Genomic DNA, 115343 nt, shown 5'->3' on the forward strand with positions numbered 1-115343 from the left:
CGCCTCACTACAAAGGCAAGCGAAGGGTCATCAGGGCGGAATAACAAAACTCGCCGACAAGCACGACTTCGTTGGTATGTTTAATGGTATGCCGAAACAAAAAAGCGCCCGGAAGGCGCGTATTTGCTGATTGTCTGGCGGGCCAGAAGATACTAGATCGCAAACCGCCTAAATTTCCCAAGAGCAAGCCGATCAAGCACTTGGGCCCCAGTTCATTATTCTAAATGTTGAGACATCTTCTTGTACCGAGAGTTTTCAGATCCTCTATGCTAAAGGCTCCGGAATTAGAACCTGCCAGGTTGTCCCACTGTGCCCCTTCGACCCAAAGCGGTCTTCACGGTGAACCGGCCCCTGACTCAGTTGCAGCGAAAGCAGTCATTCAAGTCGCAAAGTTCGACTAGAATTTTCCTGCACCTTCGGCCTAGAACTTGCGAATTAAACAGATGTTTCACCGTTTTGTATTTGCAAATTTTTTTTCATCACTCATCTGGTGCGCTACGCCTGTTTTCGGACATGAATTGGCACCAATTGTGATCACTGGACATTACGACAATTCAATCGGTACCAGCGAAGCGGCCAGTCAGGGCGTGGTCGGTCCCGAGCTACTTCGCAACCGAGCCATTCAGCGACCTGCCGATGTTCTTGAATACATCCCTGGTATGGTGGTCACCCAGCATTCGGGGGACGGCAAGGCCAATCAATATTTCTTAAGAGGCATGAACCTTGACCACGGAACTGATTTCGCGACCACGGTCAACGGAGTGCCTGTCAATATGCCTAACCACGCTCACGGGCATGGTTACAGCGATCTCAATTTCTTGATCCCTGAACTTGTGCAACGAATGGAGTACCGCAAGGGGCCTTACTTTGCATCTGAAGGTGATTTTTCTTCTGCTGGCTCAGCCAACTTTATGTACCGTACCAGGTTAGACAAACCTTTTGCGGATGTCACCATTGGGCCGCGCGGATATCTCAGAGGTGTAGCAGCGGCCTCCAGAGAGGTCAGCGAGGGTGTGACGTTGTTAACAGCCATTGAGCGATTGAACAACAACGGCCCATGGACCGTCCCAGAGGGCATGCGCAAATCCAATGCTCAATTGATTTTGAGTGGTGGCAGCCCACGTGAAGGTTGGTCTACCAGCCTTTCCGCGTATTCAGCACACTGGAACTCGACGGATCAGATCCCTCAACGCCTCATTGATGTTGGTACATATCAAGGTCAACCGTTCAGTCGGTTTGATTCACTAGACCCAAGCGCTGGCGCCAATACCCATCGAACCAGCTTGTCTGGGAATTGGCATCAGGCTTCAAACCATGGAATGACCAAGGTCGATTGGTATGCGATCAAGTACAACTTGAATTTATTCTCCAATTTCACCTATAGCCTGGACAGACCCAATGACCAGTTTTCGCAGACCGATGACAGATTGGTATGGGGCGGGAAAGCTTACAGATCTTGGTTGACGGACTTGGGAGATGGTCGCAGCATGCAGAACACCTTGGGTGTTCAGTCACGGCAAGATCGAATTCGCGTGGGCTTATATGAAACCGAGGCCAGGCAAATTCAGTCCACTGTTCGTGATGATGATGTTCATCAAACACTGGTTGGGATTTATGGTGAGAACGAGGTGGGTTGGAATTCATGGCTAAGAACAGTCGCCGGATTGCGATTCGATCAGTTCAATGCCAAGGTAACAAGCCATGTACAAGCAGTGAACTCCGGAAAAGCAAATGCCTCCAAGATTTCACCCAAAATTTCCGTGATTTTTGGTCCATGGCATAAGACCGAATTTTTCATCAACGCGGGCAAGGGTTTTCACAGCAACGATGCTCGCGGCACAACAGTCAAAGTGGATCCAAAAACAGGATTGCCGATTGATGCGGTACCAGGCCTGGTCAGTTCGCGTGGACACGAGCTGGGAGTCAAATCAAGAATCCTCCATGACCTGCAAACAACTTTTGCAATTTGGAAGCTCGACCTTGATTCAGAATTGGTTTACGTCGGAGACGCTGGCAACACAGAGGCGGGCCGTCCAAGTCGCCGCACTGGGGTGGAATGGAGCAATCATTGGACACCCGGTGAGCATTTTTTAATGGATGCAAGTTTTGCGTGGACTCGGCCACAATATTCTGACAATGACCCTGCTGGAAATGGCATTACCAACGCTGTGCAGAAGGTGGCGAATTTGACATTCGCTTTGCGTAATTTGGGGCCTTGGTCAGGTTCCTTGGGCGTTCGTTACATAGGAGCCGCCCCGCTCATAGAAGATAACTCTTTTCGTTCCACCTCAAGCCTCACAACCAACCTTCGCATCAACCGAAGGATGTCCAATGCATTTGATATTGCGGTTGACGTGCTGAATTTGACCGATCGCAAGAATAACGATATCGGTTACTACTACAGATCACGTGTATCCGGAGAGCCTTTGGCGGGAGTAGACGGTTTGCATGTTCACCCTGCTCAGCCAAGTACGGTCAGAGTCACCGCGAGATTAAGATTCTGATCTTTTCTGGTATGCACGTTTTGTTGCATTTAAAGACCTCCTCACTCAATATCTTGTGACGGTAAAGGGACGGAAGCACCCGTTCTAGGTGTAGCGATTCAAGTCCGCTTTCAGCCTAAAGCCGCCCCTTAGACTTCTCCACAAACACTTCTTCCATGACCAAGGGGGTTCCCCGGCACATGAACTATGGATTGGAAATCCGAAACATCGCCACAAGTAAATGCTTGCTCGTGCATGCACTAACCCACCCCGCTGAGAAAAAAACCTAGCCAACCGGTATGAACCTATATGAAACCACTGCATACAGGCATCAAGGAGCAAGTCCATGGCTACTAACAAAAACTCATCCTCGAACCCACGGGCTGAAAAAATGGGTGACGTGCTGGACGCCCTGTCCAGTGGCATCGCCAAAACCGCAGCCAACGAACCCAAGTTCGAGCCCCAACACCTGGTTTCAGAGGTCCCGCCCGAACCTGCCCGCCAGCTACTGACCGAAATCATGCTCGCCGATCGCTGGGTGTGTTCAGTCGCACGCCTTCAGCGCTGGCGCACCGTCGGCGAGGGCCCGCAGTACTTGAAGATCGTGGGGAAAGTGCTGTACCGGCTCAAAGACATTGAGGCCTATGAAGAAGCCTGTCTGATCCGGAAGGTGTTCTAGCGGCGCACCCAAGGAGGCCTCGAACGGGTTGTAAATTGTTCGAACGACTTGGAATCAGTTCGAAATAGTCTTGGCGGGGCAGAACATACCTCATCATAAACCGCCTAAGTTTTCCAAGGGCCAATAGATCAAGCTCTTGGGATCCGGTTCATCAGTCTAAATGTTGAGACAGCTGTTTGGCACGGTCATGTAACTGGAAATTCGGATCGACTTGATAGCTCTTCGAGATCGAAGCAACCATACGGCTCCACGAACCCAACGGAGCACGCAGCATGCAATCTCACCCACAAGAACGAATCGACTCAAAGTCCGAGCCAAGTCCCATGGCCATCGTGGGTGCAGTCCTCGCCCAAGGCGCGATCCGCTTTCTCGATCAACAAAAAAGAGAGCAAAGGGCCGCTGAGAAAAGTATCAGCCCCGCTGAGCAGCTACAAAACTGAGTGACTTTACGTGGGGTTCAAGACCTCAGGAATATCGCGTGCGCCGTGCAATATGCGAACGATGGTGACCTGCTCTGTCGTGGACTCAAAAAAGATCACGTAGTTGCCATGCGCGCATGAGCGCAAGTCATCAGACAGCTCGGGCCGCCGCCGATAGCCCGCAGGGTTGAGACAAATCTTTTCGCAATGCGCACGCAACTCAGCCACGAAAGTTCCGGCGCGAACCGGATTGTCTTGTGCAATGTAGTCGCCGATCTCCTCAAGATCGAACGCTGCCAAGGGCGTTATCAGTAACTGCATTAGCGAGCTTGGCGTGTCGCCTGCTGTGCGTATTTGGCTTGTAATCGATCAAACACGGGGTCCGCCGCAAGTGCTGCGCCGCTGGCCTTGCCTGCGGCGATATCATTTCTCAGCGCTTGGAGTTGGATAGCCTGCTGGCGCTCGGTGTCCTCGAGCAAGCGCAGTCCCGCACGGACGACTTCACTCACGTTGTTGTAGCGGCCGCTTTCAACTTGATCGCGGATGAAGGTCTCGAAATGGGGGCTCAGGGCAACGCTGGTGGGCATGACTCTCTCCTAACAGTTAATAACTATTATTATTCACCTGTCGGCACGCCTTGTCAAGATTGACCGGATAGCAACAGCAGCCGCATCTTACAAAGATGTGACCCTTTTTAGTTTCAGACAGCGCTCTAAAGAATTCAGGTAACCGGTTGCATGGCCTTGGACGATGAGCCGGCCACCAAACAGCAAGTTGTTTGCACCCGTACTTTGGCCAGTCGGTTCAACCTCTCAATGAGTTGCAAGAAGCGGTCATGGAGTTCGCCTGCCGGACTGCTGAAAAGTTGCGCCGGTAAGGCAAACACGCGGGGCAAGTGCAAATAGCAAGGCAGTATGAGCAACCTTGGCCGGGTCCGGCATAACCTTCGAACGTTATCAACATTTCTCAAAATTCATATACCCCCCGCGTGGCAGCGTTCTAAAAAGTAGGGGGTGTTTGGATTTGGCCCGAAGGGTAATCGGACGAGCGAATTACAGCGAATAGGCAGTCAGGAGTCCCTGCTCAGGATTTGGGGGGTGGGGGTACGGTGGGTATCAAGGATTCCCGAACAAGGCTCTTCTGGGGAGCCCGTACCGGGTAGTTTCTCTACTTGGTGCGCCTGAACACAAAGTCCCCTACAAGGCTTGAGTTTTCCCACGGCACTTGTGCGCTCTTGGTTTCCTCGACCACCAAGCGTCGTACCTCCTTGAACATCAATTCGATAGGAACATCGGGTTTCTGAATTGCCCTGAGCAGGTTCTTTGTGAATGGGCTGTTCCTCTGACCTTTCGCCCCATCGAGTGCCACCCTGCCCGGTGCCGTTGAGAAAGCAACAAAGGTTCCAGTTGGAGCGTCCATCCTTGCGAGGCCCTGACTGGATGAGCGCCAGCTTCGAGCGAACTCGTTGTTCCTGCAAGCGTCGAGAATCACAATATTTACCCGCTGACGGCTTCGAGTCTGTAGCCCCTCTAACATTTCGAGCCAGCGACTGGCGTCATACGCTTGTTCTTCAAGCTCATATTCGTGCTTTATGTCTGCGTTCACAGGAATGACGTAGTTGCGTCCCTTTGCCTCGATGCCATGTCCTGCATAAAAGATCAGTGCGACCTCGCTCGAAGAAGCAGCGTCGGCAAACTCTCGCGTGGCACCACGCATCTGTGCCAGAGTGGCATCCCGAACCAATATCGTCTCAAATCCCATGCTCCGAAGAGTAGCCGCAACATCAGATGCGTCATTTCCGGGATTCGTCAGAGGCGCACTCTTGTAAGCCGCGTTGCCAATCACTAGTGCAACCCGGCGTTCGTTTTTTGATATCGTCGGACGTGAGGCAGTTTGAGAGGCTGATTGGGCTGCAGCAAGCTGGGCCTCAAGCTCCTGCTGCCTGCGCTTTGCGACTTCAGCCTCAGCGGCTGTTGCTACCAACCGCTGTTCAAGCTCTTGTTGCCGTTGTCGTGAAGCTTGAGCGTCAGCAGTCAGTCGATCTGTTTCAGCGCTGCTGGGCCGCACCGTTTGTACGGGAGGGTTGAAAGGAAAACGGCTTGTGTCAAGGGCAAAAGAATTTACAAGATTGCCATCTGACCAGTTGCCAGATGACACAACCGTTCCATCGAATCTGTATTCAATACCATCACCATCGCGTCTTGCTTCCTTCCAATTTCCAACATATCTATTGCCATTTGAGAAGGTGAAATTCCCAATGCCGTTCATGCGGTAGTTCTTGTACTCGCCAACGTACTTATCGCCATTAGCGTACGAGTAAGTCCCCCAACCATCTACGTTATTTTCTTTCCATTCGCCAACGAACTTATCCCCGTTTTTGTAAGTGAAAGCGCCCTGCCCACTGAAATTTCCGTCTTTGAATTCACCAACATACTGGCCGCCAGCGAAGTTTCTGGTTCCAAAACAGTTTGTCCACCTCGACACATCCCCTTGACAAGGAGGCAATGAAGATTGAGCAAGGGCACTTCCTGCCATCAGGCAGAGGAGAACAAAGCGTATGAGGGAAGTCATGGTGAACATCGTAACGAATTTTGTAATGGCTGAAAATTTCAAGGGAAGTCACGCCTGGAACTTCAGAGGTAGCCGCCCTCAGTAGCCGAGGCGCTCAGGCGACGATGACGCAAAGCCTGCAAGTTGTGACGCACGGACTTCAGCCGCTCGAGGTCCATCTCGCCCATCACCACGCCCTCGCCTTCAGGCAATACCGACACCACCTCACCCCAAGGGTCAATCAACATGCTGTGACCGTAGGTTTGGCGGCCGCTTGCGTGGGTGCCACCTTGCGCTGCCGCCAATACGTAACACTGGTTCTCGATGGCACGAGCACGCAACAAAACATTCCAATGGGCCGAGCCCGTCGGCACGGTAAAGGCAGAGGGCACCAAGATCAGGTCCACCTCACCCATGGCACGGTACAGCTCAGGAAACCGCAGGTCGTAGCAAATAGACATCCCAATACGCCCAAAAGGCGTGTCGGCAGTCACTATCTCTGTTCCCGCCACCATCGTGCGGCCTTCGTCCAAATTACGAGTTCCGTCTTGGTAGCTGAAGAGATGCATCTTGTCGTACCGGGCCACCACTTCGCCCTGAGGGTTGAAGAGCAAGGCAGTATTGGTAACCTTGGCCGAGTCTTGGGTCTTGATGGGGATGGAGCCACCGGCAACCCATATGTCGTGTTGCCGAGCTTTGGAAGCCAACATCTCTTGCATGGGCCCTTGTCCAAAATCTTCAGCAATCTGAAATTTATCGGTTTCATGTAGCCCCATCTGCACAAAGTATTCGGGCAGGGAAACCAGTTGGGCACCGTCGGCAACTGCTTGGTCGATCAGCCTTTCGGCTGTCGCCAAGTTCGTTTCCAAATCAGGTGCGGACACCATTTGAAGTGCAGCAATCTTCATAGATTTAGCGGTTACGTGAAAATTTGAAGCGGTCAACGGGTGATCATCACGATCTGCTCTGCCGCAATGGTCAGCTCGAATTCAACCAGCTCTCCATTTTGAAGCTTCGGGAAGTTCAGGCCTGCCACGTTAAATCGCCCCGGCTTTGCGGCTGGCACAGGCCCTTTGGACTGAGCGCCTTCACCCTGAGCTACTGCTTTATTTCCATCGCAGACAGACAAGAGGGTTGCCTCAGTCAGCTCAACCGCGCGGACCTGCGTCAATTCAGATTTGTTCTTCACTTTCAAGGTGCGCCCGGCATCATCCAATAGACGCACCGATTGAAACTGCGGTGCCCAGACTGAGTTGTCCATCCGCCCGGCGGTGATGCAAGTCGAAGCCTGAACGCCAATCGGCAAAAGACAGGTGGCCAACAAAAGAGATGGTTTTAAGATTGAGAAAGCGTTCATCAGAAGCTCCGATTAAGAGTCATCATAAGTCGCAGATCACGCAGGCACAACCTGCGAACGTTCGCAACATTTCCCAAAATTTATATACCCCCCGGGGGGCAGCGTTTTAAAAGGCAAGGGGGTGCTTTGGCACGAAGGGCAAAGGATGAGCGAATTACAGCGCAAGGGCAGACAGGAGTCCCTGCTCAGGATTTGGGGGGTGGGGGTACGGTGGGGTCTGGCTGTGCTGGGAATTTGGAAGCCCCTGAGTCCTAAGAAGTTTGGTGAGCTTGTTACAGCTTGCTGTCTATCCAACCAACTGGTGACACCAAAACCTTGATCGCTGGTGATCTTTTGATGGTGGGTAAATTGGGGGGTAGAAATAAAAAATGCGCCGGAAGGCGCGTATTTACTAGGTCACTGGCGGAGGAGGAGGGATTCGAACCCTCGGTAGTGTTGCCACTACGCCTGATTTCGAGTCAGGTACATTCGACCACTCTGCCACCCCTCCGGATTCGGTTTCGTTTGTCGAAGAGGTATTCTATCAGGCCAAAAACGTCTCCACGCCGCTCTCTAGCAGCTCCCGCTCTCTACTGAGACAGATGGCGTGGGATAAAACTGCCATCTTGCGCTTTCAACACCCGCCGTTGCAGAAGCGACTAACGCACTCTGCGCTTGCATTTGGGGGTGCGACACCAGCGTTTCGGCAATGAGCCGATCCAAACTTTGGGCCTGCAAAAAAACGGGGTAGGCCCTAGCCAAAAGAAACGAAACACGGCAAAGCGCCTGTATGCGGAACCATGCTCTCCCAGGCTTGGCCGACTTTAGGAAGCCAAAACCCATGCCCAACGCAAAAATACCTTACTGATTCGCAAACGAGGGGCTCCGAGTCTGCAGGCCTGCGTTGGCCTGAGAACAGAAATAACCTCGTTGATGGTTCATGGAAATGCGCTCAAATTAATTCACCAAAATTGATATCAATTCCACCTTTTTGCGAATTCTTGAAAAAGCTTGAAAAGCACTGAGGCTATGATCTTTCGCATGTTGAAAGTGATAAAACTTTATTTGCTGGTCTTCGCCATTTGGCTCACTTCTGGGGCCGCAATGGCCAAAGACCTGGTGGTAGATCGCGCCATTTTTGAAGACGTGACTGCCGCGATGAGTCTTGACCAAGTCAAGGCCGCAACATTTGACCCGGCGCCTGGGGTCATTTTTGAGCGATTCAGCCGCTCAACTTTCTGGGTCAGGCTGTTGGTGGATGCACCGGCTGATGCTGGCCCTTTGGCCGTGCGCATCCGACCCACCCTGCTCGACAGCGCGATGCTTTATTACCCTGCCGCTGAAGCGGGCGGCTCCGAGAGAGTACTGGACCTGAGTGCGCGCTCAGCGCAAAAAGACGCCCGAATTGAACTTCAACCGGGCCTGAGCACCCTCTATTTACGCGCAGAGTCCATCGGTGCAATTCTTATCCATGCGCAAGTGATGACGCAGGCGTCTGGCATGGCACAAGACCTTGATGATTACCTGGAGCTGGGTGCCGTTTTGGCGATTTACGCCTTGCTGACCGTGATCATGGTGGGGTTGGTGGTGATGCGCAGGGACAGTCTGGGTGTTTTTTTCTTTGTTCACCTGCTGGTCTGCCTGGTGCTCTACATCTTGGTGTTTGGGTTTTTCGAAACCTTCCTGGCCGAGGATTGGCTACACGGCAAAACGGCAACCCGCCTGACGGTCATCGCTAATTTTCTGAGTTTTTGCCTGTTGATGCAGTCCGTGATGGGGTACGTGGGCATGCGGCGGCTGCAGAGATGGACACTCTTCGCATCGGCCATCTATGTGGTGCTGATGGTCCTGTTTTTTGTGGCCGATCGTCACCAGGTCTTGCGATTTACCTCGGTGTTCGGGGCTTTGACAACTTTTGCTCTTTTGGGTGTGATGCTGGGCATGTTTGTTGGTTTTTCAAAAAATAAAAGCATTTCCCTGGTCGCCCGACTTATTGCAGGCTTTTTGGTCGCTTTGTTCATTGCGATTGTTTGTCGCTCCATGCTCCAGGTACTGGGCGTTTTAGAAGGCGGCGCTTTCTTGCTGCAGAGCCCAGCCTGGCGTGGTGTTTTTATCCCTTTGGGGTTGGTTGGTTTTCTGTGGCAACGCGACCGCGTACAAAATCATGCGCTGGTCGAGAGCCAAATTGAAAAAGCCATCGCAGAGGTTCAGATGAAAGACAAAACCCAGCGTCTGGCGACGCAGTCTCAGTTCATGGCCATGCTGATGCATGAGCTCAAGACGCCGCTGTACATCATTCAAGTGGCCACCTCATCGTTGAGCCGTCACATCGCTGCCAGCAATCCGGACATCAAGCGGCTGGACAACATCGCACGTGCAGCGGACGACATCAATTTCATCATTGACAGGTGCGTTCAGGCAGACAGACTTGACCAAAGCGATCTGCCTGTCCACAAGACACCTGTAGCACTGAAGACCTTGCTGTCAGAGGTTAAGAACATCAAGGGATACGAGCGCATCACCTGCTCTGGCATTGAACAAGCGAAGGTTGTGACAGACTTTCAGTACGCCCGCATCATCCTGATCAACCTGGTCACCAATGCGCTGAAATACTCCCCCCCAGAGAGCCTGATTCAGCTGAGTGTTCAAGAAGCTCCATTGATGGCTGGGCAGGGTTTGACCATCAGAATCACCAACGCCGTAGCCGGTGCAGGCCGGCCTGACCCCCTGAAAGTTTTTACCCGCTACTACAGGGCCGAGGGTGCCAAAAAAGAAGTCGGTGCAGGCTTGGGCCTGTGGCTGGCCAATTCATTGGCCGTCAAGCTGGGCTCCGAATTGCGCTGCAGCAGTGACGCTGAATATGTTCATTTTGATTTTCAACTGGAGCTGAGTTAATGTCCAAAACCAAATCAACGGCGTCTTTGATACTGGTTGAAGACAATGAGACATTGAGCCAGGAGCTCGAGCACTACCTGACCGAAGAAGGTTTTGATGTGCGATGCGCAGACGGCGGACAGGCCCTAAATGAGGCCTTGCTCGAGCGTCCCGCAGACATCTTAATTTTGGACCTGAACATGGCTGGAGAAGATGGCCTCAGCATCGCTCAAAGAATCCGCAAAAGCATGCCGGCGGTGGGCATATTGATGCTGACGGCCCGCGTGATGAGCTCTGACAAATTGGCCGGCTATGAAAGCGGGGCAGATGTGTACATGACCAAGCCCGCCAGACCCGCTGAACTCTGCGCCGCCATCCGGAATTTGTTGAAGCGATTGGCTCCGCAGTTGATGCGGACCAAATGGGTTTTAGACACCAAGCAATTGAACATTCGTTTTCAACAAACGACGACCATCGCATTGACGAGTGTTGAAGCCGATCTGCTGAGGGCACTGGCACTGGGCAGCGGCTCTGTTGAAGTCGAAGCGATCCAAACCGTGTTGCAAGACCAGAATACGGACAGTGCGAAGTTCAAGCTGCGTCTGGAAGTGCTGATCAGCCGCCTGCGCGTCAAACTCAGTCCGTACACGGACGAAGTCAATCCCATCAAATCAGTCCGTGGTCGAGGTTATCAGCTGTGCTTGGACTTGGAGATTCAATAAAGTAGGATGGATGCTCGCGTGGTGCGGGGCTTGAAGCGACCGCAAGGTCTGCTGCGAATCGCCCCAGCCCGTAGCGATTCATTTCTTTTTATCCGCCTCAGCCAAAGGCCAACGACACGAACGCCAGCCGCGGCATCGTGGCCAGTATGCTCGCCACACTGGACGCCGTCGTCGGCGCCGGTCGCACGCCCCAGCCCCACTGGCCCATAAAGCTGCTGGGATTCAAGACCTTACACGCGGTATTTCACGACTGGTTAAACCGTGTTGCAGTTCGTACTTGAATCCGCCCATGAATTTAACCGGACACTAATGACATTAGGAGTAAGATTAAAATTCGTTGTAGCGCAGACCAACCGCAAGAAAAAAGAGTGGAACTCAAAAAGCATCAATTTGTCTTGCTATTGGAATTCACACCAGAACGCGTGAAAACAGATTAAGGCCAATTTCCACAACACATTCTTGGCCAGCATTTGATCTTTAGATGCTTGAGTTTCCCCAGTGCAATCTTGCACGTGCGCCCTCAGTAATACAAAAGGACCTGATGATGTACAAGCTGCTCCTCTCTCTCCTAGCCGCATCCACCTTAGCCGTCTCCCCCTTGGCCGCCCTCGCCCAGTCCTACCCCTCTAAACTGATCAAGATAGTCGTCCCCTTTCCTGCCGGTGGTGACCTGGAGCCTGTCGCACGCGCACTCGGCGACCATTTCCAGGAAGTTTGGAAGCAGCCTTACATCGTGGACTTCAAGGCTGGCGCACAGGCCATGATCGGAACGGATTACGTGGCACGGTCGCAGCCGGACGGCCACACTCTGCTGATCTGCTCCGTCGGAGCTATGACGATCAACCCAAACCTTTACGACAAAGTGCCGTATACGGTGGGCAAGGATATTGTGCCGGTCTCGCTTGTCGCGACCACACCGATGGTGCTGGTGGTGGGGACTAAGTTACCGGTCAAGAGCTACCAGGAGTTGGTGGCCCACGTGAAGGCCAATCCGGGCAAGGTGTCATTCGCCTCTGCGGGCATCGGTAACGTAACACACCTCGCCGCGGAGTTGTTCGCCCGCCAGGCCGGCCTGTCAATGGTGCACGTCCCTTACAAGGGCGCGCAGGCGGTCATAACCGACCTCATGGGTGGCCACGTCGAGATGTACTTCAATCCGCTGCCGTCGGCGCGCGGCTACCTGAGCCAGAACTCGGACAAAATCCGCGCGCTCGCAGTCACGTCAGCCAAACGCTCACCGCTGCTGCCCGACGTACCGACACTCGACGAGCTGGGACTAAAGGGATTTGACGTCAACTCCTGGTATGGTCTTTGCGCACCAGGTGGGATGCCCAGGGATGTACTCGACAAGCTTAACGCTGAGGTGACCCGAGCCGTGGCAGACCCTAGGACCGCTACGCGGCTCACAAACCTAGGCATGTCGCCGCGCGCGAACACACCGGAGCAGTTCGCCGAAGAAATCCGCAAAGAGAGCGCACAGTGGGGAAAGATTATCAAGGACAACAACATTAAGCCGCAGTGATTGCCCAACGGTCGACTGTATGACTCCCTCAGATCAACTTTTTTAAGACGTACACACCTACCAATTAGCCACCTAGCCAATATCGCTGACCTAAGCCAATGCAATCTGATGCCCAGATTCCTAGTCGCGGTGCGGCGTGCCCCGCTCCTCCAGCCACTTCATCCAGTTGGGAAGCGTCGGGTTTCGAGGCAGCGTCTGGTAGTACTCAGAGACGGGCTGGTAGTGCTGCAAGAGATCTTTCAGTGAATCAACCGCATCGGGCGCACCCTCGCGTTTGGGGGCAAAGTCGATACGCAGGTCCGTGCGCGGGTGAGGACCCAGGTCGTGCACTAGCATGCAAGAGGATCGGTGGCCTCCAATGTCACCGCCAGCGTCCCGACCGGCAACCAGCGCCGCCATCATTCGGTTTTCGAGCGGTTCCCCTTCGCTGTTACGCCATGCCAAGTCCATTGATGGCACCACCTCTGCAGATGCGAGGTAGTTGCCCATCACCAAGTAGCCCTCGCCCGTGATCGCGTCGGCGTGCCCCTTGCACTGTATGCCGGTATGAACGGCAGAGCGCCCTTCCCGATCGACGATTCCGATCTGACGCCATGCGTATTGGTCGTCGGCGCCGGCTAGCTCCTGCAGAACCTTTTGCGGAGTGAAGCCCATCCCGAGCAACTCCAGGGCCAAAGGCCCTAGGGCGGGATTTGTGGCGGCTTGTGTGCTCACCGCGGCCATATTTGAGCGGATGTTAGGGCAACGGCCGCCCACTGCCATTGGGCTAGTAGTCAAGGCGATGCCAAGCTGGCCAGTCTTTGGGTCACGGGCAACAATGGTGAATGTCATGAAAGCGTCCTAGTCAATTGAGGGTTATGCCTTGCGACCTGATCAAATCGCTAAACCGTCTCTCGTCAGCGGTCAGCAGCGCGTCAACTTCGGCGGATGTTCCCCCGCCTACTTCCGTGCCCGACTCTTCGATCTTTGTGCGAATCGAAGGGTCAACAAGTATGGTGTTAACGGCCTTGTTCAACTTGTCCATCACGTCCTTGGGTACACCAGCGGGAGAGATTATCGCGCCCCATGAAGACGCATTGAAGGCGGGGAATCCCGATTCCGCCACGGAGAGGACGTCGGGCTGGTCCAGCAGTCGGCCAGCACCCGTGGCAATCAGCCGCAACCGGCCGCTGGCAATGTGCGGCCGCACGGCGCCATGCGTGTCAAACATCAACTGCGTTCGGCCCGCCATCAACTCGATGTGTGCCGGCCCGGAACCTCGGCTCGGCACATGCACCATGTCTAGCCCCGCGAGGTCATTGAACCAAGCGCCGAAGACGTGTATGTTGCTACCCACCCCGGCCGACCCATAAGAAACTCGACCCTTGTTGGCACGCGCGTAGGTAACGAACTCGCCCACCGTCCTTACGTTTAGGGCGGCAGGCACAACCATAACGATTGGCGACCTAGTGACCACTGCCACCCCGGAGAAGCTCTTCACTGGGTCGAAAGTCAGCCCTGGCATCAGGGCGCCGTTCAGCACGTGCGACGCGGCGACCAGGCCGAGCGTATAGCCATCGGCGGGCGCTTTCGCAAGGAAGGCCGCGCCGATGGCGCCGTTGGCACCGCCACGGTTGTCGATGATGATCGGCTGACCAAGCAGAGCTGAGAGCTTGAAGCTGATAAGCCGTGCAGTGATGTCCGACTGGCCGCCAGGTGGGTAAGGCACCACCATGCGGATCGGCTTGCTGGGGAAGCCCGCTTGCGCGAACACGAGCCTGGGGGTTACAGCCACGAGCAATGCCAGGTAAAGGGCGTTCCTGCGGGATAGCATCATGGTGCGGGCCTCATACGGAGTAAGGGTTCAACGGATAGCCCCACTTTTCGAGAACTGCTTTCTTTGGCTCCACCGATGTCGGATCAAGGGTGCGCCTTACGTAATACGGAATGAGTGGCTTAAACCAATCGAGGATCTTGCGCATCTCCGCGATGGGCTCCAGTGCTACATCGACGCGTAGGTTGACGATGGGGAAGGTATGCTGCTCGTAAACCAGCAATGCGCATGATGTTTGGCCCTCCTCCTGGCCGCCGGCGTCCCGGCCCGCCTCCACCGCGCGCAGCAAACGCTCTTCGAGCTCCTGGTCTTCGCTCGACTCGAAGGCTTTTGTCATAGCTAGAACGACGCCTTTGTTGACCAGGACATTGCCGGTGGAAATGTGGTTATTTCCAACTATCTCGCCGGCCCAGGGACGAGCCCTATCGCCTGTGTTCACTGCCACGTTGCCATTGATGTCGAGGATTGCTATCTGGCGATTTTGGAAGTAGGGGTCGCTTTTACGCAGCGCTTCCAACGCCTGCACCGGCGAATGACCCGCTTCCAGTAGCTGCCTAGCTTCGTCTTTCTGACGACTGTCGCCGGTAGCCTGCACAGAGAACACTGCTCTCCCCGGCACGACGTCAGCACAGCGCCCGCCCACAGCGACGGAACTAGTAGCCTGACAAAAGCCCAGTTTTCCGGTCCTTCGGCAATGTCCGATGATAGTGAAGGTCATGCCGTGCCCGATCTTGATTAGTGGTGGAATCCATAAGAAAGTGTGCAATGTGGAGAGACGACCGCAGAAAATAAATTCACATACGATATCGAGTATGGCACTTCTTTGGTGTCACGTATACACGAAGCGGACTCCGAATTTGGGACAGGTGTTTAAGTGGGACACTGTCTAAAGAAACGGGTTACGAATGACTGAGTCAAAAAAGCGAAGAGTTCATTCGCCGGAGTTCAAGGCCAAGGTGGGGCTGGAGGCGCTTGGTGGGATGAAGACCATCAACCAAATCGCCCAAGAGCACGGCGTCCATCCAATTCAGGTCGGCCAATGGAAGCGAGAGATCCAAGCCCAGGCCAAAAGTCTTTTTGAGGGCAAGCGTGGACCTCAGCCAGTTTCAGCAGAGAGTGCGCCAGAGCGGCTCTACGGTGAGATCGGGCGCTTGAAGATGGAGCTTGACTGGCTCAAAAAAAAGTCCGGGATCAGCCTGCCATGATCCGTCATGCTTGGATAAGCGCCCATGCCAATGTCACACAAGGCAGCCGAGCTGCTCAAGCGCCTAAACGATTAGGAATACATGCGAACCCCTTCTAGGGCAGCCGCAAGAACGAGCGTGGCGCACCCACAGCACAAGGTCTACCCCTACTTGCTGCGTGGCGTGCCCGTGGTGCGGGCCAACCAGGTCTGGAGCACGGACATCACGTATGTGCGGTTGGTACGCGGCTTTGCCTACTTGGTGGCTGTGATCGACTGGTACTCCCGTCGGGTTCTGAGTTGGCGAATCAGCAACAGCATGGAAGCTGCGTTTTGCGTGGACTGCCTGGAGGACGCCTTGCGCGAGCATGGCAAGCCCGAGGTGTTCAACAGCGACCAGGGCAGCCAATTCACCAGCGAGGCCTTCACGGACGTTGTGAAACGCGAGGCCATTGCCATCAGCATGGACGGCCGGGGCCGGGCGTATGACAACATCTTTGTGGAGCGGCTTTGGAGGAGCGTCAAACACGAAGACGTGTACCTCAACGGCTACGCCACCATGGGCGAGTTGTTGGTCGGTCTGACGAAATACTTTGTCTTATACAACACTGAGCGCCCGCACCAGTCACTGGACAACCAGACGCCGCAAGAGGTTCATAAAACGTCAAGCGGTGGTGGTGCGATGATCGTTGAAAAATACCGGAGCCAAGAAAGACTCCCAGTTGCGCTGCGCTCCAGCGGGACTGAGGCCGAGGAAGTCAGGATTGAGATTGAGCCTGCAATACAAAAGGCAAAAACCGGGGCAACGCCGTCCAGCTGCGAGAAGTTGAGTGCAACTTAAACTGACCTCAAGTCTGTCCTGACTTTGGGGTCCACTTCAGCCATCCCTCAGGATTCGGTTTCATTTGTCGGAGCAAAGATCCTATCAGGCCGACAGCGTCTCCAAGCCGCCCAAGTAAGGACGCAGTACCTCAGGCACCGTCACCGAACCATCCGCGTTTTGGTAGTTCTCCAGCACCGCCACCAACGCACGGCCCACGGCCAAGCCCGAACCGTTCAAGGTGTGGACCAGCTCGTTTTTGCCTTGCGCGTTCTTGAAGCGTGCCTGCAAGCGTCGGGCCTGAAAGGCCTCGCAGTTGGACACCGAGCTGATCTCACGGTACACGCCTTGCGCTGGCACCCAGACTTCAAGGTCATAGGTTTTGCTCGCACCAAAACCCATGTCACCGGTGCACAGGCTCATCACGCGGTAGGGCAAGCCCAGCTTTTGCAAAATGGCTTCGGCGTGGCCGGTCATGGCTTCGAGCGCTTCGTAGCTGTGCTCGGGGTGCACGATCTGCACCATCTCGACTTTGTCGAACTGGTGCTGACGAATCAGGCCGCGCACATCGCGCCCGCCACTGCCCGCCTCGGACCGAAAGCACGGGGTGTGTGCCGTGAGTTTGATGGGCAAATCAGCCTCGGCCAAGACTTCGTCGCGCACGACGTTGGTGAGCGTCACTTCGGAGGTGGGGATCAGGTACAGGGCCTGGCTTTCCTCACCTTCTTGGCCACCCTTGTTGGCAGCAAACAAATCGGCTTCGAACTTGGGCAGCTGACCTGTGCCGCGCAGGGTTTCGGCATTCACGATGTAAGGCGTGTAGCACTCGGTGTAACCATGCTCACTGGTCTGTACATCCAGCATGAACTGGGCCAGCGCCCGGTGCAAACGTGCCACCGGGCCACGCATGAAGGTGAAACGCGAGCCGGTCAACTTGGTGCCGGTGGCAAAGTCCAGGCCCAGCTTTTCGCCGATGTCCACATGGTCTTTGACCTCAAAGTCGAAACTGCGCACAGTGCCCCAACGACGCACCTCGATGTTGCCTTCTTCGCCCTCGCCCAGCGGCACGCTCTCGTGCGGCAAGTTGGGCACCGCCAGCAGGAGGTCTTGCAGTTCGGCCTGAAGCACCTCCAGGCGCTGCGCCGAAGCGTCCAGCTCGTCCTTGATCGCGCCCACTTGGGCCATGACCGCATCGGCCTCGGCGTGCTGACCTTTGCCCTTGAGCATGCCTATTTGCTTGGACAGGCTGTTGCGCTGGCTTTGCAGCTCTTCGGTGCGGGTTTGCAGCGTTTTGCGCTCGCCTTCCAGAACGCGAAACGCATCCACGTCCAAGAAGAGCTGAGGATTTTTACGGGTCTGTAAACGCGCGATCACGGCGTCCAGATCTTTGCGGAGTAGAACAATATCAAGCATGGGGCGATTGTAGTGAGCCCGATTCAGGGTTTTCTGCAGAATCCACCTTCAAGCCCTTGGGCAGCGGGAACTTGATGGTTTCCTGAATGCCGTCCAAGGTGCGCACCGACACTGCGCCCATGGCACGCAGGCGCTGAATGACGTCTTGCACCAGCACATCCGGGGCCGAGGCACCGGCGGTCAAGCCCACTTTCAGCGTGCCCTCAAACCAAGCGGGGTCCAGGTCGGCCGCGCTGTCCACCATGTAAGCAGGCGTTCCCAGGCGGTCGGCCAATTCGCGCAGGCGGTTGCTGTTGGAACTGGTGGGGCTGCCCACCACGATCACCACGTCCACCATCGGGCTCATGAGCTTGACGGCGTCTTGCCGGTTTTGGGTAGCGTAGCAAATGTCCTGCTGCTTGGGCTCGCGCACCTGCGGAAAGCGGGCCCTGACAGCGGCTACGATCTCTGCCGCATCGTCCACGCTCAGGGTGGTTTGCGTCACCACCGCCAGCAAGTCGGTCTGGGAGGGTTCCACCATGGCAACGTCTTCCACGTCTTCTACCAAATGAATACCGCTGTCGAGCTGGCCCATGGTGCCCTCCACCTCAGGGTGGCCCTTGTGGCCGATCATGATGAACTCATAGCCCTCTTTGTGCAGCTTGGCCAGCTCCACATGCACCTTGCTCACCAAGGGGCAGGTGGCGTCAAAAATCCTGAATCCGCGCTCTACCGCTTCGTCCTGGATCGCCCTGCTCACCCCGTGGGCGCTGAATATCAGCGTGGATCCGGGCGGCACATCGGACAACTCTTCGATGAAGATCGCGCCCTTTTTTTTCAGGTCGTCCACCACGTAGGTGTTGTGCACAATCTCGTGCCGCACATAAATTGGCCGGCCAAATTTGGTGAGCGCATGCTCCACGATGTCAATCGCACGGTCCACCCCGGCGCAAAAGCCACGCGGCTCGGCCAACAGCACTTCAGATGTCATCACAGCACTCCAATCAGTTCAACTTCAAAGGTCACAGGCTGACCGGCCAAGGGGTGGTTGAAGTCAAACTTCACCGCTCCCTCCGCGTTCACTTCCAGCACCGTGCCCGCATACGAGCCCAAGCCGTCCGGTGTGGGGAATTGCACCACATCGCCTGCCACATATTTTTCGGTCGGATCACCCAATTCGCTCAGCAGCTTGCGGGCCACCCATTGCTGCATGTCGGCAATGTGTTCGCCAAAGGCCTCGCCGGCCGGGATCTCCATCACCACTCGGGTGCCTTCGCCCAAGCCCAACAAGCGCTGCTCGAGGGCGGGCGACAAGGTGCCCGAACCCAGCGACAGGGTGGCGGGCTTTTCATGGAAAGTGTTGATGATGTCGCCCTGCGGCCCGGCCAGGCGGTAGTGAAGCGTCAAAAAAGAGGCGGGTTCGACAATGGACATAAGGGTTTTCTGGAATGCCGCAAACGCGGCCAAACGGGCATAAAGGAGCCATTATTGTAAAAAGCCCGGCCAACCCGCCCCACAAAAGGGGCAAGAAGGACCGAAGGCCGCTCCGGGGAGGGGCAAGACATGAGCATGAAGGACTTGCCGGCCGATGCGCGCCCGCGCGAAAAATTGCTCGCCCGAGGGCCACAGGCCCTGAGCGATGTGGAGTTGCTGGCCATTTTGCTGCGCACCGGCATGGTGGGCAAAAACGTCTTCCAGCTGTCAGAAGAATTACTCGGACCCGACGGCATCGCGGGCTTGCTGCAGGCCACGGCGCAGTCACTTAAATTGGTTAAGGGTCTGGGCCCGGCCAAACAGGCCGAGCTGCTGGCCGTGTTCGAGCTGGCACGACGGGCCTTAGGCCAGCGCCTGAAAGAGCGCGAGGCATTCCAAACGCCGGGCGCCGTCAAACAGTATTTGCAGTTGCAGCTGGCGTACAAAAATCACGAAGTCTTTGCGGTGCTGTTTCTGGACAGCCAAAACCGCATGCTGGCCATGGAAGAACTTTTTCGGGGCACCCTCAGCCAGACCTCGGTCTACCCCCGCGAAGTGGTCATGCGCGCCCTGCACCACCAGGCCGCCGCTGTGGTGCTGTCGCACAACCACCCCAGCGGCTCGGTGCAGCCCAGCCGCGCCGACGAGCACCTGACCCAGACTCTCAAGGCCTCCTTGGCGCTGGTCGATGTGCGTGTGCTCGACCACATCATCGTGGGGCAAGGGCAGGCACTGTCGATGGCCGAAGCAGGATTGATGTGAGGGTCGGTAAACTCACGGATTTACACCAACACCCTGCCGCCCATGTCTCACTACCACCTCTACGCCATCGGCAATGCCCTGGTCGACACCGAATACGAAGTCTCTGACGCCTTGCTGCACACCATGGGCGTGAGCAAGCGCCACATGACGCTGATCGACACCCCCCAACGCGCCGAACTGCTCACCCACGTGCAAGGCCTGCACGCCCGGCGCACCGGTGGTGGCTCGGCCGGCAATACCGTGGTGGCGCTGGCCCAATTGGGCGGCAAAGCCTTTTACTCATGCCGGGTGGCCGACGACGAGTTGGGTGCCTTCTACAGCCAAGACCTGCAAGCCAACGGCGTGGCCACCAACCTGACCCACACCAAAGCGCAAGCAGGCCAGACCGGCAGCTGCATGGTGCTGGTCACGCCCGATGCCGAGCGCAGCATGTGCACCTTTTTAGGTGCCACCTCGCAGCTAGACGCCTCGGCCCTGCATCCGCAAGACATCGCCAAGTCCAAAATTTATTACATGGAAGGCTACCTGGCCGCTTCGCCCAGTGGCCTCGAAGCCGCAGTCCAAGGCCGCCAAATCGCCATTGAGCACCAAGTGGCCACGGCTCTGACGCTCAGCGATGTGAGCATGATCAACTTCTGCCGTGCAGGCCTGCAAGCCATGATCGGCAACGGCCTGGGCTATTTGTTTGCCAACGAAGAAGAAGCGCAAACCTGGTGCGGCACCACCGAGCTCGACGCCATCATTGGCCAGCTGTCGGCTTTGGCGAAAACCGTATGCCTGACGCGTGGCCCCAAGGGCTGCATCGTCGTGCAAGGCCAGCAGCGCATCGCAGTGCCCGCCTTGCCCACCCAAGCGGTGGACACCAATGGTGCCGGCGACATGTTTGCAGGTGCCTTTTTGTTCGGCATCACCCACGGTCAAAGCCCGGCGCAAGCGGCCGCACTGGCCAACCGCGCTGCCGCTGCGGTGGTCAGCCAGCACGGCAACCGCTTGACAGCCGCGCAACTGCAGCAGATTCACGCCGACTTCCAGAAGGCCTGAGCATGAAAAAAATTCTCCTCCTCGGCTCCGGTGAACTCGGCAAAGAATTCGTCATCAGCGCCAAACGCTTGGGCTGCCATGTGATGGCCTGCGACAGCTATGCGGGTGCCCCCGCCATGCAAGTGGCCGACGAGTTTTGTGTCTTCAGCATGCTCGACGAAGCGCCACTGCGCGCGGCCATCGCCAAGTACCAGCCCGATTTGATCGTGCCCGAGATCGAGGCCATCCGCACCGAGGTGCTGCTGGAGGTTGAAAAGGAAGGCTTTGAGGTCATCCCCAGCGCCCGCGCCGCCAACCTGACCATGAACCGCGACCGCATCCGCGATGTGGCCGTGGGCTTGGGCGTGCGCACAGCGAAGTTCAGCTACGCCGACTCGGCCGTCGAACTGCTGGCCAAAGCCACCGAGATCGGTTTTCCGGTCGTCATCAAACCGGTGATGAGTTCATCGGGCAAAGGCCAGAGCGTGGCCAAGACGGCTGCCGACGTGCAGATAAGCTGGGACTTCGCCTGCGCCGGTATGCGCGGCGATCGCCAGAAAGTCATCGTCGAAGAATTCATCCACTTCGAGTTTGAAATCACCTTGCTCACCATCCGACAGCGCAACGGCCAAACCCTGTTTTGCCCGCCCATTGGCCATGTGCAAGAGCGCGGCGACTACCAGTACAGTTGGCAGCCCCAAGGCATGAAGCCCGAGCAACTTTTGGCAGCACAGCAAATGGCCGAAAAAGTCACCACCGACCTGGGCGGCGCGGGCCTGTTCGGCGTGGAGTTTTTCGTGACGAAAGACGAGGTGATCTTCAGCGAACTGAGCCCTCGCCCGCACGACACCGGCATGGTCACCCTCATCAGCCAAAACCTGAGCGAATTTGACCTGCACGCCCGCGCCATTTTGGGCTTACCGATCCCCAGCATCGAGTGCGTAGAAGGTGCCAGCGCTGTGGTGCTGGCCGACAAGGATGGCGAAAACCCCCGCTTCAGGGGTGTGGCAGAAGCCCTTAGCGAACCCGGCGTGGACGTGCGCATCTTTGGCAAACCCACCACCCGGCCCTATCGCCGCATGGCGGTGGCGCTGGCCCAAGGCGACAACGCGCTGCAACGGGCGCGTGAGGCTGCAGCCAAAATTTCGGTGGTGGTCTAAACCCATGAGCACCATCCTTGTCACGGGCGGCGCAGGCTACATCGGCTCGCACACGGCGGTAGAACTCTTGAACGCGGGACACCAGGTGGTCATCGTCGACAACTTGTGTAACAGCAGCGCCAAGGTGCTCGACCGGATCGAGGCCCTCGCGGGCAAGAACTTCAACTTCGTCCAGGCCGATGTGCGCGACAGCGCAGCAATCGACCGGATCTTTGCCGAACACCGCATCGACGGCGTCATCCACTTTGCGGGCCTCAAAGCCGTGGGTGAGTCGGTGGCCCAACCACTGCGCTACTTTGACAACAACGTGGGCAGCACCTTGGCCTTGCTGCACGCCATGGACCGTGCCAACGTGCGCCGCATTGTGTTCAGCTCATCGGCCACGGTGTATGGCGACCCCGAGCAGGTGCCCATCACCGAAGACAGCCGCCTGCAGGTTACCAACCCTTATGGACGCACCAAGCTGATCTGCGAAGACATCCTGCGTGACCTGCAACAGGCCGACCCGCGCTGGCATGTGGCCATCCTGCGCTACTTCAACCCGGTCGGCGCACACATCAGCGGCACCATCGGCGAAAACCCGAGTGGCACCCCCAACAACTTGATGCCCTTCATCACCCAAGTGGCAGTGGGGCAACGCGAGTTTTTGAGCATTTTTGGCAAGGATTACCCCACACCCGATGGCACGGGGGTGCGCGACTACATCCATGTGGTCGACTTGGCGCAGGGGCATCTGGCCGCGCTCAAGTACCTGAACGACCGCCAAGCCAGCATCACCGTCAACTTGGGCACCGGGCGCGGCGTGAGCGTGCAGGAACTGGCTGACACTTTTGCCCGCGTGACGGGTGTACCCGTGCCCTACCGCTTTGTGGAGCGCCGCCCCGGTGATGTGGCGGCCTGCTACGCCGACACGCGCCTGGCCCAAGAAGCGCTGGGCTGGCAGGCGCAATTGGGGGTCGAGCGCATGTGCCAGGACGCCTGGCGCTGGCAATCGAACAATCCAAAGGGGTATTGACACGGGCAGGTTCCCTGAAAGGCAAGCCCGTGATGGCCTGCTTGCGGGATCACTCAGCGCAACGGTGGACGGATCTGGCCACCGAAGTATCGGCTCAGGAAAACTTGTCGGCCTCAGCCCATGACGCCGCAGCAGCGTCCTTGGCCGCCAACAGGGGCTGGCCTGTCATCGGCCAGACAATGCCCACCGTAGGGTCATCCCAGCTCAGGCTGCGCTCGTGGACGGGGTACCAGTAATCGGTGGTTTTGTACAAAAACTCGGCCGATTCACTGAGCACCACAAAACCGTGTGCAAAACCCGGCGGCACCCACAGCTGCTGGTGCTTTTGCGCATCCAAGTACACCCCCACCCATTGGCCAAAAGTGGCCGAGCTTTGGCGCAAATCCACCACCGCATCAAACACCTGGCCTTGCACCACGCGTACCAGCTTGCCCTGGGGGTTCTGGATTTGGTAGTGCAAGCCGCGCAAAACGCCTTGCGCGGATTTGCTGTGGTTGTCTTGCACGAAGGGCAAATCAACACCTGTTTTTTCAGCAAAGTCGCGCTGGTTGAAGGACTCAAAGAAGAAGCCCCGCGCGTCCCCAAAGACCTTGGGCTCAAGGATCAGGACTTCGGGCAAGGCGGTGGGTGTCACGGTGTAGGGCATTATTTCAGCAAGTTCAAAAGGTATTGGCCGTAGCCATTTTTGGCCAAGGGCGCGGCCAGCTTCTGCACAGCCGCCGCATCGATCCACTTTTGCGAGAAAGCAATTTCCTCTGGGCAAGCCACCATCAGGCCTTGGCGCTTTTGCAATGTGGCAATGAAGCCTGCGGCTTCGAGCAAACTGTCGTGTGTGCCTGTGTCCAACCAGGCATAACCTCGACCCATGATTTCCACGTTGAGCTGGTTCAGCTCGAGATAGCGCTTGTTCACATCGGTGATTTCCAGCTCGCCACGCGGTGAAGGCTGGATCTCGGCGGCGATGTCGCACACCTGCTGGTCGTAAAAGTACAAGCCTGTGACGGCATAGTTGCTTTTGGGTGTTTTGGGCTTTTCTTCGATGCTCAGCGCACGTTGATGCCCGTCAAAATCCACCACCCCATAACGCTCCGGGTCGTGCACATGGTAAGCAAACACACTGGCGCCGTGGGTGCGTTCGTTGGCATTGGCCAAGAGCTTCACCAAATCGTGGCCGTAGTAGATGTTGTCGCCCAGTACCAGGGCGCTCGGGTCGTTGCCCACAAAGTCCTTGCCAATGATGAAAGCCTGCGCCAGACCATCTGGACTGGGCTGCACCGCGTACTGGATGTTCATGCCCCACTGGCTGCCGTCGCCCAGCAGTTCGGTAAAACGTGGCGTGTCTTGCGGCGTGCTGATCAGCAACACATCGCGAATGCCCGCCAACATGAGCGTGGTCAGCGGGTAATACACCATAGGCTTGTCGTACACCGGCATGAGCTGCTTGCTCACCGCTTGGGTCACGGGGTACAGGCGGGTGCCGGAGCCGCCTGCGAGGATGATGCCTTTTCGATTTGTCATGCGATGCATTTTAGAACACCCCACTTTTCATGGGCGGTCAATGCAGGCGCAGCGGCACCTTGAATCACCACACTGTTCGAGCAACACGCTCAAGGCATGTTGGCTCGACTCGCTTAAATAACAGATGGATGCATCGCTGGTGACTCGAGCTTATCAAGTCAGGGGCGTCTCGAACGGCGTTCAATTTGGCTGTATCTGCACGCGGATGGGGGCTGGCACATTGGTCTGCGGCACAACTGGCGCAATCTGCCTGATTTCAACCGAATTCGTGACAGGCGTTGGGGCTTGAATAACCTGGGATGCGCCCGTGGCTCCGGGCTCTGGGACGCGAATTTGTACGTTCACCGTTTCTGCGCCGGTCAATTCAACATTTTGGACAGTGCGGATTTGAACGGGCTCCTCCACGGACTGACGCAACTGCACGGTGGGTTCGCTGTCGCTTGCGACTTTGGGCTGATCCGTCCTCTCGGCTTGCCGTGTCTCTTGGCCTGTTCCTTTGTCTTTGTCTTTGTCTTTGTCTGCACTGTCTTTGGCATCGGAAGTACTCGAAGAAGCCGTCGCCTCACCCGATGGCTCTGCAGCACCAGAAGAGCTGGCCGAGCCACTCGAACTTGATGATCCTTCTGCGCTTGTACTGCTTGTACTGCTTGTACTGCTTGTACTGCTTGTACTGCTTGTACTGCTTGTACTGCTTGAACTGTCTGTACTGCCAGTACTTGTACTTCCTGTACTTTCTGTACCTCCTGTACTTCCTGTACTTCCAGTAGCAACACCCCCAGAAGGTGCAGCTACAGGCGAAGCAGTGGGCAAGGCCGCTGGAGTGACGCCCAAAGCACCACTCGGCGCGGGGATTGACAAAACAGGTGCTGACACTTGAGGCGCTGGCACCTGTATCGGGGGAACAACAGGCGGTGCGACAGGTGCGGCAGGCGTAGTTGGCACGACTGGCGCGACTGGCACAACTGGTGCGACTGGCACAACTGGTGCGACTGGCGCGACTGGCGCGACTGGCGCGACTGGCGCGACTGGCGCGACTGGCGCGACTGGCGCGACTGGCGCGACTGGCGCGACTGGCGCGACTGGCACGACTGGCGCGACTGGCGCGACTGGCGCGACGGGCACGACTGGCACGACTGGCACGACGGGCACCTTAGGCACCGTAGGAACGATTGGCACTTCAGGCTCTTCGGGTATGGGGATGATATTTGCTGCCACGTCGACTATCACAGGCGGTGTAAAGACATAGTCGCTGCGTTCGCTTCGCGATGTCGAACTCAACAATCTAAAGTCAGCCAATCCCTCGGACTTGATTTTTGTTGAACCGACTTGGCTGGACACATAGGCCAGTGAAACAGGCGAGAAATCCAATACCAACTGATCCCCCGCTACTGCACCGGTGATCTGTCCAACCAAACTGACTTTAGTCAAGTCCACATCGACTTTGTTGTCAAAAGTTTTGTCAAACTCCCCTGCGATGGTCGCTTGGCCATTGACAGGTCGGGCAAGCACCACCACAGGTGCATTGGCGATGCTCAAAGTCGGCAGCCGATAATTGGACTGAAGACCCGAGGCACCATCTCCGAGGGTAATGGCCGTGATGAATTTATTTGCAGTGTTGACGTGTGCATCCGAAGACACCGCGCCGGTGTAGCTCAAGACCTCGCCGTTGACACCGGTCTGCAAGTTCACCGCATTGCTCAGATCCGTTGTGCCGTCGTAGGTTTTAGATGCCGAGAGACTGAGCGTTTTAGGTTGGATAAGGCCGTCAAGGATGGTGATGGGTGCCAATGCGTAATTGCGTGCATCTGTACCACTCAGGGCGCCACCCAAAACAGTGACTTTGTTTGCGTCTCTAACATCTTTGCTGTTGTATGAGGCTGAGCCGAAAGAAGCACTCACCACATCGCCGGCAAAAACGGAGCCCAAATTAGGGGTGACCACCACATTTGCCGCAGTTGAACCATCATAAGTTTTCCCGATGACCTCGAACACATTGTTCAGCAGGAATGGGGTGATGGTGCCTTGACCTACAAAGGTCAGACCTTGCGTGGGCAAATAACCATAGACCCTCGCGCCAACGGCATCGGTGGTCTCAAAGATGGCATTGGTCAGTGTGACTGTGTGTACACCGACATCGACGCCGCCAAAAGTCGCCCCATAACCAGCCGTGTTGGTCATCGGTTTGAGATCGGTTAACTTGTCGCCGTCCAAAAGCGTTCCGCTGGAAGTGAAACGCATATCAGCAGGATTTGCCGCATTGGTTTTGTTGTACGCGCGACTCACGCCTTGCAAAGATACTGTCACCTCAGGCGAGACTTGGTACAAAAACCCATTCCCTGAATTTTGAAGTGGCTCGGCCTGAGGCCCTGCCCTGTATTGTTTGAACTGATAAGCCAAACCGCCCTTCAAGTCCAAAGCTGGTGACTGGGTATGAACCAACCACCGGGCCTGAGGCGAAGTCAGCGCGAAGACGGATGCACCTGCATTGTTGGTGAAGCTTGCAGCCTCCACGTGGATAGCACCCACGTTGTTGGAAGGCGAGTTGCCAGCAACTTGGACAAGGGCGTTCGGCATCAGCGTCACATCACCTGCAGTCGCTTTGAGGCTCACAGTCGAATCGTTGCCAGACAAATTAATTCTGGAATTGATCACGACATCACCCAAGCCGCTTTCCACGGAAAGCCGACCCAATCCGGTGATGGTCGAGTTCGCTAGGTTCACATCATTGCTTTTGTGAACCAACACATTGGCACCCTGACCTATTGACAAAGAACCTGTAGCCAGGCTGCCAGTTGAGCCGCCATCGCCCAGTTTCAAAGTCCCAACTGCAATGGTGGTATCGCCCGTGTAAGTGTTATCACCCGTCAACGTCAATGTGCTGTTGGATGAGTCTTTGACCAAGCCACCGGCTCCACTGATCACGCCGCTCAGCGTTTGCGCTTGGTTGCCTTTCAGCACCAACGAAGCACCCCCTGCCAACTGAATGGCGCCGGCATATTGCCCACCACCCAATTGAACTGCACCATCCAGCACAAGCTGTCCGCCATTCACTTGCGTGACACCCTCGTAGGTGTTTTGACCGGTCAGCGTCAAGCTGCCTGCGCCAAGCTTGTTCAAGCTGCTAGTGTTGCCGACCAAGGCCGTGGCAAACGTCACAGCTTGACCAGCCGTATCCACCCGGTATGCGTTGTCCGTCAAACTCAGACGTGAGGAGTAATCTTGTTGGTTGGTGGTGCTGTAGCGCAGCGTGCCGCCGCTGAACGCCAAATCACCCGTATTGGACAAGGCCCCAGCACTTGCTGCCTCCAGCACACCCCCAGCGAACACAGTGCCACCACTGTAGGTGTTCGTCCCACTTAGGCTCAATACCCCAGAGCCCAATTGCTTGACTTGCCCTGCACCACTGACAGTGCCTGCGAGGATTTGAGCCGCACTCGAGTCGAATTCAAATCGCGTACCCTGCGACAGTTGAATGGCACCGGTGTAGTTGCCTTGACCCAAAGTTGCGGCACCGGTCAGCACAAGGGCTCCTGCCTCGATGCGAGTATCTCCGGTATAGGCATTGGTGCCTGCCAACTCCAATACGCCATCGCCTGTTTTAGTCAAACCCATTACCAAACCACTCAGAGCACCGTTCAAGATGCTTGGCGTGTTCGCATCGCTAACCGCAATTCGCAATTGGTCTCTAACGGCCAAGCTTTGGGTATTGACCGACGAGGCATCGATCACCAGCGATGCCAAGGACTTGGCAGCCCCAACATTCCCGTCGAATGTGACAGTGCCAGTGGCATTCACAGTCAGGGATGCACCTGCAACCGTCGATGCATCCACTGCGCCCATGAAACGGACATTGGTGAGGTCGGTCAAAGTGCTGTCACTGGCCAGCGTCACTGCGCCGCCATAGGTTTGCCCGGCAAGGGTGGACACATCGGCGGCCAGGCGTGTGGCGCCTGTGACGTTCAAACTGCTCAAGGCGGTCAGTTGTCCAGCCAGATTGGCATCACCGGTCACGCCCAAGCTGAAGTTGCCACCTTGCACCACCGTTCCGGTGGTGGTCGCTACTGATTGGCCAATCAAGGTCGTATCTTTGACCAAGTTGACCGTGCCGCCGTAGCTTTGCACGCCCGTGGTTTGAACAGAACCCGCATTCAATTGAATATCCGGTGAAGAGAGACTCAAACTGCTCAAGGGAGCGCTGGTTCCTACAGCCGAATTCAAAATGGCTTGGCTGCCCACACCACTCAAAAGAATGCCCAGTGCACGGGCTGTGGGGCCAGCAGCGCTGTCAACCATACCGTCAATACGGATGATGGCAGCAGCTCCCGTGGCCACCAATTGGGCATCACCGGCGAGCAACAAAGACCCGCCAAAGATTTGCGAACCGCTGGAAGAAACACCGCCGCCCAAAGTGGCGTTGTGATCCACCTGCAAGGAGTTCAAACCAGAGAGGTCACCTGCCGTTACAAGCCCGCCTGCACCGTTAACGATTAATCCTTTGCCAGCTCCTTGGAGTGTGGCGCCAATGACCACCTTGTTGGCGCTCAGTGTCGTGTCCGTGGTAAGGGTGACAGCGCCGGTGTAGGTTTGATCGCCGGTGGTGCTCACATTCGCACCCAATTGCGCAGAGCCATTCACCGTGACCGTGCTTAAACCCGACACCAAAGCATCAAATTGGGCATTGCCATTGACTTGCAGTGCGCTGCCATTGCCAGTGACCGTGCCCTTTGTGAGCACCGACGAACCGCTGAGATTTGCACTGCTGGTCAGGGCCACAGCGCCGTCATACACCTGGGCACCACTGGTCGTGATCTGGCCATTGGGCAAATTGATCTGACCGGCTTTCACGTTCAAATCTTTCAGCGCACGCGAGCTACCCACATCAAAGGACAAAGTCAGCGCACCAGCACCGGTGTCCAAGCTCAAGCCTTGAGCACCTGCCGCATTCGCGTCGATGGTGCCACCGATACTGATGCTACTGGCGCTCAAGCGCGTATCGGCAAATAGGGAAAGATTTCCCCCATATTGCTGCAGGGCCGTTGTCGAAATTCGCGCGCCCAACTCGGCATTGCCAGAAACACTGAGGTTGGCGACGCCACTGATTTGCCCACCCATGCTGGCGTTGCCAACAATGGACAAGTTTTGTCCTGCCCCCGTGATGTCACTGCCACTGCCAATTCTCACAGTAGAAGCGGTCAAAGATGTATCACTGCGCAATGTGATAGCACCTGTGTAATTTTGTTCGCCGCTGGTCTGGATGGCCGCTGAGTTCAAAGTGATATCGGCTGCGCTGACCGACAAAGAACTCAAACCGGGTGCATTGCCAATACTGCCGGTGATGATGGCTTTGCCAGAACCCCCTGTGGCATTCACAGTCAGCGCCTTGGCTGTGGTGACACTGTTGAGATCTCCGGTGAGCGTGATCACGCTTGCACTGCCCGTGGTGGTCAAGCTGGCGTCGCTGAGCAAACTCAAAGTACCCGTATAGATTTGATCTCCGGTCGTGCCAATGTTGCCACCCAAACGGGTGTTGCCCGCGATTGACAATTGCTTCACGTCAGTCACGTTGGCATCGAATTGGGCATCTGAGCCCACGTTCAAATCGTATCCACCTCCCGTGATCGCCCCACCCGCAAGGAAACTGCTCCCTGTCAGCGTGACGTCCGCACCCAGAGTGACCGCGCCCGTGTAGGTCTGCGCACCTGTGCTGGTGATGGCGTTGGTGTTGATCGCTGTGGTGCCGCTGACCGACAAAGTCGTCAAACCGGTCACCGTGTCTGCTACGTCATCACCCAACACAGCGTTGCCCGTGATCGTCAGTGCGTTGCCAGGGCCCGCCACTGTGCTCAGGCTGGTGATGGTGCTGCCGGCCAAGGTGGTTGCAGCGCCCAGGGTCAGCGCATCGCCATAGTTTTGCGTGCCGCTGCTGCGCACGCTGCCACCGTTGATTGCGGTTGTACCGGCGGCGTCGGTGGTCAGGCTGGCCAGTCGGTCGCCTTCAGTGCCGGCTGCGCCGGTGCCACCGATCGCACCGGACAAAGTGGTGGCTCCGCTGTCGTTGATCGTCAAACTGCGGTTGATTCCGTTGGATTTGATCGCGTCCGCCAGAGTGATGCCTGCACCAGACAGCGTGGTATCAGCGCCCAGGGTCACCGGACCGGCATAGGACTGGCTCAAGGTGGTGGTGACGGTGCTGCCGTTCAAGTCAATGTCACTGGCAGTCACCGCCAAGCTGCTCAAGGAGGCCACGCTCCCGACTGCGCCGCCCAGAATCACATTGGCAGCAGCACCGCCGGCCGTGACGCTCAAGGCGCGCGGGGTCAAAACGGCGTCGCTATTGACGCTGGATGCCAGGGTAATGACTGCGGCTGCGTTGCTGGCTGCCAGCGTGGTGTCAGTCCCTAAAGTCACCGCACCGGTGTAAGTCTGTGAACCGGTGCTGCTCACATCGCTGGCATTGATAACGGTGCTGCCGCTGACTTGCAAGCTGCTCAAGCCCGTCAACGTGTCCACTGACGCATCGCCAAATACCGCATTGCCTGCGATGCTCAATGTCTTGGCATTGCCGGCGACAGTGCCCAAAGTCGTCACGGTTGTGCCCGTCAGCGTGGTGTCGGCTCCCAAGGTCACCGGCCCGGTATAAGTCTGACCCGCAGTGCTGGTCACCGCGCCGCCGTTCAGGTCAATAGCACTGGCCGTCACCGCCAGGCTGCTCAAGGCAGCAGTAGCGCCCAGCGGGCCACCCAGCACCACATTGCCGCCCGAACCGCTGGCCGTGAGGGTGAGCGCACGCGGCGTGCTTGCCGAATCGCTGTTGATCGTCGATGCCGTGGTGATCACCGCACCGGTGTCGGTCGCCGTCAAGGTGGTGTTGGCGCCTAGCGTCAACGCGTCGTTGAAAGTTTGGGAACCGACGGTAGAGATGATCCCGCCGTTGATCGCAGTCGTGCCGGCCGCATCGGTGGTGATGCTGCTGAGCTTTTCTGTATCGGTGCTGCCACCGATCGCATCGCCCAAGATGGTTGCGCCGCTGTCGTTGACGACTAAGCTGCGGTTGCCACCGCTCGATTTGACGGTGCTCCCTAGGGTGATGCCCACACCAGTGAGCGTGGTGTCATTGCCCAAGGTCACCGCATCGTTGAAGGCCTGCGTACCCGTGGTGGTGATGCTGCCGCCATTGATGGCGGTCGTGCCCGCCGCGTCGGTGGTGATGCTGCTGAGTTTGTCACCTGCCGTCGCGCTGCCGACTGCGCCACCCAAGGTGGTGGTGCCGCTGTCGTTGATGATCAAGCTGCGGTTGGCTCCGCTGGACTTGACGGTGCTGGCCAAGGTGACGCCCACGCCGATGAGCGTGGTGTCTGCGCCCAGGGTCACCGCATCATTGAAGCTCTGCGCGCCCGTGGTGGTAATGCTGCCGCCGTTGATCGCGGTTGAGCCCGCTGCATCGGTGGTGATGCTGCTGAGCTTTTCTGTATCGGTGCTACCGCCGATCGCACCGGCCAGCGTGGTGGTGCCGCTGTCGTTGATCGTCAGGCTGCGGTTCGTGCCGACTGATTTGACAGTGTCACCCAGAGTGATCGCCACGCCGCTGAGCGTGGTGTCTGAGCCCAGGGTCACCGCGCCGGTGTAGGTCTGCGCACCCGTGCTGGTGATGGTGTTGGTGTTGATCGCTGTGGTGCCGCTGACCGACAGAGTCGTCAAACCGGTGACCGTGTCTGTTACGCCGTCGCCCAGCACCGCGTTGCCCGTGATCGTCAGCGTTTTGGCATTGCCCACCAGCACCTCTTGTGTGGTCACCGTGCTGGCCGTCAAAGCCGTGTTCACTCCCAAGGTCACCGCATCACCGAAGGTCTGCGCACCCGTGGTGCGCACGCTGCCGGCGTTCAGCAGCGTGTTGCCACCTGCGTCAGTCGTCAAACTGCTGAGCTTTTCTGTCTCGGTGCTGCCACCGATCGCTCCGGTCAGCGTGGTGGTGCCGCTGTCGTTGACGACTAAGCTGCGGTTGGTGTCGTCGGACTGGACGGTACTGCCCAGGGTGATTGCGACACCGCTCAAGGTGGTGTTGGCACCCAAGGTCACCGCATCACCAAAGGTCTGCGCGCCAGAGGTGCGCACGGCTCCTGCGTTCAGCAGCGTGTTGCCACCTGCGTCAGTTGTCAAACTGCTGAGCTTTTCTGTATCGGTGCTGCCGCCGATCGCACCGGCCAGCGAGGTGGTGCCGCTGTCGTTGATCGTCAGGCTGCGGTTCGTGCCGTCGGACTTGACGGTGTCACCCAATGTGATCGCGACACCGCTGAGCGTGGTGTTTTCGCCCAAGGTCACCGCACCCGTGTAGGTCTGCGCACCCGTGCTGGTGATGGTGTTGGTGTTGATCGCGGTGGTGCCGCTGACCGACAGGGTCGTCAAACCGGTCACCGTGTCTGCTACGCCGTCGCCCAACACCGCGTTGCCCATGATCGTCAGTGCGTTGCCAGTACCCGCCACTGTGCTCAGGCTGGTGATGGTGCTGCCGGCCAAGGTGGTTGCAGCACCCAGGGTCAGCGCATCGCCATAGGTTTGCGTGCCGCTGCTGCGCACGCTGCCGCCGTTGATTGCGGTTGTACCGGCGGCGTCGGTGGTCAGGCTGGCCAGTCGGTCGCCTTCGGTGCCGGCTACGCCGGTGCCACCGATCGCACCACCCAAAGTGGTGGCTCCGCTGTCGTTGAGGGTCAGGCTGCGGTTCGTGCCGACTGATTTGACAGTGTCACCCAGAGTGATCGCCACACCGCTGAGCGTGGTGTCTGAGCCCAAGGTCACCGCGCCGGTGTAGGTCTGCGCTCCCGTGCTGGTGATGGTGTTGGTGTTAATCGTGGTGGTGCCGCTGACCGACAGGGTCGTCAAACCGGTCACCGTGTCTGTTGCACCGTCGCCCAACACCGCGTTGCCGGTGATCGTCAAGGCCTTGGCATTGCCCACCAGCACCTCTTGTGTGGTCACCGTGCTGGCCGTCAAAGCCGTGTTCACACCCAAGGTCACCGCATCACCGAAGGTCTGCGCACCCGTGGTGCGCACGCTGCCGGCGTTAAGCAACGTGTTGCCGCCTGCATTGGTCGTCAGGCTGCTGAGTTCTTCGCCAACGGCGCTGCCGCCGATCGCACCAGCCAAAGTGGTGGTACCGCTGTCGTTGATCGCCAGGCTGCGGTTGGTGCCATCGGACTTGACGGTGCTGCCCAAGGTGATCGCCACACCGCTCAAGGTGGTGTTGGCACCCAAGGTCACTGCATCGCCGAAGGTCTGCGCGCCGGTCGTGCTCACACTGCCTGCGTTCAGCAGCGTGTTGCCAACTGCGTCAGTCGTCAAACTGCTGAGCTTTTCTGTATCGGTGCTGCCGCCGATCGCTCCGGCCAGCGTGGTGGTGCCGCTGTCGTTGATCGTCAAGCTGCGGTTCGTGCTGTCTGATTTGACGGTGTCACCCAGAGTGATCGCCACGCCGCTGAGCGTGGTGTCTGAGCCCAGGGTCACCGCGCCGGTGTAGGTCTGCGCTCCCGTGCTGGTGATGGTGTTGGTGTTAATCGTGGTGGTGCCGCTGACCGACAGGGTCGTCAAACCGGTCACCGTGTCTGCTGCGCCGTCGCCCAACACGGCGTTGCCCGTGATGGTCAGCGTTTTGGCATTGCCCACCAGCACCTCTTGTGTGGTCACCGTGCTGGCCGTCAAAGCCGTGTTCACTCCCAAGGTCACCGCATCACCCAAGGTCTGCGCACCCGTGGTGCGCACGCTGCCGGCGTTAAGCAACGTGTTGCCGCCTGCATTGGTCGTCAGGCTGCTGAGTTCTTCGCCAACGGCGCTGCCGCCGATCGCACCAGCCAAAGTGGTGGTGCCGCTGTCGTTGATCGCCAGGCTGCGGTTGGTGCCGTCGGACTTGACGGTGCTGCTCAGGGTGATCGCCACACCGCTCAAGGTGGTGTTGGCACCCAAGGTCACCGCATCACCAAAGGTCTGCGCGCCAGAGGTGCGCACGGCTCCTGCGTTCAGCAGCGTGTTGCCACCTGCGTCAGTTGTCAAACTGCTGAGCTTTTCTGTATCGGTGCTACCGCCGATCGCACCGGCCAGCGTGGTGGTGCCGCTGTCGTTGATCGTCAGGCTGCGGTTCGTGCCGACTGATTTGACAGTGTCACCCAGAGTGATCGCCACGCCGCTGAGCGTGGTGTCTGAGCCCAGGGTCACCGCGCCGGTGTAGGTCTGCGCACCCGTGCTGGTGATGGTGTTGGTGTTGATCGCTGTGGTGCCGCTGACCGACAGAGTCGTCAAACCGGTGACCGTGTCTGTTACGCCGTCGCCCAGCACCGCGTTGCCCGTGATCGTCAGCGTTTTGGCATTGCCCACCAGCACCTCTTGCGTGGTCACCGTGCTGGCCGTCAAAGCCGTGTTCACTCCCAAGGTCACCGCATCACCGAAGGTCTGCGCGCCGGTGGTGCGCACGCTGCCGGCATTCAGCAACGTGTTGCCGCCTGCATTGGTCGTCAGGCTGCTGAGCTTTTCGCCATCGGTGCTGCCGCCGATCGCACCGGCGAGCCTAGTGGTGCCGCTGTCGTTGATCGCCAGGCTACGGTTGGTGCCGTCGGACTTGACGGTGCTGCCCAAGGTGATCGCCACACCGCTGAGCGTGGTGTTGGCGCCCAAGGTCACGGGGCCGGTAAAAGTTTGAGCCGCGTTGGTGGTGACTGTTCCGCCGTTGACATCGATGTCACTGGCCGTGATCGCCAAGCTCGTCAGTGGCGCGCTTGCACCCACCGAGCCGCCCAGCACCACATTGCTCGTTGCGCCACTCGCATTGATCACCAGCGCGCGCGGCGTCAAAGTGGCGTCGCTGTCGACCGTGCCTGCCACGCTGACCACCGCATTGGCGCCCGTGGCCGTCATGCTGGCGTTGGTTTTGAGTACCACCGTGCCGCCATAAGTCTGGTTGCCGCTGGAGGCCACATCACCGGCCAGCACCGTATTGCGCGCCACCGCCAGGCTGGACAAGCCTGTGCTGTTGCCGCCGGTCGTCAAGTTCCCGCTGCCGTCGGTGGCGTTGGCCGCCACCGTCAGGCTGTAACCTCCGCCGGCCAAGGTGGACGAGGTGGTCACCGTGGTGGCAGTCAATGTGGCGTCGGCCGCCAGGGTCAAGGCCGCGTTGTAGTTTTGGGTTTTGCTACTGGTGACGTTGCCGTTTGACAAAGTGACCTGGGTGCTGTTCACGGTGATCAAACCCGCATTGTCCAGGCCATTGTCGGAGTAGGACAGGGAAGTATCGACATTGAAAGTACCTGCCCGCGCGGTCAATTCAAGAGACGACATGGTCGGCAAGGTGCTGGAGAAAGTCGCACGCTTGGCTGCGCCGATGGTGTTGTCCATGTCGGTGTTGAGCGCTGACACACTGGCCGCGCCTGTATTCAACCGGGTGATGCCTTGGGTCACCGAGCCAACTAAGTTGATGTTGGCGTCCGGCGTCAGCAAGTCGGTGTAAACCATGCCGCCCACCTGGCTGGCACCTTGTATTGTCAAGGTGGTTGCGAGTTTGGTGCTGACAAACATGGGCGCTGCCAAGGTCACATTGAATGTAGCTGCCGTGATGTGTGGCTGGTAGCCTCCGTCGTTCAGAGTGACGGTTGGCGCCCAGGTGTAACCGGCGCCTGGATTGGTCAGCGTGATACCGTAAATCGAATTGGTGGTCGCTCCCCCCACAGGGTTGACACGAGACACCGTCGCGGTGGCACCCGACCCGCCGCCCCCCGAAATGGTGACGTTGGGCGTTGCCGAGTAACCACCGCCACCGGTACTGACCGTGATGGCGCTGATGGCTTCAGGGATGGCCGAATCGCGCATCAACGTATTCGAGCCCACCACGCTGTAGTAGTAGCCATTGACACCTGTTGAAGCGGTACCGCCATTGAGCAGCGTGCCATTGAGCAACGTGCCGCTGGTGTATTGCGCCACTTGGCCGCGCTGCGCCACTGTGCCGTCGCTGTTGTAAGCAAATCCCTCGATGGCACGCGGCTGGGTGGGGAAGAACGCCTTCAAGTAAGGGTACATACCCGCACTGGTGCCCCATTCGGTGCTGCCAAAGCCAGTGGGCAAAGCGCCCTTGAAAGCGGCCGTCGACAGCGCCGTGCTGCCGCCACCTGTGGCGTCGGCGGACAGATTGGAGGTGGTGCTGTCCCAATACAGATTGGTGGGCACCACGCGCAATGCGCCGCTGGTACCGCTCACAAAACCGTTGTTGACCCTGCCGAACACAGCACCGCTGTAGTAGGGCGACGGCGTGGTGGCCGCATTGCCCACCACCATGCCGGTGGCATAGCCGTTGCTCAACGTGGCTCTTTGTGCATAACCCACCAAGCCACCCACGTTCTGCGTGCCTGCGACCGCGCCCATGGCATAAAAGTCGCTAATCGAGCCTGTGAAGTCGCCGCCCAAATAACCGGCAAAACCACCCACTCCGGAGCTACTCCCAAGACTGGATGTGCTCACTTGCGTGACTGCACCCGTGGTGTAAGACTGGCTGATGGTGCCGGCATTGTTCATGTAGCCCACAAAGCCGCCCACACTGCCAAAGCCCGACACCGAGCCGGCCGCACGGGACAAGGTGATGCTGCCGTTGTCCATTTTGCCCACAAAGCCACCCACACCGGAGGAGTTTGTTGCGCTGGTCTCGACCACCGTGGTGTTGGTGTATGAGCTGTTGATGCCCCCCCCGCTCATGTAACCCGCAAATCCACCCACTCGGTTCACACCTTGCACACTGCCCTCAGCGCCATTGAGTGACAAGGTGCCGCTGTTAATCTGCCCCACGAAGCCGCCCACCGTGTCTTGCGTGCCCACCACACTGGCTTGAGAAAATGAGTTGGTGATGGAGCCGCCATTACTCCAACCAGCAAAGCCGCCCACCAAAGCACGGCCCTTCACGCCCACACCGGTGACCGAGTTGACTGTGGTGATCACCGCCGTGGAATTGTTAATGATCGCGTCGTTGCGGCCCACAAAGCCACCCACATAGTTGCCCCAGGTCGAGCTGTAGACGCTGCCCGTGGTGGATGCCGATGCAATGGTTCCGCCCGCATTCAAGCCCACAAAGCCGCCCACGTATTCACCCAAGGAGGTCACGGTGCTGGTGGTGTAACTGCTTGAGATATTGCTGTTGTTGTAGCCCACAAAACCGCCAACAAAGGCCCCGCCTGAAGCAGTGACCGCACCTGTGGCGTAGGACGCGGTGATCGTACCGCCGCCAGTTTCGCCAATAAATCCACCCACGCGTTCACTTGTTCCCGTAACCGAGCCTGTCGCGGAAGAACTGGTCAGCGTATTCCCCGAATAGTAGCCAATCAATCCACCCACACGGCTGGTGCCGACCACGTTGCCAGTAGCGTGACTGTTATTGATGGTCCAGTGAGCGGCTGAACCAATAAGACCGCCCGTGCGGTCGCCACCTCGGACATTGCCAGAGGCTCGGCTGTTGAGGGATTGGTATGTGTATCCTGCCAAGCCGCCCACAGTGTCAGCGCTGCCTTCCACGTTGCCTGAGGCACGCGAGTTTTCAACGGAGTTGGCAAACCCCACCAAACCACCCACCCATGAGCTATTGCTGTAAACGTTGCCCGTTGCGTAAGAGTCGTAAACGTTTTGATCAATCGTGCCAATCAGGCCACCGGTCCGGTGTCCCCCTTTGACCATACCGGTGGCGTAGGAACGCCAAATAGGTTGATTGGTGTAACCAATCAAGCCGCCGGTGTAGGTACCCGCATAGCCGCCGTTCAAGCCGGTGACCTCGCCTGTCGCAAAGTTGTCATAAATCCAGCCCCCCTGAACGCGACCTGCCAAACCGCCTACGCTTTCACTGTTGCTTCTGACATTGGCACTCGATGACGAATAGGTGATCGTTCCCACATAGCCTGCCACCCCACCTACATAACTGGAATTTGATTGAACCTCACCAGTGGTGGTCACGCGGAGCACTCGACCCGCTTGGCCGATGCCACCACCGGTCTGGTGCGAACCCATCACCAAGGTGCCGGTGTAACGCGAATCACTCGTGCCTTGCTCCACCAGACCCGCAAGACCACCGGTGTAGTAGCCCGCGAATTCGGGTGCACCGTTGACGGTCCAGCCGGTGACCGTGCCGCTCATCTGTGCGTTTTGCAAGTCCCTGTGCTGCAAATAACCCACCACGCCGCCGACGCGCTCGCCTTTGCCTTCCACATTGCTGGTCACAAAGGTGTCATAAGTGGGCGTGCTGTTCACCACGGCCGAGCCCACCATGCCTTGCGAATGGCCGACCAGACCACCCACCCATTGGTAACCCTTGACCAGCCCAACCGTGTGGCTGCTGTTTTGGATGGTGGATTCGGATTGCTCCAAATAGCCCACCACGCCGCCCGTGCGTTGGGGTGATGTCACTTCTGTCGTGGCCACACTGGTGACCGCACCAGAAGAGGTGGTGTTGCTCACCGCCGCGTAATCAAGCCGACCCGCCACACCACCAACTGAACTCACACCGGTCACGGTGGCTGAGGATTGAACGCCCGACAGGCTCAACAACGTACCGCTGCTGCCCCAGCCGTAACCCAATACCCCACCCACCTGGCTTTGGCCCACGAAGCTGGCATTGTTTTCGCCACGAACGTCTTGGTTAAAGGCTTCAAAATACTTGAGATCGGTGCCCGTCACGCTACCCGAGGTGCTCACGGTGGACAAACCACGCTGCCAACTCGAGCCCACCGCCAAGCCCAAATTGCTGGTGCCCACCACCGAGCCGCTGACGGTCAATCCTGTGGTGTTGGCATTGGTGGCGCTGCGGGTGTAGCCCAAAAAGCCCAGGTTGGCATTGAGTTGGTTAAGTGCCAAATTGGTGACCGTGACACCGTTGGTGTTTAAGGTGCCCGACACATAGGGAATGTGAAATCCCGCAGAACCCGTCAAGTCGATGTCGCCCACCAACTTGAACTTCAGCCCCGTTTGGTCTGAAAAGCCCAGGTAGTTTCGCAAGTCAGAGATGCTGTCCAGGGTGTAAAAACCCGTGCCATTGCCCACGTCATCTGCGCCGAAATAGTGTGCGGCGTTCTTGGTGGCAGAAACCGCTAAACCATTCAATCCACCCGAGTTGAACCAAACACCGTATTGGTCGGTATCCAAACCACCGATCGTTAGAAGACCGGTGGCTTCGGTCAGGGGCACACGCACAGTCGGACTGGCGCTGGTGAAGCTCGAGACCGTCACGGCGCCCATGTTGAAGTGAGCATTGGTGACCGAGGCGCCTGGGGTTAAAAAGCCCAGCAACCCACCCACGTTCATGTCGCCGCTGACGTTGCCACTGGAATAAGCGTTTTCAATGACACCGCTGCTGGCCAAGCGACCGACCAGACCACCCACATCGTAGCGGCCATTCACCGAGCCCAATGCATAGGAATGCAAACTGCCGCGCGCCGTCGGTTGGGCTGTGGTGCTGCTGGCAATGGTGCCGTCCAAGTGGCCCACCAAGCCACCCACCCAGTCTTTGCTCCCGGTCACGGCATAGTTGGAATACGATCCCAGGACTTTGGCATTGACATCGTCGACCAAACCGATCAGACCGCCGACATAACCGACACCGGAAACCGTGGGCGTGCCGTTTGCGTTGAAAGCGCTCGAATCCTTCACCGTGTAACCACCGTTGAACCAACCGATCAGCCCCCCCGCGTCATTGGCGGTGGCGGTGACATTGCCGCTGGCCCGGGTATTGGACACATCACGGTCGGCACGTCCTATCAAACCGCCCACGTTGCTCGTACCGATGACATTTCCAGTGGCATAAGCATTGCTGACTGAACTCGTGTCGGCATAACCAATCAGACCGCCGACGCGGTCACTCCCACCAGTGCTGCTGCCGTTGACATTCCCGATGGCAAAAGCGGCTGAGACCGATCCGGCCGAAGCCCGACCAATCAGTCCTCCCAAATCATTGCTGGGGGCTGTCAGATTGCCGGTAGCGGACACGTTGCTGATGGCGCCAAAGGCATGACCGATCAAGCCACCGGCATAGCTGCCGCCGCCTTGTACATTGGCAATCGCAGAGGCGTTGTTCAGGCTGCTGACGCTCAAATAGCCGAACAAGCCGCCGGCGTAATCGCTGCTGGTTTGCGTGACTGTGGTTGCTGTTGAGTGAACATTGGTCAGGTCAGACGCGTCTGTTTTACCCGCCACACCGCCCACATAGCCTGCGCCCCCAGTGACGTTGGCGGTCGACGACCAATTGGCCGCACCGGGCCCTGCATTGGCGTAGCCAAAGACACCCCCAATGTATTGGTTGCCACCGGTCACTCTGGCGGCCGTGGACGACACGTCAATCATGGTGCCGGGCGATACATAGCCCACGCCGCGCGAGGAGCTGAAGTCAAACCAGCCTGTGCCGTAGGCGTAGCCTGCCACACCGCCAACATAACTGTTGTAGCCGCCGCCGCCGCCAATCACATCCAAAGTGCTGGTCACCGTTTTGAGCGCCGCATTGGAGAAATACCCGCTGACACCGCCCACATAGCTCTCTGAGCCCAACACCCTGGCGTCAGACACAACCACCCCGGAAGCCCGTGTCGACGTTACATTGCCCACAGGACCGGATCGGAAACTGCCGGTAACGCCACCGACATAATTGATGGCGTTGATGCTGCCACCCAGCACGGCGTGGGTGTTGTAAAGTTGGCCGCCGTCCATGGACCCGATGACCGTGCCCACATAGTCTCTGCCATTGATGGCATTGGTGGAGCCGTTCTGCCCGGCGTATTGAACACTGTTGACGGTGAAGTCAAAAATACGCCCGTTTTTGACCGCGCCAAATACGCCAACGTTGCTGGTGGGCTTGTTCCACGAGAAGTTGTTGACGACAAAACCGTTGCCTTTGAATTCAGTCCCGCCAAAGTATGGGATGTACGGAACCACGGGGTTGGCCGCGCTGGCGAAGTCGAGGTTGCTGCTCAGCTTGAATTTCAGGCCGGTGGGCGAGCCATCGGTTTTGTTGCCCACAAAAGCCAGCAAATTGCCCAGATCGGCCTGACCGATTGAAAAATACCCATTGCCATCTACAGCGCCAAAAGCAGCGGTCGCGGCTGTTGCATCCCAACTGTTCAAGCCATTGCGCAGCCCTCCATTGAACCAGGTGCTGTATTGCCCACTGAACAAACCGCCAATCGTGACCGTGGCAGCGCCATTGATCTTCGAATTGTTGATGTCGTAATGGCTGTTGCTGATGTAGGGCCCAATGCCGAAGTAACCCACCAGCCCGCCATAGTTGTAGTTCGCGGTGATCGCCCCGGCGAAATGAGAGTCGACCACTTTGCCGTACTCACCAAAGCGGCCAATCAGTCCCCCCACAAAACCATCACCTTTAACACCAACACCACCTGCCTTGGTGATGTTGGCGTAGGAATTGGTCACATTGGTGGTCTGATTGGAGTACCCAATCAAGCCGCCCACAAAATTACTCCCTTGAACCGTTCCGGCCAATACATAAACGTTGTTAAAGCTTGTCGGCTCACTGGAGGTTCCGATGATTCCCCCTATGCGCTCACCGCCACCTTGAATGGTGGTGGTGTTGACATACGAATCGCTGAAGTTGACCGTACCATTGCTGTTGCCCACCAAGCCACCGGCATAGTGGCTGCCCGCCGTGACGCTGGTGCCGTTGAAATAGCTGTTGTTAATGTTCAGGGTTCGCGATACTTGGTAGCCAATCAAACCACCCGCATTGTTGCTGTGGCTGAGCACAGTGCCTGAGGCGCGTGAAAGATTGAGCGTCAAGTTGTATTCGTTGCGACCAATCAGTCCGCCCACTTGATCTGCGCCCGTCACATTGCCCGTGGTGTAAACATTCGCCCATGTTGTGCCGTCGTCATGACTGCGACCCACCAACCCGCCCACATAACTCGAACCAATCACGGCACCAGAGGAAAACGAAGCCGTGATCGGCGCCGAGGACGCGCCGATCAGTCCGCCCACTTCATTGTGGTTGCTGGTGACATTGCCCGTCGAACTGGAATTGGACAAGGTTGCGCTGCGAGAATCTACATTACCGATCAATCCACCCACATGGGAATTGTGGAGGATCGTGACGTTGCTGGCGATGTTGTGGATGTTGTTGGCCACCAACTGAGATCGCCCGATCAAGCCCCCCACTTGGTGGTAGCCAGTCACCGTGGTGTTGTTCACCCAAGCGTTGTTGATGGTGCCGCCGTCCACATAGCCGACCAAACCACCCGTCCAATAGTGACCATCTGCTTGAAGGCCCACCGTGCTGTTGGTGACCAACAGGTTCAACAAGGTGGTCGTTCCGCCGGCAGCACCGATCAAAGTCCCCGCCATGTGCCGACCCAAAATGCTCGCGTTGTTCACCTTGAGGTCACGAAGGGTGGCATTGCTGGTCTGAGCAAAGATACCCGTGTACCAATCTGCCTTGGTCAAAGAGAGGTCTGTGATGGAATGACCCAGTCCGGCAAACGTTCCCGAATAGTTACCCGTCATCACGTTGCCATAGCGCGTGGTGGACGCATCTGCATTGGTGATGAAAAAGCTGGCGCCATTGAGGTCGCCGGTCAAGGCCAAGTTGGCTGAGGTGCTGGCGTTTTTGAGCGCTGTCAAGCTGGAGATCAGGGTGTAGGTTTTCTTATTGCTGCTGTTGCTGCCGTCTTGGGTGGTGAAGGTCTCATTGGCGATGGTGACGCCAGTCGCATCCACCGCCGTCGGGTTAACAAAGGTCACACTGCCTGAAAAGCCGCTGGAACTGACACCCAAACTGTAGTTGCCCGTGCCACCCGTTGCAGAGTTTTGACTGGTTTCAATGGCCACGCCACCCGTGCCCGTGATCCTGACAGGTGACAAGATGGACACATTGGTCTGCGCTGACAAGGTCAACACACCCGCGTTGTTGCGGGTCACGATGTTGGCGTTGGCATTGGTGGGAATCGTGACCGTGCCGCCGTAATACGATTGACTGCCCGTCACAGTCAGCCCCGTTGGCAAAGCGTCAACAAGCAAATTTGCCGTGTTGCCTGTGCGGCCAATGGTCAAACCACCCAGCGAAGAGCCCCCCGTGTTGAACAACAAATCACTGCTCAGCGTGACAGCATTTGTGAAACCAGTGGCGCTGCTGTTTTCAATTGCCAAGGTACCCGCACCACTGATCACAGCAGCGGCATCGATGGCTTTAGGGTCGGCCACTCGCAGCACCAAAGTACCGGCTTGGATGGTGGTGGCGCCCACCGTGCTGCTGGCAAATCGCGAAGCATTGGTCAGGGTCAAGGTACCTGCACCCAGTTTGTCTAAAGTGCTGGCAGTGCTGTTCAGGGCCGCGGCAAAACTGATGTCCTTGCCATTGGTGTCAATTTTGTAAGCCTGGTTGTTGGCCGTGCTGAACCGCGCAGAGTAGTCGGTGGTGTTGGCATCGCTGAATTGCAATGTGCCGCCTGCAAAGTTGATGAGGCCTGTGGAGCCAATCGCATTGGCGCTGCCCAGATTCAAGGTGCCACCCGTCAATACCGTGCCGCCGGTGTAGGTGTTGTTGCCGGTCAAGATCAGCAAACCAGCGCCGGTTTTGTTGATCTGAGTGGTGCCTGTGATCAGGGTGTCCAAGGTGGTGATGTCGCCCACGGGGGTGTTGATCACATAGCTCGAACTGGTCAACGTGCCGGTGCCTGTGACTTGACCACCCGTGAGGTTGAGCGAACCCACGGTTTGGTTGAAAGTGCCCAGTGCGAACGTACCGCCACTGATGTTCAAAACACCGGTGTTAAACAGCCTTTCACTACTGCCCAATGTCAAGGTGCCCGCCGTCAAGGTGGTTCCGCCAGAGTAGGTATTGGCTGCGGTCAGGGTCAGCTTGCCTGCGCCAGATTTGGCCAAAGCCAAACTGGCCGTGACGCCATCCGAGATCACCCCGCTAAAGGTCTTGATCAAGCTGCTGCTGGCCATGTTGGCCGTCAGGGTGACTGTGCCACTGGCGGCCCCGGTGGTGATGCTGCCCGCGCCCTCAATACTGCCAACGGTGTCGCTGGCATCCAAGCGATAAACCGCACCATTGGCCACAGTGACCTGTGTCGAATTTGAAAGGCCACCGCTCACCGCCAAGGTGCCTGTGCTGATGGTGGTGTTGCCTGTGTAGGTATTGGCGCCCGCCAAATTGACGGTACTGCTCGACGATTGGGTCAAGCTGCCGGAGCCACTGATCACGCCGGCATAAACACTGTCGCTGGTTTGATTAAAAATCAGTGCTGCGTTGTTGGTGATGTTGCCCACCAGACTGCCATTCAAAGCGCCATTGCCCAATTGCAATGTCCCTGCGCTGACCGTCGTTGCACCACTGAATGTGTTGTTGGCTGTCAGTGTGAGTGTGCCCAAACCTGACTTGGCCAAAGTGCCACCCGAACTGGTGAGCGGGGTCGCCCAAGTGATGTTCTGCCCGTTCGTGTCGATCTTGTAGACCTGGCTGGCGGCTTGGCTGAATCGGGCTGAGTCATCTGTGGTGTTGAAGGCTTTGAGCGTGCCACCGCCAAAAGACAGCGTACCGCTGCTGCCAATGGCCCCCGCCGATCCCAGCACCAGCGTGCCAGCGGTCAGCGTCGTACCGCCCGTGTAGGTGTTGTTGCCCGAAAGGGTGATGGTGCCGCTGCCAGTTTTGGTCAATCCCACCGCGCCAGCCAATACGGCACTGGCTGAACCAGCCCGCATGTCAAAAGCCGTGGTGCTGGTCAAGGTGCCATTGCTGATCGTGCCGCCCGTTTGCTGCACACCGGCCACGGTGTTGCCAAAGCCACCCAAGTCCAAAGTACCCCCGGCAATCGCCAAGGTACTGGCGTTGTTCAACCGATCAGCGGCACCCAAGGCCAGGGTGCCTGAACTCACCGTGGTGGTGCCGGTGAAGGTGTTGGCACCCGACAGCGTCAGGGTGCCGCTGCCTTGTTTGGTCAAACCGCCTGAGCCGCCCATCGCACCGGCAAATGTGGTGTTGGCCGCATCGCCTGTGGTCAGCGTGTGGCTGCCCAAAGACACGCTCGTGCCGGTCACACCGGACAAGGACCCTAAGGTCGTATTGGCGCTGAGCGACAAGTTTGCACCCGCCGTGTCCAAAATAACTTCACCAGTGTCAACAATCGCACTGCCACCCGATAAAGCCAGCGTACCTGCACTGACTGTGGTCGTGCCTGTATAGGTATTGACGGCCGACAGCGTCAACGTGCCTGCGCCTAATTTGCTCAAGCTTCCCCCCTCGCTGGTGAGCGCGGTGGCCAAGGTCACGTTTACGCCGTTGGTGTCGATCTTGTAGGCTTGGTTGTTCGCGGTGCTAAAGCGAGCGGAATAATCGAGGGTGTTGTTGCCCGAGTGCTGCAAGGTACCACCGGCGAAGCTGATGGTGCCGCTGCTGCCAATGGCCCCCGCTGAACCCAAGGCCAGCGTGCCTGCATTGATTACCGAGCCACCCGAATAGGTGTTGGCGCCCAACAGTGTGGTGGTGCCGCTGCCAGTTTGGGTCAAACTGCCCGTGCCGCCCAAAATGGCTGACACAGTCGCGCTATTGCCGCTGGTGTTGCTGAAGGTGTAGCTGCTGCCGGTTATCACGCCGGTTGTGGCGATGATGCCGCCGCCAGTGCTGCCGATGCTGACGGCACCCGTGCTCAGGTTTTGGCTGCCCACATCCAAAGTGCCGCCGTTGACTGTGAGGCCAGAGCTGGCCAATGCGACGGCCGAGCGCAGCTCTACTGTGCCACCTTCAATCAAGGTGCCGCCGGTGTAGGTGTTGGTGCCTGACAGTGTCAGCGTGCCTGCACCGGTTTTGGTCAAACCACCCGTGCCGTCCATCGCACCGGCAAATGTGGTGCTGCTCGCATCGCCAGCAGTCAATGTGTGTGCCCCCAGCGTCACCGTGGTGCCTGCCACTCCTGCGAGCGAGCCCACGGCTTCGTTGGCGTTGAGCGTCAAATTCACGCCCGCTGCGCCCAAGATCACTGCGCTGGTGTCGGCAATGGCGCTGCCGCCTGACAAGGCCAGTGTGCCTGCACTCACGGTGGTGTTACCGGTGTAGGTGTTGGCACCGCTTAAAGTGAAAGTACCGCTTCCTTGTTTGGTCAAACCGCCTGTGCCGCCGATGTCTCCGGCAAATGTGGTGTTGTTCCCATCGCCCGTGGTCAGTGTGTGGCTGCCCAGGCTCACCGTGGTGCCCGACACCCCAGTCAATGAGCCCAGTGTCTGCGAGGCGTTGAGCATCAATCTCGCCCCTGAGGCGCTCAGATTCACCGCGCCCGTGCTGGCAATGGCGCTGCCGCCCGACAAGGCCAGCGTGCCTGCACTCACCGTGGTGGCTCCCGTGTAATCGTTGGCACCGCTCAAAGTGAAGGTGCCGCTGCCTTGTTTGGTCAAACCGCCTGTGCCACTGACCACACCGGCATACTCTGTGCTGCTCGTATCGCCCGTGGTCAGTGTGTGGCTGCCCAAGCTCACCGTGGTGCCTGTCACCCCTACGAGCGAGCCCACGGCTTCGTTGGCACTGAGCGTCAAATTCGCGCCCGCTGTGCCCAAGATCACTGCGCTGGTATCGGCAATGGCGCTGCCGCCAGCCAACACCAAGGTGCCCGCACTCACCGTGGTGGTGCCCGTGTAGGTGTTCGCTCCAGACAGCGTCAAACTGCCCAAACCCGATTTGGTCAAGGCCAACTTGGCGCTGCCCCCGTCGGAGGCCACCCCACTGAATGTTTTGCTCAGTGACACATCCACATCAGCAGTCAGGGTCACCGTGCCACTGGCCGCTCCGGTGGTGATGCTGCCCGCGCCTTCTATGCTGCCCACGGTGTCATCAACGTCAACCCGGTAAACGCCACCCGATGCCACGTTGACCTGCGTCGTATCCGACAAGCTGCCGCTCACGGCCAAGGTGCCGCTGCTGATCGTGGTGGTGCCGCTGTAGGTGTTGGCACCACTCAGGGTCAGGGTGCCACTGCCCAGCTTGGTCAAGCTGCCACCACTGGAGGTCAAGGCAGTGGCCAAGGTGACGCTCTGACCATTGGTGTCGATGGCGTAGGCTTGACTGGCTGCCGTGCTGAAACGTGCAGAGTAGTCAGATTTGTTGCTGCTCGAGAACTGCAGCGCTCCACCTGCAAAACCAATGGTGTTGGTGTTGCCAGTGTTCAATGTCAGACCGCCCAATGCGTTGCTTGAACCCAGTGCCAAGGTGCCGGCATTCAAGGTGGTGGCACCGGAGTAGGTGTTGGCACCGCTCAAAGTGAAAGTGCCACTGCCTTGTTTGGTCAAGCCACCCGTACCGTCAATGACGCCAGCAAATGTGGTGCTGTTCGCATCGCCAGCAGTCAATGTGTAGGACCCCAGCGTCACCGTGGTGCCTGCCACCCCGGCAAGCGAGCCCACGGTTTCGTTGGCGTTGAGCGTCAACTTTGCGCCCGCCGTGTCCAAGATCACTGCGCTGGTGTCGGCAATGGCGCTGCCGCCCGACAAGGCCAGTGTGCCTGCGCTCACCGTGGTGGAACCTGTGTAGGTGTTGGCGCCACTGAGGGTAAGGATGCCTGCGCCCAACTGGGTGATGGCCCCGGTGCCACTGATCACGCCAGCAAAAGAATAGTCGTTGGAGCGATTGAAACTGAGCGTTGCATTGTTGAGCACGTCGCCCGTGATGCTGCCGCTGCTGCTGGTGCTGCTGCCGCCCGCGCCCAACTGCAAGGTGCCCGCGCTGATGGTGGTGCCGCCGTCGTAAGTGTTGGTGCCTAAGAGTGTCAGCGTACCCAACCCCAGCTTGGTCAGGCTGGAGCCGCTGCTGGTCAGCGCACTTTGCAGCGTCACGCTCTGGCCGTTGGTGTCGATGCTGAACAATTGATTGGCATCGCTTGAGAATCTGCTGGAGTAGTCTGTGGTGTTGACGGCGGTGTACTGCAAGGTGCCGCCGGTAAAGCTGATGCTTGCGCTGCTGCCCAGCGCATCAGCCGAGGCCAAAGAGAGCGTGCCTCTGGCGATCTCATACTTGGAAGACAGGGTCCCATCGACCATGGTGTTTGCGCCGCTGAGCGTGAGCGTTCCTGCACCTTGCTTGATTAACTGGGTGCCCGATAAATCGCTGGCGAGTGTGACGCTCTGGCCGTTGGTATCGATCTTGATGATTTGATTGACAGCGCGTATGAATCTGCTGGAGTAGTCAGATTTGTTGTTGTTCGAGAACTGCAGCGCTCCACCTGCAAAACCAATGGTGTTGGTGTTGCCAGTGATCAATGTCAGACCACCCAATGCGTCGCTTGAACCCAGTGCCAAGGTGCCAGCATTCAATTGGGTGGCACCTGAGTAGGTGTTGGCACCGCTCAAAGTGAAAGTGCCGCTGCCTTGTTTGGTCAAACCGCCTGTGCCGCCCATCGCACCGGCAAATGTAGTGCTGTTCGCATCGCCCGTGGTCAGTGTGCGCGACCCCAGCGTCACCGTGGTGCCTGCCACCCCGGCGAGCGAGCCCACGGCTTCGTTGGCGTTGAGCGTCAAATTCGCGCCCGCCGTGCTCAAGATCACTGCGCTGGTGTCGGCCACGGCGCTTCCGCCCGACAAGGCCAGTGTGCCCGCACTCACGGTGGTGGTGCCTGTGTAGGTGTTGGCGCCACTGAGGGTGAGGGTGCCTGTGCCTGACTGGGTGATGGCCCCGCTGCCACTGATCACGCCAGCAAAAGAATCGTCGGTGGTGCGATTGAAACTGATCGTTGCATTGTTGAGCACGTTGCCCGTGATGCTGCCGCCCTCGCCCAACTGCAAGGTGCCCGCGCTGATGGTGGTGCCGCCGTTGTAGGTGTTGGCGCCCGACAGCGTCAGAGTGCCTGCACCGGTTTTGGTCAAACCACCTGTGCCGCCGATGGCTCCGGCAAATGTCGTGTCGTTGGTATCACCTGCGGTCAGCGAGTTGCTGCCCAGGGTGACGCTGGTGCCCGCCACACCGGTCAAGGAGCCTACATTTTGATTCGCGTTGAGCGTCAAATTTGCGCCCGCGGTGTTCAAAATCACTGCGCTGGAGCTGGCAATGGCGCTGCCGCCTGACAAGGCCAGCGTGCCTGCACTCACCGTGGTGGCACCCGTGTAATCGTTGGCGCCGCTCAAAGTGAAAGTGCCACTGCCTTGTTTGGTCAAACCACCCGAACCACTGACCACACCGGCATACCCTGTATTACTTGCATCGCCCGTGGTCAGTGTGTTGCTGCCCAAGCTCACCGTGGTGCCCGACACCCCAGTCAATGAGCCCAGCGTCTGCGATGCGCTGAGCGTCAAGTTCGCCCCTGGGGTGCTCAGATTCACCGCGCCCGTGCTGGCAATGGCGCTGCCGCCAGCCAATACCAAAGAGCCCGCACTCACCGTGGTGGTCCCTGTGTAGGTGTTGGCGCCGCTGAGGGTGAGGGTACCTGAGCCACTCTTGGTCAAGCTGCCCGACCCGCTGAACACACCATCGAACTTACGCGTACCGCTGGAACCGCTGGGGTTGAGGTCCAGATGCAGCGCATCTCCGGTGCTGCCAATGGTCACACCGGCATTGACTTGAATCTGGTTGGCCGCCGTCAAAGTGAGCGTGGAGGCTGCACCGCTGCTCTTGATGATGTCGCTTTCAACGTCGATGTTGCCGCTCTGGCTGCCTGCTGAACCGGTGGTGATGCTCACATTACTGCCCGAATTCAAGGCCGCCACAATGCTGCTGGCCCGAATCACGCTGGTGTCGCTGGTGGCGGTATATGAGTTCCCATAAGGTGCACCGGAAAGCGTCTGGCTGTCACTGATGATGATGTCGTAGGGATCGAGCAACCAAGTACCCGCTTGTCCCAGCGCAGAGGTGGTGCGCACCACAGCGTCCATGCCTACGGCAAGTTGCGCACCCGAGGTTTCAACAAAACCACCATCTCCACCTTGGGGCCCCGCGTTGGCCAGAATGGTGCCGTTGAAAGTGGTTGAACCTTGGCTGAGGTTGCTCCACACAATGGCTGTGCCACCGTCGCCCCGATCAGTGGCCGAGACATCGATGTTCGCGCCCGCCTCCACATTCACCGTTTGGGCTTGCAGCAAGTCGCCTTGGCCTTGGCGGTTACCGCCCACCAGCACGGTACCGCCCCCGGTTGAACCAGTGGCCAAGAGGCTGGCACCAGACTGGAGCGCAATGGCGTTGCCGGTGATGATCACCTGACCGCCCGGCCCGGCAGAGGACGATGCATCCAATTTGCCAGAGACTTCCACTTGCCCATGGTTACCTGCATCCAGCCGTATCACGCCCCCCACCCGGGTGGCGCTGCTGGCCTCCACACTGCCAGAACTCTTGATCACGGCACGCGCCAATGAACTGGCGGCGCGGGCGCTCATGAACACGGTGCCGTCTTCGGCACTGACCAAGCCCTTGTTGTCAATCAGGGCGGCTATGGCGCCCCGGTCCACCACCACACCCACGCCGCTGGCGGAATTGGTCAGGGTGATGGCCTCACCGGCGGCCAGCATCACCCTGCCCAGCTTGGCCCGGATGATGCCCTCGTTGCGCACCTCGGGTGCCAGCAGGGCAATCATGCCCCCCTCTAGCGCCGTCAGTTGGCCTTGGTTGATCACTGCGCCCTGGCCGCCTTCCAGGCGGTATTGGCCGTTCATGAAATCCTGATCGCTCATGCGCATGGTGCTGGCCACCAGACCGCGCACGTCGACTTGACCGCTTGCGCCAAACACCACGCCACTGGGGTTGAGCAAGAAGACCTGGCCATTGGCGCTGAGCTTGCCCATGATTTGCGACTCGGCACCAGCCGCGACCCGGTTGAGCACGCTGGACGTGGCGCTGGGTTGCACAAACCGCACCGAAGCCGCCGAGCCAATGTCAAAACTGCTCCAGTTGATGACAGCAGCATGGCTGGTTTGCTGGACCGTCATGCTGGCCGCAGTTTGATGGATTGCCGCGAAACCGACCGCAACCGATGCACCCTTTGGCAAAGTGGTGGGAGCGACTTCGCCCGCCTCACCCCATGAGGGGATCAAAATCGCCAACGCCACCAACATACCGAAAGCCAATAGCCCAGGCCGAGGCAGCGGGGGCGCAGGCGGAGACAAACCAAACCACTCTTTCGCTTGCGATTGAGAGCGTCGGCGAATCACCCGGCTGACCGAAGAGCCCAAGGTGCCACAACTGCGCGCGCACTCGCTGACCGCCACCCAGCAAGCATGGGCTTTGTTCCAGACGAGGCGGTAGGGATGGGTCATCAGAAGCTGTTAACCAAGTTGAGCCAGTAACGGCTTTTTTGACTCGATCTGTCGTTCTCGACCATGCCCGACTCCGACAAGCGCGCACCCGGATTACCGCCAATTCGGCGTGCCGCCACGGCTTTGAGGGCGGTGGATGGGGTCAGCTGGTAACTCAAACCTGCGCCCCAGCCGCTCAAGCTGTAGCGGTTAGGTGTTGGCAAATTGTCAACAACAGGACGCTTGCTGATGCGCACCGTCCCCCAGTCGTAAAACACCTGCCACTGCCAACGCTCGGAAACGGGAATGCGCCATTCCAGACTGGCCGTGGAGGCCTCATCGCCCGAGCCTTCCGAGCTGGGATAGGCCCTGACACCTTGGGCGCCCCCTAAAGACATGCGGTCTGAAGAGTCCAGGTTTTTAAAACTGCGCTGGCTATTCAAGGTGAGCCACCCTTGATGGCCGCTGTCCATCACCTGAACCAAGGTCAGGTTACCGTTCAGTTTGTGGTATCGACCTTGTGTTTGGAGTCCTTCAGCGTCGGCTTTTTGATTCGATGGATTGGCCGACAGATCCACCTCGCCATAAGTCCAGCCCATGCGCCAAAAAGCGCTGGCTTTTTTGGCTGAAGTCCACTCACCCGACAAGCCCAAGACACCCGATTGGACTTGGCGCTTAGACTCATAGCCGTTGGTGGTGTCGGCATAACGTGAGCGGTTGAACTGGGCTGATGCCGCCACCCTGATCAAACGCGAATAGAACAAGGGCCGGCTCCAGTCGACACCCTCGGTCAGGGCGATGCCAGAAACCACCGGGTCGTTGACGCCCCCCAACAATTGGTAGCGCATGTTGGAATACGACAGGCCCAGACGAGAACCGCTGTAGCCCACAGGCACGCTGTAGGCGAAACGCCCATAGTTAACGGCTTGTGTGGCCATGAGGTTGGTTGACAACTGGTCGCCATGCGCACTGGGGTTGTTCCAATTGAGGTTCAAACTGGCACGGTCAGAACCTGTGCGGGCGTTGCCCCAATTGTCCAGCGAGCCTGACCCGTCCAATGCGGGCGTTTGCACAATTGTGGCCACCACATCGGTGGTGTTGGGGGTACTGCCGACTTTGAGGGAGGCACTGGCATCGACGCCCGGCAACGCTTGGACCACGTTCAAGGCACCCTCCAGCATCCGCAAATTCAGTGGCTTGCCTTGAACATAAGCCTGGCCAAAGGTTTTTTCAACGCGATCGGGAGAAATCGGCAGCGATAAACGGTCCACGATTTCAAGCACGCCCATCAAGCCCTCCAACACAACCACGCGCACCACGCCGTCTTGAATGTCTTGAGGTGGCAAACTCACCTGCGCCAACCAGCCCAGTTGTTGATAGGCCTCTTCAAGGGCAGGCACCAATCGGCGCAACTCGGTCAAATCCAGTTCACGGTTCAACCAAGGTGCCAGCACGGCATCCATGGCTTTCTTTCCCATGACTTGACCGCCTTGCACGTCAAAGCGCTGAACCTTGAACGTGACACCCCCTGATGCCGCCACAGGCGCAGCGGGAACAGCGATCGGTTGGGTCTGCACCGGTGCTTTGGGCTGCATCGACTTTTGGATGTCACGCTGAATGGATCCAGCGTCCGGCACCACGTTGGGACTGGACTGCGCCAAAAGCCACGGGGTCCAAGCCAAGCCCAGGAGCAAAATGGCCCTGCGGATGAACTCAAAAGCCATTTCTCTCATCAAGCATTCTCCACAACTGTCGGTGTATTGGCTTGTAATGGTTCTTCCTTTGTGGCCGCCGATTGGGCCTGAATTTTGGCTTGGGCCGCAATCATTTGGACGCCCAATTGCGCCGCTTCGGCAAAGTGACGCGCTACCAAGTTTTTGAGCTCATCGATTTGAGCCATGGCGTAATGGATATCCGGAAAAATCGCTGGCATCTCGACCAAACGGTCACCCTCTACCAACATACTGGATCGCACAGCGACGCCACCGCTGACAATTTGGACGACAAACACACCACGCCCCGTGATGGATTTGCCCTCTTGAGGTGCAGGAGATGACTCAGCTTGCTCAGTTTCCAAGCTGCTTGCCTCGTGTGGCTTGCCCGTCATGCCTCTGTCCATCATCCATCTCACCTTTATCAACCATGGCAGTCACCCCAAAAAATTAGCAAAACTTTCATTTTTGCCAGCGCATAGAAATTTTTGTTATAAAAAGTGTTTTTTTAATTCAATGATCATTCTCACTTTGTTATGCTAATTGATGAAAATCAAAATACCAAATAAAAATCAAAATTGGTTTAATAATTACGTTATTGTAATTTTTCTTAATTCATTTAACATGACAATAGATCTACAAAAATAAAGCTTTTGACTATATGAACCTGACTGCCCTCAGGCGTTTACTGGCAAACCTGACCCGATAGATTGCACCCAGTTTTAGCCTGTTTGCTGCCAGCGCCCGCAGCAGTCTTAGCGCTTATCTTCGGAAATGTGGATTTTTTTCCGCCTACTTTTCAGTAATTGGCTTAGGTGTTGGCGATGGAGGCTTGGTCAAGATGAAAGTACTGTTGGTTGAAGACGACGCACAAATCAGCGCATTGGTGATCAATGCATTGCGTCAGGCTAACTTTGATGTGGACCACACCGACAATGGCTTAACTGGCTTGGAAAAATCCGCTACAGGGCTCTACGACCTGCTCGTCTTGGACTTGATGCTGCCTGGGCTTGATGGGCTGTCGTTGCTCAAACGCATGAAAGAAATGTCTCAATGGATACCTACACTCATTTTGAGTGCCAAAGGGGACTTGGACGACCGCTTATTGGGGTTTGAATTAGGCGCTTGCGACTACATCCCCAAGCCCTTTTATGTGGAAGAACTGGTGGCTCGCGTCCGGGCCGCTCTGGCAAAAACAGAGGGCATCATCGATCAAAGTTTGATGGTGGGTGATTTGCGCCTTGACAGGGTGAGTCGACAAGTACATTGGCAGGGCGTCAAAGCCACCTTGAGTCAGCGGGAGTTCAGCGTTTTGGAGCTTTTGATGCGCTCTCCCGGGCATATTTTTTCAAGGAAACAAATCTTGCTGCATGTCTGGGAAATCGACTTTGACCCCAACACCAATGTGGTGGACGTGTGCATACAAAGGATCAAGCGAAAACTCACCCGTCATCAAAACACAAATGCTGAGTTACCGATTGACTCCGTTCGCAGTGTTGGATATCGGATGAACAAAGGCGCTTGAAACATGCTTTCCCTTTTCAAAATAAACCTCAAAAAATCTTTTAAGGTTTACGTTTTTGTCCATGTTTTCTTCGCGACAGCCCTGATCATTTTTATCAACAGACAGATCAGCCAATTTTTTTTAGAGTCTCAACTGACACAACAAATAGAAGCCAACTTAGTCCAAGACATTGTGGGATGCGGCCATCTCATGAATGACAAAGAGGCGTTTTTAGTTTGCGCCTTCAATCAGAGTAGCCCCGCCGACGTCACACGCTCGCTCATCCAAACTTACGTCATTTGTAGTGCACCCCCTTCTGATTCCTCATTGACAAGCGCGGTTTGTGAAAAGCTGGCTGAAACTGAGCGGCTGGTCGAGACCAACAATCCCTATGGACGCCTTGGCATCGTCGGCAAAGGGAATGACCAGTGGTACGTGGCTCAGAAAAACGAAAATACCCCATCCAACTATCTGCTTGCGCCCGCTTCCGCCACTCTGGAAATGATTGGCATGGTTCGGGGGCTGCGCGATCGCAATTTGATATTCACTTTGCCGTTCATTTTATTGAGCATTGCATTACTGACTTTTTATCTGACACGACTTTTGTTGAAACCCGTTCAGTCCATCAAAGACACTCTGACCGTTTTGGAGCCACATCACTTGGATCGGGCAACTGAATTGAACAGTCCGTTTTATGAGTTCGATGATTTCTTGAAAATCTTCGATGAACTTCGTAAAAGGCTACAAAAAAGTTTCACCAAAGCTCGTCGCTTTGCGTCCGATGCCTCCCACGAATTGCGAACACCATTGACGATTTTGAGAGGCCATGCCGAAGAAATGATCACAGAGTTGCCTACGGGCTCCGACACTCAAGTTCGAATGCGTGTCATCGCCGATCAAGTGGATCATTTGATCGATATTTCCTCCAAATTGTTGTTGCTTTCGCAAGCTGATGCCAACAGCATAAAGCTTCAATTGGAAACTTTGGGCCTCAGTCAATTGGTCTGGAATTGGACTCAAGACGCGCGCTCTTTTGACGAACGCATCGAGATCAAACACAGCATCGAACCCCGCCTTAGCTGCCGGGGTGATCGCCTGCTTTTGCTTCAAGTGATACAGAATCTCTACACCAATGCGATCAATTACAACATCGACAGAGGCTGGCTGCGAATCACACTCAAACAACACGCTGGCGAGATTTTGTTGTGCTTTGAAAACCCCAGCGAAGCAATCCCTTCCGATTTTTCAGAACGGGCTTTTGACCGTTTTTACCGAGGACCCGATGCACTTGCCAAAGGCATCAACGGGTATGGATTGGGGCTTAGCCTGTGCCAAGAGATCGCCAAAGTGCATGGCGGATCCATCACCATCGACACCACCCATGACCGTGTTTTTATGACGCTCATTTTGCCCGTAACGACATGACGGATAGCGCTCAATTTTCGCGAGACTTCAGTCATTGATTGGCAGGGCTCAGAAAAAAACCGCCCGAAGGCGGTTTGGGTGGACCCAAGCGGACGGTTCAGTCTGCCCAAGCCAGCGTGGGCATCAAGCCTTTTTGGCCCAAGCCGAGCACCAGCCTTTGGCGGCCACTTGTTTGCCGGCAAACAGGGGGCAACCGCCAGCCGCAGCACCGGCCTTGGCTTGGAACAAGGCGCAGTTGGCGCAATTGGCGCCCGCCGCCATTTTGGGGAATTTGGCTTTGTCGACCTTGCTGGCGTCGGCTTTGTAAGCCAGGCCCGCAGCTTGTGGGTCTTTTTCGTCCACCATGGCTTGGGCTGCCGCCTCGCTGACCGCCAGAACGGCCGTTGCAGCGGTGGCCACTTGCATCATGAAAACACGACGGGTGGAGGGGGTGGAGGTCAAACGGGACATGCGGGGCTCCTTGAAGGGTATGTCAAAAAATTACTAAACAGTTCATTGTGCGCCACATCAGTTACCTTGTCACGCGGGGCGTGATACCCGAGCAAATCACACAGGAAAGTCCGGGCTTTTTCAGGTCACCCGCAAAGGACAAGGGCGTGTCAAAATGAGATATGAATTTCAAACGCATCTGACACAAAGGTTTTGACATGCTGCAACTGCTCATTGGATTGGCCCTTTTTTTGGGCATTCACTCATTGCAAAGTTTGGCCCCGCAGATGCGCCAAAACGGCATTGACCGCTGGGGTGCGCTGGGTTTCAAGGCCGTTTACGCTGCAGTCTCGGTGCTTGGGCTTTATTTGTTGGTGCAAGGCTATGGTCAAGCCCGGCTCGACCCGGTGGTGCTTTGGACACCACCCCGCGGCATGCAGCACGCCACCATTTTGCTGATGTGGCTGTCCATGGTTTTGCTGTTGGCCAGCTATGTGCCCGGTAACCAGATCAAGTCCAAACTGCGTCACCCCATGACTTTGTCGGTCAAAGTTTGGGCGCTGGGCCATTTGCTGTCGAACGGTAACCTGGCCGATGTGCTCTTGTTCGGTGGTTTCCTTGTCTGGGCCGTGTTGGTTTTTCGAGCTGCTCGCAAGCGCGACCGCCACAGCCTGCACAGCGCGCCCGAGGGCAAGCTCAAGAGCACCTTGATCACGGTGGTGGTGGGCACAGGTCTCTGGGCGGCATTTTTGATGGGCGGTTTGCACCTGTGGTTGGTGGGCGTGATGCCCTTCACACGGGCCGGCTGAGCAAACCACGTCGCGAAGGACTTGACGGCCTTCAAACTGGCAGATTTAAAAAAATTGACTTTTATTCCACCCAGGAATAAGATAGATGGTTATTCAACACCACTCATTGGACAACACGCATTCTGCTCACAAGGCGTTTGCACAAGCATCGATTGACCTCGACCACCTTGCCCGCTGAGCTGTAGGCTTGGGTATTTTTTCTCTCAGCTCTGCGCAAGCCCCTGGATGGTTTGCAACTTGATTGACTTTGATTTCTCCGATAACCACCCGCACGGGCTCCCGAGTCGTTTTGCCCTCGACACGCCCTTTTTGTTTCGGCCTTGGCCGAACCCCTGCCTCTCACGCTACGCGTCAACTGCGCCCTGCCCTGCAAGGTTTGGCATTGACGCCCGCTGAGTGTTCAATGGCCTGCACCTTGACCCAACACGCTGCGCGACGCGTCCTCGACACGACACGCGACTGGCTGCAAAACAGCCCCAGCCCCGAACCCATGTGCTGAAACCGCAAGGCTTTGCACGTTTCCCTGCGGCTTCTGTCAAGAAGTCGCTTTTCCCTGCATGTCGGCTTTGTTTTGAAGCTGCCACGCCACCTCTCTGAAAGGCTCAACCATGAGCAGCAAAATTTACGTGGGCAACTTGCCTTACACCATCGACGACGCCAGCTTGCGCCAAAACTTTTCTGATTTTGGCGGCGTTTTGTCAGCCAAGGTCATGATGGACCGTGACACCGGCCGCTCCAAAGGTTTCGCCTTTGTCGAAATGTCCAGCGCCGAAGAAGCCCAAGCCGCCATCACTGGCCTGAACGGCATGTCGGTTAGCGGTCGATCGATCGTGGTGAACATCTCCAAGCCCAAAGAGCCCAGCACCGGCTACGGCAGCGGCTACCGCGACACCCGCAACTGATCTTTTCAGTTGCCCTCAAAAAAGCCGCTTCACAGCGGCTTTTTTGTGCCTGCGCTGCCCAAACGCCGCGCTGTTTTAAACAGCAACCTAGTCGTTGCCGGTGTTGAACTGCAACGCGGCCAGGCTGGCATAAAGCCCACCCTTGGCTTGCAACTCGGCGTGGGTGCCTTGCTCCATCAGGCGTCCGCGCTCGAGCACCCAGATCACGTCGGCGCGTTGCACCGTGGCCAGGCGGTGGGCGATCACCAGCGTGGTGCGGCCGACCATGGCTTTGTCCAGCGCGGCTTGCACCATTTTTTCGCTTTGCGCATCGAGCGCGCTGGTGGCTTCGTCGAGCAGCAAAAGCGGTGGGTTTTTCAGGATGGCCCGCGCAATGGCGATGCGTTGGCGCTGCCCACCCGACAAGCGCACGCCGCGGTCTCCCAAATAAGTGTCAAAGCCTTCGGGCAATTCGCGGATGAACTCTTGCGCGTACGCGGCCTCGGCGGCGGCCAGCACCGATTCCAGGCTGGCCTCGGGGCGGCCGTAGCGGATGTTCTCGATCACCGTGCCTGAAAAAATCACGGGCTCCTGCGGCACGATGGCCATGCGCTCGCGCAAGTCGTGCAAGTCCATTTGGTCAATCGGCACACCGTCGAGCACGATGCGGCCCGATTGTGGGTCGTGAAAGCGCATCAGCAAATCAAACAAAGTGGTTTTGCCGGCGCCGCTGGGGCCCACCACAGCCACCGTCTGTCCGGATTGAATCTGGCCGCTGAGTTGGTCCAGCGCCCAAGTGCCGGGGCGCGAGGGGTAATGAAAGCGCAGCGATTCGATCTGGAGCGATGAGCCCCCTTGTGGCCAAGCGGCCCTTTGCGGATCGGCGGCGATCTTCAAATTCGACTCGGTGTGCAACAACTCCATCAGGCGCTCAGTCGCTCCGGCCGCTCGCAGCATGTCGCCGTACACCTCGCCCAGCACCGCAAAAGCACTGGCCAGCAAGATCACATAAAACACCGTCTCGCCCAACTGTCCTGCTGTGCTGGTGCCCGCGCGTACTGCCAGCGTGCCCATGTAAAGGCCCCAAAGCAGCACCGCGCTGGACGCCATGATGATGAAGCCCACCAGCACCGAACGTGCGCGGATGCGCTTGAGGGCCGTGCCCAAGGCTTTTGAGGTCGAGTCGATGAAGCGGCGCGTCTCGCGGCCTTCGGCCGTATAGCTTTGCACCACGCTGATGGCGTTGAGCACCTCGGAGGCGATGGCACTCGAATCGGCCACCCGGTCCTGGTTGGCGCGTGACAAGCGGCGCACCCGGCGGCCCAGGTAGACGCTGGGGAAAATCACCGCCGCCAGCACCGCCACCACCTGCAGCATGAGTAAGGGGTTGGTCCACACCAGCATCAAGAGCGCGCCGGTGCCCATGACCAGATTGCGCAGGCCCATGGAAAACGACGAACCCACCACGGTTTGCACCAAGGTCGTGTCGTTGGTGAGGCGCGAAAGCACTTCGCCCGATTGCGTGGTTTCAAAAAAAGCGGGGCTCTGCTTGAGCACGTGTCCGTACACCGCGTTGCGCAAGTCAGCGGTGATGCGCTCGCCCAACCAGCTCACCATGTAAAAGCGACCGGCAGAAAACACCGCCAAAGCCGCGGCCACGCCAAACAGTTGCAAGAAATTGCCCGACAACTGGTCTGCCGTTGCACCCGTGGACAGGCCCTGGTCGATCAGTTGGCGCAAAACCCAAGGAAACGCCAGCGTGGTGCCTGCGGCCAGCAACAAAAACAGGGCCGCAAAGCCCAAGCCGATACGGTAAGGCTTGAAGAAAGGGAGCAGGCCCGAAAGCGATTGATGAGGAGCAGACATGAACGATCAGAAAAACCGGGACAAAACAAAGAACTTGGTATGCCCATCAAGCATAACGGCAAACCGAGGGGTACCCGGACGCATTGCGCCGCCTTGGCTTCAGGGTCACCGCCCTGCCCTGTCGCTCTTCAGACGCCCCAGGTTCAAAGTTCGATCACCACATTGCCCACCGTCTGCCCCGCCTCCACCGTGCGGTGCGCCAAGGCCACCTGGTCCAGCGTGAATTGAGCGCCGATGCTGTGCTGCAACTGTTTGTTGGCCAACAGGCTCGACAAACGTGCCACGGCAGCTAGGCGATCGGTGGGTGTCAGGCTATAGACCAGAAAGAACTTCACGCCCATCGACTGGTAAAGCCAAGGCCGAAACGGCAGCGGCACTTCCAGCGCGTTCGATCCGTAGCACACGACCTGACCGTGTGGGGCCAAAGCGCCTTCCGAGGCCCAGCCGGCAGTGGTCGAGAAATCCATGTCGATGATCACATCGGCCCCACGCCCTTGGGTCACGGCCTTGACGCGTTCGGGCACCGATTCGGTCTTGTAAAAAATCGCCTCTTGCATGCCCGCAGCGCGGGCGTGCGCGGCTTTGGCCTCAGAGCCCACTGTACCGATCACCCGACCGCCCACCAGCGTCACCATTTGCGTGATGTAGTGGCCCACCGCCGATGAGGCACCGGTGACCAGCACCGTTTGTCCACGCAAATCACCGCTCAAACGCTCGGCCAAGATCACGGCCTGAACCGCCGTCAGGCCCGGAATGCCCATGCAGGCGCCAGCTGCAAAATCAGTGCCTACTGGCAGTGCCACGGCCTGGGCTGCAGGCAAAGCAATGTATTGAGCGCAAGTGCCCATAGGGCGCTGCCACTGGCCGTTCCACAGCCACACCCGCTCGCCGACGCGCGAGGTCGGCACGCCGGTACCCACGGCTTCGATCACGCCAGCGCCGTCGCTGTGAGGCACGATGAGAGGGTCGTTCACGGGACGAGCGCGGCGCGATTTGACGTCTGACGGATTCACGCCCGAGGTGGCCAGGCGCACCAAAACCTCACCTGCTTGGGGGCTGGGCGTGGGCAAATCGCCCACCTGTATCACGTCTTGGGCTTCGCCGTTGCGGCTGTACCAGGCTGCTTTCATGAAAGGTCTCCTGAGGATGAAAAAAAGGCCTGTTCAGCGCCAGCCGTCCCACAAGAGCTTGCAGCCCGTGAGGAACATGCCCAGACGAATCAGGCGGTAAAACAAATCGGGCTGGAGGTGACGCGCCACGCGCACCCCCATCCACACGCCCATCGGGGCCAGTGGCAAGAGCACCAAAGAGGTCGCGAAGTTGCGCGAGTCCAACAAACCCAGCCAGGCATAGGGCACCCACTTGGCCATGTTGATGAAGAAAAACAGGTACGCCAACGTGCCCGTGTACAAAATGGGTTTGAGCTTCTGGCGCATGACATAGGCGTTGACCGGTGGCCCGCCCGCATGCGCAATGAAGCTGGTGAAACCCGCGGTGATGAGCAAAAGCCCACCCAGCCAGCGCGGCGGCGGTGGGCCGTTGGGGTCGGGTTTGAACAGCATTTGCTGGGCCAGAAACAGCAAAGTAAACGCCCCCACAATGGCCGCCACCCGCTGCGCATCGAGCAGTTTGAACAACAAGGCCCCCAACACAATGCCCACCATGGCAAAGGGCACCATGAAGCGCAGCAGCGCCCGGTCCACGTCCTTGCGAAAAGCGGCCAAACCCAGCAGGTCCATCAACAACAAGACGGGCATCAAGATCGCGGCAGCCTGCGGCACCGTGACGGCCAGCGCCATCATGGGCACGGCCAAAGAACCAAAGCCAGCACCAAAACCACTTTTGCTCACCCCCAAGAGCAGCACCGCCGGCACAGCGATCAGGTAGAAAAACGGGTCGGTGATGAGTGGAAAGTTCATGAACATGGGGCTCGATTGACCATCTTAACGGCCCGCCCTCCACGCCCCTGTCTCGCGTCTGTCCCAAGTTTCCATCCAAAACCCTGCGACCGCCTGCCCCTTTGCCCGACTCGACTGTCCGCGCGCGCAGACCGCTGGACAATAAGCGCTTCTTCCCCACTTGTACTTGGACCCCCATGACTCGCTCCGGTTTGAACGTTCTCGGCGGTGAATTGATCCCCTGCTCATACGACCCACTCACGGGCTACTTCAGGGACGGATGCTGCCATACCAGCGACGAGGACGCCGGCACGCATGTGATTTGCGCCAAAGTCACGCAGGCGTTTCTGGATTTTTCAGTCTCGCGTGGCAACGACCTGGTCACACCAAGACCTGAATACCGCTTTGCGGGCCTGAAGGCGGGAGACCGCTGGTGCTTGTGCGCCTTGCGCTGGCGCGAAGCCTTGCAAGCCGAGGTGGCCCCGCCGGTGGTGCTGGAGAGCACACACGAAAAAGCCCTGAAGTACGTGAGTTTGGCGCAGCTGCGCGAGTTCGCTTGGGCACCGCATTGAGCGGGACCCGTCTCACATCATCATGCTGAGCTGAAACACCGAATTGGGGGCGCGCGGCATGACCGGAGCAGGCAAGGGCTTGAGGCGAAACTGCCCCAACATAGAGGACAAGCGCGCATCGGTCGGCATGAAGGGCACGGCCACGTCGGACAAGGTTTGTGCTTGCAGCAAAGCTTGCATGTTGCTCTGAATGTCACTTTCCAGGGCTTTCATCGGGTGGTCGCCATCAGGGTAAAGGACATCAAAGCTGTGCAACTCCTCAAAGTGCTGCACCACGTCCCACAAACTGATGTCTTCAGGGTTACCACGAATCTGATAGCCGCCGCCCGGGCCGCGGTGGGCTCGGATCAGGTCCGCTTCGCGCAGTTCTTTGAGAATCGATTCGGTGTACGAAGACGACAAACCCAGACCGTTGGCGATCTCTTCGGTGGTCACGGGTTTGACCACCGCACGCGAAGTGATGAACACAGCGATGTCAAGGGCTTTGACGGTTTTCTTCTGGATCATGGGCTTCTCCTGTAACGGTAAGATATTCTATGACCACACAGTCACAAAACAACCCATAATTTATAAACCAGTAAAAAATTCACCCAGCATGCGTGATATAGCATTACAAAAACGCCGGAGCTGCAGGGCATGAAACGACATGTGGCCGCCATCGTGGCGCTGGTCACCGCCCTGCTGGTGATCGACAGCCATGTGGACTGGGTGAGCCAAGACGGCGGGAAGCTGCTGGAGTTGAACGGCCAACGCTTTGACCTGAAAGGCTGGGCGGCCGAACAAACTCGGTCTTGGCAAAGCGATTGCAAAGCATGGATACCGCTCACCACGCTGTCACCCAATAGCCCCACTGCCCAGGCCATCCTGCTGGCCATCCAGCAACACAGCTTGCCCGATTCGCGCAGCGCTCGCTGGCTACAGCTGTTGCAACAAGACGACTGGAGCGTGGCCGAGGTGGCTTTTGAGACCCTCAACCCAAGCCTGGTGGTGCTGCGCCTGCAGGGCGGCCAGTGGCGTGTGCAAGACCGGGCGGTGTGGAGCGGTTCGACCGCGCCGTGGCACAGCGGCAACCTGGTCCGGCGTTACCTGCGAGAGAATGCGCCCGGCCTGCCCAAAGCCTTGATCGATTGCGTGAAAGTCGATCCGAATCGTTATGGTCCAGGGCCAGGTGGACTGGGGCCTGTCTCAGCCCTCGGGACAAAGCCATGACCTACCGCGTGGTCTGGTTCAAACGCGACTTACGCCTGCACGACCATGCAGCGCTCGCGCACGCTGCGGCCCTTGGCCCCGTGCTTTGCCTGTACATCGTTGAACCCGATCTGTGGGCGCAGCCCGATGCAGCCTTGCAGCACTTCGAATTTGTGCGCGAGTCGCTGACAGAACTACACGCAGACTTGCAAGCGCTGGACGGCAGCTTGCAAGTGCGCGTGGGACCTGCAGTGCTGGTGCTGGCCGCGCTGCATGCGCAAGCGCCGTTTGCCGAACTGGTGGCGCACGAAGAAACCGGTAACGCCTTCACTTACGAGCGTGACCTGCAAGTGGGCGCGTGGTGCCGCAATGCGGGTGTGGGCTGGACAGAGTTTGCACATTTCGGCGTGGTACGCCGCCTCAAAAGCCGCAACACTTGGCAAGCCCGCTGGGAAGCGCACATGGCCGCGCCACAAGCCGTTTTGTCTGCACTGCAGTTCTTTGCGCCACCTGAAAACCATGGCCCCGAAAGCATGCGCTCACCACCCGGCTTGCAGCACAACCCCAACCAGCGCCAGCGGGGCGGGCGCAGCTTGGGGTTGGAGACCTTGCACAGCTTTCTGGATGCGCGGGCACTGGGCTACCGGGGCGGTATCTCCTCGCCGCTGTCATCACCCACGGCCTGTTCGCGCTTGTCGACCTACCTGGCCTATGGCTGCATCAGCATGCGGGAGGTGGTTCAAAGCACCCGCGCCACGCTCGACGCGCTGCCCCGGCAGGCGAGCAGGCACCGCGCAGGGCTTACGGGTTTCGTCAGCCGTTTGTATTGGCATTGCCACTTCATTCAAAAGCTCGAAAGCGAGCCCGAAATCGAGTGGCGCAACATGCACCGGGGCTACGACGGTCTGCGCGAAGACGGCTGGAACGACGCGCACTTTGCGGCCCTGACCTCGGCCCGCACCGGCTGGCCCATGGTGGACGCTTGTGTGGTCATGCTTTATCAAACCGGCTGGCTCAACTTTCGCATGCGGGCCATGCTGGTGTCGGTGGCAGCTTACCCACTGTGGCTCGACTGGCGGCCGGTGGGCCACTGGCTGGCCACGCAGTTTCTGGACTATGAGCCCGGCATCCACTGGAGCCAACTGCAAATGCAGTCGGGCACCACCGGCATCAACACTACACGGGTTTACAACCCCATCAAACAAGCGCAAGACCACGACCCCAAAGGCATTTTTGTGCGCCGCTGGCTGCCGCACATGCGGCGTGTGCCCGACACCTGGTTGTTCGAACCTTGGTTGATGCCGCCCGAGGTGCAACGCCACTGCGGCCTGACGGTGGGCAGCGGGCCTGAGGCCGACATTCCACTGCCCGTGGTGGACTTGGCCGAGGCCACGCGCAAGTCCAAAGCCGCACTGCACGAGCGACGGGCCGAACCCGGTGTAAAAGCGGGCAAAAAAGCCATCGTCGAAAAACACGCTTCACGAAAACATGGCACTGGCCATCAACGTGACGTGTTCACCCGCGACAGCGACACCCCCAAGACCAACCGCCGAAAATCGGCCAAGTCCTCTTCAGCCAACACCCCACCCAGCGCCCAACTGGGCTTTGATTTTTAAACACATGCGTACCACCGTTTTCTGGTTTCGATGCGACTTGCGCCTGCACGACCAACGCGCACTCCAGCAAGCCATAGCCCACGCTCAAGCGCACAAGCAAGACTTGCTACTGGTCTATGTGCTCGAGCCCGTGCAAGACGCGCCCACCGCCTGGGGTTTTCGCCGCATGGGCGCACACCGCAGACGTTTTGTGGCCGACACGCTGCAAGACCTGCAAAAAGCACTGGGGGTTTTGGGCCAACGCCTGGTGTTGCTGCACGGTCTCGTGGCCGATGTACTGCCAGCCTGCGCGCGCCAAGTAGGTGCAGACACCGTGTTTTGCGAAGACATCGCAGCGCCCGAAGAAGAAGCGCAGGTGCAAGCCCTGATCAACGCGGGCCTCACCGTCAAAACCCTGTGGCAATCGAGCCTGATCGAACCCGACGCCCTGCCCTTTGTGGCCGAAGAGATGCCGCAGGTCTTCACCGAGTTTCGCCAGCGCATCGAATCGGCGCGACTCCAACCTTTGACCCCATTGCCTGCGCCAACCCAGCTGCCTGCGCCACCTGGTGAGCCCTCAAACGCATGGATCAGCTTGCCCGGCTGGACCGACAACGCCTTCACGCTGCTGCAATCCCACACCGAGGGCGATGCACAAGAGGATGCGCACCCACGCTCGAACTTTCCGTACACCCAAACCGCCTACCAGGGTGGCGAAACCAGCGCGTTAGCCCACCTGCAAAGCTACCTCACACCGCCTTGGCCCGACCGCTACAAACAAACCCGCAACGCCCTGCAAGGCCAGCACACCAGCAGCCACTGGTCGCCCTGGCTGGCCACGGGGGCGGTATCAGCCCGCCGCATTTGGGCAGATCTGCAAGCTTACGAACAAACCCACGGAAGCAACGACGGCACCTATTGGCTCTGGTTTGAGCTGCTGTGGCGCGACAACTTCCGCATGCTGCACCTGCAACACGGCCCGCAACTTTATGCCGCGCGCGGCTTGTCAACCTTGCCCAAGCCCTCGCATTACCCCAAAGATTTTCAGCGCTGGTGCGATGGCCAAACGGGCGAACCCATTGTGGACGCGGGCATGCGCGAATTGGCCGCCACGGGCTTCACCTCCAACCGCATGCGCCAGATCGTGGCGAGCTTCTTGGTGCACGACTTGTCTTGCGACTGGCGCGCGGGCGCGGCCTGGTTCGAATCGCAGCTGGTGGACTTTGACGTGAGCAGCAACCAGGGCAACTGGCTTTACGTGAGCGGGCGAGGCACAGACCCGCGTGTGGGCAGGCGCTTCAACCCCGCCAAACAAACCCAAGACCACGACGCGCAAGGCCGCTATCGGCAAGTCTGGCTGGCCTGATAATCCTTGGCATGTATGCCATTCAATCCTGGGGAGACACCCTTCGCCTGTTGGTCGAACTGTCGGCCACCGCCGCCTTTGCCCTCTCGGGCCTGATGGAGGCGGCGCGCAAACGGCTGGACGCGGTGGGCGTTTGTGTGGTCGCTTTTTTGGCGGCATTTGGTGGCGGCACACTGCGCGATTTGCTGCTCGACCAGCGCCCTTTCTTTTGGGTGCAACACACCGAAATGCTCTGGGGGGTGCTAGCCCTGTGTGTGCTTGCCATGGTCTTCATGCGCCAGCGCCATTTTGAAGTGACTGAAAAAGCCATCCTCTGGCCTGACGCGCTGGGCCTGGGCCTGTTTACTGCCACCGGCGTGCACCAAGCTCTGCAGGCGAACATGCCGCCTGTGGTGGCAGTGATCATGGGCCTGATCACCGGCGTGTTTGGTGGCGTGCTGCGCGACATGGTGTGCAACGAAATCCCCACGGCCTTCAAGGACCACCGCCCTTACGCGGTCTGCGCCTTTGCGGGCGGCTGGACTTATGTGGGCATGTGGTTCACCGACGCGCCGGGCTGGGTGGCCCTGATCGGCTGCCTGGTGGTCACGGTGGGTTTGCGCGGGCTGGCGCTTTGGCGTAACTGGCAATTGCCCGCTTGGCGCGCCTGACCCCTTTTCCTGTTTCAAGACATGCCTAACAACGCGAACGCCCTTTGGGGCGGCATCTTCTTTTCTTTGGCCGCCGGCATGATGTGGGGCTTGGTGTTTGTCGGTCCGCTCATGCTGCCCGAATACCCCGCCGCGCTGCACACCTTTGGCCGCTACCTGGCCTTTGGCCTGATCGCCCTGCCCTTGGCCTTTGTGGACCGTGCCGACATCAAACGCCTGACCCGCGCCGACTGGTTGGCCGCGCTGAAACTCGCTGCCATTGGCAACGTGCTGTATTACCTGTTCCTGTCCAGCGCCATCCAGCGTGCGGGCGGCGCGCTGCCCACCATGATCATCGGCACACTGCCCGTCGTCATCGCCATCGCAGCCAACTTGCTCAACCACCAGCGCGACGGGCGTTTTCCTTGGCTCAAACTGGCTCCGCCCTTGGCGCTGATTTTGCTGGGCATCGCTTGTGTCAACCATGTCGAATGGACCGCCCTGCTACAAAACCCGCAGGCCGACACGAGCCGCTACATCACCGGTGCGGCGCTGGCCGTGGGCGCGGTGGTCTGCTGGACCTGGTACCCCCTCAAAAACGCCGACTGGCTGCGCGGCCACACCGACCGCAACCCGCGCGTGTGGGCCACGGCGCAGGGCCTGGCCACGCTGCCTCTGGCCTTGCTGGGCTATGCCGCGTTCTGGCTGTGGAGCAGCGCCACGAACAACCCACTGCCCATGCCCCTGGGACCTCGCCCCCTAGAATTCATCGGCCTCATGATGGCCATCGCGCTGTTTGCCTCGTGGTTGGGCACCCTGTGCTGGAACGCCGCCAGCCAACGCTTGCCCACCGCACTGGCGGGCCAACTCATCGTGTTCGAAACCCTGTCGGCCCTGGCCTATGCCTTTTGGCTGCGTGGCCAATGGCCCGAACCGCTGACGCTGGTAGGCATTGCGCTGCTGGTGGCGGGAGTCCTGGGTGGGGTCAGGGTGAAGGCCAAGACTTCCAATTGATCTGGCTTTGAAACGTCGCTTCAAGAGAGGATGGCCTGCGAGAAAAGCTGTCGGAGCGTCAAGGCCAGAAATACCGGGCGCTGTTTCATGCTCTTACAAAAAAATCGATGCAATTCGCAGGCCAGGGTCTGCCAGCCACTTTAATCAAGCAGGTCACACCACTGAATTGCCACATGCACTGCACACCATGACATCACGCCCCTTCCACAAAGTCCTTTGCACCAGCCTGCTCGCCCTCCTCTGCTTGCTGGGCACCAGCGGGGCGATCGCCCAAATTTGCACCCGCGAATACGCACCCGTGTGCGGCCAAGTGGCCGGTGAGCCTGCGCCCCGCACCTTTGCCAACCGCTGCCTGATGGATGCGGCCAAAGCCGCTTTTGTCTCGCAAGGTGAGTGCGCGGCCAAACCCGCGCCCGTGGTTGGCGGCGATGTCGACGCACACGGATGTAAAGGTTCAGCCGGCTTTGCGTGGAATGCCGAGCTCCAGCAATGCGTGCGCCCCTGGATGAGCAGCGCCATCACCCTTGAAGTGGCCCCAAAAAGCCAAACCTGCACAGGCTTGATTGAAATGCAATGCCTCATGGTGCGCGAGCGCGTGCCCGGCCAAGCCCCACAAAAATGGCAGCCCTTCTTTGGCAACATTGCCGGCTTCACCCATGTCCCCGGCCAAAGCTACAAACTGCGCGTGCGCAAAGACAAACTGGACAACCCTCCAGCCGATGCGTCCGACACCACCTACACCTTGCTGAAGGTGCTGCCATGAAAGCGCGTTGCAGTTTCTGGTTGGCAGTCGCTGCCTGCACTGGCGCAGCATCGGCGGCAGCCTACTTTTTGTGGGTGCAAAACTTCATCGCCATAGACCGCTGCTTGGACGCAGGCGGCGCCTACGACATGACGTGGCAAGTCTGTGACAAATCCAACAACGAATCAATAAGCACCCAGTTCACAGGACCGGTTTACGTCGGTACGATCGAGGGCCAAAGCGTGCGCTTACAACTGCGCGATGACGCACTGGGCTACCGCATGATCGCACCACCACTGCGCATCTTGGGTGACCTGAACACCCTGCGCGGTTTTGAGCGCGACGACAACGCGGTGGTTTATGTTCTGAATGCCAGCGGAGAAGAGGCGCGACAAATTCGCTTGCTGTTGACCAAGACTGGCACTCGCGACGAACTGGTCAGGATCGGGCCCGACGACAAACTCGACACCAAGGAAGTACTGCGCGCCGCGCTTGGCAAAAGCTGATTTTTAGACACCACAACGGCACCCAAGGGCGCCGTTGTTTTGGAGGTGGCTGCCCGTATGGCAGGTTTAAGCCACGGCCTGCCTCGCTGCCACATGCGCCCGAGCCGCGTGCAGTTTTTTGTAGCTGTCGAGCAGGCGCTGATGCCGGTCCAGAGTTTCCAGCTTGAGGCTGGTGGGCGTGAGGCCATGAAAGCGCACGCTGCCTTCCACCGAGCCAATGGCCGCATCCATGCGCTCGTTGCCGAACATGCGACGGAAGTTGACGGCGTAATCCGCCAAGTCCAGGTCCTCATCCAGCGTCACCTCCAGCACCACATTCAACGCCTGGTAAAACAAGCGGCGATCTACCGTGTTGTCGTTGTATTGCAAGAAAGCGCCCACCAATTCGTGGGCTTCTTCCAATTGCTGCAATGCCAGGTGGATCAATAGTTTGAGCTCCATCACCGTGAGCTGCCCCCACACCGTGTTGTCGTCGAACTCGATGCCGATCAGGGTGGCGATGTCCAGGTAATCGTCGAGCTCGTTGTTCTCCAAGCGGCCCTGCAATGCCGTCAGTGCCTCGTCGTCCAGGCGGTGCAAATTAAGCACATCGGCACGGAACAAAAGTGCTTTGTTGGTGTTGTCCCAAATCAGGTCGTCGACCGGGTACACCTCGGAATAGCCCGGCACCAAGATGCGACAGGCGGTGGCGCCCAGTTGGTCATGCACCGCCACATAGGCTTCTTTGCCCATGGCCTGCAAGATGCCGAACAGCGTGACGGCCTCTTGCGCAGTGGCGTCTTCGCCCTCACCTGCAAAGTCCCACTCCACAAATTCATGATCCGATTGGGCGCTGAAAAACCGCCACGACACCACGCCGCTGGAGTCGATGAAGTGCTCCACAAAGTTGTTGGGCTCGGTCACCGCATTGCTGATGAAGGTGGGCGCGGGCAAGTCGTTCAGACCCTCAAAACTGCGGCCCTGCAGCAGCTCGGTCAAGCTGCGCTCCAGCGCCACCTCCAGCCGGGGGTGCGCACCAAAAGACGCGAACACGCCGCCCGTGCGCGGGTTCATCAGGGTCACGCACATCACCGGGTACACACCGCCCAGCGAAGCGTCTTTGACCAAAACCGGGAAGCCCTGCGCCTCCAAAGCCTCGATGCCGACCACGATGCTGGGGTACTTCGCGAGCACCGCTGGCGGCACATCGGGCAAGGCCATTTCACATTCAATGATCTCGCGCTTGACGGCACGCTCAAAAATTTCCGACAGGCACTGCACCTGCGCTTCAACCAGCGTGTTGCCCGCGCTCATGCCGTTGCTCACAAACAGGTTTTCCACCAAGTTCGACGGGAAGTACACCACCTCACCGTCGGACTGGCGCACATAGGGCAACGCACAAATGCCGCGCGAGGGGTTGCCCGAGTTGGTGTCGAACAGGTGCGATGCCTTGAGTTCGCCGTCAGGGTTGTAAATGACCAAGCAGTGTTCGTCCAACAAGCCTTTGGGCAGCGCGTCGCGCTTGCCCGGCTGAAACCAACGCTCGCGGGGGTCGTGTACAAAGTCGGCCTGCGCGATGTCTTCACCAAAAAATACGCCTGCATAGAAGTGGTTGTTGTTCAGCCGCTCGATGTATTCACCCAGCGCCGAGGCCAAGGCGCTCTCTTTGGTGGAGCCCTTGCCGTTGGTGAAGCACATGGGCGAATGCGCGTCGCGGATGTGCAGCGACCACACATTGGGCACCAGGTTGCGCCAGGACGCGATCTCGATCTTGATGCCCAATTTGGACAAGACCGCCGTCATGTTGGCGATGGTCTGCTCCAGCGGCAAGTCCTTGCCCGCGATAAAGGTCTGCTCTTGCGTATCGGCCTTAATCGTAAGCAAGGCCTGCGCGTCGGCGTCCAGGTTGTCCACCGCTTCAACGATGAAAGTGGGGCCCGCTTGAATCGCCTTTTTGACCGTGCAACGATCGATGGACCGCAAGATGCCTTGGCGGTCCTTGTCGGACATGTCGGCCGGCAACTCCACCTGAATCTTGATGGTCTGCAGGTAGCGGTTGTCGGGGTCCACGATGTTGTTTTGCGACAGGCGAATGTGCTCGGTGGAGATATTGCGGGTCTCGCAGTACAGCTTCACAAAATACGCCGCACACAAAGCCGAGGAGGCCAAAAAATAATCGAACGGGCCCGGTGCCGAGCCGTCGCCCTTGTAGCGAATGGGCTGATCAGCCAGCACGGTGAAGTCGTCAAACTTGGCCTCCAGGCGCAGTTTGTCGAGAAAATTGACTTTGATTTCCATGCTGTGGTTCCAGGGGAATTAAGGCGGCCCAGCGGTCGACAAAAGGTCGATCAGCAGCTGTGAACGTTAACGAAGGGGGGTAGTTTGCCTGAGTGATGCACCACAGCGGTTTTCTTTTAAGTTCAACCCCATGCCAAAAATAAAAAATATTACTTAATAATCTATTTTTAATGTTGGTATGTGGCTAGTCTTCAGCTATTTTTGACTCCAACACACTTGTGAAGTGTGAACAACTGATTACAATCACGATGCACACGATCAAACGCATGCCCGAGTTTGATGAGTGGCTGGCCAGCCTGAGGGATGGCATGACACGCATTCGACTGACCCGACGGCTCGAAAAAGTCCAGCGCGGTTTGCTGGGCGATGTGGCTCCAGTAGGCGAAGGCGTCAGCGAAATGCGAGAGTTCTTTGGCCCCGGCTGGCGCATGTATTTTGTCGAGCGAGACGGCATGCTGATCGTGATGCTGGGCGGTGGCGATAAGTCCACGCAGTCTGACGACATCGCCCGTGCCATTGCATTGAGTAGAACCCTCACGGAGTAATTGAGCATGACCCGAAAAATCAAAGTCGCCGACTTGCCTGACTTCGACATGGCCGAATACCTCAAGACCGATGAGGATGTGGCCAACTACCTGACGCTGGTGCTGGAAGAAAACGACCCCGCCGAGCTGACCCACGCGCTGGGCACCATCGCCCGGGCACGCGGCATGACCGAAGTGGCACGAGCTTCAGGCCTGACCCGCGAAGCCCTCTATAAAGCCCTGCGCCCCACATCGCATCCGCGCTTTGACACGATTGCCCGAGTCTGCACCGCGCTGGGGGTGAAGCTGGTGGCGCAGCCGATGCAAACTTAAGCCGCTTGCAATTCTCTGCTGAAGCTTTTGACTGTGGAAATCACTCATCTCCCTTTGCTGCAACCCGACCATTTTCCAAAAATGCGCCCACGGTGGGGCGACTGGTGAGTGTCATTGAACAGCCAAAGCCGCAGACCCAGCGCGGGCGAATGGGAAGGCGCAGGGGTTTCAACCCCAGAGTTTTTTGACCCGAGCGTCCCGCCCGCAACTCAAACGGTAATAGTTGTAGCGCAGTTCGTTCTTCTTGTAGTAATCCTGGTGGTAGTCCTCGGCCAGATGAAACGCCGAGGCTGGTGCCAGTTCGGTGTGAATGGTGGTGAAGCGGCCGCTGCTGATCAGGGCGTCACGGCTGGACTCGGCGATGGTGCGTTCCGTTTCATTTTGCCAATAGATGCCACTTCGGTAATGGGAGCCCACGTCACAAAACTGCTGGTCTTTGACGGTCGGGTCGATGTGCCGCCAAAAGTAGTCGACCAATTGCGCGTAACTCACTTGGCTGGGGTCGTACAGCACCCTCACCGCCTCGGTATGGCCCGTGTTCCCGGCACTGACTTGCGCGTATGTGGGATTGGGCGTTTTGCCAGCGGTGTAGCCCGAATCAACAGCCAAAACACCGGTCATTTTTTCAAAGTCTGCCTCGATGCACCAGAAACAGCCACCGGCAAACAAGGCGTAAGCCATGGGCTTGCCGTTGACCGTGGGTGCAGCCTCCACCACGGTAGGCGTGGCCAAGGTCGCAGGTGTTTGGCCAGCGCTGGACGTCAGGCTGGGCGAGCAAGCGGCCACCAAAAGCGCGACTGCGGTCAGAGCCATGGCGAACCAACGCAGGGGCCTCAAAACGGGTGGTTTGTTCATGGTCATGTCCTCAAAGCGGGAAGCGTTTGGCCTTCTGGCACAAACGCCAAGGCCACGCCGTTGTTGCAAAAGCGCTTGCCCGTGGGCTTGGGCCCGTCATCAAACACATGACCATGGTGCCCGCCACAGCGCGAGCAGTGGTATTCGGTGCGCGGGTAGATGAGCTTGAAATCGGTGGTGGTGCCCAAAGCATTGGGTAAGCCTTGGAAAAAGCTGGGCCAACCCGTGCCGCTCTCGTATTTGTGTGCCGCACTGAACAAGGGCAAGTTGCAAGCCACACACACAAAGGTGCCAGGCCGCTTCTCGGCATTCAGCGGGCTGCTGCCCGGGCGCTCGGTGCCATGTTCAAACAGCACCTCATACGCACTCGGCGAGACCAACTTGCGCCACTCGGCTTTGGTTTTCTTGAGAGGAAAGTTGGCCGCTGCCGCGCTCATGGGCACCGTGGCGCTGGCTAACCAGGCCCAAAAAAGTTGGAATATGTTGCGTCGCTTCATGGGAATACCTTGTTTGTGGATGAAACACGGGGCTTCATAAATCGATTCGTGTAGGAGTTGCGAAAAGTTACAGCGCGATCCGACTTTTGAGCTGAATTGTCCTGTTTTTACGCCGCATGCGCTGATGCCTGAAAGCGGCGTATGGCAGCATCCTTAAATTGCCAACCCTCAGCGCTTCAAATCCCTGTAAAAATTCTCATGCGGCCCCAGGGCTTCCAAATAGATCAAACGCACGGCTTCTTCTCGGGTGTAGCCGAGCAGATACAGCTGGCCTTGGCTGCGAAACTTGTACACCCAGAGCTGGCCCAGATCGCCTTTTTTGCGCTCACCCACGTCAGGATTTTCGGCCACCGCCTCCACCGCCGCATCGGTGTCAGCGATCAGGCTGATTTGGGTCAATTTTTTGTACACGCGGGCAAAGCGCCGCGTTTGCTGCACCTGCCAACTCATGCCTGCGAGCTGGCTCGGCTGCGAGGGACAAAAGCTGCGCTGTCTTCTCGCGGCTCGGCCAGACTCATCAGGCTTTCGGCAATGAAAGATGCAGGCAAATCGGGGTTGTCAAGAGCGGCACGTCCCACTTTGGCCCAGAACTCGACCTGCCCCTGCACGGTGCGAAATTCCGCCTTGGCAGCCACACGGGCTGCGCCGACCAAAGACTCGTCAATGCGCATGGAAACGGTGGTCATGGTGTGCCCTTCAGGATTTACCACAATTGTAGTTAGACAACACGCCATCCACAAGCCATTTATTTCTGACCGCAGTGTGCTGGCACGAAGTTGACGTCAACGGACAACTGCCCATATGGCCTGCGCCAACTAGCTCGGCTGCGCCTCGCCCCTAAAATGCAAACCTATGTTCGAACAAACCTTTAAAAATATCGATGACATCCTGCACAAAGACGCGGGGTGCACCAGCGAACTGGACTACACCGAGCAATCCTCCTGGCTGCTGTTTTTAAAGTACCTCGACGCCCTCGAAGCCGACAAAGCCACCGAGGCGGTGCTGGAGGGGCGTGACTACCAATTCATCTTGAGCGAGCCCTACCGCTGGGCCGCATGGGCCGCGCCAAAAATCTCTGGTCAGGGCGCTGACGGCAAGATCGACCACAACGCCGCCATGACGGGCGACGACCTCAAAGCCTTTGTCAACGGCAAACTGTTTCCGTATTTGGCAGGCTTCAAGCAACGCGCCAGCGGGCCGCAGACCATCGAATACAAAATCGGTGAAGTGTTCAGTGAGATCACCAACAAAATCCAAAGCGGCTACAACCTGCGTGATGTGATCGACCGCATCGACGAACTGCGCTTTGGCAGCCAGGCGCAAAAACACGAGCTGTCGCACCTGTACGAAGCCAAGATCAAAAACATGGGCAACGCCGGGCGCAACGGCGGCGAATACTACACACCGCGCCCGCTGATCCGCGCCATGATCGAGGTGATTCAGCCCCAAATTGGCGAACGCATATACGACGCGGCCTGCGGCTCGGCTGGCTTTTTGTGCGAAGCCTTTGCCTACCTGAGCCCTAAAGCCACCAAGGCCGACGACCTGGAGACGCTGCAAAAACGCACCTTCTACGGCAAAGAGAAAAAGAGCCTTGCGTATGTGATCGGCATCATGAACATGATCCTGCACGGCATCGAGGCGCCCAACATCGTGCACACCAATACGCTGGGCGAAAACATCAACGACATCCAAGAGCGCGACCGCTTTGACGTCATCCTGGCCAACCCGCCCTTTGGTGGCAAAGAGCGCAAAGAGGTGCAGCAAAACTTCCCCATCAAAACAGGGGAAACCGCCTTCTTGTTCATGCAACACTTCATCAAAAGCCTGCGTGCCGGGGGCCGTGGGGCGGTGGTGATTAAAAACACATTCCTTAGCAACACCGACAACGCCAGCGTGGCCCTGCGCAAACAGCTGCTGACGGATTGCAACCTGCACACCGTGCTGGACTGCCCCGGCGGCACCTTTCAGGGCGCAGGCGTCAAAACCGTGGTGCTGTTCTTCACCAAAGGCGAACCGACAAGCAAGACCTGGTTCTACCAATTGGACCCCGGCCGCAACATGGGCAAAACCAACCCGCTGAACGATGCGGACCTGGTGGAGTTTGTGCAGCTGCAAAAAACCTTTGCCGACTCGCCCAAGAGCTGGAGCGTGGCGGCCAACAGCGTGAACCTGGACACCTTTGACCTGTCGGTGAAAAACCCGAACGGCGGTGAAGAAGTGGTGCACCGCAGCCCGGCGGACATCCTGGATGAGATCGCCGCGCTGGATGCCGAGGCGGCAGAGGTGTTGGGGAATATTCGGGGGTTGTTGGCATGACGACGGGGTGGCAAAGGCGAAATCTCGGTGATGTCTGCAGCTTCGTCAGAGGCCCGTTTGGAGGAAGTTTAAAAAAGGAAATTTTTGTCCCAAAAGGCTTTGCTGTTTATGAGCAGCAGCACGCTATCTACAACCAGTTCGATCAAATCCGATATTTCATTGATGAAAATAAGTTTTCAGAAATGGAACGCTTTGAATTGCGTGCAAACGACTTGATCATGAGTTGCTCAGGGACGATGGGCAAGGTTGCCGTTGTTCCTGAAGAGATAAAACACGGGATCATCAATCAAGCCCTTCTAAAGTTGACTCCCAGCAAAGCAATTCACAGCTTTTTCTTAAAGTACTGGATGGATAGCCAAGACTTTCAAGAAATGCTTAAGGAACAAGCTGGCGGTGCTGCAATTCAAAACGTTGCTTCGGTCAGCATCCTCAAGGAAATAAAGATTCCTTTGCCGTCATTTGAAGAACAACACCGCATCGTCACCCTCCTCGACGAAGCCTTTGCCGACATCGCCACCGCCAAAGCCAACGCCGAAAAGAACCTCCAAAACGCCCGCGCTTTGTATCGAAGTGTGGCGAGTGATTTGTTTTCAGACCATGCAACAGGCTGGCCCAACCGAACCCTCGATCAGCTAGCAACTAATCTCGACAGCAAACGGATTCCCATCACTAAAAGTGATCGACGCTCTGGTGAATACCCGTACTACGGCGCATCGGGCATCGTGGACTATGTTGATGGCTACATATTTGACGGCGACCACCTATTAATTTCCGAGGATGGTGCCAACCTGCTTGCACGCTCGACACCCATCGCGTTTCCTGCATCGGGTAAGTACTGGGTTAATAACCACGCGCACATCCTCAAGTTTGACGACATGGCAACCCAAAAGTTCGTCGAGCTTTACCTGGAAAGCATTCCACTCGATGAATACATCACTGGTGCCGCGCAACCTAAGCTAAACCAAAAAGCCCTGAACTCCATTCCAATCCCAATTCCTGAATCCACTACTGCGCAGCAGTCCATTGTTGAGAGGCTGTTTGACATGCAAGAGCAGTGCGACCAATTGGCAACCATTCACGAGCAAAAACTCACCGCCCTCGACGACCTCAAAAAATCCCTGCTGCACCAAGCCTTCAGCGGGCAGTTATGAAAACGGACTTATCAGTAGGTTACTCGCTGTAACCGACTGATGTGGAAGAAGACCATGTTGTTGACGTCAACAACATGGTCAAAGGTAAGCAAGCAAACCAGTCTTTTGATGTGTAGTCTGTGAGAGTTTGTCACTACGGCAAACCATATAGAGGACATCCTCTATATGGTCTCTATCGGCTCTGGCACACTGCGTGAAGTGGCCGATGTCCGCCTTTCGCTTTATGCCTTCTGATTTGGCGAAAAGACATCAAACAGCACCCAATATCGGCCCCGTTGTAAATTTGACTACAATGATGTATATTCGACAACATCGTTGTCAATTAAACATCAAATCATGAACGAAGTCCAGCTCATCGAGGTTTTTGGCGGTCAGGCCCGATTCAAAGTGTTGCAAGCACTGTTTGCCGAACCGGGTCGGGGATTTGGTCCGCGTGAGCTGGCTGCAGCCTCAAGCATCGACCCCGGCAACACGGCGCGGCTGCTCAAGCGCTGGGCAGAGGCGGGCCTGGTGCAGCGCCGTCAGCAAGATGGCCTGCCCCGCTATTACGCCAGCACAGACCCCCAACTGGCACCGCTGGTCACCCTCATGCAGCAAGACAGCGCGCTGGTGCGTACGCTGCGGGAAACACTTGAGAAGCTGGTTGGGATCGAAGTGGCCCTGGTGTTTGGCTCGGTAGCGCGGGGCGAAGCAACAGCCAACAGCGATGTCGACGTGCTGATTCTGGGCACGGCTTCTGAACTCAAGGTCAACGCCGCACTCAGGCCTGCAGGTCGCCAGTTGGGCCGTAAGGTGCACGCCACTGCGTGTACGATAGAAGCATTCAGAAAACAGGTACTAAACCGTGAAAGCTTTGCCCAAGAGGTCGCCCAAAGCCCTCGCATTCCGCTGATTGGACATTTTGATGCTGCGATCTTTTCAGCGCCTGGCCAGTGAACCAGATGCACCCGTCAAACAGCAAGCGACCAACGCCAAGGACGCAGTGGCTTGGCTGCAGAGTGCGCAGGTCAAGTTGACGGATGCTCGGCAAACCGCCGTGTCATCCGGCACCCGCATGGACGCGGCCTGGGACGCCGTGCTGATGGCTTGCCTGGCTGTGGCTGCTGCGCAGGGCTGGCGCATCACCAGTGACAAAGGCCACCATGCCGCAGCACTTGAGGGGGCCGCACAAGCGGTATCTCTGAGTGTCATGGCCTTCGACGAACTGGACACCCTGCGCGATTGGCGCAACCGCAAATACCGGGCTGGCTTTCAAGTCGATTCTGATGAACTGGCAGAGGCGCTTGAACTGGTCGAGTCCTTTCTGAAAACCGTGGCCAACTGGTTTGCCGAGCACCACGCCAAACTGCTCACCCGAGGCCTGCAGCCATGAACGAAGCCGAAACCCGCGCCGAACACATCGACCCGGCCCTTGCCGCCGCGGGCTGGGGCCCGGTGGATGGCAGCCGTATCTTGCGCGAGCACAACATCACGGTGGGCCGCCTGCAAGGCGCGGGCAAGCGGGCGCGGGCCGACATTGCGGACTATGTGCTGGTCTACCGCAACACCAAGCTGGCTGTGATCGAGGCCAAAGCCTGGGCCAAGCCGCTGACCGAGGGCGTGGGCCAGGCCAAGAGCTACGCGGCCAAACTGGCTATTCGGCGCGCGTTCGCCACCAACGGCCAGGGCATCTACGGCATCGACATGCACACGGGGGCTGAAGCGCAAGTGGCCCGCTACCCCACGCCCGACGAGCTGTGGGACATGGCCTTTGGCGAAAGCGAAGCGCAAGCCGCCGCCTGGCGCAAACGTTTTGCCGCCGTACCGCTCGAAGACAAAGGCGGCACCTGGACGGGCCGCTATTACCAAGAGAGCGCCATCACCCGCGTGCTGGAGGCGGTGGCCAATGGCAAAGACCGTGTGCTGCTGACGCTGGCCACAGGCACGGGCAAAACCTTCATCGCGTTTCAGCTGGCGTGGAAGCTGTTTCACAGCCGCTGGAACCTCAAGGACTGGAAAGAGGACACAGAGCCCAGTCGCCGCCCACGCATCCTCTTTCTGGCAGACCGCAACATCCTGGCCGATCAGGCGTTCACCGCGTTCTCGCCCTTCCCCGAAGATGCGGTGGTTCGCATCGACCCCAGCGACATCAAGAAAAAAGGCCGTGTGCCCAAGAACGGCAGCGTGTTCTTCACGATCTTCCAGACCTTCATGAGCGGGCCGGGGGAGACCCCCTACTTTGGCGAATACCCGCCGGACTTTTTTGACTTCATCATCATCGACGAGTGCCACCGGGGCGGCGCGAATGACGAAGGCAGCTGGCGGGCGATTCTGGAGTACTTCAGCCCCGCCGTGCAGCTGGGCCTCACGGCCACGCCCAAGCGCACGATCAACGCCGACACCTATGGCTATTTTGGTGACCCGGTTTACACCTACTCGCTCAAGGACGGCATCAACGATGGCTTTTTGACGCCGTTTCGCGTCAAGCAGATCGTGACCACGCTGGACGATTACGTCTACACCGCCGACGACATGGTGCTGGACGGCGAAGTGCAGCAAGGCAAGCGCTACGAAGAAAAAGACTTCAACCGCAGCATCGAAATCAAAGAGCGTGAGGCCTACCGCGTCAAGCTGTTCATGGACAGCATCGACCAGCGCGAAAAAACCATCGTGTTTTGCGCCACCCAGCCACACGCCCTGCTTGTGCGTGACCTGATCAACCAGATGAAGATCAGCCCCGCGCCTGACTACTGCGTGCGTGTTACCTCTGATGACGGCAAGCTGGGTGAGCAGCACCTGAGCCAGTTTCAGGACAACGAAAAATCGCTGCCCACCATCCTGACCACGTCGCAAAAACTCTCGACAGGCGTGGACGCCCGCAACGTGCGCAACATCGTGTTGATGCGGCCTGTGAATTCGATGATCGAGTTCAAGCAAATCATCGGGCGCGGCACGCGCCTGTATGACGGCAAGGACTACTTCACGATCTATGACTTTGTGAAGGCGCACCACCTGTTCAGCGACCCGGAATGGGACGGCGAACCTGTGGAGCCCGAGGCACCGACCGAAAAGCCTTTGCCCCCGAGCTGGCAACCGCAAGACCCGACCGAACCACCCAAGGCGAGCATGCCGGGCGAAGACCGTCCGGGCAAGCTGGTGGTCAAGCTGGCCGACGGCAAAACCCGTACCATCCAGCACATCACCTCCACCAGCTACTGGGGCCCAGACGGCAAGCCCCTGTCACCCGCGCAGTTTTTGGAAAGCCTGTTTGGCGCCCTGCCCGAGTTCTTCAAGAACGAAGACGAGCTGCGCACCCTGTGGGCCGACCCGACCACGCGCAAGGCTCTGCTCGGCGGCCTGGCCGACAAAGGCTTTGGCCGTGACCCGCTGCGCGAGATGCAACGCATCATCGAAGCCGAAAAAAGCGACCTCTTCGACGTGCTGGCCTACGTGGCCTTTGCCCTGCCCACAGAAACCCGCGCCAGCCGCGCCCAACGCGCCAAGGCCCACAACGCAGTGACCTATGGGCAAAAGCAACAAGCGTTTTTGGCCTTTGTGCTCGACCAGTACGTGACCCAAGGCGTGGACGAACTCGACTCAGACAAGCTCACTCCGCTGCTCAAGCTGCGCTACAACAACGCGCTGCATGACGCGATGGCGGAATTGGGGGATGCGGTGCAGGTGCGGCAGGCGTTTGTGGGGATGCAGCGGTATCTTTACCTTTAAAACTTTGAAACCTGGCAGTCGCAGTCCAGACGATTGTGGACCTGGACATGCGCGAGCTGGCTGCCACGGGCTTAACCTCTAACCGCTTGCGCCAGATCTTGGCCATCTATTTACTGAACGATCTGGCCTACGACTGGCGAGCGGGAGCGGCTTGGTTCGAGTCGCAACTGGTGGACTTTGACGTGAGCAGTAACCAAGGCAACTGGCTGTATGTGAGCAGCTGCGACACAGACCTGCTCCAGCACCTGCACAAAGCCAGTGCATGCTGATCGTTGTCCTATTCGATTCGTAACTGGCCGCCCTGTGCTGGAACGCAACCAGCCAACGCCTTCCCACCGCCTGGGCGCGTCAGCTGATCATTTTCTAAACCCTGGCTGCTTTGGACTACATCTTCTGGCTGCGCAGGCAGTGGACTGAGCCGTTGACGCTGGCGGGCATTGCGCTCCTGGTGGCGGGGAAAGTCGGAGGGGTTAAGATCAAGTCGGTGTGAAACGGCACTCATGGCATGGTCATGCACACCTTCATGAAGGCATCCACGGCTGGGGTCTGGGTCCGGGACACCGAAGTCATCAGGCAAATTGTTCGGAATGCAGACAGGCTGTCAATGGGTCGAAAAGTCAGGTGATCCAGGTCAAAGCATTCCAGCAAGGTTTTTGACAGCACACCAATAGCCAAGCCTTCGCGGATCAAACCCAACATGGTGCCCACTTGTGCCACCTCGTAGGCAGGCTCCAAGAGAAACCCCAGTCGTCGAAATTCTGTATCAATGGTTTGCCTGAGATGGCCCGTTGAGTTCACCACCACCAAGGGATAGGGCTTCAGATCGGCCCATGAAAGTAGCTGCTTTTCAGTCAAGACATGCCCCTGCGGCAACACCGCTCCCAGGGCCTCCTCGAACAGCGCTGTTTGATGAAACTCGCGCCCCTCTGCATAGGCTGGCGTCAAGGCGACATCGACCGTGCCTATGCGCAACATGTCCAGACACTGGTCGGAAAGGACATCCACCAATTGCACATCAATGTCAGGGTGGCGGTGCAGGAATGCGGCAATGGCTCGCGGCGCATAACCGGCGGCCAAGGAAGGCACCGCCGCAATCATGAGCTTGCCACGCTCGCCTGAGATGAATTCCCGAATCCGAACCTGTGAATGCTGGATGCTTTCATCGAGCGTTGTGGCCAGCGCATAAAACTCCTGCCCCACCACCGTGAGTTTGACTTTGCGCGTATGACGATCAAACAACTGAGCCCCCAGCAGACTTTCCAGTTTTTTGATGCTGGAACTGAGCGCGGGCTGCGAGATGTGGCAGTCCCTGGCCGCCTGACTGAAACTCAAAGTCCGGGCCAAAGCCAGAAACACCTCCACCTGTCGAAAAGTTATATTCATTTTTCCTATAAATACATCAAAAAAACAAAATTGACTTATAAATATAACTCACTTACGCTTGATTTCAGTCAAAAATGAAGGACACCAAGATGCAAGCCATGGAAAACGTTGACACCTTGGAGGTGATTGCCTCCCATAAAGCACTTGGAGCTGACATTGCTGGCATCGACTTGTCAAAGCCCTTGAGTGCGCACCAGCTCGACACCATCCGACAGGCTTGGCAAGAGCACTTGGTTCTCCGGTTCAGAAATCAAGGGCATGTGAGCTTTGAGCAACAAATCGCCTTTTCCAAGCATTTTGGTCCTTTGGACAAACGCCCCACCGTCAGCCACGGCATGAGCAAGACGCATGACGAATTGCCGCCAGAAATTGCCGTGATTTCGAACGTGAAAGTTGGCGGTGTACCGGTCGGTGCACTTGGGGATGGCGAAGCTGTTTGGCATGCGGACATGACCTACAACGAATTTCCGCCGAAAGGCGCGTGCCTGTTCAGCAAGGAAGTGCCCCCATCGGGTGGAGACACCCACTTTGCCAACATGTACATGGCCTACGACAGCTTGTCCGATGAACTCAAGCAGCGCATTCAACATCTGAGTTGCGTACACGATGCCAGTCGAAACAGTGCCGGTGAGTTGCGACTGGGATTTACCGACAACACCGACCCCACACAAACGGTAGGCGCCGTTCATCCCCTGGTGACCACTCAACCGCAAACCGGCAAAAAAGCCTTGATGCTGGGGCGTCGCCGCAATGCTTACATCAAAGGCCTCGCACTGCAGGAAAGCGAGTCCTTGCTGGATGCACTGTGGGCTCACGCCACCCAGGATCGTTTCACTTGGACCCAGGTTTGGACGGTTGGCGACGTCATGATGTGGGACAACACTTGTACCTTGCACAAACGGGATGCTTTTGATCCCCATTCACGCAGGCTCATGTATCGCACGCAAATCGCATCTCGCTAAATAACGGCCCTTCCGACAACACCCACTGTTCAGACTCTCAACGATTAGGAGACAACCACATGCTTCACCGCACAAGACGTCACATATTGACCCTGGGCTTACTGGCGGGTTTGTCCGCACCCAGCTGGGGCCAGCAGCAGCCCATCATGCGCATCGTGCATGGCTCCGGTGCAGGGGCTCCGCAAGATGTGATGCTGCGCATACTGGCCGATGAAATCAGCAAAGCCACCGGGCGCAACGTGATTGTGGAGCCCAAGCCAGGCGCCTCGGGTCAATTGGCCATGTCTTTCTTGAAACAAGCGCCTGCCGATGGCCTTACCATGCTGGCCGATGGGACAGGCATCACCTCCATATTGCAATTGCCAGGCCGCCTTCATGAATGGACCGATTTCGAACCTCTTTACCGGGTTCAGCTCGACCCCTTTGCCTTGTATGCACTGCCCCAGAAATTCAAAGACTTCGGTGCCTTTGCCGAAGAAATGCGCGTCAAGAAAGACCATGTTCGGATTGGCGGGTATGCCATCGGTGGTCCGTTTCAGATGGTCATGATGCAATTGAGCCGCAGGGTCGATGGCGATTTCAGCTGGATCCCTTACGACAGCGGCGGCAAAGCCATTGCCGCAGTCATTGGCGAACAGATCGAAGGCGCTGTCAGCAACGTCAGTGTCGCGGGCACCTTTTCGCCGCGCACCAAGATTCTGGCCCAGACTGGCGAAGCTCGGTTGGCCCAATTGCCCGATGTGCCCACGCTCAAAGAATTGGGCATTGACATCGTCAAGTACCACTGGCGCGGGTTGTTCATAAAGAAAGGCACCCCCGAGGCCTTGATCGAACGCAACTACGCCATGATCAAAGCAGGGGTTGCTTCGGCACGGTTTCAAAAATACCTCAAAGAATCGGGCACGATTGAAGGCACCATCAGCCGTACAGCAATGTCCGACATGCTCACCGAGCAGGCACGCAACGACACGCAGTTGCTCAAGCAACTCAAGATGATTCCATGAAAGTTCTTCTTGTCCAGAATTGAAAAAATCCAGCTGCATGACTTGCGCATGCCTTTCAAAGAGCCCTATCCAAGCGCGATTGCCACACTCACCGCTTTGGAAACCCTGCTGGTGATCGTGACCACAGATGACGGCGCCGTCGGCTTTGGCGAAGCAGCCATTGTGGAAGGCTATACCCATGAGACAAGGCAGGGCGGGTGGGACTTTTGCCAGCATTACGCCAAGAAAGCAATCGGCTTGCATTGTCACGAAGCCATGGCACTTTGGCTTGAACATCGCAGCTTGCATTCGCACGCCGTGGCGGCTCTGGTCAGTGCTGTCGAAATGGCAATGTCCCACCCTGTGCTGGGACCGCATACCGAAACAGTCTCCGTGCCCATGCTCGCACCCGTCAACGCCAAAAACAAGAGCCAGATCCATGACGAAGTGGATCGACTTTTGGCGAACGGATTCAAGACACTGAAGGTCAAAGTCGGCTTTGATGTGGCGAGCGATCTGGAGCGTCTGGCCTGGATACAGGCGCACGTCAACGGCCGTGCCACCCTAAGGCTCGATGGCAACCAAGGCTATCAACTTGCACAAGCTGTTGAATTTGTTCAGTGCATGTCACCACAGTTCATTGAACTCTTTGAGCAACCCTGCAAGGACACAGATTGGGAGGCAGCAGCCCAAGTCGCCCGCATCAGTCCGGTGCCCATGATGCTGGACGAATCCATCTTCGAACCACAGGACATTGAAAAAGCCGCACAACTGCAAGCGGCCCAGTACATCAAGCTGAAACTCGTGAAATCGGGTGGCATCGATCCACTGATGGCCGATCTGGAAAGTATCACCCAGCATGGCATGAAACGGGTGCTTGGCAACGGTGTGGCCTCTGAAATTGGTTGCTGGATGGAAGCCTGTGTTGCCCGTTCCACCATCGTCAATGCAGGTGAGTTCAATGGCTTTCTCAAGCCAAAGGACCACATTTTCCAAACGCCCCTGTGTTTCGCTGACGGCTGCATTGTTCTCCCCACAGGCTACTGGCCTGCACTGGACATGTCTGCGATTCAACGTCTCTCTGTTCAGCAAGCACTCATCCATTCAGAGGCCTGATGCATTTGAATCTTCAAAATCGCGTGGCACTGATCACCGGTGGCAGCAAGGGCATTGGCTATGCGATGGCCCATCATTTGGGACAGGCAGGTGCCCGCCTGGTGATTTGTGCACGGCATGAAACAACCCTGAAAGAGGCCTGCTCCTCACTGCAAGCCAAAGGACTGGATGTCCTGAGTGTGGTGGCAGATGTCTCTGTACCCCAGGATATCGATGCGCTGGTGGCCAGTGCCCATGCGCATTTCGGACGCATCGACATGCTCATCAACAATGCTGTCAGCTCTTCTCAGAATCAGTTCGACGCCTTGTCAGACGAAGATTGGCAGCACCACATCAATATCAAACTGATGGGCTACATCCGCTGTGCACGCGCTGTTCTACCGCATATGAAATCCCAGAACTGGGGGCGCATTGTCAACATGGCGGGCATCACGGCGCGAGATGTCAGCGCCTACCGAATGACCAATGGCGTGGTCAACGCGGGCGTCACAAATTTCACGAAGCATCTGGCCGAACAGGTTGGGGCATTCGGGGTGACCGTCAATGCGATCCATCCAGGCTACACCTGGACGCCCCGGCTTGAATCGGCTCTTGAAAAATGGGCGGCACTGGAAAACATGACCGTCGAACAAGTCACCGCCCTGAGGCTGAAGGAAATTCCCATAGGTCGTTTCATGCAACCTGAAGACATGGCCCGGCTGGCTGTTTTCTTGTGCAGCGATGCGGCCAGCGCGATCACCGGACAAGCTATCGCGGTGGATGGTGGCTCTGGTCGCGCCATACCTTATTGAAGACGACGGCAGCGAAATAACGGGCTTCCGATTTCAGGAAGTCCAAGAAAAACGCAGAAGTTTTGACACCTCTGCGTATGTTTGGAGCCGTGGGTCGCGCCTCAGTCGTTCAATACACCGGCTGGTGCTGCTTCAAACTCGCCATCACGTCCGCTGTCAGCGCAAAGCCCGCGCCATACAACCCCGCCAATTCAGCACACCGCTTGGCAAACGCATCCACGCCTTGGCCATAGATGAACTGCAGCGCCCCACCCGTCCAGGCCGGAAAGCCGATGCCGAAGATCGAGCCGATGTTGCCGTCGTGCACCGAGGTCAGCACGCCTTCTTGCAGGCAGCGGGCGGTTTCCACGGCTTGGCGGTACAGCAGGCGGTCTTTGATGTCTTGCTGGCTGTAGACCACGTCGGCTTTTTCAAAGCGGGTTTTCAGTTCAGGCCACAGCACTTTTTTCTGGCCAGCGGGGTAGTCGTAAAAACCACCGCCTGCGGCGCGGCCTGGGCGCTTGAGCTCTTTGACCATGCGCTCGACCAACAATTCGCCGGGCGTGGCGGTGTGGGTTTTGCCTTCTTTGGCGAAGTCTTCGCGGGTTTGGTCCAGCACATGCACCGACAGCGACAGCGCGGTTTCGTCCAGCACGGCCAGTGGCCCCACGGGCATACCCACTTGCATGGCCAGGTTCTCGATCACAGGGGCGGGGATGCCCTCGCCCAGCATGGCCGCGCCTTCCATCACAAAGGTGCCAAAGGTGCGGCTGGTGTAAAAGCCGCGTGAGTCGTTCACCACAATCGGCAACTTGCCCAGCGCCTGCACGTAGTCATACGCACGGGCGATGGTTTCGTCGTCGGTCTGTGCACCACGAATGATCTCCACCAGCTGCATCTTGTCGACAGGACTGAAGAAGTGGATGCCAACAAATTTGCTCGGGTTGGCGCTGGCCGTGGCCAAGCCGCTGATGGGCAAGGTCGAGGTGTTGCTGGCAAAGAAGCCGCCTTCAGCCAGCATGGGCTCGGCCTCTTGCGTGACGCGGGCTTTGAGTTCGCGGTTTTCAAACACAGCCTCGATGATCAGGTCGCAGCCCTTGAGGTCTGCAGCGCTGGCCGTGGGCTGGATGAGTGACAACAAGGCCGCTTGTTTGTCCGCCGCCATGCGGCCTTTGTCCACGCGCTTTTGCGTGAGCTTGTGGCTGTAGGCCTTGCCTTTTTCAGCAGCTTCAACGCTCACGTCTTTGAGCACCGAGGCGATGCCCCGGCTGGCTTGTGAATACGCAATGCCCGAGCCCATCATGCCCGCGCCCAAAATGCCCACTTTTTGGGGCTTGTAGCGCGGTGCAGCCTTAGGGCGGCTTTGGCCGCCCTTGATGCTGTTCATGTTGAAGAAGAAGGTGTTGATCATGTTGCGCGCCACCTGGCTGGTCATCAGACCTGCGAGGTAACGGCTTTCGATGCGCATGGCGGTGTCAAAGTCCACCATCGCGCCTTCGACCATGGCGGCCAGCGCCGCTTCGGGTGCTGGATAAAGGCCACGTGTTTTTTGTTTGAGCACTGCAGGGGCCACGCTCAGCATGCCCGCGATCTTGGGGTTGCTCGGCGTGCCGCCGGGCATTTTGTAGTCCTTGCGGTCCCACAGGTGTTGGGCCGCTTCGGGCTGGCCTTGCGATGCCGCAATGTGCGCCAGAGCGCGGGGGCGCAGCTGGTCGTCGCTGGCCACAATCTCGTGCACCAGGCCGAGCTTTTGCGCTTCTTCGGGGCCAAAGAGTTTGCTCTCCAGAACATAGGGCTGCGCGGCCAGCAGGCCCAGTTGGCGCGTCATTTTGGTGATGCCACCGCCGCCGGGAATCAAGCCCAGCGTGACTTCGGGCAAGCCAAATTGTGTTTTGGGGTTGGCCGTGGCGATGCGGTGGTGGCCGATCAAGGCCACTTCCCAACCACCACCGAGGGCCGAGCCATTGAGGCAACTGACCACGGGCACGCCCAGGGTTTCGATGGTGCGAAAAGCTTTCTTGATGCCTTCGATCTCGACAAAGACACGCGGGCCGTCTGAGGCTTTGGAACGCATCACGCCCTTCAGGTCGGCCCCCGCAAAAAACGTGGACTTGGCCGAAGCCAAGATGATCCCTTTTAAAGACGCCTTGTCTTTGGCCACCTGCTCGGCCGCCTGGGTCAGGTCGGCCTGCCATTGCAAGCACATGGTGTTGACTGGCGAGCCTTGCTCGTCAAAGGTGATGGTGGCGATGCCGTCCGCCAGTTCGTAGCGCAGTGTTTTCAAAATCATGATGGTGTCTCTCCGGTCAAACGCGTTCAACGATGGTGGCAATGCCCATGCCGCCGCCCACACACAAAGTGGCCAAGCCGTAACGCAGCTTGCGGCGGTGCAGCTCGTCAATCAAAGTGCCCAAAATCATCGCGCCCGTGGCCCCCAGCGGGTGGCCCATGGCAATCGCGCCGCCGTTCACGTTCACCTTGTCGTGCGGCACACCCATCTCTTGCATGAACTTCATGGGCACAGCGGCAAAGGCTTCGTTCACCTCGAACAAATCGATCTGATCGATCGTGAGGCCCGCCTTGGCCAGCGCCTTGCGGGCGGCGGGCATGGGGCCTGTGAGCATGATGGTCGGATCAGCGCCCGACAAGGCGACCGACACGATGCGCGCACGCGGCGTGAGGCCGTGGGTTTTGCCTGCGGCCTCGGACCCGATCAACACGGCGGCTGCGCCGTCCACAATGCCGGACGAATTGCCTGCGTGGTGCACATGGTGGATGCGCTCAACCTGCGGGTAGCGCTGCAAGGCCACCGCGTCAAAGCCCATCGCGCCCAGTTGTTCAAACGATGCTTTGAGGCCGCCCAGTGTTTCCACCGTGGTGCTGGGTTTGATGAATTCGTCTTTCGCCAGGATGACCTGGCCCAGCTTGTCTTTGACTGGCACGACCGAGCCGTCGAAATAGCCCGCTGCACGCGCTGCGGTGGCGCGCTTTTGTGACTCCACCGCAAAAGCATCGACATCGTGGCGGCTGAAACCGTTCATGGTGGCGATCAAATCAGCGCCGATTCCTTGGGGCACAAACAGCGTGGCACTGTTGGTTTCGGGGTCTTGAGCCCAAGCGCCACCGTCCGCGCCAATCGGCACGCGGCTCATGCTTTCCAAGCCACCGGCCACGACCAAGTCTTCCCAGCCGCTGCGCACTTTCATGGCGGCCATGTTGACCGCTTCCAGGCCCGAGGCGCAAAAGCGGTTGAGCTGCACACCCGAGCAGCGCCAGTCCCAGCCTGCGGCCAGGGCTGCCACTTTGGGGATGACCGAGCCCTGCTCGCCAATGGGCGAGACCACGCCCATGACCACGTCGTCCACCGCAGCGGTGTCGAACTGGTTGCGGCTTTGCAGCTCGCGCAGCAAGCCACTCAAGAGACTGATCGGCTTGACCTCGTGCAGGCTGCCGTCTTTTTTGCCTTTGCCACGCGGTGTGCGTATGGCGTCATAAACAAATGCTTCGCTCATGAATGTCTCCTGGGGGTCACAAGGGGTTTGCCCGGTATTTTCGGGATGCGACAAAGAGTATAAACTTTATGCCAAGCAAATGCTTGGCATAAATAAACAGATGAAGCATCCAGTCCGCTGAAATCAACCAGAATTAAGCAGACTGGCGAGCCCCACCCCACCGCGTCAAGGAGGACCAAGATGATGAAAACACAATGGATGGTCAGGACTGCGTGCAGACTGAGCGCTTTGGCGCTGGCCGGTGCCTTGACTGCCTGTGCCGTATCGCCACAACACCCGCAACTCCAAGCAGCCCAAGTGGCCGGGCAGCTTGCGCCCCTTTTGCCGGTGCGTGCCTTTGTGGCCAATACCGAGCGCACGGGCGGTTTTGTGATGTCGCCCGACGGCGAGCGCCTGCTGTGGTCGCAGACCGTGGGGCTGGACACGGGACTGGCTGTGCGTGCTGCCAAGGCCAACGCCCCGGTCACGGCGTACCCGGTAGGTAATCAAGGCCGACGTGGTGGTTATTACAACTGGTTGCCCAACAGCCGTCATTTCGTGTTCAGCAAGGACGATCAGGGCAACGAAAACACCCGTCTTTTTGTGCAGGATGCCGATCAAGGCACTTTGGCACCTTGGGTTTTGACGCCTGCGCAAGGCGTACGCAGCTTCGTGGTCGGCATGGGGCCCGAAGGCAGTGCCCGGTTCTTCGTGGCCAGCAACCAGCGCGACCGTGCCTCTTTCGATCTGCACGAGGCCGATGCTGGCAGCCGCACGCTGCGTGAAGTGGCGCGCAACAATGGTCAGGTCGTGCACTGGTTGATCGATACCCAAGGCCAGCTCGCCGGCAGGGTGCGCCAGCTCGCCAGGCCCGACGGCTCGGACAGTGTGGTCGAGCTGCTGCAGCCAGATGGCCAGTGGCGCGTCTTGCAAACTGTGGGCGGCTTTGACAGCTTCTGGGTGCTGCGCATTGACAACGCGGCTCGGCGCGTTTGGGCCTTGTCCAACCTGGGCCGAGACAAGACCGCGTTGATCGAACTGAACCTGGACAGTGGTGCGCAACGGGTGCTTGCCGAGCATGAGCGGGTGGATCTGGGGCAGGTGCTGTTTGAGGGCAGGCATGGTGAACCGGTGGGCTATGTGGTGGAGCCGGGCTACCCGCAGGTGCACCACCTGAATTCAGCCTTCGGACAAGAGGTTCAAGCGGTGGCGGCACAGGCCTTGAAAAAAGGCCTGCTGACTGCCCCGCCCACCACCATTGTCCGCAGGAGTGGCAGCGCCGACGGGCGCCGGATCTTGCTGCGCAGCCAGAGCGACTTTGACACTGCCGAGCTGTTGTGGGACCGCCAAACGGGCAGCGTGCAGCGGCTCAATTCGCAGTTCAAAGAGCTGGCAGAGGTGCTTTCACCCACGGTGCCATTCGAGTTCAATGCCAGCGACGGGCGCAAGATTGCGGGCTACCTGATACGCCCACGCGGGGTAAAGGGCGCAACGCCCATGGTGGTAGAAATTCACGGAGGGCCTTGGGCGCGTGACAACTGGCTGCCCGCCAGTTACAACACCCGCCAGTTGCTGGTCAACCGGGGTTATGCGGTGCTGCAGGTGAATTTCCGGGGTTCGTCCGGGTATGGCCGCGCCCACTTGGAGGCCGCAAACCGGCAGACCAATGGGCGGGTGCAGCAGGACATTGCTGAAGCGGTGCAGTGGGCGGTCGACCAAGGTGTGGCCGATCCAAAGCGACTGGCGGTTCTGGGTGGCAGCTTCGGTGGTTTCTCCGTGCTGGCGCAGCTGGCACAAAAACCACACAACTACCGCTGCGGCGTGAACGTGGTGGGCGTGGCGAACTGGCCTCGTGTGATGGAAAACTGGCCACCTTTCTGGCGCAATCTTCACTATTTCACCCGTGCTTACGGCGACGTGAACAAACCCGACGAGCGAGCCGACATGCTGAGCAACTCTCCCGTGTCCTACCTGGACCAGATCCAGGCACCTCTGCTGGTGATCCACGGGGCCAACGACATCCGTGTGCTGCGACAGGACTCTGACGATGTGGTCAACGCGCTGCGCCAGCGTGGGCATCCGGTGAACTACTTGGTGTTCCCCAATGAGGGGCACGCCATCAGCAAATGGCGAAACCGACTGACCATGTGGCGCGAGATAGAGGACTTCTTTGTCGATTGCCTGGGCGGGCAAAGCGCCGGATTCGACTATTACCAGCTCATGCCCCGCTGAGCCACCTTCACAATTACTTAGACCGGAGACACCATGATCGAACGCACACTCTTTTCCGCCGACCACGAAGCCTTCCGCGACAGCTTTCGCCGCTTCATGGACAAGGAAATCGCCCCCCACCATGACGCTTGGGAAGATCAGGGTTATGTGGACCGCGACGTCTGGAACAAAGCCGGTGAGAACGGCTTTTTGTGCATGACCCTGCCCGAGGCCTATGGCGGCTCGGATGCCGACAAGCTGTATTCGGTGGTGCAGATGGAAGAACTTTCACGCGCAGGCTTCACCGGCATTGGCTACGGCCTGCACACCGAGATCGTGGCCCCTTACATCCTGCATTACGGCACCGAAGCGCAAAAGCAAAAATACCTGCCCAAGCTGGCCAGCGGCGAGATGGTGGGCGCGATTGCCATGAGTGAGCCGGCTGCGGGCTCGGACCTGCAAGGCGTCAAAACTACGGCCATGCTGCAAGCGGACGGCACGTATTTGATCAACGGCAGCAAGACCTTCATCACCAACGGCTGGCACGCCGACTTGGTGATTTTGGTGGCCAAGACCGACCCGGCTGCGGGTGCCAAGGGCACCAGCTTGTTCTTGATCGAGCGCGGCACACCCGGCTTTGAAAAAGGCAAGCGCTTGAAGAAGCTGGGCCTCAAGGCACAAGACACGTCCGAGCTGTTTTTTGACAACGTGAAAGTCAGCGCCGACCAGCTGCTGGGCGGCACCGCCATGCAGGGCAAGGGCTTCATTTGCCTGATGGAGCAACTGCCTTGGGAGCGCTTGCAAATCGCGATTGGCGGCATTGCCGCAGCGCAAGCGGCCATCGACTGGACGGTGCAGTACGTGAAAGACCGCAAGGTGTTTGGCCAGGCCGTGGGCAACTACCAAAACACCCGCTACACCCTGGCCGAGTTGCAAACTGAGGTGCAGGTGGCGCGTGTGTTTGTAGACAAGTGCACCGAATTGCTGCTGCAAGACAAGCTCGACACGGCGACGGCCAGCATGGCCAAGTACTGGTGCTCAGACCTGCAATGCAAAGTCATGGACGAATGCGTGCAGCTGCATGGTGGCTACGGCTACATGTGGGAATACCCCATCACCCGCGCCTATGCCGACGCCCGCGTGCAACGCATCTACGGCGGCACCAACGAGATCATGAAAGAAGTGATCTCGCGCAGCATGGGTTTGGCGGGGCGCTGAAAGCATGAGCGAACTGGCCGAGCCCAAACGCACACGCGGTCGCCCTCGCAAGACCGAGGACGAGCGCGACGACGGCAACAGGCGTCAGGCGCTCATCTCTGCAGCGGCGCAGCTGTTTCACCGTAAGGGTTATGACGCCACCAGCACCCGCGAGATTGCGGCGCTGGTGGGCATGCAACCGGGCTCGCCTTTTTATCACTTTGGCAACAAGCAAGACTTGTTGCTGGCGGTGATGGTGGAAGGCATGAAGCAGGCCAGCCAGCGCCAAGAAACCGCCCGCGCGGGTCTGGCAGATGACCTGCCCCCACGCGAACAATTGCGCGCACTGATCCGCAACCAGTTCGATGTGCTGCTGGGGCCTGACAGCGATTTCATCCCGGTGATGCTGTACGAATGGCGGTCCCTGAGCGCCGAGCAACGCCAGACCATCACGCAAATCAAAGACGACTACGAAGCCGCCTGGACGCCCGTGTTGCAAGCGCTGCATGCCAATGGGCAGTTGCAAGCCCCGGTGCAGCTGGCACGCTTGATGATTTTTGGCGCGCTCAACTGGTCGGTGCAGTGGTACCAAGCACCAACTCAAACATCCGCCAAGAGTGCATCCAAAGCGGCACCCCAAACACCACGGAATAGCCCCCCACGCGCCTCGCTGGACAACTTGACCGATGCCGCACTGGCCTTGTTTTTGAGAGAACCTACGTGACAACACCCAGACCCTACCGTTCGGTCTTTTCCCCCGACCTGCTGAGCGGGCAAGTCATCATGGTCACCGGCGGCGGCTCGGGCATTGGCCGCTGCACCGCGCACGAACTGGCCAGCTTGGGCGCGCATGTGGTGCTGGTGGGCCGCAACCCCGACAAGCTGACCGCCACTGTGCAAGAGATCACCGGTGACGGTGGGCAAGCCAGTTGGCACAGCTGCGACATCCGGCGCGAAGACGATGTGAAAGCCATGGTCGCGCAGGTGGTGCAGCAGCATGGCCGCATCCACGGCTTGGTCAACAACGCGGGCGGGCAATACATCTCGCCCCTGGCACACACCAGCGCCAAAGGCTGGCAAGCGGTGATCGACACCAACCTCACTGGCGGCTTTTTGGTGGCACGTGAGTGCTTCAACCAAAGCATGCACGCGCATGGCGGTGCGGTGGTCAATATCGTGGCCGACATGTGGGGCTCGATGCCGCGCATGGGCCACAGCGGCGCAGCGCGGGCGGGCATGGTCAGCTTCACCGAGACGGCCGCGCTCGAATGGGCCGCACAGGGCGTGCGTGTGAATGCCGTGGCCCCGGGCTACATCGCCAGCAGCGGCATGGACCACTACCCGCCCGAGGCCGGAGACATGCTGCGCGCCATGCGCAACACGGTGCCGCAAGGCCGCTTTGGCAACGAAGCCGAAACGTCGGCAGCCATCGTGTTTTTGCTCTCGCCCGCCGCCAGCTTTGTGAGCGGCACCGTGCTGCGCGTAGACGGTGCCCGCCCGCAAATGCGCATGGGCTGGCAGCAGGCCGTGGCGCAACCCGATGTGCAACAACGCGATGCCGTCAAACCCTTTGACGGCTTTCACCGCGCCGTCACACCCAAGGTATTCCAATGAATTTTGAATCCACCTGGCACCCGCACAGCCCCGTGGCCCAGCAACGGAGCGAAGCCGCGCTGGCCCGCTTGGCGCAGTGGCAAGCCCTGCAAGATCGCGCAGCTATTGCCTCGGCCCAGTCCAAACCCGTGTTCGACAAACGCGGGCAGTTGCTGCCGCGTGAACGTGTGGCCTTGCTGCTGGACCCAGGTGCGCCCTTTTTGCCGCTGTGTGCCTTGGCGGGCTTCATGCAGGACACACCCGACCCGGCCAAATCGGTGCCCGGCGGCGGCATGATCGCGGGCATCGGGTTCATCAGTGGCGTGCGCTGCATGGTGGTAGCCAGCGACTCGGGCATCGAGGCCGGGGCCATTCAGGCGCGGGGCCTGGAGAAGATTTTGCGGGTGCAAGAGTTGGCCCTCGAAAACAAACTCCCCTTTGTGCACCTGGTCGAGAGCGCCGGGGCCAACCTGATGCAATACAAAGTCGAGGGCTTTGTGCTGGGTGGCAGCTTGTTTCGCAACCTGGCGCGCCTGTCGGCGGCGGGCCTGCCGGTGCTCACGGTGCAGCATGGCTCGGGCACGGCGGGCGGGGCCTACATGCCGGGGCTGAGTGACACCGTGATCATGGTGCGCGGCCGATCGCGGGCCTTTTTGGCCGGGCCACCTTTGCTCAAAGCCGCGACCGGCGAAGTGGCCACCGAAGAGGAACTGGGCGGCGCCGAAATGCACACCAGCGTGTCGGGTCTGGGTGAATACCTGTGCGAAGACGACCGCCACGCGCTGGGCACGGCCCGCGATGTGGTGGCGCGTTGGGACTGGCCAGCGCACAGCGCGAGCAGAGATGCCAAGCCCCCGCGCCTGGACGCCGAAGAGCTGCTGGGCCTGATGCCCGCCCACCACCGCGAACCGATCGACATGCGTGAGGTCATCTTGCGCTTGGTCGATAACTCGGATTTTCTGGAATTCAAACCGCTCTTCGGCGCGGCCACGGTGTGCGCCCAAGCGCGCATCGGCGGCCATGCGGTCGGCATCATCAGCAACAACGGCCCCATCGATGTGGCCGGGGCCAACAAGGCCACACACTTCATTCAGTGGATGTGCCAGCTGGGTCACCCCATCGTCTATTTGCAAAACACCACCGGCTACATGGTGGGCAAAGACAGCGAACAAGGCGGCATGATCAAACACGGCTCCAAGATGATCCAGGCCGTGACCAGCGCCACCGTGCCGCAGATCACCATCCAGTGCGGGGCCTCGTTTGGCGCAGGCAACTACGGCATGTGCGGCCGGGGGTATGCGCCACGCTTTTTGTTCAGCTGGCCGGGGGCCAAGACGGCGGTGATGGGTGGCGAGCAAGCGGCACGCACCATGCAGATCGTGGCCGAGGCGGGCATGGCCCGCAAAGGCATCACGCCCGACCCCGACAAGATGCAGGCCCAGTTCGACAAGATCGTGGCCCTGTTTGAGGCCCAAGCCGATGCCTTCTACACCAGCGGTCTGGTACTGGACGACGGTGTGATCGACCCGCGCGACACGCGCAGCGTGCTGAGTTTTTGCCTCGACACCTGCTTGGAAGCCACAGCCCGCCAACCCCGCGCCACGAGCTTTGGCGTGGCCCGCATGTAACCACCCAACCCCACGGAGACACCCCATGCAATACACCCACGAACACCGCGAGATCCAGAACACGCTCAAGCGCTTCATCGAAGCCGAGATCAACCCCCATGTGGACGAGTGGGAAGCGGCCGAAATATTCCCCGCACATGAGGTGTTCAAAAAGATGGGCAACCTGGGCCTCTTGGGCCTGACCAAGCCCGAAGATTTTGGCGGCGCGGGGCTGGACTACTCGTACAGCCTGGCCATGGCCGAGGCGCTGGGCCACATCGATTGCGGCGGCATCCCCATGGCGATTGGCGTGCAGACCGACATGGCCACGCCCGCATTGGCGCGCTTTGGCAGCGACGAGTTGCGGGCGCAGTTTTTGGCCCCGGCGATTGCGGGTGAAATGGTGGGCTGCATTGGCGTGAGCGAGCCGAGTGCGGGCAGCGATGTGGCGGGCATCAAGACGGTGGCGCGCAAAGACGGCGACGACTATGTGATCACCGGCCAGAAGATGTGGATCACCAACAGCCTGCAGGCCGACTGGATGTGCATGCTGGTCAACACCGGCGAGGGGCCGATCCATAAAAACAAAAGCTTGGTCATGGTGCCCATGCGCGAAAACGGCAAGCTGCTGCCTGGCATCGAGGTGGGCAAAAAGATCAAAAAAATCGGCATGAACAGCAGCGACACGGGCCTGATTTATTTCGACGAAGTGCGAGTGCCCCAACGCTACCGCATCGGGGCCGAGGGCCAGGGCTTCATCTACCAAATGCAGCAGTTCCAGGAAGAGCGCCTCTGGTGCGCGGCCAGCACGCTGCAGTCGCTGACCAACTGCGTTCAGTGGACGGTGGACTGGGCGCAAGAGCGCAAGCTGTTTGGCAGCACACTGGCCGACCAGCAATGGGTACAGTTCAAGCTGGCCGAGCTCAAGGCCGACATCGAATGCCTGCGCGCCCTGACCTACCAGGCCTGTGAACATTACATCGCCGGTGAAGACGTGACCGAGTGGGCTACCATGGCCAAGCTCAAAGCGGGCCGTTTGAACCGCACTGTGCCCGACACCTGCCTTCAGTTCTGGGGCGGCATGGGCTTCACCTGGGAAAACAAGGTCTCGCGCATGTACCGCGATGGCCGTCTGGCCTCGATTGGCGGGGGCGCAGACGAAGTGATGTTGGGCATCTTGTCCAAGATGATGGGCATTGCCAAGCGGCCCCAAAAATGAGCAGCACTTTATTGATCGAACGCCAGGGCGCGGTCGAGACCTGGACGATGAACGACCCGGCCACCCGCAACGCACTGAGCGACGCGGTGGTGGACAGTTTGCTGCAAGCCTGTGGGCGGGCAGCGCAAGACGCAACACTGCGCATCGTGGTGCTGACCGGCGCGGGTGGAGCCTTTTGCGCGGGCGGCAGTTTGGGCGGCTTTGCCAGCCTGATCGGCCAACCCCTGCAAGACGGACAAACCGACCCACTGCTGGCCATGAACCGGGGATTTGGCGACCTGCTGCACGCCCTGAGCGCCCTGCCCCAGCTGCTGGTGTGCCGGGTGGATGGCGCGGCCATGGGCGGCGGTTTTGGCCTGGTGTGCTGCGCCGACCATGTGGTGGCCACAACTCGATCGGTGCTGGGCACCCCCGAAGTCACCCTGGGCTTGCCGCCTGCGCAGATCGCACCTTTTGTGTGGCTGCGCCTGGGCGAGAACGCAGCACGCCAGTGCCTCCTGCAAGGCCTGAGCTACAGCGCAGCGCAAGCGCTGCAAGTGGGCTTGGTGCATGAAGTCATCGAAGAGGAGAGCGATGCAGCTTGGCAACAAACGCTGAAGCGCCTGATGCGCGCAGCACCCGGCGCGGTGGCCAGCACCAAGCAACTGCTGCGCAGCTTGCGCGGCCCTGTGCCCGACTTGCGCGCTGCCGCAGCACAGGCCTTTGCCCAAGGGCTGCGCAGCGCCGAAGCGGCCCAAGGCCTGGCCGCGTTTGCACGCAAACAGCCTGCGCCTTGGACACTTTCTGGCAAGGACCCTGCATGACATCCACCTTGTCCACAAAAGTCACCCGCCTGCTGATCGCCAACCGGGGAGAGATCGCCCGCCGCGTGATCCGCACGGCCCGCCAAATGGGCATCCAAACGGTGGCCGTTTATTCTGACGCCGACCGCACCGCCCTGCATGTGCAAGAAGCCGACACTGCGTTCGCTTTGGGCGGCACGCTGTCGGCAGATTCTTATTTGCGCGTCGACAAACTGCTGGCCGCAGTGCAGGCCAGCGGGGCCGATGCGATTCACCCAGGCTATGGTTTTTTGAGCGAGAACGCCGAGTTTGCACAAGCGGTAATCGACGCGGGTCTGACCTGGGTCGGGCCGCCGCCTTCGGCTATTCGGGCACTGGGCAGCAAGTCGGCCGCCAAAGCACTGGCCATGAAGCACGGCGTGCCCTGCCTGCCCGGCTACTTTGGCGCAGACCAAAGCGATGCCACCTTCATGGCACAAGCCCAGCAGCTGGGCTTGCCGCTGATGGTCAAAGCCGTGGCCGGAGGCGGCGGGCGCGGCATGCGCTTGGTGACCGACATGACGCAACTGCTGTCCGCGCTGCACAGCGCCCGCTCGGAAGCACTGGCCGGTTTTGGCAACGGCGACTTGTTGATGGAGCGCGCCTTGCTGCGCCCCCGTCACATCGAGGTACAAATCATGGCCGACATCCACGGCCACTGCATTCACTTGGGTGAACGCGACTGCTCGGTGCAGCGACGTCACCAAAAAATCATCGAAGAATCGCCCAGCCCGGCTGTGAATGCCGTGTTGCGTGAGCAGCTTGGCCAAGCGGCCATCGCATTGGCGCAATCGGCGGGTTATGTGGGCGCGGGCACGGTGGAGTTTTTGCTGGACGAGGCACAAGCGGACAAACCGTTTTATCTGATGGAGATGAACACCCGGCTGCAAGTGGAACACCCCGTCACCGAAATGCTGACCGGTCTGGACCTGGTCGAGTGGCAACTGCGCATTGCACGCGGCGAAGCGCTGCCGTTGGCGCAAGCCGATGTGCGGCTGCAAGGCCACGCCATCGAAGTGCGCTTGTGCGCCGAAGACGAGCACTTCACGCCGCAAACCGGCACGGTGCAAGTGTTTGTCACACCCGAAGGTTTGCGTTTTGACCATGCGCTGCATGTAGGCGCGGTGATCACACCGCACTACGATTCGATGCTGGGCAAGCTGATCGCCCACGCGCCCACGCGCAGCGAAGCCATCAACTGTCTGAGCGCAGGCCTGAACCAGACCACGGTGCTGGGCATGCCGACCAACAGGGCATTTTTGGCCGCTTGCTTGCAGCACCCGGTGTTCCGTGCGGGTGAGGCCTTGATTCCGTTTTTGGCTGAACAAGCCGACTCGGTGCGTGAACGCCTGCAAGCCCAAGGCGACGCACGCAGCGTTGCTGCGCTGGCTGTGCTCTACGCACACCAAGCGCCCGCTGCCGCAATGCCCAGTCCGTTCATGCGGCCCGTGCGCATGGGCTTGGGTCAAGAGATCTTGTCGCTGCGCTTGCAGGAATTGGGTCGGGGACAAGTGCGCATCGAAACTGGGAATGCCACGCACGAGGCGCGCATACACCGCAGCGGCAAGGTTCTGCACATCGCGCTGAACGGCCAACACTGGCAAGCCCGCGCAGTGGCCTGCATTGGCGCGGTCAAGCGCTGGCATGTGCAACTGCAAGGCCCCAAATGGCTGGAGTTATGGATCACCGACCAAAGCCACAGCGCACCCAGCACAGGGGCCAGCGCACAAGCAGCGCAGTCGCTGCGCGCACCCTTTAATGGCAAACTGATTGCGCTGCATGTGCAAGAAGGTCAACAGGTCCAACAAGGCGATGCCGTGCTGGTCATTGAGTCGATGAAACTCGAACACATTTTGTGCGCTCCACGCGATGCGGTGGTGCACAGCCTCTCGGCCAGCGTGGGCCAGCAAGTGGGCCCCGGCCAGGTGCTGGTGCAATGGAAGGACGCGACATGAACACCGCCGCTGGCACAACTGATTTCTCGACCGAAGACCTGCAAAACCTGCAGACCACGGTGGAGCGTTTTGCCAAACAAGCCATTGCCCCGCATGTACCCGCTTGGGAAGAAGCCGGTCAATTCGACCGCAGCCTCTACAAACAAGCCGCCGATCTGGGCATGCTGGGCCTGGGCTACCCCGAACACCTGGGCGGCACACCCGCCCCCTGGCGCGCCCGCAACATGCTGTCGCAAACCTTGGCACGCTTTGGCGGCAGCGGTGGTGTGATGGCCAGCCTGTTTTCTCACAACATCGGCCTGCCACCGGTCATGGCGCATGGCAGCGCCGAGCTGCAAGCCGAAGTGGTGCCCTCTGTGCTGCTCGGCGAGCGCATCGCGGCGCTGGCCATCACCGAGCCCGGTGGCGGCTCGGACGTGGCCGGCCTGCGCACCACGGCCCGCGCCGATGGTGGGGACTATGTGATCGACGGCGAAAAAGTCTTCATCACCTCGGGCCTGCGCGCCGACTGGATCACGCTGGCCGTGCGCACCAACCCGGCCAGCAAAGGGGCCAGCGGCATCTCGATGGTAGTGGTACCTGCCGACACACCCGGCATCACGCGAACGCGCCTACACAAGATGGGCTGGCACAGCTCGGACACGGCGCAACTGCGCTTTGAAGGCGTGCGGGTGCCCCAGCGTTACCGCTTGGGCGATGAAGGCGCGGGCTTCAAGATGATCATGGGCAACTTCAACGGCGAGCGCCTGGCCATGTCGGCCATGGCACTGGGTTTTGCTGAGGCTTGCTTTGACGAAGCGCTGAACTGGGCACGCCAGCGCCAGACCTTTGGCGCGGCCTTGATCGAGCGGCAAGCGATCCGACACAAACTGATGGACATGCAAATGCGCATCTCCTCCACCCAGGCTTGGGTGGATGCCGTGACGCAGCAAGCCGATGCAGGCCAGACCGGTGCCGAGTGGGTGGCGCAGGTGTGCCTGCTGAAAAACCACGCCACCCAAACCATGCAGTTTTGCGCCGATGCCGCCGTGCAGTTGCTGGGCGGCATGGGCTACATGCGCGGGACCGTGAGCGAGCGGGTTTACCGCGAAGTGAAAGTCATGATGATCGGCGGCGGGGCTGAAGAGATCATGAAAGAGCTGGCGGCCAAGCAGTTGGGGATTTAAACCGAATTAAGGGCGTGTTCCACGCCCATCGCCCACAGGGTGGGCTCCTACAAGAATCTACCCCTTGCCAATGGACATGCCCTCATGCTGGGGATCGAGGCAACAGTGCTTTGAGCTTCAAACAGGGTTTTTCTACCGTATACCAGCTGACCAGTCCGACCAGCACCGAACTGAAAAACACCAGCAGTACAAGTGCAGCCAGGTTCATTTGCGGAAAATACCAGAGCCAAATTTTGTTCAATGGCCAAGCGTAAAGGTAAACACCGTAAGAGATGTCAGGCCAACGATGAAACCCCAAAACGGTGGGACCGAACTTGGCAAAGTGCAAAATGGCGTAGCCCCCCAGCAGACACAAAGCGGGCTGGGCCGTCATCGGAATAAACAACAACACCCCCAAAAGCAAAAGACCCGCCCAGGCCATTGACGAACGCCAAGGCAATGCGTTTTCATACAGGTAAAAACACCCGCCATACGCAAACGCCATGAGCAAACGAATCGTTAAATCAGACGGCAGGCTGGCCCATCCCGAACGGTTGATGACGTGAACGACTGTGCAAAAAATGGCCAATGTCAGCCACACACTCCTTTTTTTCAAAAACCCCAGCAAGCCAAAAATCAAGGCGATGACATAACATTTGAACTCGTAAGAAATCGACCACATCGACCCATTCACTGCGGCGTAATGGCTGCCCTCAAACACCTGCGGAATGGCTGGCTGCTTGAGGAACAGCAAGGACTTGAGGTATTCGCCAATTCTGAACTGCGCCCAGTAATCGCTGGCACCAAACGCAGGCGCAATCAGCAAAGCGCAAACCAAAGAAGCCACCACAAAACCCGGGTAGATGCGCAAAATTCGGTGGGTCAAAAACACCGCCACCTCCGGCCTCTCTTGCCAACTCTTGACAATCAAATAGCCGCTGATGAGCAAGAAGCTTTGCACCGCCATCTCGCCAAAAGAAATCGTCCCAAAAATTTGGGTCAACAGTTCATGGCGTCTGTCACCGTCCTGAAGTTCTGGTGCGTGCGACAGAATCACCAAACTGGCAAACACAAAACGCAAGGCATTGAAGTTGTTATTTTTATCGCGAAGTTGGCTCATGGGGTGTCGTGAAGTGATGCACCTGGAGTCATGAATTGTCAACTGCTGCAGCGGTGACCTTCAGGATGCCATGGATTTTTGACGTGAACATTTGGATTATTTTATGAGCCATCCAACCCAACATGGATTGACTGAATACGCCAATGCAACATCAAGCCACCCTGCCATCTCAACACATGGCGATCGAACGGCGAAGGGAACGCGGCGCAACTTCACTTTGGCGGTGTGCATGTGCCGTAGCGCTACCGCTTAGGCGAATAAGTTGCGCACTACCCAGGCCACACTCAAGCAGCGTGAATCAGGCCGGCCTGGGCTGACCAGGGGGCAACTCGGAGCGCAGCGCAAAAGCCATTTGCAGCATGCCCGCCAACAGCCCCACCAACACGCCCACTTGCACGGCCCGGTTGTACGAGCCCATGGCATCGAACACCAGACCGCCTCCCAAAGCCCCCATGAAACTGCCCAGCTGGTGGCTCATGAAAGCGACACCGCCGAGCATGGCTTGCCAACGCAGGCCAAAGGTTTCGCCGATGTAGCCGGTGACCAGAGGGGCTACACCCAGCCACAAAAAGCCCATGATGGCGGCGAACACCAGTGTGTTTTCAGGGGTTGGAACCGACAGAAAATACCACGCCAGACCAAATGAGCGCAGCACATAAATGCCGCCCAACAACAACAGCTTGTTGTAACGCCCACCCGCCCATCCGAAAAACAAGCTGCCCAAGACGTTGAAGCCTCCAATCATGCCCAGCGCTTGGGCACTCAGCATCGGGTCCATGCCGCACAAATCGAGGTAGGACGGCAGATGTGTGGTCAAAAACACCAGCTGCATGCCGCACACAAAATAAGCCAGTGTCATCACCGCAAAAGGCGGGTGTTTCAAGGCGAACCGGGCCATGTCGGGGGCATTGTCTTTTTCGCCTACGGGGGAAGGCGGCACCGGCAAAGCGTCTACCCGGCCGGCATACCAGGCGGCGGGCAAGATGATCAGGGCCATGACGACAAAACCGCCCACGCCCACGCGCCATCCGTAAGCCTGCGACAGCAGCTGGCCGATGGGTGCCGCCATCAAGGCCCCCAAAGAACCCGCAGCGGACACAATGCCCAGCACCGTGCTGCGCAAGGCAGGCGACACCGGCCTGGAGGCCACGGCCATGGCGATGGCCGATCCGTTGCAGGCCATGGCCGCGCCAATGGCCACCCCAGCGCCCAGGATCACACCCAGCAGGCCTTGCGCCAGACACAGCAAAGTCATGCCCAGGACGTAGAGCACCGCACCGGTCATCATGAGGGGCCGGTAACCGATGCGCACGGCCAAGGCCCCTGCAAAGGGCTGCAAAAACCCCCAGGCCAGGTTTTGCACCGCAATGGCCAGCGTGAACTGGGACACCGAAATGCCAATGTCCTGGGTCAGGGCCGGCATGAAGACGCCCAGGCTTTGCCGCAAGCCCATGCTGACCGACAGCATCAGCGCAGCGCCGATCAGGATGGGCAAGCCCGGGCGCAGTGCGGTCAAGAGGTTCATGGTGTGCTTTGGTTATGCTTGAACACAATCTAACCGCACACACTCATGAACACTGGCCTTTATGCGACAGGCCCCGGAGTCATTCAAAGCTCAGTCAAAGATCTCGTGCAACCATGACTTTTGGCGTTTGTGGTGGTCACGGTCACCATGACGCCCATCGCCATAGCCTGCTGGGCGTTGCATGCCCAGCCCCGTTGGCGGCGCATGCAGCGGCAGAGGTGATGCCGTCGGTGCAGCGGCCACGGCGCGGTCCAATAATTTATCCAACTCGCCACGGTCGAGCCAGATGCCTCTGCAATCCGGGCAGTAATCGATCTCCACACCCTGGCGTTCGGCCATGACGAGGGGGGTGTCGTTGCATGTGGGGCATTTCATGGTGATTCCTTTGAATTTAGACAAGCGAAGCATGGGGATCAGACCTTCATCCATTTCCCTGCACCGCCTGGCAGCGCACGCCCTGAGCAGAATAGGGTCAGAACCCGCCAATGTGCCTTGCGGTGAAGGTGAAATATGGCCCGACTTTAAACGCCTGATTTCTCCCGTTAAAGCAGATAATGACTGATCAACACTCTTAAAAATTCTGCCCATGCGCACCACCTTCAACTACAAGCACCTGTATTACTTTTGGGTCGTGGCCAAAGAAGGTGGCATCACCCGGGCGGCCGACAAACTCGACATGGCCGTGCAAACCGTGAGCGCCCAGGTGCGTGAACTGGAACGGTCCTTGGGCTACGCCTTGCTCAAACCCGCAGGGCGCGGCTTGGTGCTGACCGATGCCGGGCTGGCCGCCATGCAGCAAGCCGACCAGATTTTTCAGTTGGGCGAAAACCTGCCCGCGCTGGTACGAGATGCGGTCAGTTCGCCCACCGTCCGACTGGCCGCGGGCATCTCGGACGGCCTACCCAAACTCGTGGTGCGCCGCATCATGCAGCCCGTAATGAGTGAACCTCATTTGCGCTTGCTTTGCCATGAAGGTGAATTCGACGAGCTGCTGGGTGACTTGGCCCTGCACCGTTTGGACGTGGTTCTGTCAGACCGCCCCGCGCCGGGCAACGCCAACATCAAGCTCTACAACCATGCGCTGGGTACGTCTCCGGTGTCGTGGTACGGCACCGCAGCGCTGGTCAAGTCGGCGAAAAAGAAGTTTCCAGCCAGCCTGGCCGAGGTGCCGGTGCTGCTGCCGACTGGCCACACCGCCGTGCGCGCCCGACTGGACCATTGGTTTGAACAGCAGGCCATCCGCCCGCGCATCGTGGGCGAGTTCGAAGACAGCGCTTTGCTCAAGACCTTTGGCGAAAGCGGCATGGGCGTGTTCCCGGCCGCAGAGTGGGTGCACAACGAATTGCTGGCGCACTACGACGTGCAGCGCCTGGGAGCCTGCGAAGGCGTGAAGGAAAACTTTTTTGCAATCGGCACCGAAAAGAAAGTGCAACACCCTCTGGTGCAGCGGCTCTTGCAGGCCAGCGTCGCGGCCCATTAAGACACGCAGGCACCGCACTTCAGACGTGAAAAAGCCCCCAAGGCTTGTGGCCATGGAGGCTGGTTCAGAAGCTTGACCGGAAGGTCAGAGCGTCAAGCTTTTGATGAGCGCACACTCAACAACATGGTTACGGCTAGGATACCGACCACCACACCCAGCGAAATGCTCACCGGGATCTTGAAGATATCGATCAGGCACATCTTGGTGCCGATGAACACCAGGATCACGGCCAGGCCGTAATTGAGCAGGTGGAACTTGTTGGCCACTGCCGCCAGCAAGAAATACATGGCACGCAAACCCAGAATCGCGAACACGTTGCTGGTCAGCACGATGAAGGGGTCGGAGGTGATCGCAAAAATCGCCGGGATCGAATCCACCGCAAAAATCACGTCCGTCAAGGCGATCAGGCAGATCACCATGAACAAAGGCGTGGCGATCTTCTTGCCGTTCTCCATGGTCCAAAATTTTTCGCCATCGTAGTTTTGACTGACGGGCAACACTTTGCGCAGCAACTTGAGCGCCGGGTTGTCGTCCAGATCAGGTTCCTTGCCAGCCGCCCACCACATCTTCACCCCTGTGAGGATCAAGAAGGCCCCGAAGACATAGAGCACCCAATGGAACTCGGCCAGCAACCAGCCACCCACCAGAATCATCACCGTGCGCAACACGATGGCACCAATGATGCCGATCATCAAAACGCGCTTCTGGAAATGGGTCGGCACGGCGAAATAGGTGAAGATCATCAGGAAGACAAAAATGTTGTCTACCGCCAATGATTTTTCAATCAGGTAACCCGTTAAAAATTCCAACGACTTGGTGTTCGCCAGCTCGACCGAGCCGGTGGTGTCCTTGATGGCCCACCAAAACAGGCCATTGAACAAAAAGCTCAAGGCGATCCAGATCAGTGACCAGTTGAGCGCTTCTTTGACGCCGATGTCTTGGGCCCCCTGCTTTTTGAGCACCACAAAATCGACGAACAAAGACACCAACACAATGGCGACAAAAGTGGCCCACAACCAAAGGGGGGCAACGGTTTCCATAAAGACCTTTCAAATCAGACAAGACACATTCAAAGCACCGGCTCGAACCACCACGAGATCTACAAGCCTGTGAACGGTTTAAAGTCTAAGGCAAAAGGCGCAATTTTTTGCTGACGAAAATGGCTTTATGCTCCCGATAAAAGAGAGTGTGTCGCTGAAATTTTCTGCTGCAAATGCCACTTTTCGCCCATGTAAAAAAACCGCCAGGCCCTTGCGGGCTCTGGCGGTTTTTCATGCAGCAGGGGCTGCAGGCTTTACTTCTTGTCGCTGAAGTAGCCTGAGGTCACTTTCCAGCGGCCGTCGGTGATCTGCGACATGCGCGAGGCGTTGCTGCCCAAGCGCTTGGTGGCTGTGAAGGTCATCTCGCCAGTGCCGAAAATATCGGGCGGGATCACCATCGTGTCCATGGCCTTGATGATGCTCTCGGTGGTCACGTTGGCACCGGACTTTTCAATCGCGCGCAAAAACGAGTCGATGGCGTTGTAGCCGTAGACCGAGAAAACGGTTGGGTCTTCGTTGAACTTGGTCTTGTACTTGTTGGCCCAGAAACGGATGGGTTGCGCGGCCTCGTCCAGATAGGGGTGCTGGGTCGACATGGTGGAATAAAAGCCATTCATGGCGGGGCCACCCAATTTGTGGATCAGGTCGGTGTAAGACGCGCTCGAACCCATGAAAGTGGGGTTGAAGCCCAAGCGGCGTGCAGTGGCAATGCCGCCGATGGTCTCGCGGATGATGGTGCCCATGACCACAAAGTCACACTTGGAAGAAGCCAGTTTTTGCATTTGTGATGCGAAATCTGTGGCGCCACGCTTGTAAGTGGTGACTTCGGCAAACTGCATGCCCATGCTTTTCAGGCCTTCTTCGGCACCACGGAACACTTCCAGACCAAATTCATCGTCCTGGTGCATGGCGCAGATTTGTTTGGCGTTCTTTTCTTTCACCAAAATCGGCAGTCCCAGGCGCATCTGGTCGTAATAGGTGGCAGCGAAAGAGTACTTGAGCTTGTGGAAGGGCTCGTACATTTCTCGGGCGGCTGTGATCGGGAAGAAGTTGATCACATTCTTCTGGAACTGCACCGGCATGGCGGCCATGTTTTGCGCCGTACCGATGTGGCCAATCATGGCAAAAATCTTGTCCTGGTTGACCAGCTTTTGCGCGGCCAGCACGGCGCGGCGGGGGTCATAGGCCGAGTCTTCGACCAATAGCTTGAACTTGCGGCCATTGATGCCGCCTTGCTCGTTGGCTTCGTCCACGCGCAGCATCATGCCCAAGCGCACTTGCTTGCCAAAGCCGGCCAGCGGGCCCGACAAATCCTGGATCGAGCCCAGCGTGATTTCGTTTTTGGACACGCCCTGCGTTTGGGCCATGGCCGCGCCAGCGGTCAGGGCCATCGCAGCAGCGACGAGGCTGAGTTTGAGTTTCATGGTGCAGGTCTCCTGTTGTGGTGATGGATAAAAGGGAAAAGGAAATCTAATCAACGGTACATCGCCTCGATTTGCGGCGTGTATTTTTTCTCGACCAGTTTACGCTTGAGCTTCATGGTCGGGGTCAGTTCTTCGTCTTCTGCGCTCAACTGGGTGTCGAGCAGCCAGAATTTCTTGATCTGCTCAACGCGTGCGAATTTCTTGTTGACGCGGTCCACTTCGGCCTGGATCAGTTCCTGCACCTCGGCGCTGTGCGTGAGGCTGGCGTAATTGGAGAAAGGCACGTCGTTGTCTTGTGCGTATTTCTCCACGTTTTCCTGGTCAATCATGATGATCACCGTCAAATAAGGCCGCTTGTCGCCAATCACCACCGCATCGGTGACGTAGGGCGAGAATTTCAATTCGTTTTCCAACTCGCTGGGGGTGATGTTTTTGCCACCAGCCGTGATGATGATGTCTTTCATCCGGTCCGTGATGCGGAAAAACCCTTCCTCGTCCACCACACCCACGTCGCCCGTGTGCAACCAGCCGTCGGCATCGATGGTCTCAGCCGTTTTTTCGGGCAGGTTCAGGTAACCCATGAACACATTGGGGCCGCGCACCAAAATCTCGCTGGTCACCGGGTCCAGGCGCATTTCGTTGTACTCGGCCGCTGGGCCAATCGAGCCGGGCTTGATGCGGTCGGCAGGCACGCCCGTCGAGGCACCGCAGGTCTCGGTCATGCCCCAGACTTCGAGCATGGGCAAGCCCAGCGCCAAATACCAGCGCACCAAATCGGGAGAAATGGGTGCAGCACCCGTGACCAAGAAACGCGCACGGTGGATGCCGATCATCTTGCGCACGTTGTTGAGCGCAAGCAGGCGGGCCAGATGAAAGCGCAGCTTGAGGCTGCCGGGCACCGGCTTGTGAGCCAGCACCAGGTCGGCCACCTGATGGCCCACCCCAATGGACCAGCCGTACGTGGCTTGCTGCAGGCCGCCCGCTTCTTTCAGCGCGATCATCACGCCCGAGTAAAACTTCTCCCACACACGGGGCACGGCCGTGAACACGGTGGGTGCGATTTCGCGCACGTTTTCGGGCACCGTTTCGGGGTTCTCGACAAAGTTGAGCTTGGCCCCGGTGTACATCGAAAAATACTCGCCCCCCATGCGCTCGGCAATGTGGCACAGCGGCAAAAAGCACATGCACTCGTCGCGCTCGTCGCGGGCAATCAGCGTGTTGTAGCCCCGCACGGTGTAGACCAGGCCGTGATGGCTGTGCATGCCGCCCTTGGGCTTGCCGGTGGTGCCCGAGGTGTACACCAAGATGGCCAGCTCTTCGGGCTTGCAAGCAGCGCTGCGCTGCATGAGCGTGTCGGGGTGTTGCTGGGCGTGTTCGCGGCCCAGGGCTTGCAGCTGCTTCAGGCTGATGACCTGCGGGTCATGGAAGTCGCGCAGACCTTCCATGTCGAAGACCACGATCTTTTGCAACAAGGGCAAGGTGTCACGCACGGCCAGGGCCTTGTCGAGCTGCTCGTCGTCCTCGACAAACAGCACGCGGGTGCGCGAGTCTTCGCACAGGTAATGCACCTGCTCGGCTGCGTCCGTCGGGTAGATCCCGTTGGACACGCCTCCGGCGCTCAGCACGGCCAGGTCGCACAGCACCCACTCGATGTTGGTGTTGGCCAGGATGGAGGCGGTGTGCCGGGCCTCAAAGCCCAGGGCCATCAGGCCGTGGCCGATCTCGCGCACGGCCTGGGCGGTTTCGTTCCAGGTCCAGCTGCGCCAGATGCCAAAGTCTTTTTGGCGCATCCAGACATTGGGGCCGCGTGCGGCGACCGCGTTCCAGAAGATGGTGGGAATCGTCTCGCCCGCCATAACGATATTTTTTTGCGGCGCAATGCCGGAGGTGTCCCAGAGTTTGCTCATGTTTTATCTCCAGGTTTTCTTCTTTTTCCAACGGCGGTCGGCGCGCACGCCCTCTTCCTTCATGCCCAAGTAGAACTCCTTGATGTCCTCTTTTTCACGCAAGCGGGCGCAGGTGTCTTCCATCACGATACGGCCGTTTTCCAGCACATAACCGTAGTCCGAGGCGTTGAGGGCCATGTTGGCGTTTTGCTCGACCAGCAAGATGGTGGTGCCGCGTTCGCGGTTGATGCGCACCACGATCTCGAAAATTTCCTTGGTCAACTTCGGGCTCAGGCCCAAGCTGGGCTCGTCCAGCAAGATCAGGTCGGGATTGGCCATGAGCGCTCGGCTGATCGCCAGCATTTGCTGTTGTCCGCCCGAGAGCAAGCCCGCGTCTTGCGCAGCCCGCTCGCGCAGGATGGGGAAGTAGTTGTACACGGCTTCCATGTCGCGCGCCACGCCATCGCGGTCCTTGCGGGTGTAGGCGCCCATCAGCAAGTTGTCGCGAATCGACAGCAGCGGGAACACCTCGCGGCCTTCAGGCACATGCATCAGGCCGCGCTGCACGATGATGGCTGGGTCTTGCGCGGTGATGCTTTGGCCCTTGAACTCGATCGAACCCTTGCGCGGGTCGATGATGCCGCTGATGGTTTTGAGAATGGTGGTCTTCCCCGCACCATTGGAGCCGAGCACCGTGGCAATCTCGCCTTGGCGCACCTGCAGGCTCACGCCGCGAATCGCCTTGATCGGGCCGTACGCGCTTTCCACGTTGAGCAGCTTGAGCATCACGTTGTCATCGGCCGCCTCTGCCGACGTGTTCAGTGTTTGGGTGGCTGCGCTCATGCGGCACCTCCGGGCACGTAGTTTTCGCGACGCAAAGCAGAGACGTCGTCCACCGAGCCCAAATAGGCTTCGATGACGCCCGGGTCGCTTTGCACCTGGCTGGGCGTGCCGGTGGCGATTTCTTCGCCCTGGCTCATGGCCAACACGCGGTCCGACACTTTGGAGACCAAACTCATGTCGTGCTCGACCATGAGCACGGTGATGCCCAACTCGTTTTTGATGTCCGAGATCCAGAAGGCCATGTCTTCGGTTTCCTCGACGTTCAGGCCCGAAGAGGGCTCGTCTAGCAGCAACAACTTGGGCTCGGTGCACAGGGCGCGGGCCAACTCGACCACTTTGCGCACGCCATAAGGCAAACCTGCCACCATCGAATCGCGGTGGTGCTGCAGGTCGAGAAAGTCAATCACCTCCTCGACTTTTTCACGCGCATCTATCTCACCCGCGCGGGTTTTGCGGGTGAAGAACATTTCGCTCCACAAGCCGGTTTTGCGGTGGGTGTGGCGGCCAATCAAGAGGTTTTGCAGCACGGTGGCGTGCTCGAACAACTCGATGTTCTGGAAGGTGCGGGCAATGCCCAGCCCGGCAATTTGGTGCGCTGGCTGGTCGGTCAGGCGCAGCGTGCCATGCGGCCCGGCGTAGTCGATCACGCCGGTGGTGGGGGTGTAGATGCGGCTGATCAGGTTGAACACGGTGGTCTTGCCAGCGCCGTTGGGGCCGATCAGGGTGAAGACCTCGCCGCGCTTGACGTCGAAGCTGACCTTGTTCACGGCCAGCACGCCACCAAAGCGCACGCTCAGGTCTTGAGCGGATAAAAGGATGTCTGCGTTCATTTCAGGCGGTCCGACTTCTGGAACGATTTTTGGCGCTTGAACAGGCCACGGCGGTAAAACGGAAACAGCTGGAACCAGGTCCGCACCTTGAGCCAGCGGCCATACAGACCCATGGGCTCAAACAGCACAAAGGCAATCAGCACCATGCCGTAGACCGTACCCTGCAAACCAGCGGCACCGCCAATGGCGGCGGGCAAAAAGTCTTTGCCCATCGAAATCAGCTGGGGCATGACGATCAGAAAAATGGCGCCCAGGAAAGCCCCATGGATCGAGCCCAAACCGCCAATCACCACCATCAGCAACAAGTCGATCGACTGGATGATGCTGAACTGCTCGGGGGAGAGGAACTGGATTTTGTGGGCGTACAAAGCACCCCCAATGCCCGCCAACGCCGCGGACAAAGCAAAGGACAGGGTCTTGTAGCGGGCCAGATGAATGCCCATGCTTTGCGCCGAGATTTCGGAATCGCGGATAGCGACAAAGGCACGCCCGGTGGACGAGCGCAGCAGGTTCACGATGGCCAGCGTGGCTCCCACGGTGACGAGCAAGCACAAGAAATAAAACTCTTCGGTGCTGTCCAGTGTCCAACTGCCGATGGCGGGATAGCCCACTGACAAACCAGCGTTGCCGCCCGTCACCCGCTCCCAACGGGCCATGCCCTCTTCAACGATGAAGCCAAAAGCCAGCGTGGCCATGCCCAGGTAAATGCCTTTGACGCGCAGCGCTGGCAAACCCACGATGATGCCCACGATGGCCGAAAACAAGCCCGCGCACACCAGCGCCAGCGGAAACGGCACCCCGGCATTGACCATGACGGCCTGGGTGTAAGCCCCCACCCCCAAAAACGCAGCGTGACCCAGCGAGAACAGTCCTGTAAAGCCCGCCAGCAGCATCAGCCCCAGGCCCACCACGGCATAGATCAGTACAAAGGTCAGCTGCGCCAGCCAGTACTCGGCCACCACCCAAGGGGCGGCCACCAGCAACAAGCCCAGCAAGCTGTACCAGAACACATGGCCGCCATGTTTGGCCAGCTTCACGTCTTGGTTGTAATCGGTTTTGAAAATAAAACGCATGCCGGGCCTCAGACTTTCTTGCGCAGTTGCTCGCCGAACAAGCCATTGGGCTTGAGCACCAGCATGAGCAACACCACGATGTAGGGCGCAATGTCCTTGAAGCCTTCGGGCAGATAAAAGCCCGAAAGCGACTCAACGATGCCGATCACCAAGCCACCCACGATAGCGCCGGGCAAGCTGCCAAAGCCGCCGACCACCGCTGCGGGAAAGGCCTTCAGGCCAATGAAGCCCATGTTGGCGTGCACAAAGGTGATGGGGGCCAACAGCAACCCTGCTACCGCCGCCACCGCTGCGGCCAGACCCCAAACCAATCCGTTGATCTGCTTGACCGGGATGCCCATGTAATAGGCAGCCAGTTGGTTTTGCGAGGCCGCCTGCATGGCAACGCCCAGCTTGCTGTACTTGAACATGGCAAACAAGCCCAGGCACAAAATGCCAGTCGCGCCGATCACCACCATTTGCTCGGCCGCGATCACCAGACCGCCCAAGCGCAGCACTTCGCCCGCATAGGGCACGGGCAGGGTGTGGGTGTCGGTGCCCACATCGGGGATCATGGTGATCAGGCCGCGCAGCACATAGCCCACACCAATGGTCAGCATGACGATGGAAAAAGCCGGTTGCCCCAAGATAGGGCGAATGACCAGGCGCTCAAGCAGCACACCAAAAATCCCCATGGCCACGATGGCCGCAGGCACAGAAATCCAAAAAGGAAAGCCCAGCAGCGTCATGGCGGCCAGCCCCGAAAAGGCCCCCACCATCATCAGGTCGCCCTGGGCAAAGCTCACCGTTTCGGTGGCCTTGTAAATCAGCACGAAACCCAGGGCAATGAGTCCGTAAATACAGCCCTGGGCCACACCGCTGATCAGCAGTTGCAGCAATTGCACGCCTGTCTCCTCTTGGTTCTGTCTAGCCGAGTTCGCTGGGCTTAGCGGTGCAGTGCTTCAACACCGCTCGAAGCATTTGCGAACGACCGTGCTATTGTGCATGGCTTACGCGAGACTTTCTCTAGGGGTTGTCCCCCATTACGGTCGATACACAAGGCTTCAATATCTCCCCATGACGCATTCCATTCGCATCGGTTCGGGCCTGGGCTTTTATGGCGACAACTGGGAACCCGTGGTGGCCAGCATTGAGCGCGGCCAAGTGCAATTTATCGCCAGCGACCACTTGGCCGAACTCACCTTGGCCATTTTGCAAAAAGACCGGCAACGCGACCCTGCTTTGGGCTATGCCCGCGACGTGGTGCCCATGCTGCTGCGCCTGTGGCCCCTGATGCAGCCGCGTGGGGTCCGGTTCGTTTGCAACGCGGGCGGGCTCAACCCGATGGGCGCGGCGCAGGCGGTGCAAACGGCGCTCGCGGCCAAAGGCTGGCACCCGCGCATTGCGGTGGTCAGTGGCGACGATGTGTTGCCCTTGCTGCAAGCACCCGAAACCCAATTTGACCACTTGATGAACGGCGCCGATGTGAACGGCGTGCGCGAGCGGCTGGTGTTTGGCAACGCTTACCTTGGCGCGCAACCCATCGTGGAAGCACTGGACCATGGTGCCGATATCGTGATCACCGGGCGCGTGGCCGACGCAGCGCTGTTTCTGGGGCCGCTGGTGCATGGCCTGGGCTGGAAGCTGGCCGATGCGGCCAAGCCCGAGGACTTCAACCGCCTGGCCCAAGGCCTTACGGTGGGGCATTTGCTCGAATGCTCGGGCCAGGGCAGTGGCGGCAATTTCGGCAGCCAGGGCCATTGGCAAAATATCCCGGATCTGGCACACATCGGCTACCCCATTGCCGAGGTCTGGCAAGACGGCACGGCCTTCATCACCAAGGCACCCGACACAGGCGGGCTGGTCAACTTCGACACCGTGCGACAACAACTGCTGTACGAGGTGCACAACCCGCACGCGTACTTTTCACCCGATGTGGTGCTGG

The 115343-nt window shown here is 58.5% G+C and carries 83 protein-coding genes, 1 tRNA gene and 2 pseudogenes (1 of these 86 running past the window's edge); 46 read left to right on the forward strand and 40 right to left on the reverse strand.

The features are described 5' to 3' along the window. The first annotated feature begins 443 nt into the window (after positions 1 to 443). The 3 genes from B9Z49_RS08625 to B9Z49_RS21785 all read left to right on the forward strand — a co-directional run bounded on the left by B9Z49_RS08625 (position 444) and on the right by B9Z49_RS21785 (position 3602). A complete protein-coding gene (locus tag B9Z49_RS08625; protein ID WP_108353051.1) occupies positions 444 to 2504 on the forward strand; it encodes a TonB-dependent receptor in 2061 nt (686 codons plus the stop codon). A gap of 325 nt (positions 2505 to 2829) precedes the next feature. Next, positions 2830 to 3162, forward strand: coding sequence for a hypothetical protein (locus tag B9Z49_RS08630; RefSeq protein ID WP_233254568.1), 333 nt, complete (start codon positions 2830 to 2832; stop codon positions 3160 to 3162). 272 nt (positions 3163 to 3434) lie between these two features. Then, a complete protein-coding gene (locus B9Z49_RS21785; protein WP_158273459.1) occupies positions 3435 to 3602 on the forward strand; it encodes a hypothetical protein in 168 nt (55 codons plus the stop codon). 6 nt (positions 3603 to 3608) lie between these two features. Here the strand turns inward: B9Z49_RS21785 and B9Z49_RS08635 are convergent, their stop codons facing one another. The 6 genes from B9Z49_RS08635 to B9Z49_RS08665 form a co-directional block, all read right to left on the reverse strand. Beyond that, the gene (locus tag B9Z49_RS08635; RefSeq protein ID WP_233254569.1) at positions 3609 to 3881 is read right to left on the reverse strand and encodes a type II toxin-antitoxin system RelE/ParE family toxin; all 273 of its coding nucleotides are present in this window, start codon (positions 3879 to 3881) and stop codon (positions 3609 to 3611) included. A gap of 20 nt (positions 3882 to 3901) precedes the next feature. Further along, complete coding sequence (locus tag B9Z49_RS08640; RefSeq protein ID WP_108353054.1) at positions 3902 to 4168, reverse strand: type II toxin-antitoxin system ParD family antitoxin; 267 nt, start codon at positions 4166 to 4168, stop codon at positions 3902 to 3904. A gap of 580 nt (positions 4169 to 4748) precedes the next feature. Then, entirely contained in the window at positions 4749 to 6194 is a 1446-nt protein-coding gene (locus B9Z49_RS08650) for a caspase family protein (RefSeq protein ID WP_146188507.1), read from the reverse strand. 20 nt (positions 6195 to 6214) lie between these two features. Beyond that, positions 6215 to 7039, reverse strand: a complete 825-nt coding sequence (locus B9Z49_RS08655; protein WP_108353057.1) for a carbon-nitrogen hydrolase family protein — start codon at positions 7037 to 7039, stop codon at positions 6215 to 6217. 32 nt (positions 7040 to 7071) lie between these two features. Further along, the gene (locus B9Z49_RS08660) at positions 7072 to 7488 is read right to left on the reverse strand and encodes a hypothetical protein (protein ID WP_108353058.1); all 417 of its coding nucleotides are present in this window, start codon (positions 7486 to 7488) and stop codon (positions 7072 to 7074) included. Between the two features lie 400 nt (positions 7489 to 7888). Then, positions 7889 to 7978: transfer RNA gene (locus tag B9Z49_RS08665), tRNA-Ser, on the reverse strand. 530 nt (positions 7979 to 8508) lie between these two features. Here B9Z49_RS08665 and B9Z49_RS08670 point away from each other — a divergent pair. From B9Z49_RS08670 to B9Z49_RS08680, 3 genes are all read left to right on the forward strand, one after another. Continuing rightward, positions 8509 to 10362 carry an ATP-binding protein gene (locus tag B9Z49_RS08670; RefSeq protein WP_158273460.1) on the forward strand — a complete coding sequence of 618 codons (1854 nt, stop codon included), beginning with the start codon at positions 8509 to 8511 and terminating at the stop codon, positions 10360 to 10362. Continuing rightward, positions 10362 to 11063, forward strand: coding sequence for a response regulator transcription factor (locus B9Z49_RS08675; RefSeq protein WP_108353060.1), 702 nt, complete (start codon positions 10362 to 10364; stop codon positions 11061 to 11063). The genes B9Z49_RS08670 and B9Z49_RS08675 overlap by 1 nt, the downstream gene beginning before the upstream one ends. A 544-nt stretch (positions 11064 to 11607) precedes the next feature. Continuing rightward, positions 11608 to 12585, forward strand: coding sequence for a tripartite tricarboxylate transporter substrate binding protein (locus tag B9Z49_RS08680; protein WP_158273461.1), 978 nt, complete (start codon positions 11608 to 11610; stop codon positions 12583 to 12585). Positions 12586 to 12705: 120 nt separating this feature from the next. Here B9Z49_RS08680 and B9Z49_RS08685 read toward each other — a convergent pair whose 3' ends face one another. From B9Z49_RS08685 to B9Z49_RS08695, 3 genes are read right to left on the reverse strand one after another with little or no spacing between them, the layout of a single operon-like run. Then, positions 12706 to 13416: a DUF1028 domain-containing protein gene (locus B9Z49_RS08685; RefSeq protein WP_108353062.1), complete on the reverse strand. Its 711-nt coding sequence runs from the start codon at positions 13414 to 13416 to the stop codon at positions 12706 to 12708. Between the two features lie 13 nt (positions 13417 to 13429). Further along, complete coding sequence (locus tag B9Z49_RS08690) at positions 13430 to 14401, reverse strand: tripartite tricarboxylate transporter substrate-binding protein (protein ID WP_108353063.1); 972 nt, start codon at positions 14399 to 14401, stop codon at positions 13430 to 13432. Positions 14402 to 14411: 10 nt separating this feature from the next. Next, complete coding sequence (locus B9Z49_RS08695; protein ID WP_108353064.1) at positions 14412 to 15116, reverse strand: DUF1028 domain-containing protein; 705 nt, start codon at positions 15114 to 15116, stop codon at positions 14412 to 14414. Positions 15117 to 15303: 187 nt separating this feature from the next. On the opposite strand from B9Z49_RS08695, the pseudogene B9Z49_RS22545 reads away from it, so the two are divergent. Further along, positions 15304 to 16296, forward strand: a pseudogene (locus tag B9Z49_RS22545) (IS3 family transposase); the annotation flags it as partial. 210 nt (positions 16297 to 16506) lie between these two features. Here the strand turns inward: B9Z49_RS22545 and serS are convergent. Genes serS through B9Z49_RS08720 form a run of 3 tightly spaced genes read right to left on the reverse strand, consistent with a single transcriptional unit; the run spans position 16507 to position 19227 of the window. Next, positions 16507 to 17814 carry a serine--tRNA ligase gene (serS, locus tag B9Z49_RS08710; protein WP_108353065.1) on the reverse strand — a complete coding sequence of 436 codons (1308 nt, stop codon included), beginning with the start codon at positions 17812 to 17814 and terminating at the stop codon, positions 16507 to 16509. Next, complete coding sequence (gene ispH / locus B9Z49_RS08715; protein ID WP_108353066.1) at positions 17807 to 18784, reverse strand: 4-hydroxy-3-methylbut-2-enyl diphosphate reductase; 978 nt, start codon at positions 18782 to 18784, stop codon at positions 17807 to 17809. The genes serS and ispH overlap by 8 nt, the downstream gene beginning before the upstream one ends. Continuing rightward, entirely contained in the window at positions 18784 to 19227 is a 444-nt protein-coding gene (locus tag B9Z49_RS08720) for a peptidylprolyl isomerase (RefSeq protein WP_108353067.1), read from the reverse strand. Before B9Z49_RS08720 ends, ispH begins: the two co-directional genes overlap by 1 nt. 129 nt (positions 19228 to 19356) lie before the next feature. Between B9Z49_RS08720 and radC the strand changes: the two genes are divergently transcribed. The 4 genes from radC to galE are packed head-to-tail and all read left to right on the forward strand — an operon-like array spanning position 19357 to position 23223. Beyond that, a complete protein-coding gene (gene radC / locus B9Z49_RS08725) occupies positions 19357 to 20028 on the forward strand; it encodes a DNA repair protein RadC (RefSeq protein ID WP_108353068.1) in 672 nt (223 codons plus the stop codon). A gap of 42 nt (positions 20029 to 20070) precedes the next feature. After that, entirely contained in the window at positions 20071 to 21069 is a 999-nt protein-coding gene (locus B9Z49_RS08730) for an adenosine kinase (protein WP_108353069.1), read from the forward strand. 2 nt (positions 21070 to 21071) lie between these two features. Next, positions 21072 to 22208 carry a formate-dependent phosphoribosylglycinamide formyltransferase gene (gene purT, locus B9Z49_RS08735; RefSeq protein ID WP_108353070.1) on the forward strand — a complete coding sequence of 379 codons (1137 nt, stop codon included), beginning with the start codon at positions 21072 to 21074 and terminating at the stop codon, positions 22206 to 22208. Between the two features lie 4 nt (positions 22209 to 22212). Continuing rightward, entirely contained in the window at positions 22213 to 23223 is a 1011-nt protein-coding gene (gene galE, locus B9Z49_RS08740; RefSeq protein WP_108353071.1) for a UDP-glucose 4-epimerase GalE, read from the forward strand. 94 nt (positions 23224 to 23317) lie between these two features. On the opposite strand, the gene rfbC is transcribed toward galE, so the two are convergent. The 5 genes from rfbC to B9Z49_RS08765 all read right to left on the reverse strand — a co-directional run bounded on the left by rfbC (position 23318) and on the right by B9Z49_RS08765 (position 54055). Continuing rightward, positions 23318 to 23869: a dTDP-4-dehydrorhamnose 3,5-epimerase gene (gene rfbC, locus B9Z49_RS08745; RefSeq protein WP_108353072.1), complete on the reverse strand. Its 552-nt coding sequence runs from the start codon at positions 23867 to 23869 to the stop codon at positions 23318 to 23320. Continuing rightward, positions 23869 to 24741 carry a glucose-1-phosphate thymidylyltransferase RfbA gene (gene rfbA / locus B9Z49_RS08750; protein ID WP_108353227.1) on the reverse strand — a complete coding sequence of 291 codons (873 nt, stop codon included), beginning with the start codon at positions 24739 to 24741 and terminating at the stop codon, positions 23869 to 23871. The genes rfbC and rfbA overlap by 1 nt, the downstream gene beginning before the upstream one ends. A 180-nt stretch (positions 24742 to 24921) precedes the next feature. Further along, positions 24922 to 51969 (reverse strand): autotransporter-associated beta strand repeat-containing protein, encoded by a 27048-nt coding sequence (locus B9Z49_RS08755; protein WP_108353073.1) that lies wholly within the window; start codon positions 51967 to 51969, stop codon positions 24922 to 24924. After that, positions 51969 to 53681 carry a ShlB/FhaC/HecB family hemolysin secretion/activation protein gene (locus B9Z49_RS08760; RefSeq protein ID WP_108353074.1) on the reverse strand — a complete coding sequence of 571 codons (1713 nt, stop codon included), beginning with the start codon at positions 53679 to 53681 and terminating at the stop codon, positions 51969 to 51971. The genes B9Z49_RS08755 and B9Z49_RS08760 overlap by 1 nt, the downstream gene beginning before the upstream one ends. Next, positions 53681 to 54055 carry a hypothetical protein gene (locus B9Z49_RS08765; RefSeq protein ID WP_146188508.1) on the reverse strand — a complete coding sequence of 125 codons (375 nt, stop codon included), beginning with the start codon at positions 54053 to 54055 and terminating at the stop codon, positions 53681 to 53683. The genes B9Z49_RS08760 and B9Z49_RS08765 overlap by 1 nt, the downstream gene beginning before the upstream one ends. A gap of 446 nt (positions 54056 to 54501) precedes the next feature. Between B9Z49_RS08765 and B9Z49_RS08770 the strand changes: the two genes are divergently transcribed. Beyond that, positions 54502 to 55185, forward strand: a complete 684-nt coding sequence (locus B9Z49_RS08770; protein WP_108353228.1) for a response regulator transcription factor — start codon at positions 54502 to 54504, stop codon at positions 55183 to 55185. A 3-nt stretch (positions 55186 to 55188) separates the two neighbouring features. Beyond that, a complete protein-coding gene (locus B9Z49_RS08775) occupies positions 55189 to 56589 on the forward strand; it encodes a HAMP domain-containing sensor histidine kinase (RefSeq protein ID WP_108353076.1) in 1401 nt (466 codons plus the stop codon). Positions 56590 to 56712: 123 nt separating this feature from the next. Here B9Z49_RS08775 and B9Z49_RS08780 read toward each other — a convergent pair whose 3' ends face one another. Continuing rightward, on the reverse strand, positions 56713 to 57039 hold the full coding sequence (locus B9Z49_RS08780; protein WP_199225020.1) for a high-potential iron-sulfur protein: 327 nt from the start codon (positions 57037 to 57039) through the stop codon (positions 56713 to 56715). A gap of 197 nt (positions 57040 to 57236) precedes the next feature. Here B9Z49_RS08780 and B9Z49_RS08785 point away from each other — a divergent pair, with 197 nt between their 5' ends. Both B9Z49_RS08785 and B9Z49_RS08790 read left to right on the forward strand, forming a co-directional pair. Then, positions 57237 to 57827 carry an NnrU family protein gene (locus tag B9Z49_RS08785; protein WP_108353077.1) on the forward strand — a complete coding sequence of 197 codons (591 nt, stop codon included), beginning with the start codon at positions 57237 to 57239 and terminating at the stop codon, positions 57825 to 57827. 608 nt (positions 57828 to 58435) lie between these two features. After that, a complete protein-coding gene (locus tag B9Z49_RS08790; RefSeq protein ID WP_108353078.1) occupies positions 58436 to 58729 on the forward strand; it encodes an RNA-binding protein in 294 nt (97 codons plus the stop codon). 87 nt (positions 58730 to 58816) lie between these two features. On the opposite strand, the gene B9Z49_RS08795 is transcribed toward B9Z49_RS08790, so the two are convergent. From B9Z49_RS08795 to B9Z49_RS08805, 3 genes are all read right to left on the reverse strand, one after another. Further along, a complete protein-coding gene (locus tag B9Z49_RS08795) occupies positions 58817 to 60574 on the reverse strand; it encodes an ABC transporter transmembrane domain-containing protein (RefSeq protein WP_108353079.1) in 1758 nt (585 codons plus the stop codon). A gap of 143 nt (positions 60575 to 60717) precedes the next feature. Then, positions 60718 to 61704, reverse strand: coding sequence for an NADPH:quinone reductase (locus B9Z49_RS08800; RefSeq protein WP_108353080.1), 987 nt, complete (start codon positions 61702 to 61704; stop codon positions 60718 to 60720). Positions 61705 to 61737: 33 nt separating this feature from the next. Then, positions 61738 to 62493, reverse strand: coding sequence for a sulfite exporter TauE/SafE family protein (locus tag B9Z49_RS08805; protein WP_108353230.1), 756 nt, complete (start codon positions 62491 to 62493; stop codon positions 61738 to 61740). 176 nt (positions 62494 to 62669) lie between these two features. On the opposite strand from B9Z49_RS08805, the gene B9Z49_RS08810 reads away from it, so the two are divergent. Next, positions 62670 to 63044 carry a DUF2237 family protein gene (locus B9Z49_RS08810; protein ID WP_108353081.1) on the forward strand — a complete coding sequence of 125 codons (375 nt, stop codon included), beginning with the start codon at positions 62670 to 62672 and terminating at the stop codon, positions 63042 to 63044. A gap of 12 nt (positions 63045 to 63056) precedes the next feature. On the opposite strand, the gene B9Z49_RS08815 is transcribed toward B9Z49_RS08810, so the two are convergent. Next, positions 63057 to 63551, reverse strand: a complete 495-nt coding sequence (locus B9Z49_RS08815; RefSeq protein WP_108353082.1) for an Rrf2 family transcriptional regulator — start codon at positions 63549 to 63551, stop codon at positions 63057 to 63059. 129 nt (positions 63552 to 63680) lie between these two features. Between B9Z49_RS08815 and B9Z49_RS08820 the strand changes: the two genes are divergently transcribed. From B9Z49_RS08820 to B9Z49_RS08850, 7 genes are all read left to right on the forward strand, one after another. After that, entirely contained in the window at positions 63681 to 64253 is a 573-nt protein-coding gene (locus B9Z49_RS08820) for a hypothetical protein (RefSeq protein WP_108353083.1), read from the forward strand. Then, entirely contained in the window at positions 64250 to 65848 is a 1599-nt protein-coding gene (locus B9Z49_RS08825; RefSeq protein WP_108353084.1) for a cryptochrome/deoxyribodipyrimidine photo-lyase family protein, read from the forward strand. Before B9Z49_RS08820 ends, B9Z49_RS08825 begins: the two co-directional genes overlap by 4 nt. A 4-nt stretch (positions 65849 to 65852) precedes the next feature. After that, positions 65853 to 67193, forward strand: coding sequence for a DASH family cryptochrome (locus B9Z49_RS08830; RefSeq protein ID WP_108353085.1), 1341 nt, complete (start codon positions 65853 to 65855; stop codon positions 67191 to 67193). A gap of 11 nt (positions 67194 to 67204) precedes the next feature. Then, entirely contained in the window at positions 67205 to 67843 is a 639-nt protein-coding gene (locus B9Z49_RS08835; protein WP_108353086.1) for a trimeric intracellular cation channel family protein, read from the forward strand. Between the two features lie 21 nt (positions 67844 to 67864). Continuing rightward, positions 67865 to 68836, forward strand: coding sequence for a DMT family transporter (locus B9Z49_RS08840; RefSeq protein ID WP_108353087.1), 972 nt, complete (start codon positions 67865 to 67867; stop codon positions 68834 to 68836). A 187-nt stretch (positions 68837 to 69023) separates the two neighbouring features. After that, positions 69024 to 69599, forward strand: coding sequence for a DUF4377 domain-containing protein (locus B9Z49_RS22550; RefSeq protein ID WP_146188509.1), 576 nt, complete (start codon positions 69024 to 69026; stop codon positions 69597 to 69599). Next, a complete protein-coding gene (locus B9Z49_RS08850) occupies positions 69596 to 70084 on the forward strand; it encodes a hypothetical protein (RefSeq protein ID WP_108353089.1) in 489 nt (162 codons plus the stop codon). The genes B9Z49_RS22550 and B9Z49_RS08850 overlap by 4 nt, the downstream gene beginning before the upstream one ends. Positions 70085 to 70150: 66 nt before the next feature. Here the strand turns inward: B9Z49_RS08850 and B9Z49_RS08855 are convergent, their stop codons facing one another. Continuing rightward, positions 70151 to 72361 (reverse strand): OsmC domain/YcaO domain-containing protein, encoded by a 2211-nt coding sequence (locus B9Z49_RS08855; protein ID WP_108353090.1) that lies wholly within the window; start codon positions 72359 to 72361, stop codon positions 70151 to 70153. 248 nt (positions 72362 to 72609) lie between these two features. Here B9Z49_RS08855 and B9Z49_RS08860 point away from each other — a divergent pair, with 248 nt between their 5' ends. Both B9Z49_RS08860 and B9Z49_RS08865 read left to right on the forward strand, forming a co-directional pair. Continuing rightward, on the forward strand, positions 72610 to 72906 hold the full coding sequence (locus B9Z49_RS08860; RefSeq protein ID WP_108353091.1) for a type II toxin-antitoxin system RelE/ParE family toxin: 297 nt from the start codon (positions 72610 to 72612) through the stop codon (positions 72904 to 72906). Positions 72907 to 72912: 6 nt separating this feature from the next. Then, the gene (locus B9Z49_RS08865) at positions 72913 to 73218 is read left to right on the forward strand and encodes an addiction module antidote protein (protein ID WP_199225021.1); all 306 of its coding nucleotides are present in this window, start codon (positions 72913 to 72915) and stop codon (positions 73216 to 73218) included. A gap of 168 nt (positions 73219 to 73386) precedes the next feature. Here the strand turns inward: B9Z49_RS08865 and msrA are convergent, their stop codons facing one another. The 4 genes from msrA to B9Z49_RS08885 form a co-directional block, all read right to left on the reverse strand. Next, entirely contained in the window at positions 73387 to 74073 is a 687-nt protein-coding gene (gene msrA, locus B9Z49_RS08870; RefSeq protein ID WP_233254570.1) for a peptide-methionine (S)-S-oxide reductase MsrA, read from the reverse strand. Positions 74074 to 74075: 2 nt separating this feature from the next. Beyond that, entirely contained in the window at positions 74076 to 74570 is a 495-nt protein-coding gene (msrB, locus tag B9Z49_RS08875) for a peptide-methionine (R)-S-oxide reductase MsrB (protein ID WP_108353093.1), read from the reverse strand. Positions 74571 to 74738: 168 nt separating this feature from the next. Then, positions 74739 to 75020 carry a type II toxin-antitoxin system RelE/ParE family toxin gene (locus B9Z49_RS08880; RefSeq protein ID WP_108353094.1) on the reverse strand — a complete coding sequence of 94 codons (282 nt, stop codon included), beginning with the start codon at positions 75018 to 75020 and terminating at the stop codon, positions 74739 to 74741. After that, positions 75017 to 75256 (reverse strand): hypothetical protein, encoded by a 240-nt coding sequence (locus tag B9Z49_RS08885; RefSeq protein ID WP_108353095.1) that lies wholly within the window; start codon positions 75254 to 75256, stop codon positions 75017 to 75019. The genes B9Z49_RS08880 and B9Z49_RS08885 overlap by 4 nt, the downstream gene beginning before the upstream one ends. A gap of 166 nt (positions 75257 to 75422) precedes the next feature. Here B9Z49_RS08885 and B9Z49_RS08890 point away from each other — a divergent pair, with 166 nt between their 5' ends. The 6 genes and pseudogenes from B9Z49_RS08890 to B9Z49_RS08915 all read left to right on the forward strand — a co-directional run. After that, positions 75423 to 76889, forward strand: coding sequence for a type I restriction-modification system subunit M (locus tag B9Z49_RS08890; protein ID WP_108353096.1), 1467 nt, complete (start codon positions 75423 to 75425; stop codon positions 76887 to 76889). Beyond that, positions 76886 to 78040, forward strand: coding sequence for a restriction endonuclease subunit S (locus B9Z49_RS08895; protein WP_108353097.1), 1155 nt, complete (start codon positions 76886 to 76888; stop codon positions 78038 to 78040). Before B9Z49_RS08890 ends, B9Z49_RS08895 begins: the two co-directional genes overlap by 4 nt. Before the next feature lie 336 nt (positions 78041 to 78376). Beyond that, complete coding sequence (locus B9Z49_RS08900; protein ID WP_108353098.1) at positions 78377 to 78976, forward strand: nucleotidyltransferase domain-containing protein; 600 nt, start codon at positions 78377 to 78379, stop codon at positions 78974 to 78976. After that, positions 78945 to 79412, forward strand: a complete 468-nt coding sequence (locus B9Z49_RS08905) for a hypothetical protein (RefSeq protein ID WP_108353099.1) — start codon at positions 78945 to 78947, stop codon at positions 79410 to 79412. The genes B9Z49_RS08900 and B9Z49_RS08905 overlap by 32 nt, the downstream gene beginning before the upstream one ends. After that, the gene (hsdR, locus tag B9Z49_RS08910; RefSeq protein WP_108353100.1) at positions 79409 to 81745 is read left to right on the forward strand and encodes an EcoAI/FtnUII family type I restriction enzme subunit R; all 2337 of its coding nucleotides are present in this window, start codon (positions 79409 to 79411) and stop codon (positions 81743 to 81745) included. The genes B9Z49_RS08905 and hsdR overlap by 4 nt, the downstream gene beginning before the upstream one ends. A 26-nt stretch (positions 81746 to 81771) precedes the next feature. Continuing rightward, positions 81772 to 81978, forward strand: a pseudogene (locus B9Z49_RS08915) (FAD-binding domain-containing protein); the annotation flags it as partial. 265 nt (positions 81979 to 82243) lie between these two features. Here the strand turns inward: B9Z49_RS08915 and B9Z49_RS08925 are convergent. Then, positions 82244 to 83128, reverse strand: coding sequence for a LysR family transcriptional regulator (locus tag B9Z49_RS08925; protein ID WP_108353101.1), 885 nt, complete (start codon positions 83126 to 83128; stop codon positions 82244 to 82246). Between the two features lie 74 nt (positions 83129 to 83202). Here B9Z49_RS08925 and B9Z49_RS08930 point away from each other — a divergent pair, with 74 nt between their 5' ends. Genes B9Z49_RS08930 through B9Z49_RS08945 form a run of 4 tightly spaced genes read left to right on the forward strand, consistent with a single transcriptional unit; the run spans position 83203 to position 86980 of the window. Then, positions 83203 to 84090 carry a TauD/TfdA family dioxygenase gene (locus tag B9Z49_RS08930; protein WP_199225022.1) on the forward strand — a complete coding sequence of 296 codons (888 nt, stop codon included), beginning with the start codon at positions 83203 to 83205 and terminating at the stop codon, positions 84088 to 84090. Positions 84091 to 84149: 59 nt separating this feature from the next. Then, the gene (locus tag B9Z49_RS08935) at positions 84150 to 85094 is read left to right on the forward strand and encodes a tripartite tricarboxylate transporter substrate binding protein (RefSeq protein WP_108353102.1); all 945 of its coding nucleotides are present in this window, start codon (positions 84150 to 84152) and stop codon (positions 85092 to 85094) included. A 9-nt stretch (positions 85095 to 85103) separates the two neighbouring features. Then, a complete protein-coding gene (locus B9Z49_RS08940; protein WP_108353103.1) occupies positions 85104 to 86189 on the forward strand; it encodes a mandelate racemase/muconate lactonizing enzyme family protein in 1086 nt (361 codons plus the stop codon). Between the two features lie 23 nt (positions 86190 to 86212). Beyond that, the gene (locus B9Z49_RS08945; RefSeq protein WP_158273462.1) at positions 86213 to 86980 is read left to right on the forward strand and encodes an SDR family oxidoreductase; all 768 of its coding nucleotides are present in this window, start codon (positions 86213 to 86215) and stop codon (positions 86978 to 86980) included. Between the two features lie 109 nt (positions 86981 to 87089). Here the strand turns inward: B9Z49_RS08945 and B9Z49_RS08950 are convergent, their stop codons facing one another. After that, the gene (locus B9Z49_RS08950; protein ID WP_108353233.1) at positions 87090 to 89243 is read right to left on the reverse strand and encodes a 3-hydroxyacyl-CoA dehydrogenase NAD-binding domain-containing protein; all 2154 of its coding nucleotides are present in this window, start codon (positions 89241 to 89243) and stop codon (positions 87090 to 87092) included. A 22-nt stretch (positions 89244 to 89265) separates the two neighbouring features. Next, positions 89266 to 90471 carry an acetyl-CoA C-acetyltransferase gene (locus B9Z49_RS08955; RefSeq protein WP_108353105.1) on the reverse strand — a complete coding sequence of 402 codons (1206 nt, stop codon included), beginning with the start codon at positions 90469 to 90471 and terminating at the stop codon, positions 89266 to 89268. Between the two features lie 180 nt (positions 90472 to 90651). On the opposite strand from B9Z49_RS08955, the gene B9Z49_RS08960 reads away from it, so the two are divergent. From B9Z49_RS08960 to B9Z49_RS09000, 9 genes are read left to right on the forward strand one after another with little or no spacing between them, the layout of a single operon-like run. After that, positions 90652 to 92682 carry a prolyl oligopeptidase family serine peptidase gene (locus B9Z49_RS08960; protein ID WP_108353106.1) on the forward strand — a complete coding sequence of 677 codons (2031 nt, stop codon included), beginning with the start codon at positions 90652 to 90654 and terminating at the stop codon, positions 92680 to 92682. Positions 92683 to 92715: 33 nt separating this feature from the next. Next, positions 92716 to 93879: an acyl-CoA dehydrogenase family protein gene (locus B9Z49_RS08965; protein ID WP_108353107.1), complete on the forward strand. Its 1164-nt coding sequence runs from the start codon at positions 92716 to 92718 to the stop codon at positions 93877 to 93879. A 4-nt stretch (positions 93880 to 93883) separates the two neighbouring features. Beyond that, positions 93884 to 94582, forward strand: a complete 699-nt coding sequence (locus B9Z49_RS08970; protein WP_108353108.1) for a TetR/AcrR family transcriptional regulator — start codon at positions 93884 to 93886, stop codon at positions 94580 to 94582. Between the two features lie 59 nt (positions 94583 to 94641). Continuing rightward, a complete protein-coding gene (locus B9Z49_RS08975) occupies positions 94642 to 95472 on the forward strand; it encodes an SDR family oxidoreductase (RefSeq protein ID WP_233254580.1) in 831 nt (276 codons plus the stop codon). Then, entirely contained in the window at positions 95469 to 97079 is a 1611-nt protein-coding gene (locus B9Z49_RS08980) for an acyl-CoA carboxylase subunit beta (protein WP_108353110.1), read from the forward strand. Before B9Z49_RS08975 ends, B9Z49_RS08980 begins: the two co-directional genes overlap by 4 nt. A gap of 25 nt (positions 97080 to 97104) precedes the next feature. After that, positions 97105 to 98277, forward strand: coding sequence for an acyl-CoA dehydrogenase family protein (locus B9Z49_RS08985; RefSeq protein ID WP_108353111.1), 1173 nt, complete (start codon positions 97105 to 97107; stop codon positions 98275 to 98277). Continuing rightward, positions 98274 to 99080: an enoyl-CoA hydratase/isomerase family protein gene (locus tag B9Z49_RS08990; RefSeq protein WP_108353112.1), complete on the forward strand. Its 807-nt coding sequence runs from the start codon at positions 98274 to 98276 to the stop codon at positions 99078 to 99080. The genes B9Z49_RS08985 and B9Z49_RS08990 overlap by 4 nt, the downstream gene beginning before the upstream one ends. Next, positions 99077 to 101053: a biotin carboxylase N-terminal domain-containing protein gene (locus B9Z49_RS08995; protein WP_108353113.1), complete on the forward strand. Its 1977-nt coding sequence runs from the start codon at positions 99077 to 99079 to the stop codon at positions 101051 to 101053. The genes B9Z49_RS08990 and B9Z49_RS08995 overlap by 4 nt, the downstream gene beginning before the upstream one ends. Further along, positions 101050 to 102219: an acyl-CoA dehydrogenase family protein gene (locus tag B9Z49_RS09000; RefSeq protein ID WP_108353234.1), complete on the forward strand. Its 1170-nt coding sequence runs from the start codon at positions 101050 to 101052 to the stop codon at positions 102217 to 102219. Before B9Z49_RS08995 ends, B9Z49_RS09000 begins: the two co-directional genes overlap by 4 nt. Before the next feature lie 82 nt (positions 102220 to 102301). On the opposite strand, the gene B9Z49_RS09005 is transcribed toward B9Z49_RS09000, so the two are convergent. From B9Z49_RS09005 to B9Z49_RS09015, 3 genes are all read right to left on the reverse strand, one after another. Further along, on the reverse strand, positions 102302 to 103318 hold the full coding sequence (locus B9Z49_RS09005; protein WP_108353114.1) for an acyltransferase: 1017 nt from the start codon (positions 103316 to 103318) through the stop codon (positions 102302 to 102304). Between the two features lie 298 nt (positions 103319 to 103616). Then, complete coding sequence (locus tag B9Z49_RS09010) at positions 103617 to 104843, reverse strand: MFS transporter (protein WP_108353115.1); 1227 nt, start codon at positions 104841 to 104843, stop codon at positions 103617 to 103619. A gap of 90 nt (positions 104844 to 104933) precedes the next feature. Continuing rightward, positions 104934 to 105218 (reverse strand): zf-TFIIB domain-containing protein, encoded by a 285-nt coding sequence (locus tag B9Z49_RS09015; protein WP_108353235.1) that lies wholly within the window; start codon positions 105216 to 105218, stop codon positions 104934 to 104936. A gap of 211 nt (positions 105219 to 105429) precedes the next feature. Here B9Z49_RS09015 and B9Z49_RS09020 point away from each other — a divergent pair, with 211 nt between their 5' ends. After that, complete coding sequence (locus B9Z49_RS09020; protein WP_108353116.1) at positions 105430 to 106323, forward strand: LysR family transcriptional regulator; 894 nt, start codon at positions 105430 to 105432, stop codon at positions 106321 to 106323. Positions 106324 to 106415: 92 nt separating this feature from the next. Here the strand turns inward: B9Z49_RS09020 and B9Z49_RS09025 are convergent, their stop codons facing one another. The 7 genes from B9Z49_RS09025 to B9Z49_RS09055 form a co-directional block, all read right to left on the reverse strand. Further along, entirely contained in the window at positions 106416 to 107363 is a 948-nt protein-coding gene (locus B9Z49_RS09025) for a TerC family protein (RefSeq protein WP_108353117.1), read from the reverse strand. 254 nt (positions 107364 to 107617) lie between these two features. Then, positions 107618 to 108787, reverse strand: coding sequence for an ABC transporter substrate-binding protein (locus B9Z49_RS09030; RefSeq protein ID WP_108353118.1), 1170 nt, complete (start codon positions 108785 to 108787; stop codon positions 107618 to 107620). 50 nt (positions 108788 to 108837) lie between these two features. Continuing rightward, a complete protein-coding gene (locus B9Z49_RS09035) occupies positions 108838 to 110694 on the reverse strand; it encodes a long-chain fatty acid--CoA ligase (RefSeq protein WP_108353119.1) in 1857 nt (618 codons plus the stop codon). A gap of 3 nt (positions 110695 to 110697) precedes the next feature. After that, entirely contained in the window at positions 110698 to 111516 is an 819-nt protein-coding gene (locus B9Z49_RS09040) for an ABC transporter ATP-binding protein (protein ID WP_108353120.1), read from the reverse strand. After that, positions 111513 to 112346 (reverse strand): ABC transporter ATP-binding protein, encoded by an 834-nt coding sequence (locus tag B9Z49_RS09045; RefSeq protein ID WP_108353121.1) that lies wholly within the window; start codon positions 112344 to 112346, stop codon positions 111513 to 111515. The genes B9Z49_RS09040 and B9Z49_RS09045 overlap by 4 nt, the downstream gene beginning before the upstream one ends. After that, entirely contained in the window at positions 112343 to 113419 is a 1077-nt protein-coding gene (locus B9Z49_RS09050) for a branched-chain amino acid ABC transporter permease (RefSeq protein ID WP_108353122.1), read from the reverse strand. The genes B9Z49_RS09045 and B9Z49_RS09050 overlap by 4 nt, the downstream gene beginning before the upstream one ends. Before the next feature lie 8 nt (positions 113420 to 113427). Further along, the gene (locus B9Z49_RS09055) at positions 113428 to 114303 is read right to left on the reverse strand and encodes a branched-chain amino acid ABC transporter permease (RefSeq protein ID WP_108353123.1); all 876 of its coding nucleotides are present in this window, start codon (positions 114301 to 114303) and stop codon (positions 113428 to 113430) included. 172 nt (positions 114304 to 114475) lie between these two features. Between B9Z49_RS09055 and B9Z49_RS09060 the strand changes: the two genes are divergently transcribed. Further along, positions 114476 to 115343, forward strand: the 5' portion of a protein-coding gene (locus B9Z49_RS09060) for an acyclic terpene utilization AtuA family protein (RefSeq protein ID WP_108353124.1). Its footprint extends 524 nt past the window's final position; only the first 868 of its 1392 coding nucleotides appear in the window; the start codon lies at positions 114476 to 114478; its stop codon lies beyond the right edge, outside the window.

It is taken from the genome of Limnohabitans sp. 2KL-51 (assembly GCF_003063645.1).
GTDB lineage: Bacteria > Pseudomonadota > Gammaproteobacteria > Burkholderiales > Burkholderiaceae_C > Limnohabitans_A.

Bases quoted from the DNA above. Each gene is read 5' to 3' on its own strand.
- B9Z49_RS08625 (WP_108353051.1), top strand. From the start codon at position 444: ATGTTTCACCGTTTTGTATTTGCAAATTTTTTTTCATCACTCATCTGG.
- B9Z49_RS08630 (WP_233254568.1), top strand. From the start codon at position 2,830: ATGGCTACTAACAAAAACTCATCCTCGAACCCACGGGCTGAAAAAATG.
- B9Z49_RS21785 (WP_158273459.1), top strand. From the start codon at position 3,435: ATGCAATCTCACCCACAAGAACGAATCGACTCAAAGTCCGAGCCAAGT.
- B9Z49_RS08640 (WP_108353054.1), bottom strand. From the start codon at position 4,168: ATGCCCACCAGCGTTGCCCTGAGCCCCCATTTCGAGACCTTCATCCGC.
- B9Z49_RS08655 (WP_108353057.1), bottom strand. From the start codon at position 7,039: ATGAAGATTGCTGCACTTCAAATGGTGTCCGCACCTGATTTGGAAACG.
- B9Z49_RS08660 (WP_108353058.1), bottom strand. From the start codon at position 7,488: ATGAACGCTTTCTCAATCTTAAAACCATCTCTTTTGTTGGCCACCTGT.
- B9Z49_RS08670 (WP_158273460.1), top strand. From the start codon at position 8,509: ATGTTGAAAGTGATAAAACTTTATTTGCTGGTCTTCGCCATTTGGCTC.
- B9Z49_RS08675 (WP_108353060.1), top strand. From the start codon at position 10,362: ATGTCCAAAACCAAATCAACGGCGTCTTTGATACTGGTTGAAGACAAT.
- B9Z49_RS08680 (WP_158273461.1), top strand. From the start codon at position 11,608: ATGTACAAGCTGCTCCTCTCTCTCCTAGCCGCATCCACCTTAGCCGTC.
- B9Z49_RS08685 (WP_108353062.1), bottom strand. From the start codon at position 13,416: ATGACATTCACCATTGTTGCCCGTGACCCAAAGACTGGCCAGCTTGGC.
- B9Z49_RS08690 (WP_108353063.1), bottom strand. From the start codon at position 14,401: ATGATGCTATCCCGCAGGAACGCCCTTTACCTGGCATTGCTCGTGGCT.
- B9Z49_RS08695 (WP_108353064.1), bottom strand. From the start codon at position 15,116: ATGACCTTCACTATCATCGGACATTGCCGAAGGACCGGAAAACTGGGC.
- serS (WP_108353065.1), bottom strand. From the start codon at position 17,814: ATGCTTGATATTGTTCTACTCCGCAAAGATCTGGACGCCGTGATCGCG.
- ispH (WP_108353066.1), bottom strand. From the start codon at position 18,784: ATGACATCTGAAGTGCTGTTGGCCGAGCCGCGTGGCTTTTGCGCCGGG.
- B9Z49_RS08720 (WP_108353067.1), bottom strand. From the start codon at position 19,227: ATGTCCATTGTCGAACCCGCCTCTTTTTTGACGCTTCACTACCGCCTG.
- radC (WP_108353068.1), top strand. From the start codon at position 19,357: ATGAGCATGAAGGACTTGCCGGCCGATGCGCGCCCGCGCGAAAAATTG.
- B9Z49_RS08730 (WP_108353069.1), top strand. From the start codon at position 20,071: ATGTCTCACTACCACCTCTACGCCATCGGCAATGCCCTGGTCGACACC.
- purT (WP_108353070.1), top strand. From the start codon at position 21,072: ATGAAAAAAATTCTCCTCCTCGGCTCCGGTGAACTCGGCAAAGAATTC.
- galE (WP_108353071.1), top strand. From the start codon at position 22,213: ATGAGCACCATCCTTGTCACGGGCGGCGCAGGCTACATCGGCTCGCAC.
- rfbC (WP_108353072.1), bottom strand. From the start codon at position 23,869: ATGCCCTACACCGTGACACCCACCGCCTTGCCCGAAGTCCTGATCCTT.
- rfbA (WP_108353227.1), bottom strand. From the start codon at position 24,741: ATGACAAATCGAAAAGGCATCATCCTCGCAGGCGGCTCCGGCACCCGC.
- B9Z49_RS08755 (WP_108353073.1), bottom strand. From the start codon at position 51,969: ATGACCCATCCCTACCGCCTCGTCTGGAACAAAGCCCATGCTTGCTGG.
- B9Z49_RS08760 (WP_108353074.1), bottom strand. From the start codon at position 53,681: ATGAGAGAAATGGCTTTTGAGTTCATCCGCAGGGCCATTTTGCTCCTG.
- B9Z49_RS08765 (WP_146188508.1), bottom strand. From the start codon at position 54,055: ATGACGGGCAAGCCACACGAGGCAAGCAGCTTGGAAACTGAGCAAGCT.
- B9Z49_RS08770 (WP_108353228.1), top strand. From the start codon at position 54,502: ATGAAAGTACTGTTGGTTGAAGACGACGCACAAATCAGCGCATTGGTG.
- B9Z49_RS08775 (WP_108353076.1), top strand. From the start codon at position 55,189: ATGCTTTCCCTTTTCAAAATAAACCTCAAAAAATCTTTTAAGGTTTAC.
- B9Z49_RS08780 (WP_199225020.1), bottom strand. From the start codon at position 57,039: ATGTCCCGTTTGACCTCCACCCCCTCCACCCGTCGTGTTTTCATGATG.
- B9Z49_RS08785 (WP_108353077.1), top strand. From the start codon at position 57,237: ATGCTGCAACTGCTCATTGGATTGGCCCTTTTTTTGGGCATTCACTCA.
- B9Z49_RS08790 (WP_108353078.1), top strand. From the start codon at position 58,436: ATGAGCAGCAAAATTTACGTGGGCAACTTGCCTTACACCATCGACGAC.
- B9Z49_RS08795 (WP_108353079.1), bottom strand. From the start codon at position 60,574: ATGTCTGCTCCTCATCAATCGCTTTCGGGCCTGCTCCCTTTCTTCAAG.
- B9Z49_RS08800 (WP_108353080.1), bottom strand. From the start codon at position 61,704: ATGAAAGCAGCCTGGTACAGCCGCAACGGCGAAGCCCAAGACGTGATA.
- B9Z49_RS08805 (WP_108353230.1), bottom strand. From the start codon at position 62,493: ATGAACTTTCCACTCATCACCGACCCGTTTTTCTACCTGATCGCTGTG.
- B9Z49_RS08810 (WP_108353081.1), top strand. From the start codon at position 62,670: ATGACTCGCTCCGGTTTGAACGTTCTCGGCGGTGAATTGATCCCCTGC.
- B9Z49_RS08815 (WP_108353082.1), bottom strand. From the start codon at position 63,551: ATGATCCAGAAGAAAACCGTCAAAGCCCTTGACATCGCTGTGTTCATC.
- B9Z49_RS08820 (WP_108353083.1), top strand. From the start codon at position 63,681: ATGAAACGACATGTGGCCGCCATCGTGGCGCTGGTCACCGCCCTGCTG.
- B9Z49_RS08825 (WP_108353084.1), top strand. From the start codon at position 64,250: ATGACCTACCGCGTGGTCTGGTTCAAACGCGACTTACGCCTGCACGAC.
- B9Z49_RS08830 (WP_108353085.1), top strand. From the start codon at position 65,853: ATGCGTACCACCGTTTTCTGGTTTCGATGCGACTTGCGCCTGCACGAC.
- B9Z49_RS08835 (WP_108353086.1), top strand. From the start codon at position 67,205: ATGTATGCCATTCAATCCTGGGGAGACACCCTTCGCCTGTTGGTCGAA.
- B9Z49_RS08840 (WP_108353087.1), top strand. From the start codon at position 67,865: ATGCCTAACAACGCGAACGCCCTTTGGGGCGGCATCTTCTTTTCTTTG.
- B9Z49_RS22550 (WP_146188509.1), top strand. From the start codon at position 69,024: ATGACATCACGCCCCTTCCACAAAGTCCTTTGCACCAGCCTGCTCGCC.
- B9Z49_RS08850 (WP_108353089.1), top strand. From the start codon at position 69,596: ATGAAAGCGCGTTGCAGTTTCTGGTTGGCAGTCGCTGCCTGCACTGGC.
- B9Z49_RS08855 (WP_108353090.1), bottom strand. From the start codon at position 72,361: ATGGAAATCAAAGTCAATTTTCTCGACAAACTGCGCCTGGAGGCCAAG.
- B9Z49_RS08860 (WP_108353091.1), top strand. From the start codon at position 72,610: ATGCACACGATCAAACGCATGCCCGAGTTTGATGAGTGGCTGGCCAGC.
- B9Z49_RS08865 (WP_199225021.1), top strand. From the start codon at position 72,913: ATGACCCGAAAAATCAAAGTCGCCGACTTGCCTGACTTCGACATGGCC.
- msrA (WP_233254570.1), bottom strand. From the start codon at position 74,073: ATGAACAAACCACCCGTTTTGAGGCCCCTGCGTTGGTTCGCCATGGCT.
- msrB (WP_108353093.1), bottom strand. From the start codon at position 74,570: ATGAAGCGACGCAACATATTCCAACTTTTTTGGGCCTGGTTAGCCAGC.
- B9Z49_RS08880 (WP_108353094.1), bottom strand. From the start codon at position 75,020: ATGAGTTGGCAGGTGCAGCAAACGCGGCGCTTTGCCCGCGTGTACAAA.
- B9Z49_RS08885 (WP_108353095.1), bottom strand. From the start codon at position 75,256: ATGACCACCGTTTCCATGCGCATTGACGAGTCTTTGGTCGGCGCAGCC.
- B9Z49_RS08890 (WP_108353096.1), top strand. From the start codon at position 75,423: ATGTTCGAACAAACCTTTAAAAATATCGATGACATCCTGCACAAAGAC.
- B9Z49_RS08895 (WP_108353097.1), top strand. From the start codon at position 76,886: ATGACGACGGGGTGGCAAAGGCGAAATCTCGGTGATGTCTGCAGCTTC.
- B9Z49_RS08900 (WP_108353098.1), top strand. From the start codon at position 78,377: ATGAACGAAGTCCAGCTCATCGAGGTTTTTGGCGGTCAGGCCCGATTC.
- B9Z49_RS08905 (WP_108353099.1), top strand. From the start codon at position 78,945: ATGCTGCGATCTTTTCAGCGCCTGGCCAGTGAACCAGATGCACCCGTC.
- hsdR (WP_108353100.1), top strand. From the start codon at position 79,409: ATGAACGAAGCCGAAACCCGCGCCGAACACATCGACCCGGCCCTTGCC.
- B9Z49_RS08925 (WP_108353101.1), bottom strand. From the start codon at position 83,128: ATGAATATAACTTTTCGACAGGTGGAGGTGTTTCTGGCTTTGGCCCGG.
- B9Z49_RS08930 (WP_199225022.1), top strand. From the start codon at position 83,203: ATGAAGGACACCAAGATGCAAGCCATGGAAAACGTTGACACCTTGGAG.
- B9Z49_RS08935 (WP_108353102.1), top strand. From the start codon at position 84,150: ATGCTTCACCGCACAAGACGTCACATATTGACCCTGGGCTTACTGGCG.
- B9Z49_RS08955 (WP_108353105.1), bottom strand. From the start codon at position 90,471: ATGAGCGAAGCATTTGTTTATGACGCCATACGCACACCGCGTGGCAAA.
- B9Z49_RS08960 (WP_108353106.1), top strand. From the start codon at position 90,652: ATGATGAAAACACAATGGATGGTCAGGACTGCGTGCAGACTGAGCGCT.
- B9Z49_RS08965 (WP_108353107.1), top strand. From the start codon at position 92,716: ATGATCGAACGCACACTCTTTTCCGCCGACCACGAAGCCTTCCGCGAC.
- B9Z49_RS08970 (WP_108353108.1), top strand. From the start codon at position 93,884: ATGAGCGAACTGGCCGAGCCCAAACGCACACGCGGTCGCCCTCGCAAG.
- B9Z49_RS08975 (WP_233254580.1), top strand. From the start codon at position 94,642: ATGGTCACCGGCGGCGGCTCGGGCATTGGCCGCTGCACCGCGCACGAA.
- B9Z49_RS08980 (WP_108353110.1), top strand. From the start codon at position 95,469: ATGAATTTTGAATCCACCTGGCACCCGCACAGCCCCGTGGCCCAGCAA.
- B9Z49_RS08985 (WP_108353111.1), top strand. From the start codon at position 97,105: ATGCAATACACCCACGAACACCGCGAGATCCAGAACACGCTCAAGCGC.
- B9Z49_RS08990 (WP_108353112.1), top strand. From the start codon at position 98,274: ATGAGCAGCACTTTATTGATCGAACGCCAGGGCGCGGTCGAGACCTGG.
- B9Z49_RS08995 (WP_108353113.1), top strand. From the start codon at position 99,077: ATGACATCCACCTTGTCCACAAAAGTCACCCGCCTGCTGATCGCCAAC.
- B9Z49_RS09000 (WP_108353234.1), top strand. From the start codon at position 101,050: ATGAACACCGCCGCTGGCACAACTGATTTCTCGACCGAAGACCTGCAA.
- B9Z49_RS09005 (WP_108353114.1), bottom strand. From the start codon at position 103,318: ATGAGCCAACTTCGCGATAAAAATAACAACTTCAATGCCTTGCGTTTT.
- B9Z49_RS09010 (WP_108353115.1), bottom strand. From the start codon at position 104,843: ATGAACCTCTTGACCGCACTGCGCCCGGGCTTGCCCATCCTGATCGGC.
- B9Z49_RS09015 (WP_108353235.1), bottom strand. From the start codon at position 105,218: ATGAAATGCCCCACATGCAACGACACCCCCCTCGTCATGGCCGAACGC.
- B9Z49_RS09020 (WP_108353116.1), top strand. From the start codon at position 105,430: ATGCGCACCACCTTCAACTACAAGCACCTGTATTACTTTTGGGTCGTG.
- B9Z49_RS09025 (WP_108353117.1), bottom strand. From the start codon at position 107,363: ATGGAAACCGTTGCCCCCCTTTGGTTGTGGGCCACTTTTGTCGCCATT.
- B9Z49_RS09030 (WP_108353118.1), bottom strand. From the start codon at position 108,787: ATGAAACTCAAACTCAGCCTCGTCGCTGCTGCGATGGCCCTGACCGCT.
- B9Z49_RS09035 (WP_108353119.1), bottom strand. From the start codon at position 110,694: ATGAGCAAACTCTGGGACACCTCCGGCATTGCGCCGCAAAAAAATATC.
- B9Z49_RS09040 (WP_108353120.1), bottom strand. From the start codon at position 111,516: ATGAGCGCAGCCACCCAAACACTGAACACGTCGGCAGAGGCGGCCGAT.
- B9Z49_RS09045 (WP_108353121.1), bottom strand. From the start codon at position 112,346: ATGAACGCAGACATCCTTTTATCCGCTCAAGACCTGAGCGTGCGCTTT.
- B9Z49_RS09050 (WP_108353122.1), bottom strand. From the start codon at position 113,419: ATGCGTTTTATTTTCAAAACCGATTACAACCAAGACGTGAAGCTGGCC.